Source organism: Rhodococcus ruitaii (assembly GCF_055230935.1).
In genome coordinates this window covers 1-113,718 of record NZ_JBUYWC010000001.1, presented here as the reverse complement: position 1 = coordinate 113,718, position 113,718 = coordinate 1, and the positions used below count along the sequence as shown (strand labels likewise).

General features: G+C 66.4%; 110 protein-coding genes, 1 tRNA gene and 1 pseudogene (1 of these 112 only partly in view). 32 read left to right on the top strand and 80 right to left on the bottom strand.

Features of this window, described 5'->3' with window-relative positions; genetic code table 11:
* From ACZI8W_RS00560 to mrf, 10 genes are all read right to left on the bottom strand, one after another.
* Positions 1–383 carry the 5' portion of an MspA family porin gene (locus ACZI8W_RS00560; protein WP_463366530.1) on the bottom strand. 256 nt of this gene lie to the left of the window's left edge, so only the first 383 of its 639 coding nucleotides appear in the window; the start codon lies at positions 381–383; its stop codon lies off the left edge, out of view.
* Positions 384–436: 53 nt separating this feature from the next.
* Positions 437–1,213 (bottom strand): MspA family porin, encoded by a 777-nt coding sequence (locus ACZI8W_RS00555; protein WP_463366529.1) that lies wholly within the window; start codon positions 1,211–1,213, stop codon positions 437–439.
* 580 nt (positions 1,214–1,793) lie between these two features.
* Positions 1,794–1,931: a hypothetical protein gene (locus tag ACZI8W_RS00550; protein WP_463366528.1), complete on the bottom strand. Its 138-nt coding sequence runs from the start codon at positions 1,929–1,931 to the stop codon at positions 1,794–1,796.
* Between the two features lie 88 nt (positions 1,932–2,019).
* Positions 2,020–2,517, bottom strand: a complete 498-nt coding sequence (locus tag ACZI8W_RS00545; protein ID WP_463366527.1) for a MogA/MoaB family molybdenum cofactor biosynthesis protein — start codon at positions 2,515–2,517, stop codon at positions 2,020–2,022.
* Positions 2,518–2,591: 74 nt separating this feature from the next.
* The gene (locus ACZI8W_RS00540; RefSeq protein ID WP_463366526.1) at positions 2,592–3,833 is read right to left on the bottom strand and encodes a S1C family serine protease; all 1,242 of its coding nucleotides are present in this window, start codon (positions 3,831–3,833) and stop codon (positions 2,592–2,594) included.
* 113 nt (positions 3,834–3,946) lie between these two features.
* Positions 3,947–5,329 (bottom strand): sensor histidine kinase, encoded by a 1,383-nt coding sequence (locus tag ACZI8W_RS00535; protein ID WP_463366525.1) that lies wholly within the window; start codon positions 5,327–5,329, stop codon positions 3,947–3,949.
* Positions 5,330–5,337: 8 nt separating this feature from the next.
* Entirely contained in the window at positions 5,338–6,027 is a 690-nt protein-coding gene (locus ACZI8W_RS00530; RefSeq protein WP_463366524.1) for a response regulator transcription factor, read from the bottom strand.
* Between the two features lie 45 nt (positions 6,028–6,072).
* Positions 6,073–6,246: a 50S ribosomal protein L32 gene (rpmF, locus tag ACZI8W_RS00525; protein WP_463366523.1), complete on the bottom strand. Its 174-nt coding sequence runs from the start codon at positions 6,244–6,246 to the stop codon at positions 6,073–6,075.
* A 29-nt stretch (positions 6,247–6,275) separates the two neighbouring features.
* Positions 6,276–6,533 (bottom strand): type B 50S ribosomal protein L31, encoded by a 258-nt coding sequence (locus ACZI8W_RS00520; protein ID WP_463366522.1) that lies wholly within the window; start codon positions 6,531–6,533, stop codon positions 6,276–6,278.
* Positions 6,530–7,771: a ribosome hibernation factor-recruiting GTPase MRF gene (gene mrf, locus ACZI8W_RS00515; RefSeq protein ID WP_463366521.1), complete on the bottom strand. Its 1,242-nt coding sequence runs from the start codon at positions 7,769–7,771 to the stop codon at positions 6,530–6,532. Before mrf ends, ACZI8W_RS00520 begins: the two co-directional genes overlap by 4 nt.
* Before the next feature lie 117 nt (positions 7,772–7,888).
* Here mrf and rpmB point away from each other — a divergent pair, with 117 nt between their 5' ends.
* The 4 genes from rpmB to rpsR are packed head-to-tail and all read left to right on the top strand — an operon-like array spanning position 7,889 to position 8,866.
* The gene (gene rpmB, locus ACZI8W_RS00510; RefSeq protein ID WP_330134980.1) at positions 7,889–8,125 is read left to right on the top strand and encodes a 50S ribosomal protein L28; all 237 of its coding nucleotides are present in this window, start codon (positions 7,889–7,891) and stop codon (positions 8,123–8,125) included.
* The gene (gene rpmG, locus ACZI8W_RS00505) at positions 8,125–8,289 is read left to right on the top strand and encodes a 50S ribosomal protein L33 (protein WP_463366520.1); all 165 of its coding nucleotides are present in this window, start codon (positions 8,125–8,127) and stop codon (positions 8,287–8,289) included. Before rpmB ends, rpmG begins: the two co-directional genes overlap by 1 nt.
* Before the next feature lie 2 nt (positions 8,290–8,291).
* Positions 8,292–8,597 carry a 30S ribosomal protein S14 gene (gene rpsN, locus ACZI8W_RS00500; protein WP_463366519.1) on the top strand — a complete coding sequence of 102 codons (306 nt, stop codon included), beginning with the start codon at positions 8,292–8,294 and terminating at the stop codon, positions 8,595–8,597.
* 11 nt (positions 8,598–8,608) lie between these two features.
* A complete protein-coding gene (gene rpsR / locus ACZI8W_RS00495; protein ID WP_463366518.1) occupies positions 8,609–8,866 on the top strand; it encodes a 30S ribosomal protein S18 in 258 nt (85 codons plus the stop codon).
* A 106-nt stretch (positions 8,867–8,972) separates the two neighbouring features.
* Here the strand turns inward: rpsR and ACZI8W_RS00490 are convergent, their stop codons facing one another.
* Complete coding sequence (locus ACZI8W_RS00490) at positions 8,973–9,836, bottom strand: DUF559 domain-containing protein (protein ID WP_463366517.1); 864 nt, start codon at positions 9,834–9,836, stop codon at positions 8,973–8,975.
* Between the two features lie 159 nt (positions 9,837–9,995).
* Here ACZI8W_RS00490 and ACZI8W_RS00485 point away from each other — a divergent pair, with 159 nt between their 5' ends.
* Positions 9,996–10,922 carry an AEC family transporter gene (locus ACZI8W_RS00485; RefSeq protein ID WP_463366515.1) on the top strand — a complete coding sequence of 309 codons (927 nt, stop codon included), beginning with the start codon at positions 9,996–9,998 and terminating at the stop codon, positions 10,920–10,922.
* On the opposite strand, the gene ACZI8W_RS00480 is transcribed toward ACZI8W_RS00485, so the two are convergent.
* Together ACZI8W_RS00480 and ACZI8W_RS00475 are read right to left on the bottom strand one after the other, a co-directional pair.
* Positions 10,911–12,698 (bottom strand): ABC transporter ATP-binding protein, encoded by a 1,788-nt coding sequence (locus ACZI8W_RS00480; protein ID WP_463366514.1) that lies wholly within the window; start codon positions 12,696–12,698, stop codon positions 10,911–10,913. The genes ACZI8W_RS00485 and ACZI8W_RS00480 overlap by 12 nt on opposite strands.
* Positions 12,695–14,410, bottom strand: coding sequence for an ABC transporter ATP-binding protein (locus tag ACZI8W_RS00475; protein WP_463366513.1), 1,716 nt, complete (start codon positions 14,408–14,410; stop codon positions 12,695–12,697). The genes ACZI8W_RS00480 and ACZI8W_RS00475 overlap by 4 nt, the downstream gene beginning before the upstream one ends.
* Before the next feature lie 61 nt (positions 14,411–14,471).
* On the opposite strand from ACZI8W_RS00475, the gene ACZI8W_RS00470 reads away from it, so the two are divergent.
* Both ACZI8W_RS00470 and ACZI8W_RS00465 read left to right on the top strand, forming a co-directional pair.
* Entirely contained in the window at positions 14,472–14,864 is a 393-nt protein-coding gene (locus ACZI8W_RS00470) for a hypothetical protein (protein WP_463366512.1), read from the top strand.
* Positions 14,865–14,867: 3 nt separating this feature from the next.
* Positions 14,868–16,040, top strand: coding sequence for an MFS transporter (locus ACZI8W_RS00465; RefSeq protein WP_463366511.1), 1,173 nt, complete (start codon positions 14,868–14,870; stop codon positions 16,038–16,040).
* Positions 16,041–16,074: 34 nt separating this feature from the next.
* On the opposite strand, the gene ACZI8W_RS00460 is transcribed toward ACZI8W_RS00465, so the two are convergent.
* The 8 genes from ACZI8W_RS00460 to ACZI8W_RS00425 form a co-directional block, all read right to left on the bottom strand.
* Complete coding sequence (locus ACZI8W_RS00460) at positions 16,075–16,902, bottom strand: sugar phosphate isomerase/epimerase family protein (RefSeq protein WP_463366510.1); 828 nt, start codon at positions 16,900–16,902, stop codon at positions 16,075–16,077.
* Positions 16,902–18,623: an FAD-dependent oxidoreductase gene (locus ACZI8W_RS00455; RefSeq protein ID WP_463366509.1), complete on the bottom strand. Its 1,722-nt coding sequence runs from the start codon at positions 18,621–18,623 to the stop codon at positions 16,902–16,904. Before ACZI8W_RS00455 ends, ACZI8W_RS00460 begins: the two co-directional genes overlap by 1 nt.
* On the bottom strand, positions 18,623–19,708 hold the full coding sequence (locus ACZI8W_RS00450; protein ID WP_463366613.1) for a Gfo/Idh/MocA family protein: 1,086 nt from the start codon (positions 19,706–19,708) through the stop codon (positions 18,623–18,625). Before ACZI8W_RS00450 ends, ACZI8W_RS00455 begins: the two co-directional genes overlap by 1 nt.
* Positions 19,705–20,544, bottom strand: a complete 840-nt coding sequence (locus tag ACZI8W_RS00445; protein WP_463366508.1) for an aldo/keto reductase — start codon at positions 20,542–20,544, stop codon at positions 19,705–19,707. Before ACZI8W_RS00445 ends, ACZI8W_RS00450 begins: the two co-directional genes overlap by 4 nt.
* Positions 20,541–22,502 carry an oxidoreductase gene (locus ACZI8W_RS00440; protein WP_463366507.1) on the bottom strand — a complete coding sequence of 654 codons (1,962 nt, stop codon included), beginning with the start codon at positions 22,500–22,502 and terminating at the stop codon, positions 20,541–20,543. The genes ACZI8W_RS00445 and ACZI8W_RS00440 overlap by 4 nt, the downstream gene beginning before the upstream one ends.
* Entirely contained in the window at positions 22,499–23,386 is an 888-nt protein-coding gene (locus tag ACZI8W_RS00435) for a shikimate dehydrogenase (RefSeq protein ID WP_463366612.1), read from the bottom strand. Before ACZI8W_RS00435 ends, ACZI8W_RS00440 begins: the two co-directional genes overlap by 4 nt.
* A gap of 57 nt (positions 23,387–23,443) precedes the next feature.
* Positions 23,444–24,805, bottom strand: coding sequence for an MFS transporter (locus tag ACZI8W_RS00430; RefSeq protein WP_463366506.1), 1,362 nt, complete (start codon positions 24,803–24,805; stop codon positions 23,444–23,446).
* 148 nt (positions 24,806–24,953) lie between these two features.
* Positions 24,954–25,847 carry a LysR family transcriptional regulator gene (locus tag ACZI8W_RS00425; RefSeq protein WP_463366505.1) on the bottom strand — a complete coding sequence of 298 codons (894 nt, stop codon included), beginning with the start codon at positions 25,845–25,847 and terminating at the stop codon, positions 24,954–24,956.
* A 136-nt stretch (positions 25,848–25,983) separates the two neighbouring features.
* Here ACZI8W_RS00425 and ACZI8W_RS00420 point away from each other — a divergent pair, with 136 nt between their 5' ends.
* Positions 25,984–26,676 carry an SDR family NAD(P)-dependent oxidoreductase gene (locus tag ACZI8W_RS00420; protein ID WP_463366504.1) on the top strand — a complete coding sequence of 231 codons (693 nt, stop codon included), beginning with the start codon at positions 25,984–25,986 and terminating at the stop codon, positions 26,674–26,676.
* A gap of 28 nt (positions 26,677–26,704) precedes the next feature.
* Here ACZI8W_RS00420 and ACZI8W_RS00415 read toward each other — a convergent pair whose 3' ends face one another.
* A complete protein-coding gene (locus tag ACZI8W_RS00415) occupies positions 26,705–28,642 on the bottom strand; it encodes a vWA domain-containing protein (RefSeq protein WP_463366503.1) in 1,938 nt (645 codons plus the stop codon).
* Positions 28,642–30,027 carry a sigma 54-interacting transcriptional regulator gene (locus ACZI8W_RS00410; RefSeq protein WP_463366502.1) on the bottom strand — a complete coding sequence of 462 codons (1,386 nt, stop codon included), beginning with the start codon at positions 30,025–30,027 and terminating at the stop codon, positions 28,642–28,644. The genes ACZI8W_RS00415 and ACZI8W_RS00410 overlap by 1 nt, the downstream gene beginning before the upstream one ends.
* Positions 30,028–30,138: 111 nt before the next feature.
* Here ACZI8W_RS00410 and ACZI8W_RS00405 point away from each other — a divergent pair, with 111 nt between their 5' ends.
* Both ACZI8W_RS00405 and ACZI8W_RS00400 read left to right on the top strand, forming a co-directional pair.
* Positions 30,139–31,161 carry an alpha/beta hydrolase gene (locus tag ACZI8W_RS00405; RefSeq protein WP_463366501.1) on the top strand — a complete coding sequence of 341 codons (1,023 nt, stop codon included), beginning with the start codon at positions 30,139–30,141 and terminating at the stop codon, positions 31,159–31,161.
* Between the two features lie 275 nt (positions 31,162–31,436).
* The gene (locus tag ACZI8W_RS00400; RefSeq protein WP_463366500.1) at positions 31,437–31,667 is read left to right on the top strand and encodes a hypothetical protein; all 231 of its coding nucleotides are present in this window, start codon (positions 31,437–31,439) and stop codon (positions 31,665–31,667) included.
* A 48-nt stretch (positions 31,668–31,715) separates the two neighbouring features.
* Here ACZI8W_RS00400 and ACZI8W_RS00395 read toward each other — a convergent pair whose 3' ends face one another.
* From ACZI8W_RS00395 to ACZI8W_RS00375, 5 genes are all read right to left on the bottom strand, one after another.
* Positions 31,716–33,041, bottom strand: a complete 1,326-nt coding sequence (locus ACZI8W_RS00395; protein WP_463366499.1) for an NAD(P)/FAD-dependent oxidoreductase — start codon at positions 33,039–33,041, stop codon at positions 31,716–31,718.
* 165 nt (positions 33,042–33,206) lie between these two features.
* A complete protein-coding gene (gene purH, locus ACZI8W_RS00390; protein WP_463366498.1) occupies positions 33,207–34,769 on the bottom strand; it encodes a bifunctional phosphoribosylaminoimidazolecarboxamide formyltransferase/IMP cyclohydrolase in 1,563 nt (520 codons plus the stop codon).
* On the bottom strand, positions 34,756–35,403 hold the full coding sequence (gene purN / locus ACZI8W_RS00385) for a phosphoribosylglycinamide formyltransferase (RefSeq protein WP_463366611.1): 648 nt from the start codon (positions 35,401–35,403) through the stop codon (positions 34,756–34,758). Before purN ends, purH begins: the two co-directional genes overlap by 14 nt.
* 54 nt (positions 35,404–35,457) lie before the next feature.
* Positions 35,458–37,014 carry a cell division protein PerM gene (locus tag ACZI8W_RS00380; protein WP_463366497.1) on the bottom strand — a complete coding sequence of 519 codons (1,557 nt, stop codon included), beginning with the start codon at positions 37,012–37,014 and terminating at the stop codon, positions 35,458–35,460.
* 49 nt (positions 37,015–37,063) lie between these two features.
* Positions 37,064–38,032: a DUF5336 domain-containing protein gene (locus tag ACZI8W_RS00375; RefSeq protein ID WP_463366496.1), complete on the bottom strand. Its 969-nt coding sequence runs from the start codon at positions 38,030–38,032 to the stop codon at positions 37,064–37,066.
* Positions 38,033–38,096: 64 nt separating this feature from the next.
* Here ACZI8W_RS00375 and ACZI8W_RS00370 point away from each other — a divergent pair, with 64 nt between their 5' ends.
* Positions 38,097–38,717 (top strand): IMPACT family protein, encoded by a 621-nt coding sequence (locus ACZI8W_RS00370; RefSeq protein ID WP_463366495.1) that lies wholly within the window; start codon positions 38,097–38,099, stop codon positions 38,715–38,717.
* A gap of 152 nt (positions 38,718–38,869) precedes the next feature.
* On the opposite strand, the gene sucD is transcribed toward ACZI8W_RS00370, so the two are convergent.
* Both sucD and sucC read right to left on the bottom strand, forming a co-directional pair.
* Entirely contained in the window at positions 38,870–39,772 is a 903-nt protein-coding gene (gene sucD, locus ACZI8W_RS00365; RefSeq protein WP_463366494.1) for a succinate--CoA ligase subunit alpha, read from the bottom strand.
* A gap of 15 nt (positions 39,773–39,787) precedes the next feature.
* Positions 39,788–40,957, bottom strand: coding sequence for an ADP-forming succinate--CoA ligase subunit beta (gene sucC, locus ACZI8W_RS00360; protein WP_463366493.1), 1,170 nt, complete (start codon positions 40,955–40,957; stop codon positions 39,788–39,790).
* A 488-nt stretch (positions 40,958–41,445) separates the two neighbouring features.
* Between sucC and ACZI8W_RS00355 the strand changes: the two genes are divergently transcribed.
* Positions 41,446–42,405, top strand: coding sequence for a M23 family metallopeptidase (locus tag ACZI8W_RS00355; RefSeq protein WP_463366492.1), 960 nt, complete (start codon positions 41,446–41,448; stop codon positions 42,403–42,405).
* Between the two features lie 77 nt (positions 42,406–42,482).
* On the opposite strand, the gene pcrA is transcribed toward ACZI8W_RS00355, so the two are convergent.
* Positions 42,483–44,849 (bottom strand): DNA helicase PcrA, encoded by a 2,367-nt coding sequence (pcrA, locus tag ACZI8W_RS00350; protein ID WP_463366491.1) that lies wholly within the window; start codon positions 44,847–44,849, stop codon positions 42,483–42,485.
* Positions 44,850–45,058: 209 nt separating this feature from the next.
* Here pcrA and ACZI8W_RS00345 point away from each other — a divergent pair, with 209 nt between their 5' ends.
* Both ACZI8W_RS00345 and pgi read left to right on the top strand, forming a co-directional pair.
* On the top strand, positions 45,059–45,436 hold the full coding sequence (locus tag ACZI8W_RS00345; protein WP_463366490.1) for a chorismate mutase: 378 nt from the start codon (positions 45,059–45,061) through the stop codon (positions 45,434–45,436).
* A gap of 156 nt (positions 45,437–45,592) precedes the next feature.
* Positions 45,593–47,227, top strand: coding sequence for a glucose-6-phosphate isomerase (gene pgi / locus ACZI8W_RS00340; RefSeq protein WP_463366489.1), 1,635 nt, complete (start codon positions 45,593–45,595; stop codon positions 47,225–47,227).
* Positions 47,228–47,231: 4 nt separating this feature from the next.
* Here the strand turns inward: pgi and ACZI8W_RS00335 are convergent, their stop codons facing one another.
* The 3 genes from ACZI8W_RS00335 to ACZI8W_RS00325 all read right to left on the bottom strand — a co-directional run bounded on the left by ACZI8W_RS00335 (position 47,232) and on the right by ACZI8W_RS00325 (position 50,361).
* Positions 47,232–48,020, bottom strand: a complete 789-nt coding sequence (locus ACZI8W_RS00335; RefSeq protein WP_463366488.1) for an FAD:protein FMN transferase — start codon at positions 48,018–48,020, stop codon at positions 47,232–47,234.
* A gap of 95 nt (positions 48,021–48,115) precedes the next feature.
* Positions 48,116–49,738, bottom strand: a complete 1,623-nt coding sequence (locus ACZI8W_RS00330; protein ID WP_463366487.1) for an acyl-CoA dehydrogenase family protein — start codon at positions 49,736–49,738, stop codon at positions 48,116–48,118.
* Entirely contained in the window at positions 49,735–50,361 is a 627-nt protein-coding gene (locus ACZI8W_RS00325; RefSeq protein WP_463366486.1) for a TetR/AcrR family transcriptional regulator, read from the bottom strand. Before ACZI8W_RS00325 ends, ACZI8W_RS00330 begins: the two co-directional genes overlap by 4 nt.
* Before the next feature lie 80 nt (positions 50,362–50,441).
* Between ACZI8W_RS00325 and ACZI8W_RS00320 the strand changes: the two genes are divergently transcribed.
* On the top strand, positions 50,442–51,737 hold the full coding sequence (locus ACZI8W_RS00320; protein ID WP_463366485.1) for a hypothetical protein: 1,296 nt from the start codon (positions 50,442–50,444) through the stop codon (positions 51,735–51,737).
* A gap of 16 nt (positions 51,738–51,753) precedes the next feature.
* Here the strand turns inward: ACZI8W_RS00320 and ACZI8W_RS00315 are convergent, their stop codons facing one another.
* The 6 genes from ACZI8W_RS00315 to ACZI8W_RS00290 all read right to left on the bottom strand — a co-directional run bounded on the left by ACZI8W_RS00315 (position 51,754) and on the right by ACZI8W_RS00290 (position 57,647).
* Entirely contained in the window at positions 51,754–52,272 is a 519-nt protein-coding gene (locus ACZI8W_RS00315) for an RNA polymerase sigma factor (protein ID WP_463366484.1), read from the bottom strand.
* Between the two features lie 51 nt (positions 52,273–52,323).
* A complete protein-coding gene (locus tag ACZI8W_RS00310) occupies positions 52,324–52,647 on the bottom strand; it encodes a hypothetical protein (protein ID WP_463366483.1) in 324 nt (107 codons plus the stop codon).
* Positions 52,648–52,669: 22 nt separating this feature from the next.
* Positions 52,670–53,044, bottom strand: a complete 375-nt coding sequence (locus ACZI8W_RS00305; RefSeq protein ID WP_463366482.1) for a hypothetical protein — start codon at positions 53,042–53,044, stop codon at positions 52,670–52,672.
* A 97-nt stretch (positions 53,045–53,141) separates the two neighbouring features.
* On the bottom strand, positions 53,142–54,236 hold the full coding sequence (locus ACZI8W_RS00300) for an Hsp70 family protein (RefSeq protein WP_463366481.1): 1,095 nt from the start codon (positions 54,234–54,236) through the stop codon (positions 53,142–53,144).
* Between the two features lie 58 nt (positions 54,237–54,294).
* Positions 54,295–55,731, bottom strand: a complete 1,437-nt coding sequence (locus tag ACZI8W_RS00295; protein ID WP_463366480.1) for a GTPase — start codon at positions 55,729–55,731, stop codon at positions 54,295–54,297.
* Positions 55,731–57,647 carry a dynamin family protein gene (locus ACZI8W_RS00290; RefSeq protein WP_463366479.1) on the bottom strand — a complete coding sequence of 639 codons (1,917 nt, stop codon included), beginning with the start codon at positions 57,645–57,647 and terminating at the stop codon, positions 55,731–55,733. Before ACZI8W_RS00290 ends, ACZI8W_RS00295 begins: the two co-directional genes overlap by 1 nt.
* Positions 57,648–57,857: 210 nt before the next feature.
* Here ACZI8W_RS00290 and ACZI8W_RS00285 point away from each other — a divergent pair, with 210 nt between their 5' ends.
* Positions 57,858–59,375 carry a carboxylesterase/lipase family protein gene (locus ACZI8W_RS00285; protein WP_463366478.1) on the top strand — a complete coding sequence of 506 codons (1,518 nt, stop codon included), beginning with the start codon at positions 57,858–57,860 and terminating at the stop codon, positions 59,373–59,375.
* Positions 59,376–59,384: 9 nt separating this feature from the next.
* Here ACZI8W_RS00285 and ACZI8W_RS00280 read toward each other — a convergent pair whose 3' ends face one another.
* Genes ACZI8W_RS00280 through ACZI8W_RS00270 form a run of 3 tightly spaced genes read right to left on the bottom strand, consistent with a single transcriptional unit; the run spans position 59,385 to position 61,035 of the window.
* Entirely contained in the window at positions 59,385–59,711 is a 327-nt protein-coding gene (locus ACZI8W_RS00280) for a cupin domain-containing protein (protein ID WP_463366477.1), read from the bottom strand.
* A gap of 35 nt (positions 59,712–59,746) precedes the next feature.
* Positions 59,747–60,238, bottom strand: coding sequence for a dihydrofolate reductase (locus ACZI8W_RS00275; protein ID WP_463366476.1), 492 nt, complete (start codon positions 60,236–60,238; stop codon positions 59,747–59,749).
* Positions 60,235–61,035, bottom strand: a complete 801-nt coding sequence (locus ACZI8W_RS00270) for a thymidylate synthase (protein ID WP_463366475.1) — start codon at positions 61,033–61,035, stop codon at positions 60,235–60,237. Before ACZI8W_RS00270 ends, ACZI8W_RS00275 begins: the two co-directional genes overlap by 4 nt.
* A gap of 86 nt (positions 61,036–61,121) precedes the next feature.
* On the opposite strand from ACZI8W_RS00270, the gene ACZI8W_RS00265 reads away from it, so the two are divergent.
* From ACZI8W_RS00265 to ACZI8W_RS00250, 4 genes are read left to right on the top strand one after another with little or no spacing between them, the layout of a single operon-like run.
* Positions 61,122–61,988: an Fpg/Nei family DNA glycosylase gene (locus ACZI8W_RS00265; protein ID WP_463366474.1), complete on the top strand. Its 867-nt coding sequence runs from the start codon at positions 61,122–61,124 to the stop codon at positions 61,986–61,988.
* An 11-nt stretch (positions 61,989–61,999) separates the two neighbouring features.
* Complete coding sequence (locus ACZI8W_RS00260; RefSeq protein ID WP_463366473.1) at positions 62,000–63,049, top strand: tellurite resistance/C4-dicarboxylate transporter family protein; 1,050 nt, start codon at positions 62,000–62,002, stop codon at positions 63,047–63,049.
* A 16-nt stretch (positions 63,050–63,065) separates the two neighbouring features.
* Positions 63,066–63,740 carry an alpha/beta hydrolase family protein gene (locus tag ACZI8W_RS00255; RefSeq protein ID WP_463366472.1) on the top strand — a complete coding sequence of 225 codons (675 nt, stop codon included), beginning with the start codon at positions 63,066–63,068 and terminating at the stop codon, positions 63,738–63,740.
* Positions 63,737–65,392: a sensor histidine kinase gene (locus tag ACZI8W_RS00250; RefSeq protein ID WP_463366471.1), complete on the top strand. Its 1,656-nt coding sequence runs from the start codon at positions 63,737–63,739 to the stop codon at positions 65,390–65,392. The genes ACZI8W_RS00255 and ACZI8W_RS00250 overlap by 4 nt, the downstream gene beginning before the upstream one ends.
* A gap of 31 nt (positions 65,393–65,423) precedes the next feature.
* On the opposite strand, the gene ACZI8W_RS00245 is transcribed toward ACZI8W_RS00250, so the two are convergent.
* Positions 65,424–66,071, bottom strand: a complete 648-nt coding sequence (locus tag ACZI8W_RS00245; RefSeq protein WP_463366470.1) for a response regulator transcription factor — start codon at positions 66,069–66,071, stop codon at positions 65,424–65,426.
* 194 nt (positions 66,072–66,265) lie between these two features.
* On the opposite strand from ACZI8W_RS00245, the gene ACZI8W_RS00240 reads away from it, so the two are divergent.
* Both ACZI8W_RS00240 and ACZI8W_RS00235 read left to right on the top strand, forming a co-directional pair.
* Entirely contained in the window at positions 66,266–67,189 is a 924-nt protein-coding gene (locus ACZI8W_RS00240; protein WP_463366469.1) for a nitroreductase family protein, read from the top strand.
* A 29-nt stretch (positions 67,190–67,218) separates the two neighbouring features.
* Entirely contained in the window at positions 67,219–67,488 is a 270-nt protein-coding gene (locus ACZI8W_RS00235; RefSeq protein ID WP_463366468.1) for a hypothetical protein, read from the top strand.
* A 78-nt stretch (positions 67,489–67,566) separates the two neighbouring features.
* Here the strand turns inward: ACZI8W_RS00235 and ACZI8W_RS00230 are convergent, their stop codons facing one another.
* The 3 genes from ACZI8W_RS00230 to ACZI8W_RS00220 form a co-directional block, all read right to left on the bottom strand.
* Positions 67,567–68,475 carry a universal stress protein gene (locus ACZI8W_RS00230; RefSeq protein ID WP_463366467.1) on the bottom strand — a complete coding sequence of 303 codons (909 nt, stop codon included), beginning with the start codon at positions 68,473–68,475 and terminating at the stop codon, positions 67,567–67,569.
* 47 nt (positions 68,476–68,522) lie between these two features.
* Complete coding sequence (locus ACZI8W_RS00225) at positions 68,523–69,563, bottom strand: LLM class F420-dependent oxidoreductase (protein ID WP_463366466.1); 1,041 nt, start codon at positions 69,561–69,563, stop codon at positions 68,523–68,525.
* 66 nt (positions 69,564–69,629) lie between these two features.
* Positions 69,630–70,538 carry a universal stress protein gene (locus ACZI8W_RS00220; RefSeq protein WP_463366465.1) on the bottom strand — a complete coding sequence of 303 codons (909 nt, stop codon included), beginning with the start codon at positions 70,536–70,538 and terminating at the stop codon, positions 69,630–69,632.
* A 145-nt stretch (positions 70,539–70,683) separates the two neighbouring features.
* Here ACZI8W_RS00220 and ACZI8W_RS00215 point away from each other — a divergent pair, with 145 nt between their 5' ends.
* From ACZI8W_RS00215 to ACZI8W_RS00205, 3 genes are all read left to right on the top strand, one after another.
* Entirely contained in the window at positions 70,684–71,124 is a 441-nt protein-coding gene (locus ACZI8W_RS00215) for an RrF2 family transcriptional regulator (protein ID WP_463366464.1), read from the top strand.
* A gap of 18 nt (positions 71,125–71,142) precedes the next feature.
* Positions 71,143–72,375, top strand: a complete 1,233-nt coding sequence (locus ACZI8W_RS00210) for a globin domain-containing protein (RefSeq protein ID WP_463366463.1) — start codon at positions 71,143–71,145, stop codon at positions 72,373–72,375.
* 79 nt (positions 72,376–72,454) lie between these two features.
* Positions 72,455–74,758 carry a M28 family peptidase gene (locus ACZI8W_RS00205; RefSeq protein WP_463366462.1) on the top strand — a complete coding sequence of 768 codons (2,304 nt, stop codon included), beginning with the start codon at positions 72,455–72,457 and terminating at the stop codon, positions 74,756–74,758.
* Between the two features lie 8 nt (positions 74,759–74,766).
* Here ACZI8W_RS00205 and ACZI8W_RS00200 read toward each other — a convergent pair whose 3' ends face one another.
* Positions 74,767–76,200 (bottom strand): glutamate-cysteine ligase family protein, encoded by a 1,434-nt coding sequence (locus ACZI8W_RS00200; protein WP_463366461.1) that lies wholly within the window; start codon positions 76,198–76,200, stop codon positions 74,767–74,769.
* Positions 76,201–76,421: 221 nt separating this feature from the next.
* Positions 76,422–77,255, bottom strand: coding sequence for a M23 family metallopeptidase (locus tag ACZI8W_RS00195; RefSeq protein WP_463366460.1), 834 nt, complete (start codon positions 77,253–77,255; stop codon positions 76,422–76,424).
* Between the two features lie 242 nt (positions 77,256–77,497).
* On the opposite strand from ACZI8W_RS00195, the gene ACZI8W_RS00190 reads away from it, so the two are divergent.
* Positions 77,498–77,570, top strand: a tRNA-Arg gene (locus tag ACZI8W_RS00190).
* A 130-nt stretch (positions 77,571–77,700) separates the two neighbouring features.
* Here the strand turns inward: ACZI8W_RS00190 and ACZI8W_RS00185 are convergent.
* The gene (locus tag ACZI8W_RS00185; RefSeq protein ID WP_463366459.1) at positions 77,701–78,594 is read right to left on the bottom strand and encodes a siderophore-interacting protein; all 894 of its coding nucleotides are present in this window, start codon (positions 78,592–78,594) and stop codon (positions 77,701–77,703) included.
* Between the two features lie 186 nt (positions 78,595–78,780).
* On the opposite strand from ACZI8W_RS00185, the gene ACZI8W_RS00180 reads away from it, so the two are divergent.
* Positions 78,781–79,239 (top strand): hypothetical protein, encoded by a 459-nt coding sequence (locus tag ACZI8W_RS00180; RefSeq protein ID WP_463366458.1) that lies wholly within the window; start codon positions 78,781–78,783, stop codon positions 79,237–79,239.
* On the opposite strand, the gene mddA is transcribed toward ACZI8W_RS00180, so the two are convergent.
* The 16 genes from mddA to ACZI8W_RS00100 form a co-directional block, all read right to left on the bottom strand.
* Entirely contained in the window at positions 79,226–80,005 is a 780-nt protein-coding gene (gene mddA, locus ACZI8W_RS00175) for a methanethiol S-methyltransferase (RefSeq protein WP_463366457.1), read from the bottom strand. The two genes, ACZI8W_RS00180 and mddA, sit on opposite strands and share 14 nt — an antisense overlap.
* A gap of 76 nt (positions 80,006–80,081) precedes the next feature.
* Positions 80,082–80,411: a YnfA family protein gene (locus ACZI8W_RS00170; protein WP_463366456.1), complete on the bottom strand. Its 330-nt coding sequence runs from the start codon at positions 80,409–80,411 to the stop codon at positions 80,082–80,084.
* Between the two features lie 11 nt (positions 80,412–80,422).
* On the bottom strand, positions 80,423–80,992 hold the full coding sequence (locus ACZI8W_RS00165) for a helix-turn-helix domain-containing protein (RefSeq protein WP_463366455.1): 570 nt from the start codon (positions 80,990–80,992) through the stop codon (positions 80,423–80,425).
* Between the two features lie 80 nt (positions 80,993–81,072).
* The gene (locus tag ACZI8W_RS00160; RefSeq protein WP_463366454.1) at positions 81,073–83,385 is read right to left on the bottom strand and encodes an ATP-dependent DNA ligase; all 2,313 of its coding nucleotides are present in this window, start codon (positions 83,383–83,385) and stop codon (positions 81,073–81,075) included.
* Between the two features lie 122 nt (positions 83,386–83,507).
* The gene (locus tag ACZI8W_RS00155; protein ID WP_463366453.1) at positions 83,508–85,142 is read right to left on the bottom strand and encodes a solute symporter family protein; all 1,635 of its coding nucleotides are present in this window, start codon (positions 85,140–85,142) and stop codon (positions 83,508–83,510) included.
* The gene (locus tag ACZI8W_RS00150) at positions 85,139–85,501 is read right to left on the bottom strand and encodes a DUF485 domain-containing protein (RefSeq protein WP_463366452.1); all 363 of its coding nucleotides are present in this window, start codon (positions 85,499–85,501) and stop codon (positions 85,139–85,141) included. Before ACZI8W_RS00150 ends, ACZI8W_RS00155 begins: the two co-directional genes overlap by 4 nt.
* 125 nt (positions 85,502–85,626) lie before the next feature.
* Positions 85,627–87,423, bottom strand: a complete 1,797-nt coding sequence (locus ACZI8W_RS00145) for a sodium/solute symporter (RefSeq protein WP_463366451.1) — start codon at positions 87,421–87,423, stop codon at positions 85,627–85,629.
* A 45-nt stretch (positions 87,424–87,468) separates the two neighbouring features.
* Complete coding sequence (locus tag ACZI8W_RS00140) at positions 87,469–87,774, bottom strand: hypothetical protein (RefSeq protein WP_463366610.1); 306 nt, start codon at positions 87,772–87,774, stop codon at positions 87,469–87,471.
* A gap of 74 nt (positions 87,775–87,848) precedes the next feature.
* Positions 87,849–88,631 carry a LytR/AlgR family response regulator transcription factor gene (locus ACZI8W_RS00135; protein WP_463366450.1) on the bottom strand — a complete coding sequence of 261 codons (783 nt, stop codon included), beginning with the start codon at positions 88,629–88,631 and terminating at the stop codon, positions 87,849–87,851.
* Positions 88,632–88,662: 31 nt separating this feature from the next.
* Positions 88,663–89,886, bottom strand: coding sequence for a sensor histidine kinase (locus ACZI8W_RS00130; RefSeq protein ID WP_463366449.1), 1,224 nt, complete (start codon positions 89,884–89,886; stop codon positions 88,663–88,665).
* 54 nt (positions 89,887–89,940) lie between these two features.
* On the bottom strand, positions 89,941–91,575 hold the full coding sequence (locus ACZI8W_RS00125) for a Na+/H+ antiporter (protein WP_463366448.1): 1,635 nt from the start codon (positions 91,573–91,575) through the stop codon (positions 89,941–89,943).
* Between the two features lie 95 nt (positions 91,576–91,670).
* On the bottom strand, positions 91,671–91,850 hold the full coding sequence (locus ACZI8W_RS00120; protein ID WP_463366447.1) for an antitoxin: 180 nt from the start codon (positions 91,848–91,850) through the stop codon (positions 91,671–91,673).
* A gap of 91 nt (positions 91,851–91,941) precedes the next feature.
* The gene (locus ACZI8W_RS00115) at positions 91,942–92,202 is read right to left on the bottom strand and encodes an antitoxin (protein ID WP_463366446.1); all 261 of its coding nucleotides are present in this window, start codon (positions 92,200–92,202) and stop codon (positions 91,942–91,944) included.
* A gap of 97 nt (positions 92,203–92,299) precedes the next feature.
* Positions 92,300–94,777: a cation-translocating P-type ATPase gene (locus ACZI8W_RS00110; protein ID WP_463366445.1), complete on the bottom strand. Its 2,478-nt coding sequence runs from the start codon at positions 94,775–94,777 to the stop codon at positions 92,300–92,302.
* A 54-nt stretch (positions 94,778–94,831) separates the two neighbouring features.
* The gene (locus tag ACZI8W_RS00105) at positions 94,832–95,950 is read right to left on the bottom strand and encodes an MBL fold metallo-hydrolase (RefSeq protein WP_463366444.1); all 1,119 of its coding nucleotides are present in this window, start codon (positions 95,948–95,950) and stop codon (positions 94,832–94,834) included.
* Complete coding sequence (locus ACZI8W_RS00100) at positions 95,947–96,678, bottom strand: enoyl-CoA hydratase (RefSeq protein ID WP_463366443.1); 732 nt, start codon at positions 96,676–96,678, stop codon at positions 95,947–95,949. The genes ACZI8W_RS00105 and ACZI8W_RS00100 overlap by 4 nt, the downstream gene beginning before the upstream one ends.
* 153 nt (positions 96,679–96,831) lie before the next feature.
* Between ACZI8W_RS00100 and ACZI8W_RS00095 the strand changes: the two genes are divergently transcribed.
* Positions 96,832–97,818 (top strand): Acg family FMN-binding oxidoreductase, encoded by a 987-nt coding sequence (locus ACZI8W_RS00095; protein ID WP_463366442.1) that lies wholly within the window; start codon positions 96,832–96,834, stop codon positions 97,816–97,818.
* A gap of 62 nt (positions 97,819–97,880) precedes the next feature.
* On the opposite strand, the gene ACZI8W_RS00090 is transcribed toward ACZI8W_RS00095, so the two are convergent.
* From ACZI8W_RS00090 to ACZI8W_RS00055, 8 genes are all read right to left on the bottom strand, one after another.
* The gene (locus ACZI8W_RS00090) at positions 97,881–99,836 is read right to left on the bottom strand and encodes an ABC transporter ATP-binding protein (protein WP_463366441.1); all 1,956 of its coding nucleotides are present in this window, start codon (positions 99,834–99,836) and stop codon (positions 97,881–97,883) included.
* The gene (locus ACZI8W_RS00085) at positions 99,833–101,566 is read right to left on the bottom strand and encodes an ABC transporter ATP-binding protein (RefSeq protein ID WP_463366440.1); all 1,734 of its coding nucleotides are present in this window, start codon (positions 101,564–101,566) and stop codon (positions 99,833–99,835) included. Before ACZI8W_RS00085 ends, ACZI8W_RS00090 begins: the two co-directional genes overlap by 4 nt.
* 87 nt (positions 101,567–101,653) lie before the next feature.
* Positions 101,654–102,628 (bottom strand): glycine betaine ABC transporter substrate-binding protein, encoded by a 975-nt coding sequence (locus ACZI8W_RS00080; RefSeq protein ID WP_463366439.1) that lies wholly within the window; start codon positions 102,626–102,628, stop codon positions 101,654–101,656.
* Entirely contained in the window at positions 102,625–103,362 is a 738-nt protein-coding gene (locus ACZI8W_RS00075) for an ABC transporter permease (RefSeq protein WP_463366438.1), read from the bottom strand. The genes ACZI8W_RS00080 and ACZI8W_RS00075 overlap by 4 nt, the downstream gene beginning before the upstream one ends.
* A complete protein-coding gene (locus tag ACZI8W_RS00070) occupies positions 103,359–104,561 on the bottom strand; it encodes an ABC transporter ATP-binding protein (RefSeq protein ID WP_463366437.1) in 1,203 nt (400 codons plus the stop codon). The genes ACZI8W_RS00075 and ACZI8W_RS00070 overlap by 4 nt, the downstream gene beginning before the upstream one ends.
* Entirely contained in the window at positions 104,561–105,202 is a 642-nt protein-coding gene (locus ACZI8W_RS00065) for an ABC transporter permease (protein WP_463366436.1), read from the bottom strand. The genes ACZI8W_RS00070 and ACZI8W_RS00065 overlap by 1 nt, the downstream gene beginning before the upstream one ends.
* Before the next feature lie 127 nt (positions 105,203–105,329).
* Positions 105,330–105,533, bottom strand: coding sequence for a type II toxin-antitoxin system antitoxin (locus ACZI8W_RS00060; RefSeq protein WP_463366435.1), 204 nt, complete (start codon positions 105,531–105,533; stop codon positions 105,330–105,332).
* Between the two features lie 9 nt (positions 105,534–105,542).
* Positions 105,543–106,430: an SPFH domain-containing protein gene (locus ACZI8W_RS00055; RefSeq protein ID WP_463366434.1), complete on the bottom strand. Its 888-nt coding sequence runs from the start codon at positions 106,428–106,430 to the stop codon at positions 105,543–105,545.
* A gap of 220 nt (positions 106,431–106,650) precedes the next feature.
* Between ACZI8W_RS00055 and ACZI8W_RS00050 the strand changes: the two genes are divergently transcribed.
* The 3 genes and pseudogenes from ACZI8W_RS00050 to ACZI8W_RS00040 all read left to right on the top strand — a co-directional run.
* Positions 106,651–107,760 (top strand): NAD(P)-binding domain-containing protein, encoded by a 1,110-nt coding sequence (locus ACZI8W_RS00050; protein WP_463366433.1) that lies wholly within the window; start codon positions 106,651–106,653, stop codon positions 107,758–107,760.
* Positions 107,757–108,851: a S1C family serine protease gene (locus tag ACZI8W_RS00045; protein WP_463366432.1), complete on the top strand. Its 1,095-nt coding sequence runs from the start codon at positions 107,757–107,759 to the stop codon at positions 108,849–108,851. Before ACZI8W_RS00050 ends, ACZI8W_RS00045 begins: the two co-directional genes overlap by 4 nt.
* A gap of 376 nt (positions 108,852–109,227) precedes the next feature.
* Positions 109,228–109,428, top strand: a pseudogene (locus ACZI8W_RS00040) (ISKra4-like element ISHoc2 family transposase); the annotation flags it as partial.
* A gap of 375 nt (positions 109,429–109,803) precedes the next feature.
* Here ACZI8W_RS00040 and ACZI8W_RS00035 read toward each other — a convergent pair.
* The 6 genes from ACZI8W_RS00035 to ACZI8W_RS00010 all read right to left on the bottom strand — a co-directional run bounded on the left by ACZI8W_RS00035 (position 109,804) and on the right by ACZI8W_RS00010 (position 112,289).
* Positions 109,804–110,160, bottom strand: a complete 357-nt coding sequence (locus tag ACZI8W_RS00035) for a helix-turn-helix domain-containing protein (RefSeq protein ID WP_463366431.1) — start codon at positions 110,158–110,160, stop codon at positions 109,804–109,806.
* Positions 110,153–110,413: a hypothetical protein gene (locus tag ACZI8W_RS00030; RefSeq protein ID WP_463366430.1), complete on the bottom strand. Its 261-nt coding sequence runs from the start codon at positions 110,411–110,413 to the stop codon at positions 110,153–110,155. The genes ACZI8W_RS00035 and ACZI8W_RS00030 overlap by 8 nt, the downstream gene beginning before the upstream one ends.
* Before the next feature lie 7 nt (positions 110,414–110,420).
* A complete protein-coding gene (locus ACZI8W_RS00025; protein WP_463366429.1) occupies positions 110,421–110,549 on the bottom strand; it encodes a hypothetical protein in 129 nt (42 codons plus the stop codon).
* 215 nt (positions 110,550–110,764) lie between these two features.
* Positions 110,765–110,980: a hypothetical protein gene (locus ACZI8W_RS00020; protein WP_463366428.1), complete on the bottom strand. Its 216-nt coding sequence runs from the start codon at positions 110,978–110,980 to the stop codon at positions 110,765–110,767.
* A gap of 407 nt (positions 110,981–111,387) precedes the next feature.
* On the bottom strand, positions 111,388–111,579 hold the full coding sequence (locus ACZI8W_RS00015; protein ID WP_463366427.1) for a hypothetical protein: 192 nt from the start codon (positions 111,577–111,579) through the stop codon (positions 111,388–111,390).
* Positions 111,580–111,656: 77 nt separating this feature from the next.
* Positions 111,657–112,289 (bottom strand): CGNR zinc finger domain-containing protein, encoded by a 633-nt coding sequence (locus ACZI8W_RS00010; protein ID WP_463366426.1) that lies wholly within the window; start codon positions 112,287–112,289, stop codon positions 111,657–111,659.
* Positions 112,290–112,385: 96 nt separating this feature from the next.
* Here ACZI8W_RS00010 and ACZI8W_RS00005 point away from each other — a divergent pair, with 96 nt between their 5' ends.
* Positions 112,386–113,621 (top strand): MFS transporter, encoded by a 1,236-nt coding sequence (locus ACZI8W_RS00005; protein WP_463366425.1) that lies wholly within the window; start codon positions 112,386–112,388, stop codon positions 113,619–113,621.
* The last annotated feature ends 97 nt before the right edge of the window (positions 113,622–113,718 follow it).

The window sequence follows — 113,718 nt, the reverse complement described above, 5'->3', positions numbered from 1 at the left end:
TCGAAACCAGCCTCCAGCTCGAGCCCCGGAGTGGAGTAGGTGACGCCGATGGCGCCGTCGATGCTGCCGGCCCATGCGAACTGGTAGCCGAACTGGAACGTGGTGCCCTCAGCGTCGGCAGCCTTCTCGCCGAGGAGGTTCGCGGTGCCGCGACCGTTGTGGAAGAACTCGCGGTTGAACGGGCTGCCACCGAGTGCCGGCACACCGTGGATGAAGGTGTCTTCCTGCGTCACGACGACCTCGAGGCCGTCGGAGACGATACGGTTCTGGTCATTGACCTCGGCCGAAGCAGCGCCCGAGGCACCGACGACCATGCCGAGAACGGCGGCACCGGCCAGGACGCTGTTGCGTGCGGCCTTGAAGCCACGCGACTTGATTCCCATGATTACTCCGTACTTGGTGGTGGGGATTTACTGCGGGATTGCTCGGACCGGGCTCAGAGAGTCCAGACCTGGCCGTAGGTGGTGACGTTGTCGCCGTTGTCGGTGATCACGCGAACGAACGGACGGAGCGAGACCGGGCCGATGACACCGGTTGCGGCACCGTGCACATTGGCGATCTGGACTTCCTTGAAGTCGCCGTCGAACGCGCCTTCGGCGACGACGATCTCTTCGATGCCCGGAGCGGGAGTCAGCTCGATTGCGGCGGTGGCCTGCGGCAGGAGGTCGGTGAGATAAGTATCAGCGCCATCGAACACGAGTCCTTCTTCCCCGGACTCCCGGTAGATGGTCTCCATCACAGGCTCACCGGTCTCGGGATCGAGGACCTCATTGCCTTCGTCATCGAGCACAGGCTGCTCGCCCGCTACCTCGAACGACGGAGCCTGCACCGCGTAGATATCCGCGTCTACACCTGGACTCGTCCAACTGAATCCGATCGCACCGTCGAGCGATGCCGACCACGCGACCTGGTAGCCGAACTGGAAGGTCGAGCCCTCGAAGTCTGCCGACTCGGGTCCGACGATGTGGGCGAGGCCGCGTCCGTTGTGGAACCACTCACGGCTCAGCGGGCTGCCACCGATCGGAGGCACACCGTTGATGAAGGTGTCTTCCTGGGTGACGATCACCTCGTGGCCGTCGGAGACGATCCGGTTCTGGTCGTTGACCTCGGCGCTTGCCGCCCCGGCCGATCCGAGAACCAGACCGGCCACAGCGGCCGCCGCCACCGTGGCGTTGCGGGCGGTTCGGAAACCGCGTCGCGTCTGAATCTTCATGAATGCCTCATCCGTTCTCTGGTGCCGGGTTGCGCGCCCGCGTCCGACAACTTGGTCGCCCTAGCCGTCCGCGGGGCACGTTCCACACAGAACTCACCGCCGGTCCATGCCGCCGGTGAGCTCGTTGTCGATCAACGTCCGCACGGTTTTGCGTTACCGATTCGTGATCAAGAGTGACGTTCGAGACCACCCCTTGACCTGATCGAACCTGTGAGGAGATTAGACCGTGACCAATCACTAGGCAACGGCTACACCCACGGCGCGGTACGGCAGGGCACCGCTGCAGAAAACTGGCGGGAGCGCAAAATATGTGACACTCGGATTCACTTCAAAATCCGGCAATTCGTACACGCAGAGTGGCGCCCCCGACCGAGCCCCGGACGTCCGCCCAGGTAAAACGTCGAATTACATGCACCTATAGTGCAGGAATCAGGGTCTACGCTGTGATGATGAACACCCCTGAGTGCGCCACCCCCGAGCACCGCGGGGAAACGCAGCATTACGAAGAGGTTGCGACACGCCGATACGCAGCACAGACCGGGTACTTAAGTAACCCTATGCACAGTGATTGATATCACACTCATCCATGATGGGGTGGCACCTGGCGTTTGAGCCATTCGTCGGAATCGTCCGGACGCTCCCCTCCATCACCGCGTTCGTCCTTCGTCGTGTCGGGAAGTGCGTCGCCGAAGATCCGAGCGAGCCGAGCCCGGTCCACCCGGGCTCGGCCCTCCTTCTCCGACGACGCGACCTCCGGGTCGACGCCGGAACCGCTGTTCGTGTCGTCGCTCGACCCGGAGATGGCGCTACTCCTCTACCCTCGAGAGGTCTTCGATGACATGGGTGGCGAGCGGCAGCAGCGTTGCCATGCCGTCGCGGATCGCCGCACGCGACGAGGCAAGGTTCGCGACGAGCGTCGAACCCGACACCCCGACGAGACCCCGCGACAAGCCCGCGTCGACGGCACCCGATGCGAGACCCGACGACCGCAAGGCTTCGGCGATCCCCCTGACCTCGTGATCGAGCACGTCCGCAGTCGCGTCCGGCGTCACGTCGCGCGGGGTCACCCCGGTTCCACCGACGGAGATCACAAGATCCACTCCCCCGATCACCGCGGTGTTGAGCGCGTTGCGGATCTCCACCTCGTCGGCCGAGACCGACACGACACCGTCGACGACGTAACCTGCTTCGACGAGCAGTTCTGTCACCAACGGACCGGTCGAGTCGGGACTGTCTCCGTGCGAGACCCGGTCGTCGACGATCACCACGAGTGCACGACCCGTGTGCGGGGTTTCGAGTTCCATGGTGTCAAAGGTAGTTCGCAGGCCGTCCAGACGCGCTGTATGTTCGACAATCTCCATGATGTCTGCCTCCTGAATCATCGGCCACCATCCGCGTCGGAGGCGGTTTCAACATCGACCGTCGTCGGGTTGTTTCCCTGTGCGTCGGTGTACGTGACGCTCACCGAGGTGCCCGGCGCCTGTGAGCGGATCGCCGCGATCAAGGAATCACCGTCCGTGATCACCCGGTCATTCACCTTCGTGATCACGGAACCGGCGGGAATTCCGGCACGAGCGGCGGGTCCGTCCGGAACGACCTCGACAACTGCGGCCCCGTTCACGTCTGCCCGAGCGGGGACCTGGACACCGATGAGCGCGTGCGTCGCAGTTCCGGTGTCGATGAGTTCGTCAGCGATGCGACGAGCCTGATCCACCGGAATGGCGAACCCGAGGCCGATCGAACCGGATTGGGCACCCGACGTCGCGATCGCCGTATTGATTCCGACGAGCCTGCCCTCCATGTCGACCAGCGCCCCGCCAGAGTTGCCCGGGTTGATGGCGGCGTCGGTCTGGATGGCGTCGATCACCGTGTTCTGATTTCCGGTTTCACCATTGGCGGAGACGGGCCGGTTGAGCGCCGAAACGATTCCCGAGGTCACCGTGCTTTCGAGGCCGAGCGGTGAACCGACCGCCACTACGGACTGACCCACCTGCAGGTTCTCGGAGTTGCCTATCTCTATCGGGGTGAGATCGTCTCGGCCCTCCGCGCGGATCACCGCTATGTCCGTCATCGGATCCGTCCCGACGACGCTCGCCTCGGCGGACGACCCGTCGGAGAAGTACACCGTGAGCGCAGCTCCCGGGCCGGCCCCCGCGACGACGTGGTTGTTACTCAGGATCAGGCCGTCGGAGGAGAGGACGACACCGGAACCTTCGCCGGCCCCACTGCGCCCGACCACCTCGATACGCACGACGCTGGGCACAACCCGCTGCGCGACCGCCTGCACGGACCCTTCGGGAGCATTCGCCACGTTCGTGGTTTCCGGGCGCGGTGAGTCGAGTGCGTTCGTCACGCTGGCCCCCGCTCCGGAGTCACGCATCGACCATGCGCCCACAGCACCACCGATTCCGCCACTGACGACGGCCAAGGCGATGGCACCCACGACGAGTGCGGTGCGTCCGGACCGCCGCGTCTGCGTGGGCGCGGGCGGCTGCTGGTAAGGAGCCGTCGGCGGGGTGCCGTACTGGTACGGCTGCTGCGGTTGCGCGGGCCCGGGCTGTCCGGGCCCGGGCTGTCCATGCGCGGGCTGTCCGGAACCGTGGGTGGGGTCGTCGGTCATCTGTTCGTCGCCTTCGTCCTTAGAGTCGATCCGAGTGGAGGATTCGTACTCCATTCAATATGGACCTGTCGGCTGAGAAGCTCCTGAAGAATGGGCTCACAGTTTCCTGGCAATCACTGGGCGTCGAGCTGCGGCATGCCCGGCAGCACGATGCGAATGAGCGCGCCCCCGCGCTCCGATCTGTCCACCGCAATCGTCCCGCCGTGCTTCATCACGACCTGCCGCACAATTGCCAGCCCCAACCCCGAACCGGGCATCGACCGCGCGGTCGTCGCACGATAGAAGCGTTCGAACACCAACTCGCGCTCTTCCTCGGGGATGCCGGGACCGGCGTCGTCCACGGTCAGTTCCATCAACCCAGGGCCGATCTGGTGCATCTTCAACACCACGTCTTCGTCGGCCGGACTCCATTTCGCCGCATTGTCGAGGACGTTGACCACAGCACGGGTGAGGGTCGCGTGATCGCCGAACACGAACCACGGTTCGGTGACCGCGGTGAAATCGATCTCCGTTCGACGCCGTCGCGCACGCTCGAGACTGCGGTCGACGACCTCGGCGATATCGACGGCCTCGAACACCGTCTCGGGCGCCTCTTCCCGGGCCAAATCGACGAGATCGCCGACCAGCGTGGACAGTTCCGCGATCTGACCCACGACGTCTTCGCGGAGTTCGGCCATGTCGTCGTCGGGCAGGCTGGGCGCCCCCGGTCGGCTCGCGGCGATAAGTAGTTCCATGTTCGTTCGCAGTGAGGTCAAGGGCGTACGCAATTCGTGGCCGGCATCAGCGACAAGCCGGGATTGCCGCTCTCGTGATTCGGCGAGCGCCCGCAACATCATGTTGAAGCTCTCGGTGAGGCGAGCGAGTTCGTCGTGCCCGGTGACCCGGATCGGTCGCAGGTCGTCGGTCCTCGCGACACGTTCGGCCGCGGCCGTCAGCCGCGCTATCGGCCGAAGACCGGTACGGCCGACCGTCGCACCGACGGCCGCGGCAAGCACTACCCCGCATCCGCCGACGACGAACAGCACGCTCGCGAGCCGGTTGAGTACTTCGACCGTAGGTCGCAACAGCTGCGCGATGACGATGGTGCTGCCGTCGGGCATCTGTTGCGCCAGGACCCGCTGTTGTTCGACGGTGCGCAACGACAAACTCTGCTCGCCTTCGGCAACGGCGAGTTCCGGTCGGCCGATCGGTACCGATGATCCGGGCGGTACGTAGCGGCCGAGGTCGGGGTAGATGAGCGCAACGCTGATATCGGAGCTGTAGAGCTGGGCGCCGCCGATGTAGCGGGGATCGTAGGTGATCAGCGTGCTCGATTCGACGAGCGCGGCAGCACGGGCCTGCAGTTGCTTGTCGACGTCGGCGTAGAGCGCACGCGAGACCACCATGTAGGCGGCGATGGAGGTCACCGCGACCGCGAGTGCCACGGCTCCCGCGGCGAGTAGGGTGACCCGGGTGCGCAACGGCACCGACCGGGTCAGCAGCATGGGCGGTTTCATCTGCCGACTCACGGAGGGGTCTCGCGCAGCACATAGCCGACGCCCCGCACCGTGTGGATGAGCCGCGGTTCACCGCCGGCCTCCGTCTTGCGACGCAGATATCCGACGTACACCTCGAGGGCGTTGCCCGACGTCGGGAAGTCGTAGCCCCACACTTCCTCGAGTATCCGGCTCCGCGTGAGCACCCGCCGCGGGTTCGCCATGAGCATTTCCATGAGCGCGAACTCGGTGCGGGTGAAGCTGATCTGCCTGTCGCCGCGGGTGACCTCACGTGTCGCGGGGTTGAGGGTGAGATCTTCGAAGCTCATTGCGTCTTCGAGTCCCGCGTCCGGATCCGGAGTGGCGCGGCGCAGCAGGGCCCGCAGCCGCGCGAGGAGTTCTTCGAGCGCGAACGGTTTTGGCAGGTAGTCGTCGGCGCCGGCATCGAGGCCGGAGACCCGCTCCGATACCGAATCGCGGGCGGTCAGCACGAGGATGGGGAGGTCGTCGCCGGTGCTCCGCAGCCGACGGCACACTTCGAGTCCGTCGACGCGGGGCATCATCACGTCGAGCACCATCGCGTCGGGCCGGGCGGCGGCGACTTTCTCGAGCGCGTCCTGCCCGTCGGTCGCGAGTTCGACCGTGTAGCCGTTGAAGCTGAGTGACCGGCGCAGGGATTCCCGCACCGCCCGGTCGTCGTCGACCACCAAGATGCGCATGCGCACCATTTTGACCCCGACCGCTGAGAGGTGCCTGAGAACGGGTCAGAGTGTGTCGGGGTCGACCGTTCCGAGCCGGACGGCTTTGACGAGCCGGCGTGGCACACGGTGGGTCACGCCGCGTACGGTCACCGGCACCAGATCCGGTGCTTTCGCGTGCCATTGGGATCTGCGGCTGCGTGTGTTGGCGCGGGACATGCGACGCTTGGGTACTGCCATGTGAGGCCTCGTTTTCTGTTGATGCAGGGTCAGCCGCGGGGACGCCGGGTGCCGTACTTGCGTTCGAACTTCTCGACCCGCCCGGCGGCGTCGAGCACGCGGGCCGCCCCCGTCCAGAAGGGGTGCGATTCACTGGTGACGTCGACGACCACGAGCGGGTAGGTCTTGCCGTCCGACCACTCGACCGTGCGATCGGACGTGATCGTCGAGCGTGTCAGGAACGTCGACCCCGTATTCGCGTCCTGGAACACGACCGGGTGGTAGTCGGGGTGGAGACCGGTTTTCATGCGTGACCTCTCTTTTCGGAGCCTGATTCCGTGCGTTCGGGCGGCAGATCTGCGCACGGGTCCTGGTGGTAACGGCCGAACGGGTCGTCCCACGTCGGCCACAGCTCGGGGTGGGCGAATTCGCCGTCGGTGAGGAGGGCGTCTCGCAATGCACCGAGCACGGTGTCGGGATCGGCGTCGTGGACGAGCACGACGAGCGAACTGTCGCGGTCTCCGTAGGTGTCGCTCCAGCGCAGGGCGGCCATCGCACGGCGTGCGTCGGGGATGCGCTGTTGTTGTTCGGGAGTCATCGACGCGAGCCACGGTCCACCGTGCGCGACGCGCAGTCCGCACCCCGCAGACTCGATGATCAGCGCATTGTCGGGCTGGGTCGCGACCCAGGCGCGGCCTCGAGTGCGCACGACTCCGTCGAGCAGGACGTCGATCGCCTCGTGGAGTCGCTGGGGGTGAAAGGGTCGTTGCGCGCTGAATTCGAGCAGCCGGATGCCGCAGTCGTCGTCGAGCGGTGGCTGGCCGCGCAACAGCGGCGAGTGCGCATCGGAGATCTCCCCGCGTCGCGCGCCGGACGGGATCCGCTGGAGTAGCGCCTCGACGTCGGGGTTCGTGCTCCACGCGATGGGCGCGTCGGGTGCGAGCCTGGCGAGGACGGCGTGGAGCCGGGCTTGTGCCCAGCCGTCGGCTCCGGGTCGGACGACGAGAGCGTCTGCGAACTCGACCTGTCCCACCACCACCTGGGCGACAGTGCGTTCGTCGTCGGGCGTGGTCGAGATGTCCTCGTCCCCGGTGGCATCGGTCATCCACGTAGCGGCATCCACGCACGTGACGACTGCGTCGATGCGCACGTCACGGGAGGCGGGGCCGTCGATCTGGCCGACGACATCGGCGACGACGACGTGCTCGATCGCCCAGCACAGGGCCTCGGGTTCGAGTTGCGGGTCGAGGTGGAGCACGATCCGGTCGACATCGGATCGTCTGTGCAGCCGGCGCAGCAACGGCAGGAGATCTTCCCGCAGGGTGCAGGACACACAGGTGTGCGCGAGTTCGAGTGCTTCGTGTCGCCGATCGTCCGATGTGGTGACCGTACGGTGCACGATGCCGTCGCCGACGTGCGAGAGGTCGTGGTGAACGACGATCGTTCCCGTTCGCAGGAACCCGTGGGTGACCTGTGCCGCACCGGCATCGCGGGTGTCGACTCCGCCCCGACCCGCCACGAGGATCAGCGGTGTCCTGGTATCCACCAGACTCCTTTCGATAATGATTGTCATTAGCAGTTCAACAGCGTACAGTCGGCGCAGCCATTTGTCGAAAATGATTGTCGTTACGCTCTTCGGGGCGGCCGACAGGAAGGACACATCGTGTCGGCGCACTGCCAGGTGACCGGGCGCTCCCCCGGATTCGGAAAATCCGTCTCGCACTCCCACGTCCGCACCAACCGGCGCTGGAACCCCAACATCCAGCGCAAGACGTACTTCGTCCCGTCCGAGGGGCGACGCGTCACGCTCACCCTCTCCGCGAAGGGGATCAAGACCATCGACCGCGACGGCATCGACGCGGTGATCGCCCGACTGCGCGCGAGAGGAGAAAAGTTCTGATGGCACGAAACGAGACCCGGCCGATCGTGAAACTCCGGTCGACGGCCGGGACCGGATATACCTACGTCACCCGCAAGAACCGCCGCAACGACCCCGACCGCCTGGTCCTGCGCAAGTACGATCCGACGCTTCGCCGACAGGTCGACTTCCGAGAGGAGAAGTAGCCGTGGCCAAGAAGTCCAAGATCGCCCGCAACGAGCATCGCACGCAGGTCGTCGCGCGCTACGCTGATCGTCGCGCAGTACTGAAGGACACGATCCGAGCACCGACGAGCACCGACGAGGAGCGCGCCCGCGCCCAGGCCGCCCTCCAGCGCCTGCCCCGCGACGCCAGTCCGGTACGATTGCGCAATCGAGACGCTGCCGACGGTCGCCCACGCGGCCACCTGCGCAAGTTCGGGCTCTCGCGAGTACGTGTACGCGAGATGGCCCACCGCGGGGAGTTGCCCGGCGTCCACAAGTCGAGCTGGTGAGGAGCGAGAACATGGCAGTCAAACGAGGGCCGTCGAGGAAGTCGCGTGCCGTCGAGGGCCGCAAGCCGAAGAAGAACCCCCTCTTCGCGGCGAAGATCGATCACGTCGACTACAAGGACGTGAACCTGCTCCGCACATTCATCTCCGACCGCGGCAAGATCCGCAGCCGCCGCGTCACGGGCCTGACCCCGCAGCAGCAGCGCGAGGTCGCCATCGCCGTCAAGAACGCGCGCGAGATGGCGCTGCTGCCGTACGTCAGCGGCAAGTAAAACACGCTCGCAGGGCGCCCCTCCCGAACGTTCGGGAGGGGCGCCTTCGTGTCGGGCGTGCAGTTGCTGTCGCCGGTACTCGATGCGCGCGCCGAGTTGTGCACGCTCAAACAGGCGCTCCGGACGCGCGCAGCCGCTGCCGGACCCTGGCCACGATCGACGCGGGCCTTCGCCGAAGCTGCTCCGAGTTGACACGCACCACCGACCACCCGAGCGACGCGAACGCCTCATAGCGCTCGATGTCATACGTGCGCTGACGTTCGTCGGTCCAATGGTGGATTCCGTCGTACTCGACGGCCGTGCGCCATTGTCGCCATCCCATGTCGGCGTGCCCGATCACCCATGAGCCGTCGACAATCGGTACCTGTGTCTCGGGAGCCGGTAGACCACTACGGACGAGCAGCAGCCGAACCCTCGTCTCGGGTATGGACTCGGCGCCCGGGTCGACCAACGCCACCACCTCGGCCAACTGCTTCAGGCCACGCACCCCGGGATGACGCGCAGCGATGTCGAGGATCCCGCGGGGGTGGATGCGGGTCGCTCGGCACAGCGCATCCAGCGTGGCGATCGCGTCGTCACGCTCGAGCCGGCGTCCCACGTCGAATGCTGTGCGAGCCGATGTCGTGACTCGCATCCCGTCGACGACACATACCTCGTCGTCGCTCAATGCGGTGCTGTGAATCACCACTCCGGCGGAGCCGCGGCGGCTACCGGTGCGCACGAGCTCGGCCGGAGCGGTCGCGTCGATCCAGCGGCAGCCGTGCAGAGCGGCAGCGGATAGTCCCGCCGCCACACCCGCGCGAGCGGACCACAGCCACGCCGCCCGCGCCCGCAGCACCGGAGTCACCTCCACGTCCGGATGGATGTAGACGTTGCGGTGCACCCGCCGGAAGCGGCGGAGCTGTCGCACCGACACTCTCCCCGCGGCCACCGCTTCGGTACCGATGAACGGTTCGTCGAATTCCCCCATGAGCACCGACGATGCCCGGCGCCGCACCAGCAGGGAAGGCGCGGGAGGCGATTGTGGACAACTTCTTGGTTGTGCACAACTGAGCAGTTTTCATGACATTTGCGACCAGATGTGCACGGCCGATCGAACGCCGTCCGGAGATCATTAGACTGGGCAACCATGTCTGGTGTGATCTCGGGATTCACTGTGATCTTCGTGATCATCGCAATCGGCTTCGTACTGGGCCGCCGCGGTACGCTCGGCGCCGAGGCCCAGACCGTGCTCAGCCGCATCGTATTCGTCGTCGCAACCCCCGCATTGCTGTTCGACGCACTCGCGACCTCCGATCTGTCGACGATCTTCTCCGAACACCTCTATGTCGGCGCAGCCACTGCGTTCGCCGTGGCCGCCATCTACCTCGTGGTCGCGCGACTGTGGCTGAAGCGCGCGGTACCCGAGCTGACGATCGGCGCGCTCTCCTCCGGCTACGTCAACTCGGCCAACCTGGGCATCCCCATCGCGGTATTCGTGCTCGGCGACGCGTCGTTCGTCGCACCGCTGATGCTCTTCCAGATCATCGTGCTCTCCCCCATCGCGCTCACCGCACTCGATCTGTCCACCGCACGACCGGGGATATCGCGGCTCGAAACGCTCATCACCCCCTTCAAGAACCCGATCGTCGTCGCCGGAGCCGCGGGGCTCGTTGTCGCGGGAACGGGATGGCAGGTACCCGACGCGCTGTTGCAGCCGATCCAGCTGCTCGGCGGCGCGTCGGTGCCCGGCGCATTGCTCGCGTTCGGGTTGTCGCTGCAGGGGGTGCGAGTCCTCCAGAAGGGCACCAGTCCCAGGCGCGACATCGCGCTCGCGTCGGTACTCAAAATCGTGGTCCAGCCCGTGCTCGCGTGGGCGATGGGTCGCTATCTGCTCGGCCTCGACGGCACCGAACTGTTTGCCGTGGTCGTCGTCGCGATGCTGCCCACCGCCCAGAGCGTGTTCGTCTACGCGAGCGCCTACGATCGCGGCATGGTCCTCGCCCGCGACGCGGCGCTCGTCACGACGATCGCCGCGATCCCCGGGCTCGGCGTGGTCGCGGCGCTACTCGCCTGACCGGCCCACCGACCACGCAGCCCACAGCCGCGCGTAGCGTCCACCGCGACGCACCAGCTCGTCGTGGGATCCCTGCTCCACGATCCGCCCGTCCTCCATCAGCACGATCCGGTCGGCGCGCGCCGCCTGACTGAGCCGATGCGCGACGATCAGTGCGCTTCGCCCTCGCAACGCCTCCTCGGCCGACGCCTCGAGCTCGTCGGCACCGGCCGATCCGGCATCCGCCGTGGCCTCGTCGAGGATCACCAGCGCCGGATCGAGCAGGATCAGACGTGCCAGCGCAAGTTGCTGTTCCTGCATCGGGGTGAGTACATGGCCACCGGAACCCACCTCGGTGTCCAGCCCCGACGCCAGCCGCGACACCCAGCCGTGTGCACCGACCCTCTCGAGCACGACAGCGAGCTGCTCGTCGGACGCATCGGGAGCCGCCATCCGCAGATCGTCGCGCACCGATCCGGAGAACACGTGTACTTCCTGGGTGACGAGCGCGATCTCGCGGGTGCGTCGTTCGTCCCCCAATTCGCCGATCGGAACCCCACCGAACGTCACCGTCCCGGAGCTCGCAGGATGCACCCCCGCCAACACTGCCGCAAACGTGGTCTTTCCCGCCCCGGAAGCACCGACGAGCGCGACATGCTCACCGTCGCCGATCGTCAGATCCACCCCGTGCACGATCTCCGGGCCGCTGTCGTAGCCGAAATGCACGCCGTGGGCGACGAGTTCACGCCCCACCGGTGCGGGCGGATCGGAGCGCTCGCGGTGGGCCCCGTCGTACGCTTCGCATTCCTCGATCAGACCCGCGATCCGCGACAGCGACGCGAGGCCGCTCTGCAGAGAGTCCATCACCAGCAGCAATTGCCCGAGCGGACCGAACAGGCGCAGGAAGAACAGCATCGCGGTGGTCGTGACGCCCACGGTGATCGCATCGTTGTCGACCAGGAGGAAGCCAACGAACAGGATCGAGGACATTCCGAGGAACTCGGCGAGATTGACCCGTCCGAACAGGCGGTTGACAACGATGCGGGCCCGCAGCTCCCACCGTGCCACCCACCACGAATGTGCATTGATCGGGCCCGCCAGGCCGGGGCCGAGATCGAACGCGTGCACCGTCGGCAAGCCGCGGATGCCGCCGAGCACATGATGCGCGCGCTCCCCCATTGCCACTCGCGACTGCTGATAGATCGGCGGGGCGTCGCGTGTGTACATCCGCGCGCCCAGGTAGTGGACCGGCAACACCACGACGAGCACGATCAGGAACCGCCAGTCCAGCACCGCGAGGCCGAACATCGTGAGCACGACGGTGAACAGCGCACCGGAGACGGCCGGAGCGGCCTCACGAATCGCGGAGCTGACCTGGGCCACATCGTCGGTCGCCCGCGACACCAGGTCGCCGCTGCCCGCCGATTCGATCCTGGCCAACGGCAGACGCATCGCGGCCGCGAGCATGCGTTCGCGCAGACGCGCCAGGCCCGTTTCGAACAGTTGCGAGGTGAGCATCAGTCCGAGGCCACTCAACGCACTGAACACGATGACCCCGACGACCATCGCCGCCGCGAGCCACCCGATAGAGGTGAGGTCGCCGCCTTCGAGCACGACGTCGACGGAACGCCCCATCGCCCACGGCGTCACCAGTCCGGCCGCTGCCCCGATCACGAGCACGACGAACACACCGAAAGCCACGCGACCCTTACCCGCGAACGCCGACCGCGCCACACGCACGGTACCGCGCGCATCCGCGGTCCGAAACCGCTCACCTGCACGAATAGAAGTGGTCATTGTTTCTCCCCCGAAGGTGCGAAGGTACGACCGGTCAGCTCGCGCACGTCGTCGGCTGCCGCAGTGAACGCAGGCGATCGCGTGAACACCACCGTGGTCCGTCCGCGCCGAAGTTCGGGTAGGCGTTCGGCGATCGCAGCCTCGGTGACGGAATCGACTGCTGTCGTGGGATCGACCAGCACGAGAACTTCTGCGGGCGCGGCGAGCGCACGGGCAAGCGAGACGCGTTGACGCTGCCCACCGGAGAGCAACCGGCCCGCCTCACCGACGGGTGTGTCGAGACCGGCGGGGAGTACCCGCGCGACGTCATCGCACGCCGCGGCGAACACCGCACGAGTGACCCACGCATCGGCATCGGGTGCGTCGTCCGGAATGCCCGCGGCGATGTTGTCGATGACGGTGCCCTCGAACAGGTGCGACGCATGCGGCACCACCCGCACACTGCGTCGCGCCGCGTCGCTTCCGAGATCGAACAAGTCGACGCCACCCACCACGACGCGTCCCTGTTCCGGGTGACGCGATCGCGAGAGCACGGCGACGAGATCGGCGGTGGTCTCGGCGTCGGTATGGACCACGATGAACTTTCCGGCGGCGATCGTCAGATTCAGATCGTGCACATGCCCGACCGTGAGCGACTCGAATTCGACGGTGCCGTCACCCGGGGCGTCGCGATCACCGGTGTCGACTGCGGGCGGCGCCTGCAACACGCTCAGGACCCGCTCTGCGGAGGCGACCGCTGCTGCCCATACCGCACCCATGCTGGATCCGAGCGCAGCGAGCGGACCCATGATCACCTGAGTCACGCCGACGACGGTGATGAGCTGCCCGACGGTCAGCGAGCCGGTGACCGCCATCGCGCCGGCCGCCACCGCTACACCGACGATGAGCAGCCCCGACGCGAATTCCATGGTTGCGATGTAGGCACCTTCGGCGCGCGCCGACCGGAGCACACCGTCGAGTGCCCGACGGCTCGCGCTGTCGTATCGTCGCGATGCCTCCGCGTCGGCACCGATGCCCTTGACCACGCGGATACCGGTGACGAGATCGGTGGCGGTGCCTGCCGCCGCACCCGCCACCTTCTGTTCCTCGAAGCTGCGGCGCCGCAACGGGCCGGAGCCCTTGTCGAGCAGCCACAGGATCACCGGTGCCCCGACGAGGATCGCCAGCCCGAGCGGCCACGACACGCTCAACAGGATGACGGCGCCGAACACGACCGCCGCGACGTGCCCGATCGGGTACACCATGACGGCGATACCGCGGGCGAGGAGTTCGACGTCCGAGGTCGCGATGTTCAGCATGTCGCCGGGGGTCCGCTGCTTTCCACCGACGCCGCGCACGTCAAGGATCCGGTCGGTCACGCGCGTGCGCATCCGGTGCTGCACCGCGAGCATGCCGGACTGCCCGATGCGTCCACCGAAGCGTGCCGCCACCGTCAGGACCGCGAAGACCGCAGCGAGGACGAGTAGCCATCGCCACAGCGCATCGAAGTCTCTGGTCGCGACCGCCCGGTCGATGGCCTGCCCCATCACGACGGGCACCAGCGCTTCGCAGATCTGATGGACCGCGACCAGCAGTGCTGCGGGGATAGTCCACTTCTTCGCCGCCAGCATGGTCCGCACCGTGAATCGGCGGGGTGTGGTGGCATCGTCGATGACGACCTCGGGGGTCGGCATCGCCTGGGGTGGCGGGTCGAAAAAGACTGGCAGCTTCATGATCCTCCGTTATCGTGCGCGGCTACACACATTGCCACGTGACACGCCTACGGTGGGAAGCATGCGTCGTGCCGTACTTCTCGTTTGTTGTCTCCTCGTCGCCGCGTGCGGTTCGACGCCCCCGGACGTCGAACCGCTACCGGAGAGTCCCGAACCGGCGGGAGCCACGGTCTTTTCGGCCCGACCCGACATCGTCGATGCGCATCCGCTGACCATCGCGTCCTTCTCACTCATCGGCGACGACCGGCTGTCCCTGCATTTCGAGACCGGAACCCCGGAGTGCTTCGGCGTCGACCCGGCGGTGACCGAGACCGACGACGTCGTGACGGTGTCGCTGATGGGCGGCACCCTGCCGGAGGCGCAGGACAGCATGTGCATCATGGTCGCGGTGTTCGGCACCGTCGAGGTGCCGTTGCAATCGCCGCTCGGGGATCGAGTGGTCACCGCCTCCTGATCCATGCACACCCCGCCACGCCACTGGCTCCTCTATCTCTGTATCTCCACCGCGTTGCTGCACGCAGCATTCCAGTCGGTGCGCGTGCTCGTGTCGTACCGCATCCTCGACCTCGGCGGCGACGCCGCGACGATCGGCGTGGTCACCGCCCTGTACGCGATCGTGCCGTTGCTCGCGGCGGTCCGGATGGGGCGCGCCGTCGACCGCGGCCATGCCACGGTGATCCTGCGCGGCGGCATCGTCGTGTCCACACTGGGTGTCGGCCTCATCGCGCTGAGTTCCGGCCTGCTGGTGCTGGCACTCGGCAATATCGTGCTCGGACTCGGCCAGCTGCTCGTCACCGTGTCCGGTCAGGCGTTCGTCTCGATCCTGTCGCCGCCGGGCGAACTCGACCGCGGATTCGCCGGGATCACCCTCGGCGTGTCGATCGGGCAGGCCGTGGGGGTACCGGTCGCAGGCATGATCGCCGCGACCCACAGCACCGGCGACGGCGCCGTCGAGACCACGGGGGCACTCATCGCGATGACGGTGCTGGCTGCGCTCGCGCTACCGTTCGTCATCAGCCTTCGGGAACCACCCGGATCAGGCCGGACCGCGAAGGACGGCCCACCCCAGTCGGTTCGCTCAATGCTTGCCACGCCCGGCATGAAACCGGCGATGCTGTCGAGTCTCATCGTGCTGGCTTCCGTCGACCTCATCGTGGTGTACCTACCGCTGCTCGGAGAGCGGTTCGGCTTCGGGGTGCTGCTGGTGTCGGTACTGCTCACCGCGCGCACGGTCGCGTCGATCGTCTCGCGCGCACTGCTCCCGTGGGCGTTGCGGCGGATCCCACGGCGACAGCTGTTGTTGTCGGCGACCGCGGGCACGATCGTGCCCGTCGCGCTGATTCCTCTGGTGCCGAACCCGTGGGTGATCGGGGTGCTGCTCGCGGTGTGCGGAGTGTTCTGGGGTGTGGGCCAGCCGCTGACGATGACATGGGTCGTCGGGTTGGTCGCGCCGTCGGACCGGGCGTCGGCGCTGGCGGTGCGGCTGACGGGCAACCGCCTCGGGCAAGTCGCGGTACCACTCGCGGCGGGCGCGGTCGCCGGTGTGGCGGGGGTCGCGTCGGTGTTCTGGGTGACGGCGGCATTGCTGTCCGCCGCCGCCACCTCGACCTGGCGCGCCTTGCGCAGCTGACGCTGCCCGTGCGCGCTATTGGTAGTCGGCGCTACTACAAGCGCGCACGGGCCACGTCAGTGGTGAGTACGTCCTTCGTCGCAGCCACCAGCCGATCGAGCCACGGCCCGGTACCCGCTTCACGACGAAGCGGCTCATTGGGCAGCTCGATGCTCACCGGAAGATCTTCGGGCAGCGTCGCCCAGATCGCAGGCAGATCGATACCGCCCGTTCCCGGGACGAGCCGCTCCTCCCGGGCGTGCCGGATCAGCTCGGCATCGTCGATCGGGACGGGCAACGATCCGTCGCACATCTGCGCATAGTGAAGCCACTCGCGTGGGATCGCGGCCAGGTCGTCGAGGGACGTCGTGGACCGTCCTACGTGCAGCGCGTCGACCAGAATGCTGCGCGCCGGGCCATCGGCCTGCGACACGATCTCGATCGCGGCCCTCGCGTCGGGTACGGCCGTCCACGGCATGAACTCGAGGCTCGCGACAATCCCGTACTGCGCGCACAACTGCGCGAGCGCGGCGTACGAGTCGGTCAGTCGACGACGGTCGGGGTCGTCACCACCGACGAGCACGGCGCGGGCGCCCAGTCGCGCACCCACTTCGAGCATCGGCACATACGCGGCGGCATCGAAATCCGCACCGATGCGGACGATCTCGAGATCGAACACCTCGACCGGCGAATCGTCGAGCCGACGGATCAGCGCGTCGAGTGCGGCCGGGTCCTCGTGCAGTGGGTACGCGGTGGTGCCCGGCGCAGCCGGGAACAGCCGCAGACCGATGGTGTCGAATCCGTGCTGTTCGGCGAGCTCGACGTGCTGCATCGGCGCGGTGTCGAGAACGGTGAGGGCAGCCAGGCCCAGGGGTGCGCTCATCACTTGTCTCCTCCGTTCGAGGCGAGCCGGCGTCCGGCGAGGAAGCCGAAGGTCATGGCCGGGCCTATGTTGATTCCGCCGGACGGGTAGTGCCCACCCATGACGGACGACTGGTCGACACCGACGGCGTAGAGGCCACCGATGGGCTGGTCCTTCGCGTCCAGCACCTGCGAGCGGGCGTCGGTGACCAGGCCGGCGAAGGTACCGAAGCTGCCCGGCACCACCTTCACGGCGTAGTACGGACCCTTCTCCAGCGGCGCGAGCGACGGGTTCGGCCACGGATTCGCGGCGTCACCGGAACGCTGCGTGAACGGTGTTGTGCCCCGGTCGAATTCGGGGTCCACACCCTCGCGCGCACCCTCGTTGAAGGCGCTGACGCTCTTCTCCAGCCCGTCCGGGTCGACACCGATCTTCTCGGCGAGCTCGCGGATCGTCGCGCCCTTGGACAGATATCCGGACTTGACGTACGGGAACAGCGGAATCGGCAGCGGCTTCGCGAACCCGAGCGGCAGGTACCGCAGGTAGCGGGCATCGGCGATCAGCCAGGAGCACACCTCCTGCCCTTCCGGGACCTTCTTCATCATGCCGAGCGTGTAGTCGTGGTAGCCGAGCGCCTCGTTGACGAACCGGTGGCCGTCGGCGAGCACACCGATCACACCGGGCTTGCCGCGGTCCATGATGTGCGGGAATACACCCTCCTTGCCGTTGCGGTACTTCACCAGCGACACCGGGCAGTACGCGACCGGGGACGCGCCGGACCGGTCGAGCCGGCCACCGACGGACTCGCCGAGGGTGATGCCGTCACCGGTGGTGGTCGGCGGGGTCAGCGTCCAGTGCTCCCGGCCCGTGGGGGTGCGCGGGAACAGTTCCTTCACCCGGCCGAGGTCGTGGGTGAACCCGCCGGTCGCGAGTACGACACCGCGGCGCGCGGTGACGGGGTACGCGCTGTCCGGCCCCTCGAGGCGGACCCCGGTGACTGCACCGCTCTCGTCGGTGACGAGGGCGGTCGCCGACGTGTTCACCCGGATCTCGACACCGGCATCGAGCGCGGAACGCAGCAACCGGCCGACGAGTGCGGTGCCGTTCACCAACTGCTGACCGCGACGCTTGGTGACCAGGTCGAACATGTGCGTCAACACCCGCCGCGCACAGTGCACGAACGCCTTCGGTGACCGGGTGGAGTGCAGGAACGCCATCAGATCCGGTCCGGCCATGATGCCCATGCCGAGGAACGACGTCTCGTACAGCTGCCTGCGCAGCAGCGCGGCCACGTCTGGGCCGAGCTTGCGCAGGTTCACCGGCTTGGGCCCGACGGAACGATGCCCGGTTCCGGCACCGGGGGTGTTGCCGTGGATGTCGGCGATGCCGGCGCCGGGCACGAACTGCAATGCGGTCTTCTTCTCGAAGAACTCGACCATCTCGGGAGCACCGTCGAGCAGGGCGTCGACCTTGGCGGCGTCGAAGTTGTCGCCGAGCCGGTGCTCCAGGTAGGTGCGGGGCAGCTCGCGCGGCTCATCGACACCGTCGGCGTGCGCGAACAGGTTGCGGGGAGCCCAGATCCAGCCACCCGACCACGCGGTGGCACCACCGCACACGCCGGCCTTCTCGACCACCAGCACGGACGCACCACCGTGGGCCGCGGCGACCGCGGTGGCCAGGCCACCGGCGCCGGAGCCGACGACGACGACGTCGTAGTTGTCGGTGGATGTAGCGGGATTCATCACTGCTCCTCGGATGCGAGTACGGGTGTGGGTGCGAGGTCGACGGGCCGGCCGGTGCGGGCCGACTCGTAGACGGCTTCGACGACGGCGAGGGAGGTGCGGGCGTCGCGCCCGGTCACGGCCGGCGGTCGACCGGTGCGCACGGCGTCAGCGAAGTCCTGCACCTGCAGGGTGTGGAAATCGGTGAGGCCGGCGTTGACGGCGCCGACGTCGAGGTTGGCGTGCACCGCCGGGTCATAAGGGGAGCGGAACTCCAATTCACCCGGGACGGTCCACAGTTCGTTGACGCCCTCGCGGCCCTCCGGGAACTCGAGGACGCTCGCGACCGCCCCGGTGGAGCCGATGACGGTGACGCGGTTGCCGAGGTTGTGGTTGGCGCCGGTGGTGGCGGTGATCGTCGCCGATCCCCCGGACGCGAACGTCACGACGGCGGAGGCGGCGTCCTCGGTTTCGATGTGGTCGCCGTGGAAGCGGGTGCCGATGACCCCGGTGACCCGGACGGGTTCACCCATGAACCACTGCAGCATGTCGATCTGGTGCACGGCCTGCGTCATGAGCACGCCACCACCGTCGGTGTCCCACCGGCCGCGCCACGGGTCGGCCGAATAGTAGGTGGACGGTCGGTGCAGCAGCACCGACGCCTCCCCGAGCACGGGCTGCCCGATCCGGCCGTCGTCGATCGCCGCCTTGATGCGGCGCGCCGCCGGCCAGAATCGTCGCTGGAACAGCACCCCGAGCGTGACACCGGCCCGGTCGGTGGCCTCGATCATGCGGTCCGCCGCCGCGACGGTCCCGGCGACGGGTTTCTCGCACAGCACGTGGATGCCCACCTCCGCCGCGGCGACGACGATCTCCTCGTGCACCGGGTGCGGCGTGCACACCGTGCACGCGTCCAGACCGAGCGCGAACAGCTCGGCCGTGAACGACACCGCATGCGGCAGGCCGAATTCCGCGGCGAACGCGCGAGCCCGGTCGAGGTCGGCGTCGCAGCAGCCGATCACCTCGACTCCGGGACTGTTCTGCAGAGCCCGGGCGTGGTTGCCAGCGATACGCCCGCACCCGACGATTCCCACATGCAGCATCAGAAGTGCTCCTCCCGTTCGACGTCGCGTGCGGCGCTCTCACCGCGATCGAGGGCATCGAGCGCCGCGATGTCGGCGGCGCCGAGCCGCACCTCCGTCGCAGCCAGGTTCTCCGCCTGCCGCTGCGGGTTCGCCGACCGCGCGACCGGAACCACGCCGTGCGCGCGGTGCCACGCGAGGATGACCTGCGCGGGTGTGTGCCCGAGCCGCTCGGCGATCCCGGTGACCACCGGGTCGGCGAGGGTGTCGCCGCGACCGAGCGGGCTCCACGACTGGGTGAACACCCCGAGCTCGTCGTGTGCGCGACGCACTGGCACGCGCGCCAGGGTGGGGTCCATCTGGATCTGGTTGACGGCGGGCGCTTCTCCGGTGTCGTCGATGACGCGGCGCAGGTGGTGTTCGAGGAAGTTCGAGACACCCACGAACCGGATCAGCCCGGCCTCGCGCCACTCGAGCATCGACTCGAACGCCGCCGAGTACTTGTCAAGTCGCGGCAGCGGCCAGTGAATGAGGAACAGGTCGAGGTAGTCGAGGCGCAGACGGGTGAGGCTGCGCTCGACCGCGCCGCGGATGTCGCCGGACACGTGGTCGCTGCCGCGAAGCTTCGTGGTGACGAACAGCTCGTCGCGGGGCACTCCGCAGGTGGCGAGAGCGGCACCGACGGCATCCTCGTTCTCGTAGACGGTGGCGGTATCGATCAGCCGGTATCCGGCGTCGATCCCGGCGAGCACGGCGCGGGTGGCATCGTCCCCGATGAGCGGCCAGGTCCCCAGACCGACCGGAGGCAGCGTTGCGCGCACGACATCGCGCGTCGTGACCGGGGTGGTGTCGGTGGTCATGCAGAAACCTCCATGCGGATGGTGGCAGCGTGGGCTGCCTCGGCGGTGATGCGGACGGCCACATCGGCGGCGGTGACGTTCGCGGCGTGAATGGATCCGCCGTCGCCGCTCGCGTCACCCACGCTGTACACACCGAGCCGCGGGGCGAAGCGCCGCAGGTCGGCGAGCAGGTCGGCGCGGGGTTCGATGCCCTGCGAGACGAGCAGTTCGCCCGGTGCGTCGACGGTGCGCTGTGCACCGTTCGTGGAGATCACCACCCGGTCGGTCTCGATGCGAGCGATGGTCGACGACAGGTGCGCGGTGAAGTCGTCCGCGGCGGCCAGGCGCGGCAGTAGGACGATCTTGGCGCGGCGTCCCACGTCGTGAGCGATCGTCTCCTGCGGGCCGATCATGACGACGGCCGTGCCGCGCTGCAGCAGATCGTCGGCGACAGCAGCGGCCTCGCGGTCGGCGCCGAAGACGGTGATCGCCTCGGGGGCCGGATCACCGGAGCGCAGGAACTCCCGCACGTCGCGGACGCGGCGGGAATCCAGGCCGGGCACGTCGAGGGCAGGGCCGCGTCCGCCGGTGGCGAGCACGATCGCGTCGAAATCGAGCGCTGCGAGCGTCTGGGCGTCCACGGTCACGCCGGTGTGGCAAGTCACCGGAAGCTCGGCGAGTTCGGCGAGGTACCAGTCCACGATCCGTCGATATTCCGGGTACTCGTGGAGATCGGATGCGAGCGCGAAATCTCCTCCGAGGCTGTCACGTTCGTCGTAGACATCCACCTGATGGCCGGCGACGGCAAGTTCACGTGCCACCGACAGACCGGCCGGCCCGCCACCGATCACCGCGACCCGTGCCGACACGTCGGCGGGTGCGGTGGGCTGGTCGAGTTCGCGCCCGACCCAAGGGTTCACCGAGCACGGCACCGCGCCGGCGGCGAGGCTGTCGATGCAGTAGTTGCAGGCGATGCACGGGCGGTAGCGGGTGCCGGCGATCGCACGGTTCGGGAACTCCGGGTCGGCGTGCAGGGTGCGGGCCATGGACACGAAATCAGCCTGGCCGGAAGCGATGATCTCCTCGGCGGACTCGGGGGTGCTGATGCGGCCGGCGACACCTACCGGGATGTCGAAGTCGCGGGTGTACTGCTCGGAGTAGGGGGCGAGCAGGCCGCGGGGCCACTCCCCCGGCTGGATGATCCACTGACCGGCCTCGTAGTTGCCGGCGGACACGTCGAGGAAGTCGAGGCGATCGGTGTCGATGGCGTCGATGCGGGCACGGGTCGCGGCGGGGTCGAGACCGCCATCGATACCCTCGAACGCCGAGAAGCGAATGCCCAGTGCCACACCGGGCGCCATGGTGCGGACGGCCTCGATGACGCGGTTGACGAACAGAGTGGGGTCGGCCCACCTGTCGTCGCGCTTGTTGTAGGCGGGTGAGAGGAACTGGTGGATGAGGTAGCCGTGCCCGCCGTGCAGGGAGATGACGTCGACGCCGGCTTTCTCGCAGCGTGCCGCGGCCTCACCGAAGCATTCGATGATGTGCTCGATGTCGTCGTCATCGAGCTGTTCGGGCAATTCGCCGCCGACGACCATGCAGGGGATCGGGGTGGGAGCCACGGGCACGAATCCGCTGACGACGCCCTGCGCGGTGCGACCACCGTGGTTGAGTTCGACACCGAGGAGCGCGCCGTGGGCGTGCACGGCATCGGCGAGGCGCGCGATGCCGGGGATGCGGTCGTCGTCGTCGACGCCCATCTGCCGGATGCGGCCCTTGCCGTCGGCACGCACATAGCTGGCCTCGGTGAAGACGAGGGCCGCTCCGCCGGCGGCGCGCCGTTCGAGGTAGGCGATGTACTCGTCGGTCATGGTGCCGTCCGCGGCGCAGTAGTTGCGTTCCATCGGTGCCGACACGAATCGGTTGCGCAGACGCACCGGGCCCAGGTCGAGGGGCCGGGCGAACGCGGGGGTATTCATCGAATCTCCTTGGTGAGGCTGTCCTCGATCAGTTCGTCGAGGTGACCGCGCATGCGTTCGGGGTCGGGGGTGACCCCGGTCAGCAGCGCGAAGGTATCGGCGGCCTGCGCCACCAGCATCTGTCCGCCGTCGAGCACGTCGCATCCGGTACGGATCGCCGCAGCGATCAGCTCGGTCCGCAACGGCCGGTAGACGATGTCGGCGACCCACAGGTCGGGGCGCAGCGCGGCGGTGTCGAACGGGGTGCCGGGGTGACCGGTCATGCCGATCGGGGTGGCGTTGACGACGCCCCGGCACTCCGGCAGCGCGACCGGGATGTCCGCGACCGCGAGCGGTGTCGCCCGGACGGGGAAGGCGTCCGAGACGCGGGAGCACACATCCGCGGCGCGGTCGGGGTCGACGTCGGCGACGCGCAGGTCCTTCGCCCCGGCGCCGCCGAGCGCGTAGGCGACCGCCGAGCCCGCGCCCCCGGCACCCACGAGCAGCACCGTGTCCAGGTCCGCCCCGGGAAGTCCGCGCTGCAGCGCGGTGAGGAACCCGCTGTGGTCGGTGTTGTGGCCGATCAGCCGACCGTCGCGGACAACGACGGTGTTCACGGCCCCGAGCAGGCGTGCGTTGTCGGACATCTCGTCGAGGGTGGGGATGACGAGCTGCTTACACGGGTGGGTGATGTTCAGACCCGTGTAGCCGCCGCGCACCGCGGATCGGACGTACTCGGCGGTGTCCGCGACCGGCACGTTCGCGACGTCGAGGTCGAGAAGGTCGTAGCGATAGCCGGGGACGCCCAGTTCGGCGGCCTCGTGTTCGTGCAGTGCCGGTGACAGCGACGACGCGATTCCGGCGCCGACGAGCCCGATGCGGTGTGCGGCAGTGGTGGACACGATGTTCTCCTACTCGGTGGTGCCTCGGCGCTCGGGTGAGCGCCGAGGCGGGTCGATCGGTCAGGCGTCGACGCGGGCGTAGGCCTGGGCTGGTGCCGTCGTCCGAGTGCGTGACTCGCCGAGTTCCGCGGTGGGGGTGCGGAAGGTTTCCGGGCCGGTCAGGGTTGCGACAGCGGACAAGAGGGCGAAGGCCAGGCACATGATGGCGACGGGAACCCAGTTGGCGGTGTCGCCGGCGGAGAGCATCTGCGCGATCGCAGGGGTGAATCCGGCGACGAGCAGTCCGAGCATGAGGCTGACGGCCATACCGGTGTAGCGGACCTTGGCGGGGAACTGCTCGGGGAAGTACGCGGGGTAGATGCCGTTGGGCATCGCGTAGAAGACGCCGATCATGATGATGCCGGTCGCGAACACCATGGGGACACTGCCGGTGCCGATGGCGTGGAAGAAGGCGAAGACCATGCCGCCGGCACCGACCGCGCCGAACACGAACACCGGCTTGCGGCCGATGCGGTCGGCGACGATCCCGAAGAGCGGCTGGGTGAGCACGGCGACGAAGTTGGCGGCGGCAATCGCCCACAGGATCGACGAGCGTTCCATGCCGTGCACGTCCACGGCGTAGGCGAGGGCGAAGACGTTGACGATGGTGTTGATCATCGCGAAGGTGGAGCTGAGGCTCACCCGGATCACGGAGCGCCAGTGCGAGCGGAACATCTCCACGACCGGCAGAGACGCGGTCTCGCCACTCTCCTGCATCTCCTCGAACACCTCGGGCTCGTCGAGCTTGCGCCGCAGCCAGATCGCGACGACGGTGACGACGATGCTGGCCCAGAACGGGATCCGCCAGCCCCACGAGAAGAGCGCCTCGTCGGGCAGTGATGCGACGGGGATGAACACGAGGCTCGAGATGACGATGCCGAACATGATGCCGCTCATGGTGAACGACGTGAAGAACGCCCGCCTGCGTTCGGGTGCGTGCTCGAGCGTGAGCGAGGCCGAACCGGGTGATTCACCGCCCGCCGACAGGCCCTGCAGCAGGCGCAGCAGCACCAGGATGACCGGCGCGGCCATACCGATCTGGTCGTACGTGGGCATGCAGCCGATGACGAAGGTCGAGATGCCCATCATGAGCAGACAGGCCAGAAGCGCGTTGCGCCTGCCGAATCTGTCGCCCCAGTGGCCCCAGAGCACAGCGCCGAGTGGGCGGGCCACGTAGGCGACGCCGAGCGTACCGATCGACAGCAGGGTCGCCGTCGCTCCCTCGCCGGGGAAGAAGATGTGCCCGAAGACCAGCGCGGCGGCCGAGCCGTAGATGAAGAAGTCGTAGTACTCGAGCGTGCTGCCCAGGAAGCCCGAGATGGCCGCCCTGCGAGCGTTCGTGTTGTCGCCGCCGGTCGGCGCAACAGCGTGACTGTTCGTCATGAAGTGTCCTTTCGTCCCAGATTCCGACGAACACCGAGAGCTCCGCTTCTGAGACGGACCTCACACTCGCCGGGACGAAAAGACGATGACACACGCGACTATGCGTCGTCCAACACTGAAAAAGTCATTTATAAAGACTGAAAGTATCTTAATTGGTATCGGGGAAGATGTCTTCCACGACACGCAGTGCCACCTCCATGGCCGGCGTCATCCGCTTGGGCGACCAGCCCAGTCCGTGCTGCATGTACACCGGCTCGCCCGCAAGGGGAACGAACACCGTGCCGGGCGGGATGATCGGGGCGATGCCCGACGTCATGAGCGCGACACCCACGCCCGTCGAGACGAGCATCAGGATCATGTAGGGGTCCGTGATCTCCTGGACCACGCGCGGACGGAAACCTGCGTCGAGGCAGGCACGCATCGCCAGTTCCTGCAGCGACGATCCGGCGGTGAAGGGCGTGGTGATGAACCCGTCGTCCGCGAGCGCGCTCAACTCGATCTCCGTCTCGTGCGCGAGCGGATGGTCGATCGGCAGCACCGCACCGAGCGGTTCACGCCGGATCAGCCGGGTACTCACCGCGGTCGACTGCACCGGCAGACCGACGAAACCGAGGTCCAACGCGCCGCTCTCCAGCTGCGACACTGCCTCCCGGCTCATAATCCGGCCGACGAGGACCAGCTCGATGTTCGGATAGCGCTGCCGCAGCGCACGCGTGAGCGGAGGCAGCGACAGATGGTTGAGCACCCCCGTGAACCCGATCTTGATCTGGCCGTAGACACCGCCGACGGAGGCCTGCGCAGCGTGGTGTGCGGTCTCGACGCTTTCGAGGATGTGGTAGGCGTGCGGGAGGAACGCGTGACCGCTCGCCGTGAGCGCGACGCTGCGGGTGTTGCGCTCGAACAGCGACACCCCGAGGTCCTTCTCCAGCTTGCGCACGGTCTGGCTCAGCGGCGACTGGGCCATCTGCAAACGCTGGGCCGCGCGGCCGAAGTGCAGTTCTTCGGCGACCGCCACGAACGCCTGTATCCACCGGATCTCCATCGGTGACCTTCCTCGAGATATTGACGACCGACTGCGCAGCCGTATATTGATTCCGCACACAACCGCGACGATAATTATGCCGGATTCGTACATAGATCGCGCTCGGTCCGCACATAGTCCCCCGAGGAGACCTGAGATGATCACCTATCCCACAGCCGCGACCGCGCTCGTCACCGGAGGCGCCAGCGGAATCGGCGCGGCATGCGCACAACGCCTCGCCGACGCCGGCGTGCAGGTCGTCACCGCCGACATCGCGCCCGGCGCGGACGAGCATCTCGACGTCACCGACCCCAGCTCCGTCGACGGACTGCGGGCGCGCGTGGGCAGGGTGGACATCCTCGTCAACAGCGCCGGCATCGTCGGCCCGTCCGCGCCTGTGACCGACGTCGACTACGCCGCCTGGCAGCGCACGTTCCGCGTCAACGTCGACGGCACCTTCCTGATGTGCCGCTCGTTCGTCCCCGGCATGATCGAATCCGGATGGGGACGGATCGTGAACCTGGCCAGCATCGCTGCCAAGGACGGAAACCCCACCCAGAGCGCATATTCGGCGTCGAAGGCCGCCGTGATCGCACTGACGAAGTCTCTCGGCAAGGAGATCGCCACGACGGGCGTTCTCGTCAATGTCGTCGCGCCGGCGGCCGTGGAGAGCCCCATGAACGCCGATACCGACCCGGCGATCCTCGCCCGGTCACAAAGCCTGACCCCGATGGGCCGGATGGGCCGACCCGAGGAAATCGCCGAGCTCGTCGCCTGGTTGTCCTCGGAGGCACTGAGCTTCTCCACCGGCGCCGTGTACGACGCCAGCGGTGGGCGCGCATCATACTGACCGCCTGCCCCGCGACGACTGCACTCGGTCAGCGGCGGCGCCGCATCCGTACGTAGTTGCCCACCACAGCGGCACCGAGACCGTCGAGATCCGGCGCCACCACCCGCCCACCCACACGGCGCGCCATGCGGTCGACGATCCGTGCGAGTCCGGGATCGTCGCCGAGCCGAAAGATCGTCACCTGCGCATCGATCTTCGCGAGATGGTCGAGTTCACGGACGGTGAGTCCGAGCGTCCGCGCACTGGGCGGATAGTCGAACGCCGCATACCCGTCCGGTTCCAAGTGCGCGGTCGGTTCGCCGTCGGTGACGACGAGCACCACCGGCTGCGCATTTGGATGACGTCGTAGATGCCTGCCGGCGAGCAGCAGCGCGTGATGCAGGTTGGTGCCCTGCTCGTAGACGCCGTCCAACCCCGCAAGTTCGGGCGCCGTCACCACCCGCGCATGCCGACCGAACGCGATGAGCTGTAGCGCATCGCCCCGAAAACGAGTCGACACCAGGTGATTCAACGCAAGCGCGGTGCGCTTCATCGGCACCCACCGCCCGTCCATGACCATCGAGAACGAGGTATCGACGAGAAGAGCGACCGCAGCCTGCGCACGCTGTTCCGTCTCGATCACTTCGACGTCCGACACCGCCATCCGCACGGGCACACCGGGGTCGCGGAGCGTCGCATTGGTCAGCGTGCGCACCACATCCCACGGTTCGGTGTCGCCGAACTCCCACGGCCGGGCCGCTCCGGTCGGTTCGCCCATCGCCCCCGCGCGCCGCGTCTCCCGTTGCCCGCCCCGCGACGAGATCCGGTTCATCACATCGCGCAGCGCATGCTGCCCGAGTTGCCGCATGGCCTTCGGCGACAGACGCCACTGCCCGTCGGCACCACGATCGAAGAATCCCTGCTTCCGCAGTTCCTTCTCCAATTCGGCGAGGGTCCGCGCATCGGCGGCGGCCTCCGGACCGAGATGCCGTTCGAGTGCATCGAGATCGATGTCGTCGAGCGACGCCCCCGCGTACTGCTGCGACAGCTGCTCGGCGAGCTGGTCGAGTTCGGAGATCTCCTGCAGCGCACCGGTCCCCTCCCCGAGACCCATGCCCTCGTCGCCGCGGAACCGCTGCGACCCCGTCCAGTCCTCGCCGGGTCGGGCCGAGCGCAGATTGCCGTCGAGCCGGTCCAGTTGTGCCATCAGGTCCGGGGAGCCGAATGCCTGCTGGGCCAGCGCATCGAGTTCGTCGCGCTGTTCCTGCGTCAGCGAATTGCGCAGTCGCTGCGCCGCCGCGGCACGCTGCGCGAGGGAGTCGAGCAGCTCCTCGACGTTGTGCGGATTCTCCGGGAAGAAGTCGCCGTGCTCGGCCATGAACTGCTCGAAGTCCTCCGGGGTGTCCTCACCGCGCGAGTGCTTGTCGAGCAGATCGTTGAGGTCCGAGAGCATCTCGGCAATGCGCTGCCGGTCTTCGTCGGTCGCGCCTTCGAGCGCCTGCTTCATGCCCGCGAACCGCTGATCGAGCATCTCCCTGCCCAGCAGGTCGCGGATCTTCTCGTAGTCCTCGCGCGCCTGGGTGCTCCGCCAGTCGTAGTCGGCCAACTCCTGCACGGCCTGCGCCGTGGAACTCGGCAGTTCTTCCATGCGCATCTCCGAGAAGCGCGCATCGTCGTCGAGTGCGCGCGCGAGCGTCTTCCGTTCTTCGAGAACGGCCTTGTCGAGCAGTTCGCGCACCTCCCGCAGAGTGCCGTCGAGGTTGGTGCGGTCGAGCAGCTCACGCTTACGCCGGTTCGCCTGCGCCGCAAGCTTGTCCAGCCCTCGCATGGCACCCTGCCCGCGTCGCAGCAGCTCACGCAACGCCTGTCGCGGGGAACTACCAGCGAGGACATCGTCGCCGATCGAGGCGAGCGCGTCGCGCAGATCCACGGGCGGGGCGAGTGGATCACCACCGTGATAGGGGCCGTACCGAGCCGCCCGACTCATCAGGAGTACACCGCCGCACCGTCGTCACCGGTGTCCTTGGCGATGCGCCGCGCCAGGTAGAGCCCCTCGAGTGCGAGTTCGATCGCGGACGCGCGCGATCCCGGGTCGCTCGCACCGAGACGGTCAGCGACGTCGTCGAGCACTGGCAGTTCGGGCAGCTCGTCGAGCAACGCCTTCGCAGTGATTCGCTCACCCGTCACCACGGGCTCGCCCTGTTCGATGGCCGAGACGAGCGGCGCGAGATCGATGCCGGCCAGCCGGGCACGGGCAGTCTCGGCGGTCGCGCGACGTAACAGGTGGTCGAGTACTTCGAACTCTCGCCCTTCCTCCCCCGACTCGAATTCGACCTTGCCGCGCAGCACCTCGACGACCGTGCCGAGATCGACCGGGCGTGCCACCGGGTCGTCCTCCCCCAGCACCGCGCCGCGGCGCACGGCCGCGGCGGCGACGGTCTCGGCTCCCGCAACAGCGAACCGCGCCGACACACCGGACCGCTGATCGATCGACGTCGAGTCCCGCAGCAATCGGGTGAACCGCGCGAGGATCTCGAGCAGGAATCCGGGAACGCGGGCCTGAAGTTGGGCTTCCTGCCTGATCACCGCGATCTCGTCGTCGAGTTCCATCGGATAGTGCGTACGGATCTCGGCGCCGAAACGGTCCTTGAGCGGAGTGATGATCCGCCCGCGGTTCGTGTAGTCCTCCGGGTTGGCGCTCGCGACGAGCAGTACGTCCAGCGGCAACCTGATGGTGTATCCGCGCACCTGGATGTCGCGTTCCTCCATCACGTTCAGCAGCGACACCTGGATGCGTTCGGCGAGGTCGGGAAGCTCGTTGACGGCAACGATGCCGCGGTGCGAGCGCGGTACGAGACCGAAGTGGATGGTGTCGGGGTCGCCGAGGCTGCGACCCTCCGCCACCTTGACGGGGTCGACGTCGCCCACGAGGTCGGCGACAGAGGTATCCGGGGTCGCCAGCTTCTCCGCGTAACGTTCGCTGCGATGCCGCCACGCGACGGGCAGGTCGTCGCCGAGTTCGACCGCGCGCCGGATCGACGCAGGTGTGATCGGCTCATACGGGTGTTCGCCGAGCTCGGACCCGGCGATCACGGGTGTCCATTCGTCGAGCAGCAGCGGCAAGGTGCGGAGGAGCCTCGTCTTGCCCTGGCCTCGTTCGCCGAGGAGCACCACGTCGTGGCCGGCGAGCAGTGCCCGCTCGAGTTGCGGGACGACCGTCTCGTCGAATCCGACGATGCCGGGCCATGGATCGGCGCTGTCGCGCAGCGCTGCGAGCAGGTTCTGTCTGATCTCGTCCTTGACAGAACGCTGCACGTGTCCGGACGCGCGCAGCTCACCGAGGGTGGATGGGCGGGGTGTGGGTGACGTCACCCCACCAAAGGTACGACCGTCTCGCCGTTTCGGCATCCCATCGGCGAGTGCACGCCGGCGCGAACGGCCTGAGTTCTCTCGATGTCACCCGCTTCTGATAGACACATGAGCATGTCGGACACCGAGATCACCTTTTCCAGCGGCGATGTGACCCTGCACGGCAGCATGCGCATCCCTGTCTCGATCAAGGGAGCGGTACCGGCAGTGCTGTTGCTCGCGGGCAGCGGCCCCACCGATCGCAACGGCGACAGTGCACTGCTGCCGGGCTCGATCGGTACCTTGCGTCATCTCGCCGATGTGCTCGAAGACAACGGGTTCGCGAGCCTGCGCTACGACAAGCTCGGCAGCGGCACCACCGGCCTCGGGCCCTACGACGTCGAGGACGTCGCCGATCTCGGGTTCTCCACTTTCATCGACGCAGCCGCCGACGCACTAGCCTTTCTCGCGCGGCAACGTGGCGTCGATTCCGAGCGGGTGTACGTCATCGGTCACAGCGAGGGCGCGCTGATCGCGCTGTCGCTCGCCCAGGACAACCCCCGCACCCAGCGCACCGGAGGAGCGCTGGGGAACGACGGCGACAGCATCGACATCAAGCGCGTCGACATCAAGGGCATCGGTCTCCTCGAGCCGCTCGCCGTGCGCCTGCTCGACCTGCTCACCGCCCAGATCGACGCCCAGCTCGACGCCGTGGTGTCCGCGCGGCAGCTGGCCGTCCAGGTCGCCGACGAACTGCGGGTCGCGCTCGCAGGTGCGGTCGAATCACTGCGCGCAGACGGCACCCTGAGCGACAACCTGCCCGAGCCGCTGCGCAACGCGGGCCTCGTCTCGGGCAACGCGAAGGCGCTTGCCGAAGAAGACGCCCTCGACCCGCGGATGCTCGCCGCGCAGGTAGCCGGCAGCCTGCCCGTCCTCACGACCGTCTCGTCGAAGGACATCCAGGTCCGCGTCGACGACGTCGACGCGCTCGACTCCGCGCTGGTGCACACTCGGTTGACGTCACTGCGCATGCAGCGCACCAACCACGTCCTCAAGGACATCGGCGACCAGCAGTCCACCGGTTCCGACTACGTGGCCGACCTGCCGTACTCACAGGAGTTCACCAGCGGTTTCGAGAAGTGGCTCAAGTCCCTCTGAGCGGGGCGCCCGCCACCCGGCGGGGAATCTAGAATGTCGCTTTCGCGTCAATAGTGTATGGTTTTCCGTTAACCCACTGGAGTACACGAGAAAGGTACGGTCCGATGCATCGCAAGTATCAGTTCGGCAAGCGCTGTTCCGTACCGTTCGCGTTCTTCGACTTCCACGTAGCCCCGCGGCAACCCCGAGAATAGAGTCCTCGTCGACTCGCCTCTCGGGCACCCGGGCACTTCGCCCCGGGTGCCTTTTTCTTTCCCTTCCGACAGGAGAACACCATGAAATTCCGACTCACCGCTACCGGCGAGATACCGAAAGATCTGCCCGACGATCTGACGGGTCACGCGATCACGATCGACCTCAGCCACGTCGACGCCGAGAAGGGCGCCGAGGCTGCGGTCCTGATCCGCGAGCTGCTCGATCGCGGCGCCGCCCGTCTCGTCATCGCCGATGATCGCGGCGTCCTCGACACTTCCTCACCGCGCACCACCCACCCGCACGCCGCCTGAACTGCGCCGACCGCGGGCCAGGTGCGACGGTCACTGCTTGCGCGGAAGTCAGGGTTTCGGGATCCCCTGGCTGGCCGAGAACTTGGCCTCGTCCTGGCTGACGAGGCCGAACGACACCAGCGATCGAGGCGCCACAAGATCCGTCAGGTATGCGAGTCCGACTGCCCAGCGATTGACCCCGCGCGGCAGCGCCAACAGGTGGTACCCGCGCGCGACCACTTTCGCAGGCAGACCGGACAGGTAGATGCCCATCGGGTTGGCGACCGCGAATCTGGGGCCGAGATCGACCACCAAGCCGAGGTTGCGGTGCTTGTACCGCTCGGCACGGCCGACGCCGACACTGGCCAACACGTTGCGTGCCAAAGTTCTTCCTTGCCGCACAGCGTGCTGTGCTGTGGGCGGGGTGATCTGACCGTCGTCGGTGAGATCGGGAACTGCCGCCGCATCGCCACCGGCGAAGACATGCGGGTGGCCGTCGACGCTCATGTCGGTTCGGACACGAAGACGACCGCGTTCCGTGGGCAGCCCGAGGCTTTCGATCAGTGGACTCGCGGTGACGCCCGTGACCCATGCGACGGTCCGCGTGGGTACCGTACTGCCGTCGGTGAGCACCACATGGTCGTCGGCAACCGACTCGAGGGTCGTTTCCAAACGAACGTCGATGCCTCGTTCCCGCAGGACAGCCAATACCTTGTCGCTGAGCTTGTCTCCAACCTCCGGCATCACTCGGGCAGCCGTGTCGAGCAGCAGGAAACGGACTTCGCTCGGAGCGAAACCACGCTGCCGGGCGACCTCGTCGGCGAGGGCCCGCATCTGCGACACCAGTTCGGCTCCGGCATACGACGCCCCGACAACCACGAACGTTCTGCGCTGCGCGGCAGTGGCCGCATCATCGCGGGTCGCCAACTCGAGCTCGCTGATCAATTGGTCACGCAGGTACAACGCTTCCGTCGTGGTTTTCAGACCGCGGGCATGCTCGGCCAGACCGGGCACGTCGAACAACTTCGTCACCGATCCGGGCGTGAGGACCAGCCGGTCCCACGCGACGGTATCCGCGTCCCCGTCGCGTGCGGTCAGGCGCAGTGATTGTTCCTCGAGGTCGACCGAGTCGACGCGTCCGGTGACCAGCTCGACGCCGGGCAACGCCTCGGTGAGGGGAACCGCCACGAATCGCGGATCGAGCAGCCCCCCGGCCACTTCCGGCAACAACGGCGTGTAGAGCATGAAATCGTCCGCCGACACCAGTGTCACCGATACGGGAGCCGACGACTTCCGCGCCTTGCGCACAAGATGACGTGCACACTCGAAGCCGGCGAAGCCGCCGCCGATGATCACGATCCGCGTGGTCGCATTGCTCTCGGTTGTCGCTGCCATGTCGGAATCACCACACTTCTATGCCGGTTCTCGGGGCATATACCCCGTTCCCGCGTGCATACCCAGTTATCGCGTGACCAACCAGGAGTGTCGGACTCTTCTGACGGCCCTTGACGACCACGGCCCCCGGCGACGGCCAGTCCGAGGCTCTGCGCCGCCCTCAGCTCAGTGCGCGAAGTGGCGCGCACCCGTCAGGTACAACGTGATGCCGGCCTCGCGAGCAGCGTCGATGACCTCGTTGTCGCGCACCGAACCACCCGGCTGCACCACGGCTTTGACACCTGCCTCGGTCAAGACCTGCAGGCCGTCCGCAAACGGGAAGAATGCGTCGGACGCCGCAACAGAGCCGGCGACACGGTCGCCTGCGCGGGTCACCGCGAGGCGCGAGGAATCGACACGGTTGACCTGGCCCATACCGACACCGACGGTTGCGCCACCCGACACCAGCAGGATCGCGTTGGACTTGACGGCACGCACCGTGCGCCACGCGAACTCGAGGTCGCGCAGGGTCGTCTCATCCGCAGGATCCCCACACGCGAGTTGCCAGTTCGCTGGCGAATCACCCTGCGCGGTGAGCGCGTCGCGCTCCTGCAGAAGCAGGCCACCCGAGATCTGACGCATCTCGATCTGCGCCGACTTCGGCGAATCCGCGCGCAGGATGCGGATGTTCTTCTTGCGGGAGAGCACCTCGACAGCGCCGTCGGCGTACGACGGGGCGATGACGACCTCGGTGAAGATCTCGGCGACCTGCTCGGCCATCTTCACGCTCACCTCGCGGTTCGCGGCGATCACGCCACCGAACGCCGACACCGGATCGCATTCGTGTGCATTGCGGTGAGCTGCGGCGATGTCGTCGGCGATCGCGATACCGCACGGGTTGGCATGCTTGATGATCGCGACACACGGCTCGCTGTGGTCGTGCGCAGCACGCCACGCCGCGTCGGCGTCCTGGTAGTTGTTGTACGACATTTCCTTGCCGTGGAACTGCTCGGCTTGCGCCAGCCCGGGCTCGCCGCCCTCCGCCACGTACAGGGCCGCAGCCTGATGCGGGTTCTCGCCGTAACGAAGCACATTCGAACGAGTCCACGTGGCACCCGACCACGCCGGGAACTGTGACCCATCGCCCTCAGGTTTCGCGTAGTCATTGTTCATCCAGCTCGCGACCGCAACGTCGTACGCGGCGGTATGCTGGAAGGCCTGGGCCGCAAGACGCTTGCGCTGTGCCAGCGTGAATCCGCCTCCCGTGACGGATTCGAGGACATCACCGTAAGCGGCAGGGTCGACGACCACCGCGACCGACGGGTGATTCTTCGCCGCAGCACGCACCATGGACGGGCCACCGATGTCGATCTGCTCGACACACTCATCGGGGGTCGCCCCCGACGCCACGGTCTGCGTGAACGGATACAGGTTGACGATCACCAGCTCGAACGCCTCGATACCGAGATCGGTGATCTGGTCGAGGTGGTCCTGCTTACGGGTATCAGCGAGGATGCCGGCGTGCACGCGCGGGTGCAGCGTCTTGACACGTCCTTCGAGGCATTCGGGGAAGCCGGTGAGCTCCTCGACGCGGGTCACGGGCACACCTGCTCCGGCGATCGTCGCGGCGGTGGAGCCGGTGGACACCAGTTCGACACCCGCGTCGTGCAGCCCACTCGCCAGCTCGACCAGTCCGCTCTTGTCGTAGACGCTGACCAGTGCGCGGCGCACAGTCTTACGTTCGGTCACTGGGGATCACGGCCTTTCGTCCATCGGATACAACTCCACGGGTCGCGACGGCGGCGACAACGTCGACCAGCAAGCGTCGTTCCACAACCTTGATGCGTTCATGCAGGTCGGCCTCATCGTCGCCGTCGAGGACCGGCACGGGTTCCTGCGCAAGAATCGGCCCGGTGTCCACACCGCCGTCGACGAGGTGCACGGTCGACCCGGTCACCTTCACGCCATAGGCCAGCGCGTCGGGAACGGCATGTGCCCCCGGAAACGACGGCAGCAGAGCAGGGTGCGTGTTGATGATCCGTCCAGCGAATCGCCCGAGAAACACGGTACCGAGAATCTTCATGAACCCTGCGGTGACGATGAGGTCGGGTTCGTGTTTCGCGACCGCCGCGGTGAGGGCGTGATCCCACTCACTACGGTCGGCGTAGTCGCGCAGCGCAATCTCGAACTGCGAAATTCCCGCGGCGGCAGCGTGCTCCTGCGCCACGCACACTCGGTCGACGCCGACTGCGACGATCTGCGCGGGATACCCGTCGGTTCGGGTCGCGTCGAGGAGCGAATGCAGCAGGGTTCCCGTACCCGAAGCGAGGACGACGATCCGCGCGGGCGCGGTGGGTGGCAGCTGGTCACGCGAGGCAGTCAGCGCTCTACTCCTGGAACTCGAGGGGGCGGGCCGGAAAGGCGGCCGCCTCAGACACTAGTCGCCGTCCGTCTCACGCTTTTCTTCGACCTCCCCGTCGACGCCGCCGGAACCCACTCCCGCGTCCGATTCGTCGCTATCCGTAACGTCGGTGGTCTTGGCGTCTTCGAGTTCGACGACTTCCGCCTCGATGACGTTCGGGTCGTCGGTTTCGTCAGGGTCGTCGGTTTCGTCAGGGTCGTCTTCTGCGTCTGCGTCGTCGAGCTCGTCGGCACCCTCGACACGTTCGGCATCGTCATCCTCCGAGTGCGGCCCCTCGATCGCTTTGATCGTGTGGTCGAGCTCGTCGTCGAAGCGGTCTTCGTACTCGGACTCGTCTTCGACCACCGCCGCAGCGGCAAGCTTGCCTTCACGCCACATCAGCAACTGCGCGGTGATCAGCCCGAGCAACCCTACCCACGCAAAAACGAGAACACCCGTGAGCCACCAATTGCTGCCCACAATCCCGAACATTCCGAGCGGACCACCCGCAACCCAGGTCAGCAGCGCGATAGCGAGGCCAGTCTGCGCAGCGGCCGCGAGAAGCGTCAGCGATGCGTCGGCGCTACGCACCGGAACACCGTCGGCCTGCGCCTGCAGGACGCGGTGTGCCACGAACCTGCCGGCGAGCGCGCCGACGGTCGCGGGAACGGCCAGCATCACCGGCCAGAATGCAGCCGCGGGACCGGCGGGAATCACGGCGAGGACGGGAAGCGCAGGCAGGTCACCGCCGCTCGCCTCGAACAAGCTCAGTCGAACGTCACCGAATTGCACGGTACTGCCGGCAAGGATCGACGAGGCGCCGAGGAAGACGTTCGGGAGGTAGAGAATCGAGAGCACCGTCAACCCGAGGACACCGACGACGCCCCCACCTCGCTCGAGGAGGTCGCCCATCGTGGTCCACGACAACACCATGCCGACCAGGGTGAGTACGCCGCCCAACGCGAAGATACCCAGCAGCGCCCGCACCGCCGGACGTACCGACAAGATGAGCCATTCGGGAACGGCGTACCGTCTGCACACCACGCGCCATGTCCGGGTGCCGATCCCCACTGCGGCTGCGAACATGTACAGACCGTTCACCCAGGCGAGCGCGGCAGCGGCGTTGGGTGGCGTCACAGGAAGTACCCCTGCAGCATCCTGCATCACGACCAGCGCGATCACGGTGACGATCAACGGGCCCGCGATGGTCGCGACGACGATCCGCGCCGCATCCTGCAACGTCAGGTTCTGTTCCGTGTGGTCGACGGTCGAATCCACGGCCGCGGCACTCGCCCGCGCCGCCTGCCACACGATCAGCCCTGTAGGGAGCAGTGGCAGTACGCCGAGTGACGTGCCGTCGATCGTCAGCGTCACCTGGTGCAATGCAAGCCACGTACCGGCGATCGCTGCGTAGATTCCGGTGAGATCGCTGTTCACCGCGACCATCGTGATCACCACGACGGTCGCGACGAAGGCGATCGTCACCGCGGGAACACGCGCCGCCGCGGCGATCAGGATCCGGAAACGATCCGAGTCGATCTGATCGTTCTCGGACGGTGCGTGCCGAGTGGACCGGCCTAGCGTCGAAGTCATCATCTCGATAGTTGCACCGTCGGTCGGCCCGCGGCGTCAGGCGCGCCGATCACCGCTGGTCGTCGGGTGCACGGAACACCTGGGTCGGCGCGTCGTCGGTGTTCTCGGCCACGGGTGTCGCGCCCGATCCGGTGCCGCGCGACTGGTCGGACTCAGGTGGTTGCGTCGGCTCATGCTGGGTCGACTCGTGCTGGGTCGGCTCGTGCGGGGCAGGTTCCTGCGATTGCTGTGCATCGCGCTGCGCCGCCGCGTACGGCTGCAGGTATTCGCTGTAGGGCGCCTGCTGGGGCACCGGCCCCGGAAATTGGGTCTGTTGGCCCGAGTAGGGCTGCGGCATCCCCGGGTACTGCGTCTGACCGGTGTGCTGCTGTACCCCGAACTGCTGGGCCCCGAACTGCTGCTGCGGGGCCCCGAACTGCTGGGTTCCGAACTGCTGGGCCGGATGTTGCGGGCCGACTTGCCCAGCCGGAAACTGCTGGCCCGGCTGCGGGAATCCGGACTGCACAACACCTTGTGACGCGGTCTGTTGTGGGACACCTTGCTGTGGCGGTTGCGGTGGGAAACCCTGCTGGTACACACCCTGCGGGGCGGGTCGCTGCCCCGGTACCAGCACGCCGATCCCGAAGAGCAGCGCGAACACCGCAAGCGCCGTCTGCACGAGACCGAGCACGAGGATCGTCACGCCGCCCCAGGCGATTCCCGTGTCCTGGGGCAGGTGGAACAGCTGGAACAGCGACGTCACGAATCCCACCCCCGACGCGACAACCGCGGCGGCCCGCAGATCCTGGCCGGGAAGTAGCGACAGAGCCGCGCAACCGCCGCCGACCAGCAGCAACGCCAGCGGCACGACCGCGAACCCGAAGTCGAACGACGACAGCGATACGAACGAACCGAACGTGATCCTCACGTACGGGGCCAGTCCGATGATGAAGTTCACGACGCCGAGCACCGCGACGCCGATCGGCAACAGCAACGGCACAACCTTGCTCTGGACGGATGGGCCGCTGGGGTATGACATCGATCCTCCTGCAGTAGTCGGTCGCTGATCACCACCCTATGCACCCGGCGCCAGAATGGTGGCCATGCCGCACACACTCGCGCCAGGATCCGACATCGTCGTCGAGACGGAGGTGAAGAACTCACGGTTCCTCGCCGCGATCCGTCGTGTCCACTCGTCCGTCGAAGCCAGTTCGTTCGTCGACGAACAACGTCGACTGTTTCCGGACGCGCGTCACCACTGCTGGGCATTCGTAGTGGGTGACGATCAGGCGCACCGCGCGGAACGGTCGAGCGACGACGGCGAGCCCGGCGGTACGGCCGGTGTACCGATGCTGCAGGTGCTCCACCACCGAGACCTCGTGAACGTCGTCGTGGTGGTCACGCGCTGGTTCGGCGGTGTCAAACTCGGTGCGGGAGGTCTCGTCCGCGCCTACTCAGGTGCGGTGTCGACGGCGTTGGACACCGCGTCGCTCGTCGCGCGACAGAAACGCAGCAAGTTCACGTTGAGTGTCGGGCAAGCCGATGGGGGGCGGCTCGAGGCCGAACTGCGCAGGCACGGAGTGGCGATACTCGACGTCTCCTACACCGACCGGGTGGTGTTCACGGTTGCGGGCGATGCGACGGAACTCGACGGCCTGGTGGCGTCACTGACCTCGGGCGCCGGTGACCTCGAACCCGCAGGCACCGAATGGATCGACCGGTAATTCCCCTCCCCACTCTGAGCGAAGGGCACATTCATCTCGACAGATAGAGCGAAGGATCCATTCGATCGGAGGAGCCGGAGACAGACACGGCGCCCTCCTGGACCGTGTGGTCCGGGAGGGCGCCGCGGTGAATCGACTCAGGTACTACAGGCTCAGCGCGAAGCGAGGATCTCGCGCGCGAGGGCAGCGGTCTCGGACGGCGTCTTGCCGACCTTGACGCCTGCCGCCTCGAGAGCGTCCTTCTTGGCCTGGGCGGTGCCCGACGAGCCGGAGACGATGGCGCCGGCGTGACCCATGGTCTTGCCCTCGGGAGCAGTGAAGCCCGCGACGTAGCCGACGACCGGCTTCGTGACGTTGGCCTTGATGTAGTCGGCTGCGCGCTCTTCGGCGTCGCCACCGATCTCGCCGATCATCACGATGACCTTGGTCTCGGGATCCTTCTCGAACGCCTCGATGGCGTCGATGTGGGTGGTGCCGATGACCGGGTCGCCGCCGATGCCGATGGCGGTCGAGAAGCCGTACTCACGGAGCTCGAACATCATCTGGTAGGTCAGGGTGCCGGACTTGGAAACCAGGCCGACCGGGCCTTTGCCTGCGATGTTCGCCGGGGTGATGCCGACGAGGGCCTCACCCGGGGTGATGATGCCGGGGCAGTTGGGGCCGATGATCCGGGTCTTGTTGCCCTTCTCGACGTTGTAGGCCCACGCGTACGCGGAGTCCTGCACCGGGATGCCCTCGGTGATGACCACGAGCAGCGGGATCTCCGCGTCGATGGCCTCGACGATGGCGTCCTTGGAGAAGGCCGGGGGAACGAACGCGATCGAGACGTCCGCGCCGGTTTCCTTCATGGCCTCGGCGACGGTGCCGAAGACGGGCAGCTCCACCGCGTTGCCATCGGAGTCGGTGTGCGAGACCGTGGTACCGGCCTTGCGGGCGTTCACGCCGCCGACGACCTGGGTGCCGGCCTTGAGCATGAGCGCGGTGTGCTTGGTGCCTTCGCCGCCGGTGATGCCCTGGACGATGACCTTGGAATCCTTGGTCAGGAAGATTGCCATTGTTCTGTATGTCCCTTACTTCGCGGCGAAGGCGAGCTCGGCAGCCTTGTCGGCAGCCTCGTCCATGGTTGCGACGACCGTGACCAGCGGGTGAGCGGCCTCGGCGAGGATCCGCCGACCCTCGTCGACGTTGTTGCCGTCCAGACGCACGACGAGCGGCTTGTTGGCCTCGTCGCCCAGAGTCTTCAGGGCGCCGACGATGCCGTTGGCGACCGCGTCACACGCGGTGATGCCACCGAAGACGTTGACGAACACGCTCTTGACCTGCACGTCGTTCAGGATGACGTCCAGGCCTGCGGCCATGACGGCAGCCGAAGCGCCGCCACCGATGTCGAGGAAGTTGGCGGGCTTGACGCCGCCGTGCTTCTCACCCGCGTAGGCGACGACGTCCAGGGTCGACATGACCAGGCCGGCGCCGTTACCGATGATTCCGACCTGGCCGTCGAGCTTGACGTAGTTGAGGTCGTTCTCCTTGGCCTTGAGCTCGAGCGGATCGGTCGCGTCCTTGTCCTCGAACTCGGCGTGACCGGGCTGACGGAAGTCGGCGTTGGCGTCCAGGGTGACCTTGCCGTCGAGGGCCAGGATCTGGTCGTCGGGGGTGCGGACGAGGGGGTTCACCTCGACGAGGAGCGCGTCCTCCTTGATGAACACCTCCCACAGCTTCTGGATGGTGTTGGCGGCAGCGTCGAGCACCTCGGCGGGCAGTTTGCCGGCCTGGGCGATCTCGCGCGCGAAAGCAAGATCGACGCCCTTGACGGCGTCGACCGGGATCTTCGCGAGAGCGTCGGGGTTCTCCTCGGCGGTGACCTCGATCTCGACACCACCCTCTACCGAGCACATGGCCAGGTAGGTGCGGTTGGTGCGGTCGAGCAGGAAGGAGATGTAGTACTCCTCGGCGATCTCACTCGCCTCTGCGACCAGCAACTTCTTGACGACGTGCCCCTTGATGTCGAGGCCGAGAATGGCCTCGGCGTTGGCCTGGGCGGCGTCGACGTCGGCGGAGTACTTGACACCACCGGCCTTGCCGCGGCCACCGACCTTGACCTGCGCCTTGACCATCACGGGCTTGCCGATTTCCTCGGCGATCTCGCGGGCACCGGCGACGGTGTCGGTCACGCGGCCGGCCGAAGTCGGCACGTCATGCTTGGCGAAGAGTTCCTTCGCCTGGTATTCGAAGAGATCCATCTGCTCACCGTCTCGTCTGCGTTCTCGCCCGCTCGGGGGTATGGAGCGGGCCGATTTCGGACTCTAGTTTCTCGGACGACCTACGAAACGACCGCGCCCGCACTCTGTGGCACACATCACGAGGTTCCGCAGGTCTCGCACTACTTCACGGGGTTACCTCCGGGAAGGCACTGTACGACAAACCGAGAGGACCGCCTGATCCAGAATGACAGGTGGCCGGGACCACATGACGACCGGCACCCCGCAGACCTGCCAGTGGTCGAGCGCACAGCCGCACACAACGCTCGTCGATCACATTCGGATACGCGACGATCCTCGATGGGTGCGAATTCGTGACTTGAAAGAAAGTCCTGTTCCACCTGCTTTGTACTGTGATGACAGTCACATAAGCCGCGGGTTTGGGCTTCCGGCTTGCCACCTACGCGATCGTTTCGTTACCGTCAGCTGCCAGCTGAAGTAACGATGAGGTCACGACGAAGGAGGACGGCATGCGTCCAGGCAGCCAGAACACCGGCAGCCCCGCTCGCCGCTCCACCACCGACCCGGACGATTCCTGGGATCCTTGGAGTTCGTCCGACGCCCGTCACTTCCCCGACACCGACTTCCGCAGCACCGGCAAGGCAGAGCCCACGTACTACGGCAGCGAGCAGGTCGAGGACGTCACCTCCCCCGCACCCCGTACAGGTACCCACCGGCTCCCCACTCCACCCACCGCACTCAAGGGTCGCGCCGCCGTCTTCGCCGTCGCCGCCGGCGCCGTGGTCGCGGCCGGACAGGCTGCGACGAGCAACTCGGGCTCGAGCCCCACAACCTCCGAGATCGCGCTCGCCGCCGATACGGCGAATGCGAACACCCTCACCGCAACGGCCGTTCCACAGGCCGCTCAGTTCGCGTCCGATTCTGCGGGCAGCGACGCAACTCGCTCACAGGCACCCCAGGTTCTCAACATCGCGGATCCCAACGATCTGTCGCAGTTCTCCAACCTGCTCGCCAAAGGCCAGCGTTTCAGCGAGGAGCGGGCCGCACGCGAAGAGGCCGCGCGTCGTCCCCTGTTCGCGCTACCCGCCGTCGGAGCCTTCACCTCGAACTACGGCGCCCGGTGGGGCACCCTGCACGCGGGTGTCGACATCGCGGGCCCGATCGGCACGCCGATCCTCGCGGTCGCCGACGGTGAGGTCATCGAATCCGGTCCGGCATCGGGTTTCGGTATGTGGGTTCGCCTACTCCATGCTGACGGCACAGTCACGGTGTACGGGCATATCGACCAGTCGCTCGTCACCGTCGGTCAGCAGGTCATGGCGGGCGATCAGATCGCCACCATGGGCAACCGCGGCTTCTCCACCGGCCCCCACCTGCATTTCGAGGTTCACCTGGGCGGTGTCGACAAGATCGATCCGTTGCCGTGGCTCGCGACCCGCGGAATCTCCCTCGGCCAGAACGCCGACTGACCATCACCCTTCGGCGCCACCACGGACCATGCGCCCTGTGCATGATCCTTCCGCCGGCCTCGGCGACGCAACCTTCCTCAGAGCTTGGTCATGGGTACGCCGCCGACCAGCATCAGCCGCACCTTGCCAGCACTTCCGAAATCGATGACCACCGTCGCGGTGGGGCCGGCCCCCTTGGTTTCGAGCACCGTCCCGAGACCATACTTGTCATGCGAGACGCGATCGCCCGCGGCAAGCACCAGATGATTGTTCCGACCTCGTGCAGGACCGAAACTCGGAGTTGCCGAACGTGATTCCCCGGCGGAGAAACGAGACCCGGTACCCGACCCGATGGACTGCCCGCGCGCCGGACCAGGCTCGGTTCGTCGCCATTCGATGAGTTCCTGCGGAACCTCTTGCAAGAAACGCGATTCCGGGTTGGTCGCCGGCTGACCCCACGCCGAACGCAGTACCGCGCGGGAAAGGTAGAGGCGACGACGGGCGCGGGTGATCCCCACGTACGCGAGACGCCGCTCCTCGGACAGTTCGTCCGGGTCGCCGAGCGCCCGCATGTGCGGGAATTGCCCATCTTCCCAACCGGTCACGAACACCACCGGGAACTCGAGCCCTTTCGCAGTGTGCAACGTCATAAGCGTGACGACACCGTCGTCGTTGTCGGGGACCTGGTCGGCGTCGGCTACCAGCGAAACCTTCTCGAGGAACGCGGCAAGAGACCCAGGGGCCGGCTGCCCTTCTGCTGGTTCCGCATCGTCCATTCCTGCGACGTTGCGGGCATCCGAACTGAATTCTCGTGCAACGCTGATGAGTTCATGCAGGTTGTCGAGGCGGCTTCCATCCTGAGGGTCGTCGCTGGCGGCGAGGTCGGCACGGTAGCCGCTGCGCTCGATGATCGCCTCGACCACGTCGCCGATGTCGACCGCGTCGTTTCCGTCGGCGTCGGTCTCGCTCAACATCGTTCGCAGGTCGTCGAGCATCCCGACGAAGCCCGCGATCGCTTTCTGTGCGCGCGTGTTCAGGAGCGCGACTCCGCCCTCCGCGGCGTCGAGCAGTGCCTGCCCGAAACTCACACCGTGCCGTTCCGCGTGGACCGCGACACATGCCTCGGCGCGATCTCCGATGCCGCGGCGCGGGGTGTTGAGGATACGGCGCAGACTCACGGTGTCGTGAGGGTTGTCGAGCGCCTTCAGGTAGGCAACGGCATCGCGCACTTCCTTGCGCTCGTAGAACCGCACTCCCCCGACCACCTTGTAGGGAACACCGTGACGGATGAAGACGTCTTCGAGGGGCCGGGAGGCGTTGTTGGTGCGGTAGAACACGGCGATATCGGAGTACTTGACCTCCCCGGTGTCGACCAATCTGTCGATCTCGGAGGCGACGAACCGGGCTTCGTCGTGCTCGTTGTCGGCCACGTAGCCGCTGATCGCCTCACCCGTGCCTGCGTCCGTCCAGAGTCGTTTCTCGCGGCGTCCCGTATTGCGGGAGATGACGGCGTTGGCGGCCGACAAGATGTTCTGCGTCGACCGGTAGTTCTGCTCGAGCAGGATCGTGCGGGCCTGCGGGTAGTCGCGCTCGAACTCCTCGATGTTGCGGATCGTTGCGCCGCGGAAGGCGTAGATCGACTGGTCGGCGTCTCCCACCACGCACAGCTCACTCGGGGGGACATCGGCAGGCTCGTCAGGATCACCCACGAGGGTGCGTACGAGCACGTACTGCGCGTGGTTGGTGTCTTGGTATTCGTCGACGAGCACGTGACGGAACCGACGGCGGTAATACTCGGTGACCTGCGGATGAGACTGGAGAAGCGCGACCGTCTCGCCGATCAGGTCGTCGAAGTCGAATGCGTTGGCCGCGCGTAGCCGTTTCTGATACTGCGCGTACACACTCGCCACGATTCTCGGGAGCGGAGCGGGGTCGGAACTCGCGGTCGCGGCGGCCTCGTCGGGACCTGTCAATTCGTTCTTGAGGTTCGAGATCTGCGTGGCGAGCAACCGGGCCGAGTACTTCTTGGTGTCGAGTTCGAGATCCTTCGCGATCATCGTCAGCAGGCGACGGGAATCGTCGGAGTCGTAGATCGTGAAGTTGGAGTTCCTGCCGGTCAGCAGCGCCGATTGCGCCCGGAGAATCCGCACACAGCTCGAATGGAACGTCGAGACCCACATCGAATGCGCACGCGGCCCGACGAGACCCGCGACACGTTCGCGCATCTCGGCCGCGGCTTTGTTGGTGAAGGTGATGGCGAGCACTTGTCCGGGTGCGACACCGCGCTCGGCCAGCAGATATGCGATGCGACGGGTGAGCACCGCGGTCTTGCCCGAACCCGCTCCGGCGACGATGAGCAGCGGCGCACCTTCGTGGGTGACTGCCTCCCGCTGTTGCGGATTGAGACCCTCGAGGAGGGCGGCGGTAGCGGGGAGCGAATAGGCGAGCGCTGCAGGAGTGTTCATCGTCCTTCCAAACTACCGGACGGGTCGGACATCGAATCCGACTTGGCCGCGCGGTGTCCGGGTGGCAAACTGAGCGTTATGTCATGTGTCCTTCGTTCGGCCGAGCTGCGAGCGTACGGTCGGTTTCGCGTCCCGACCTCCGACGTTTCCCGATTCCGGTAACAGCCCCCGTTTCCCGGACGATTCCAGAGCTGACGCGAGGAGATCACATGAGTGCGAACACCGACGCTTCACTGGCCGACGGTGCCGCCACACCGAACAGTCCCGCTGCATCGAATGGCACCGCTGCACCGAAAGACACCGCTACACCGAAAGACACCGCGGCCGACCCCGTGCCCACCACCGAGGCCGAGATCGACGAGCTCCGCCAGGAGATCGACCGCCTCGACGCGGAGATCCTGGCCGCAGTCAAGCGTCGTGCCGAGGTGTCCCGACTGATCGGCCGCACTCGCATGGCGTCCGGCGGCACCAGGCTCGTCCACAGCCGCGAAATGAAGGTGCTCGAGCGTTTCAGCGAGCTCGGCCAGGAGGGCCACACCCTGGCAATGCTGCTTCTGCGTCTCGGCCGGGGACGCCTCGGCCACTGACCGGGCGGTCCCGACCGGCCGGGCACTGCAGGGCGATGTACGCAGTGTCGAGGCAGTCCTCGATCCCCTCTGCGGCGCACTTTCCTCACAATGCCCGACAGGACACGGTTCGTCACCAACCCGGCGTTGGTCTCAGGTGAAGGTTAGGCTTCTCGCATGATCGACGTCACCTCCACTGTCGAATGGCAGGCACTCGCGGCGCATCGGGCGGAGGTCGAGTCGATACACCTACGCGACCTCTTCGAGCAGGACCCTGAGCGTGCCGCGCGGATGTGCACCACCGCGGGCGATCTGGCGATCGACTACAGCAAGCATCGGATCACCGACCGGACCGTGGAGTTGTTGCTCGCTCTCGCGCGGGCAACGCAGGTCGAGGACCGGCGCGACGCGATGTTCACCGGCGCACGGATCAACGTCACCGAAGACCGCTCAGTGCTGCATACCGCCTTGCGACTGCCCCGCGACTCGTCGCTGATGGTCGACGGAGCCGACGTGGTCGCGCAGGTCCACGAAGTACTCGACGCAATGGGTGAGTTCACCGACCGGGTTCGCTCCGGCGCGTGGCGCGGCGCCACCGGCGAGCGGATCGCGACAGTGGTCAACATCGGTATCGGCGGCTCCGATCTGGGCCCGGTGATGGTCACCCGCGCGATGCGCCACTACGCAGACGGCCCCGAGGTTCGGTTCGTATCGAATGTGGACCCGGCGGATCTCACTGCGGTACTCACCGGACTCGATCCCGCGACGACCCTGTTCGTGGTGGCGTCCAAGACCTTCTCGACGCTCGAAACCCTCTCGAACGCCACCGCTGCGCGACGCTGGCTGGTCGCCGCACTCGGAGACGACGCGGTGGCATCGCATTTCGTCGCGGTCTCGACGCATCGTGAACGGGTCGTCGAGTTCGGCATCGATCCGGCGAACATGTTCGGGTTCTGGGATTGGGTCGGCGGCCGCTACTCGGTGGGTTCAGCGATCGGGCTGTCGGTGATGTGTGCGATCGGCCGCAACAGATTCGCGGAATTCCTGGCCGGCTTCCACACGATGGACACCCATTTCCGCACGGCGCCGCTGCACGAGAATGCTCCGGTGCTACTCGGACTCTTGGGCCTGTGGTACACGAGTTTCCTCGGCGCCGAGTCGCGGGCTGTGCTGCCGTATGCCAACGACCTGGTTCGGTTTCCGGCGTATCTGCAGCAATTGACGATGGAATCGAACGGCAAATCGGTGCGGGTCGACGGATCTGCCGTCGACTACCCGACCGGTGAGATCTTCTGGGGTGAGCCGGGCACGAACGGCCAGCACGCGTTCTATCAGCTTCTTCATCAGGGCACGCATCTGGTGCCGGCCGATTTCATCGGGTTCGCCCGGGCCCTGGTAGATCTGCCGGGCCGCGACGGTACCGGGTCGATGCAGGCGACTCTGATGGCGAACATGCTGGCGCAGTCGAAGGTGCTGGCATTCGGAAAGTCTGCGGAGCAGATCCACGCCGAGGGCACCGCCGACGATCTCGTGGCGCACAAGGTGATGCCCGGCAATCGTCCGTCTACGACGATCCTCGCTCCGCAGTTGTCGCCGTCCACACTCGGCCAGCTGATCGCGTTGTACGAGCACCAGGTGTTCGTGCAGGGCGTGGTGTGGGGTATCGATTCATTCGATCAGTGGGGTGTGGAGTTGGGAAAGACACAGGCCACAGAACTACAGCCTGCGTTGGAGAGCGACGGTGCCGCATCGACGGGCGACACCTCCACCGATGCACTGATCCGGACGTATCACCGCATGCGGCAGCGCTGACGTTTCAGGCCGCCCGCGGATCCGACCACGTCGAGGTCGTGTGGACGCGTCCACGCGAATCGATGAGACGACCCGCGAGTTCGTATTGCTCGAGCCAGGACAGCGCCCCGATTCCCCGGTGCAACGCCGTCGTCGCGGCGGCATCGGCCCACACTGCATCCGCGGCGATGACAGTCACTGTGCTCCACCGCTGCTCGTCGTCAGTCGATGTTCGCGAACTCATCGCGGCACCTGCCGGCAGCTCGACGATGCCGTGGTCGGGCAACGACACCTGCCACCCGCCCGCCGGGCAGTGCCCCGCGGTCGCAATCGTGGCGCCCATCTGCACCAGCACCCCGCATTCGAGGACGGTCGTGACGAGTGTTGCCGCTCGGTCGGCGACGTCGGCGCGTGCGGTCGCGGTGATGTCGAGGCTCGCACCCCACGGTGCGAGCACTGTCTCGTCGTCGAGCTGCACGTCGAGGTAGCGCGGGATCGGATGGATCGGCGGCACGGATTTCTCGTCGAGTCTCGCGTCGTCGCCCGCGACGGGATCGACCGCGCCGTCCGTCATCCGGGCGGCCCACAGTGCCGACCGCAGGAGTGCCGCCAGCCTCGGGCTCACCCGCACCGGTGTGCCCTGCGCCAGGTTCACCGTATGAATCTCTGCATCGCCGCGTCGGAGGTCGCATGCGGCCGCAGACTCGTCGATCACCGAGCGCACGAGTTCTTCGGCTTCACCGAGTGCTGCGCATTCGGTGACTGCCACCGCGACGTCTTCCCCCCACCCCCGCCACTGTGTGCTGCTGATCATGACGGGCACCACCCGCAATCGTTTCTGGGACGTTGGTCTCCAGTATGCCTCGAATATTCGCGCCGGTCAGGTGCCGAAACAGCTCCCGGCCGTGGTCAGATTCGAGACAGAATTCCTTCGGTGTCGACTCCTGTGGGCAGAGTGCCCAGTGCGATTCCCCAATCGGAATCGAGCCGGCTCGCACAGAACGCATCGGCCACCGCGGGGTGCCCGTGCCGCACCAGTTGAGCCCCCTGCAACACCAGCGCCATGAGTTCGACAATGCGCCGGGCACGATATTCGATGTTCTCGAAGTCGGCGAGTTCCTTGCCGACGCGACCGATCGCGTCGTCGAGCCGGCTGTCGGTGCCCTCGGCCAGCCGGACCTCGGAGAAGAACGCCTCGACGCTGTCCGGTTGCTTGACCATCGCACGGAGTGCGTCGAGAGCAGCGACATTGCCCGAACCCTCCCAGATCGACATGAGCGGCGCCTCCCGGTAGAGCCGCGGCATACCCGATTCCTCGGCGTAGCCGTTGCCGCCGAGGCATTCGAGGGCTTCTGCGCTGTGTGCGGGGGCGCGCTTGCACACCCAGTACTTGGTGACCGCCAGCGCGATGCGGCGAAGCGCCGCTTCCTGTTCGTCGCCGCCCGCGCGGTCGGTTGCTCCGGCAAGTCGCATCATCATGGTGGTGGCCGCCTCGGACTCGACGACGAGATCGGCGAGGACGTTGCGCATGAGCGGCTGGTCGATGAGCAGCGCACCGAAGGCCGTGCGATGACGCGCGTGGTGCACAGCGCGCAGCGTGGCCATCCGCATGCCGGTCGACGAGCCGATGACGCAATCGAGCCTGGTCATGTTGACCATCTCGATGATCGTGTTGACGCCGCGCCCGTCCGGTCCGACGAGCCAGCCGATCGCGCCCTCGTATTCGATCTCGGACGACGCGTTGGATTTGTTGCCGAGCTTGTCTTTGAGACGCTGGATGCGGATGCGATTACGGGTGCCGTCGGGCAGTACCCGGGGCAGCAGGAAGCAGGACGGGCCGTTCTCCGTGTTGGCCAGGGTCAGGAACACGTCGGACATCGGCGCCGAGGTGAACCACTTGTGCCCGACGATCGTATGGGTTCCGTCGGCGTTGGGTGTCGCGGTGGTGGTGTTCGCGCGGACGTCGGATCCGCCCTGCTTCTCGGTCATGGACATACCGGCGATCAGGCCGCGCTTGGACAACGGTTCGCGCAGACCGAAGTCGTAGTGGGGTGCGGCGAGGAGGGGTTCGTAGATCTCGGCGAGCTCGGGGTTGTGGCGCAGCGCGGGGATCGCGGCGTAGGTCATGGAGATGGGGCACATGTGCCCGGCGTCGGCCTGTCCCCACACGTAGAACTTGGCAGCACGGGCGACGTGCGCGCCCGGGCGAGGGTCTGTCCAGGGTGCGCCGTGCAGGCCGTGTTCGACAGCGACGGTCATGAGGTCGTGCCAGTGCGGATGGAATTCGACCTCGTCGATCCGGTTTCCGTAGCGGTCGTGGGTGCGCAGCACAGGCGGGTACTCGTTGGCGAGCCTTCCCCACTCCTGTGCCTCGATCCCACCTGCGCGTGCTCCGAGTTCGAGGACCTCGTCCTCGGCCCAGGATGCGCCCTCGCGGCGGAGCCCTTCGAGCACTGATCGGTCGTCGGCGGCCTGGTAGGGCACGAGATCGGGCACCTGATTGAACACTTCGTGGGTGGCCGGGAATGTCATGACGGAACTCCTTGGTGCCACTCCAGAGCAGGATCGGATCCCGCTGCCCGGAGGGCGAGGGTCACGAGATCGGGAACAGTGGTGGCAGACGCCGCACCGGCCCTGAGGGGGCCGGTGAGGACTTCGCCGACGGCCCCGACGAGGGCTGCGGCCACGAGATCGGGTTCTTGCGGGGGAAGTTCGCCGCTAGCGACGCCGAAGCGGATCGCGTCGGCGAACGCCCCGGCGAACGCGCGGCGGAAGACGAGACGTTCGGCGTCGACGGCGGCGTCGACCGGTTCTGCGAGCAACGAGTACGCCAGTGTGGGGTTGCGCAATGCGCGGAAAGCGAAAGTCTCGACGATCCGCGCGACACGTTCGGCGGCCGATCCGGTGGAGGCGACGGCGTCGACGGCGTCGACCTCGCGGCCGCACTGTTCGCGGAAGACACGGACCATGAGATCGGACTTGTCGGTGAAGTGCCGGTAGACGGTACCGGTGGCGACCCCGGCTCTCTCGGCGACGGCCGTGATGGACAGCCCTTGGTATCCGTGCTCGGCGAGTAGCGCAACGGCCGCCGACGCGATCGAGTCGCGTTGCGCGTCGAGTCGTTGCTGCACTGCGGGCGTACGACGGTAGGCCACACCAAGTATTGAACCTATATTCATCACTTGAGTCAAGGAAACCGCTGCCCCGACTCGGGGTCGGCGATACCGTCGTATTCGTGAATCGTCGCAACCACCCGACCGCCGAGCACACCGCAGGCACCAGAACCGATCGCCTCACCGTGGTGGACGAGATCTTCCTGCACAAACACCGAGGCCTGGGCCTGCCGTCGGTGATGCAGGGTGTGTGGCGCACCGACGACGACATCGGAGCCCCCTTGCTGATCTCGCTGCACGACGCGCTGTCGCAAGGTCCGCTGGGCCGGAAGGTGGTGCGCTCGAAGGTCCCCGGCGCCCGCCCCCACTTCGAACGCACCACCGTGTCATACCCCGTGCACTACACGAACGATCCCCTCGGCACCGGCGAGATCCTCGACTGGGCCGATGCGCAGGCCGAGGTCGACATCGACCCTTCGCACGCTCCGGGCTGGGCACTCGCAGCCGCACCCCTCGCCGGTGGCGGCACCGTCGTCTCGCTCGTGTGCTCCCACGTCCTCACCGATGCTCGCGGACTGATCGACGCGGTAGCCGGCGCCCTGGCCGGACAAGGCAACACCAACGAAACAGCCGGATCCTCGTCCGCATCCGGCTCTGATGTGCGCGACGCCCTGCACCTGACCGGCCGCGTCGTCAAGGGCCTGCGCAACGTGCGGTTCGGAAACACACCTGGTAACGAGCCGAAAGCACAGCTTCCCGCGCCGCACGTCGTGCGATCAAAGGCCCGCACCGCCCTCGTCGACGTCGATGCCGCCGCGTGGGACGCGGCGGCGCACGCCGCGGGCGGATCCTCCAACTCACTGTTCCTCGCGGTCACCGTCGGCATCGCACGGCGCGCCGGACTCGCGCTGCCGCTGCGCATCGCTATCCCGGTCGACGCGCGCGACGCCCCATCCAGCGGAATCACGATGTCCGAACTGATCGCCGAAGACAGCGACACCGCGACGACGCTACGCGCCAAGGCCTCGGCCGCCCACCACACCCCGAGAGAGGCCGCTCCGCCCGGAGTACCCGACGAGATACTTCACTTGATGCCCGACCGGGTGGCCGCGCACCTCGCGCGAGAATCTTCGGAACGCGACCTGATGTGCTCGAACATCGGCCGCACACCACCGCTGTTCGACGCTTTCGGTCCGCATCGCAGCCGCGGTGTCGCCATGCGAGCAATGCATCCGGGCCTCGACACGCTGCAGGTGTCGACCTTGACGAAACTGTCGTCGTATCTGAACCGCAACCGCGGCACCTATTCGCTCGCGCTCGTCGCGCTGGACGAGCACGCCTTCCCCGATACGGCCACGTTGCGCAGATTCCTCGACGAAGAACTGGGCGCTTACGGCCTCGAAGCCGCGCACTGGTGACAACGCCGGCGGCCGGTCATACCACCGGAGTAAGGGCCTCCACCAGACGTGTGCGCGCACGATTGATCCGACTCTTGACGGTCTGCAGCGGAATTCCCTGGTGCTCGGCGATCTCGGCATAGCTGAGCTGCGCGTACTCACGGAGGACGACCGCCGTTCGGTACTCGTCGGGCAGATCCGCGAGCGCGCGCCGTACCGCGTCGACGTCGACGACGCGGTCGGCTACCGAGGACTCCGAACTCGCGCCGAGATCGATCTCGTCGACCATGACTTCGCGGCGACGCCGCACGGTCGCCAAAGCGGCGTTCGCCGCGATGCGGTGCAGCCACGTGCTGAACTTGGCGGTGCCCCGGAACTTGTCCAGATTCTGCCACGCCGCGGTCAAGGCATCCTGCAGCGCGTCCTCGGCATCGTGCCGATTCCCGGTGATCTGGAGGCACACCGCCCACGTCCGGGTACGGTAGGCACCCGCCAGCTCACCGAAGGCCGCGGTGTCGCCGGCGCGGCAGCGCTCGATCAGCTCGTCGTCGTTCATTCACACCCCCAATGTCGTGGCGGTAGATTACCGCCCTCGACCAGTCGAGCATCACCATCCCTGGTCGAAGCCGTCCAGTCCACCGGAGACCGGATCGTCCAGGTCGGTGCCCAGATCGGTGTACATGTCGGGGGTATCGTCTTCCTGCCCGGAATCGGTGTCGCCGAGGACGAGGTCTCCCTCGTCCGTCATGATGTCGTCGCCGTCGTCCGGTGCCGGCGCCTCGTCGGGCACGAGTTCGGAGGCGACCATCTCCGCGCCAGGGTCCACGGCGGCGCCCACGGCAGCCGTCCACAGGTCGTCGGGTACAGGTTCGAGGCCACTGTCGGGCGACAACCCCAAGGCCTCCCACAGGGAGACGTCCGAATCGTTCATCGCGCCACCTTCCCGGAGCCGGTCACATCAGGTCGGTCGAGTCGGTGGACCCTGCCGATCCGGTGTCGGGTTCGAGTGTGTAGACCTCGTCGGCGTAGCCGTCCTGGTCGTAGTCGACGCCCATCACGTCGGCCACACCATCGCCATCGACGTCGATCATCACCGTGTCGACGATACCGTCGCCATCCATGTCGAAATTGCCTTCGTCGATCACACCGTCCCCGTCGTGATCGAACAGTGCGCCATCGATGCGGCCGTCGCCGTCGAGGTCGACGTACAGGGTGTCGGCAACTCCGTCGCCGTCACGGTCGACTGCACCCTCGCCGAGTGCCGGGTTCGGGATCGGGTCCTGCCCCGAGTTGGATCCCGGTCCGACACCGTAAGGATTCTCCGCCATCATGTCCTCGATTCTCGCTGCTCACCGTGCTTACACCAATGAGATGCCGCGGCCACAGCAAATGTTCCCGGCCGACGAAGATTCGAGAACCCGAGGACTACGACCAGCTCTTGCCGTCGACCGTCGATTCTGTGGGAGCTGCTCCGCTCCCGTGAGCAGAGGAATCCTCGGGGACCCCGCGCACCGCGGCAACAGCAACACCGGCCACGATCAATGCACCCGCCACCACCATCCCCACGGGTCGGATCCAGCCGATCGCGCGAGCACGAAGAGTCCGCCGGCTGTTCTCTGCCATGATCAGCGCGCCCTCTGCCACCACCGACGGGTCGCTCGGTGTCAGGAGGGGGCCGAGGTGCGCCAGCCGGTTGCGCAGCAGAGGGATCCGCGCCGACCCGCCGGTCGCACAGAGGGCGTCGAGATCCCCCACCCCGAACCCGGCGTCGATCAACGTCCGCCACATCGTCTCGACCACGCGGTCGGTGTGCGGTGTGATCACCGCGTCGAACTCTTCGCGGGTCAGGGCCACGGTGTGCTCGCGACCTTCGAGAGTCACGACGATCGTGGCCGCGTGCTCGTACGTCAACACTTCCTTCGCACGCCGTGCCTGCTCGTCGAACTCGCGATGCACCTGTAGTGGCGCCTGCCGCAGTTGCTCGGCGAAGCCTCGCTCACGCGCGGCGAAGGCCGCTTCTGCCCACTTGCGCACGGCAGCGTCGAGGGTGCGCCCGCCGAGAGTGTCGTCGCCGCGGGCCGCGACCACCTCGAATCCACCGGTCTGCGTCACGACGGCGACGGCCGTGTCGAGTGAGGTGCCACCGAAATCGCAGACGGCGAAGACCGCCCCGCGCCGTAGCGTCCGCCCCTGGGCGCAGTATTCGACGGTAGCCCGCGCCTCGGAGACCGACATGATCGTGCGCGCTTCGATACCGGCCCGCGCCCCAGCGTCGACGAGCGTCCGGACCTGCTGTTCCGACCAGGAGTCCGGATGGGTGAGGACCACGGTCTTCGGACGTTGCCCGCGATGGCGGGCCAGCGTCCGCTCGTACACGACCTCGATGGGTCGGACCGCATCGTCGACGACTAGCGATTCGACCGTCCCGCGCACCGGGTTAGTATGCGCAGCAACGGTATTCGAAGCGCCGAAATCGATCGACAGCATCCAGCCGGACAACGAACCCCCCTCTGCGAGCACACCATTTCGTCCGACATCATGCCCTATACGGTTCTGAAATCAACCTACGGTTCCGAAATCAACCATGGGACCGCCAGATGGTGGTGTAGGCCCGGGTGAGCACCGTCAGGGCCGCATCCTCGGCCGCCGTGGACGCTGTCAATGTTCGCTGCTGGACCGCAGCGAGCCGCTGTGCCGCTGCATCACGGATCGCGCCGGGGGGCGCCGACGCGGGCAGACGCAGCCGCTCGGCAAACGTCCGACCACGCAGTAGGTCGGCCAACTCCGCGACCAGCGGCGCAGACGGATCTGCCCGCAGCAGGGCCCGCAGTGCCCGCAGCAACAGAACCGGGGTCAGAGCCGGATCGTTCTCGAGCCCGTACGCGATCGATCTGATGTGGTCACGGGCGGGATGACTGTAGGCGAGCGAGTCGATCTCCTGCAGAATCCGACCGGCGCGTTGCAGGACCGCGTATTCACGCAGCGACGTGTGCAGCACCTCGCGGAGACGACCGATACCGGATCGCTCGGTCAACCAGGACCCCAATGCATGCGCGCCGCCCGTGGCCACCTGACGTCCGTGCACGAGTCCGTACTCACCGACGAGGTCGAGCAGTCGCTCGACGGTCTGTGGATCCACCGGCATGGGGTCGCCGACGTCGATGATGTCGAACAATTCCCCACCGGGCGGGCCCGCCAGCGAACGCAACGCCCGCGCATCGGTCTCGGTGAGCCGGCCCGTGTGGCTGGTCTCTGCGAGCAGACCCGCGACGGGAATCACCGAGCCCACGAGTCCGGGTAGCTGATCGGCCAGCACAGCGGCATGCTCGGCGGCGTGTGCGAGCGGGTCACGACGGCCCAACGCGCCCTCACCGAATCCGTCGGCACGCGACAGCACCCCGAGCGTTGTCAGCGGCGTGAAGCCGAGCTGATGCAGAAAATCGACCTCGTCGGCGCGAGGTGCGGAATCGAACAGGAAGATCGCCGCGTCTGCATCCACCGACGCGGTGCGCGTCTGCTCGTAGCCGTCGATCAGTGCGCGCCGTGTCGTGGCGGCGTTGTCGACAGTCAGCGTCGCGAGGCCCGGGGTGTCGATGAGGGTGATGTCCGACAACGACTGGGACGGGAGAAACCGCTGCACATAAGCGATTTCGGTGGGAGGAAACGCCGGCGCGACCGTCCCCCCGAAACTCAAGGGCTGCGGGACGACACTGCCGTCGAGCCTGACCACTTCGGCTCTCGACGGCGCACCGTTGCTGTAGACGGTGACGACGTTGGTCGCCTCGAGCGCCGCGGTCTCCGCCAACGGCGCCCCGATCAGGGCGTTGACCAATGTCGACTTACCGGCCTTGAGCCGACCGACGACGACGATGCGCGGCGGCGAGAACAGGGTCGCCCCGATCCGCGAGGCGTGCGATGGAAGGTCGCCGCCCAGATTCGCGAGGGAATGCAGTGCCGACTCGATCCGGGCATGCACCGGGTCGTTGCTCCGCTGGGGGCTCGCACCCTGATGCATCAACTCTGTGCCCCTGAACTCTGTGGTGTCGGACTCTGGGGTGTCGGACTCTGGGGTGTCGGACTCTGTGGTGTCGGACTCTGGGGTGTCGAGTTCCGGGGACCTGCCAGCAACTTCTCGATCGCGTCGATCCGGTTCTGCACGATCTTCCGGTTCTTCGTCAACCGCTCGAGGGTCTTCTCGCGTGTCGCAGCGTCGAGCCGGGCCGCTTCCTGCGCCTCCTTCAACTGGCCCTGCAGATCCTCGATCCGGCTCTTCAGGTCGTCTCGGTGACGCAGTACGATCTCCGGCCGTCCCACCGACAACGCGGATTCGAGCATGCGCGAGGTACCTGTACGGGTCGCAGCCAGGGTCTCACGCAACCAATTGAGCAGGTTGGTCTTTCCCGTGCGCATCGCTTTGTACCCGAGATTGACGGCCACCCACACCACCCCGGCCACGGCACCCACACCGATGACCGCGCCGAGCATCGACGTGCCGATCATGCCCATCGTCAGCACGCTCGGGTCGAGCAGGCCCTGCCGCTTCGAGCCGACCTCACCCGCACTGATGGTGCCGGTCTGCATCGCGGCCCACACCAGTTCGCGGATCTCCGACCACTGCGGCGAGTTCGGGCCGAACAGTTCCGCGACGATCGCTTCGAGTCGTTCGAGGAACAGCTGCGCGGCCGATTCCATCGCCGCGAGCAGATCGGTCTGCATATCGGCGGTGAAGCTCTGGGCACTGCGCCGCATCACATCGAGTGACGATTTGTTGACCCGGGTCGTCCACTGCTGCTTGATCCGATCGAGTTCCTCGTCGAGATGTGCGAGTGCAGCTTGGCGGGCCAGCGTCAGATCCCGGGCGAGGTACTGTTCCCACTGCTGCGACCGATTCTTCAGGTCCTGCAGGCGGTCGCGCTCAGCGGTGAGATCAGCGGTTGCGGTGGCACTGTCTTCGATGACGGCGATATCCGAAGCCACCCGTTCTTCGATGCGGCGAAGCCCCTCGAGCAGGGTGCGCAGCGCGTCGGCCTGGGGTAGTTCTGCCCTCGCGTCGAGCAGGGCATCGATCTGCGCACGCAGTTCGACGATGCCCGACGCCCGTTCGGCTCGATCCCGTGCCGGACCGGGTGGCATCCCCGTAGTGAGTGCGGCACGCAGGCTCGAGACACCCAGCACCGGTATCTGCCGCTGCAGGTGGCGTTCGATCAACGCGCGATTCTCGCCGACGATGGGGCGCCAACGGCGCAGATTCTTGTCGGTCTTGGTGACCGCCACGACCACCGATTCGACAGACGCGGACGCATCGCGCAGGAAGTTCATCTCGGGTTCGGTCAGTGGCGTGGAGGCATCGCACACCATCACCAATACCGAGGCCTGGCGAGCCGACTGTGTCGCGAGCGCCGTGTGGGAGGCGACGAGCCCGCCGGAGCCAGGGGTGTCCACGACGACGGCTCCTCCCAGGACGGGCTGTGCGGTCGCGACGACCACACCGGTCGGCAGATCCTCGATCGTGGGGTCGGACACGCGTGCCCCGGTGCTGGTGATCCAGTCCGGGACCTCCGCGCGGGGAATCGGCACGCTCCGGTCGGCGTACAGCAGTTCGGCGGATCCCGGTGGGCGCCGATCGTCGGGTGGCACGAACCGCACCGCTGCGGACGTGGTGGTCTCGACGGCGGACGGCGACGCATCGAGCTCCCCGACGAGGGCGTTGACCAACGCGCTCTTACCGCGCTGCACCTCACCGACGACCACGACGGTGCGCCGCTGCACGGACGCCTTCGATTTGGCCAAGGCAAGCTCGGCCGTGGCGTTCCGTCCATAGGCGCGCAGCACCTTGACCGACGCCTCAACCAGCACATCCACGTCGACAGCCTCGGGACGAGGCGTCGTTGCAGTGGATTGCGCGGGCTGTGTGGTTTGGGTTCCGGTCACCAGCGCCTCCTCTCCTGCACCGGAAGCGACAGTATCGGACACTGGAAAATCGGCTATTACCGGACATCGTAGGCACGATGCCCACCGTGCTCTGACCGCCGGTCACGGTCACGTCTGCTCTGACCGCCGGTCACGGTCACGTCTGCTCTGACCGCCGGTCACGGTCACGTCTGCTGTGACCGCCGGTCACGGTCACCTACAGTGCCGAGCATGCGGTCCGAGACACTCGTCACCACGTCGGACGGGACCGTCCGCGGAGTCCGCAACGGCGACCTCCTCGCCTGGCGCGGTGTCCCCTACGCCACGCCGCCGGTCGGCCCACTTCGGTTGCGGGCACCGCAGCCCGTCGAACCCTGGTCCGGGGTCCTCGACGCGACGCGCTTCGGGAACGCTGCAAGCCAGCCTCCGCGCGGCCTCGCGACCGGCGTCGGCGCCCGGGTCGCCGCCAGTGAAGACTGCCTGACGGTCAACGTGCTCACCCCGGCGGGTCGTGTCCACACGCCCCGGCCGGTGATGGTGTTCCTCCACGGCGGTGCCTTCACCATGGGCACCAGTGCGTTGTCGCTGTACGGCGGAGAATCCCTCGTGCGTGGCGGCGGCATCGTGTACGTCTCGCTCAACTACCGTCTCGGCGCGCTCGGCTATCTCGATTTCACCGAGTACTCGAGTGCCGCGCGGCCTTTCGATTCGAATCTCGGCCTCCGCGACCAGGTGGCCGCACTCGAATGGGTCCAGCGCAACATCGCCGCGTTCGGCGGAGACCCCGACAACGTCACCATCTTCGGTGAATCCGCCGGCGGCACGTCGATCACCACTCTCCTCGCCACTCCCGCTGCGCGCGGACTGTTCGCGCAGGCGATCGCGCAGAGCCCCGCACCGGGACTGGTGAACACCGTCGACCGTACCCGCGACTGGGGCCGGCGTTTCGTCGAACTGCTCGGCGCCGACACCGACACCGCAGCGAAAGCACTGTCGGAGGCGACCCCGGCCGAACTGGGTCGTGCCGGCTCACGCCTCGGCGCTTCGGTGCTGCGTGCGACACCGGGCCTACACCCGCACGGGCCGGTCGTCGACGGTGAGTACCTGCCGGTGGCACCGCTCGAGGCGTACGAAACGGGTGCTGCGCATCCCGTCCCGCTGATCATCGGCACGAACGACCGCGAAGGTGCGCTCTTCCCCCGGTTCCTCGATGCGCTCCCCACCGATCCTCGGCGGATCGAGCGGATGTTCGCCGGTACCGACCCCGCCGCACACGACCGCATCACCTCCGCCTATCCGGGGTATCCGTCCGAACGTGCCGCGGTCGATCTCGGCGGCGACGTCACCTTCTGGTATCCGTCCGTGCAACTGGCGCAAGCACACGCACGACACGCACCGACCTTTGCCTACCGCTACGATTTCGCGCCCCGGTTGCTGCGGTGGACGGGTTTCGACGCCACACACGCCGTCGAACTGTTCGCCGTGTTCGGGCAAGCCGACGAATGGGTGGGCAGGCTGTTGACCTCGGCGGGTGGACGTCGCGATCTGCGGACGGTCTCCGCATCGGTGCAGCGTCAGTGGCTGCACTTCGCGGAAGGCGGCGCGCCCCTGCCGTCGTGGCCCCGCTACGACGCGGCCACCCGGGCGACCATGGTGTTCGACGTGCCGACACACGTCGAACACGATCCTCGAAGTGAACGCCGGCGCGCGTGGGAAGGCTACCGACGCTACTCGCCTGCTCTCACCTGACGCGGATGCTCACATGGACACCGTGAGCAGGAACGCGACGTCGTCGAGCGCTTCGACGCTGTGCCGCTCTGCCGGGATGATCAGCAGATCCCCGGGCGAACCCTTCCACGAGTTCTCCCCGGCGATCAGCTGCAGCTGACCGCTCAGGACCTGCAGGGTTGCCTCCCCGGGGCTGTCGTGCTCACGCAGTTCTCGACCGGCCTGCAATGCGACAACGGTCTGCCGCAGGCTCTTGGCGTGTCCGCCGAACACGGTGTGCGAGCTGCGTCCACTGGTCGAGGTGGCGGCAAGTTTCAGTTGCTGTCTGGCCAGCGCGGTGAGCGAGAGCTTGTCCATGGTTCGCAGTATGGCGTACCGGAAGACCCGGGCACTCAGCTTCGGATGTACCTGATCCACCGGAATCGAGTTCCGGAGGTCGAGATCGTCCACTCGCCGGTCTCCGCGGGGGTCCACTCCGGTCCGACTACCGGGGCAACGGCGTCGCCGTCGACGTCGAGGTCCACCTCGGTGACGAGTAGCTGTGTCGCGCGGTCCATTGCCAGCGCGTAGATCTGACCGCCGCCCATCACCGCGATCTCGCCGTCGCCGGCCGCCGTCAGCGCCTCGTCGACACTCGACGCGGTGAAGGCGCCGTCGGCGGCCCACTCGGGGTCGCGGGTGACAACGATATTGCGGCGACCGGGCAACGGCCGGAATCGTTCCGGCAGCGAATCCCACGTGAGCCGGCCCATCACGACGGGCCTTCCCGTCGTCGCCTTCCTGAAGAAGGCCATGTCTTCGGGGATGTGCCACGGGATCGCGCCGTCGCGGCCGATCACACCGCCGCGGGCCTGCGCCCAGATCAGCGTGACGCGGTCGCTCACACCGCCACCGGGGCCTTGATCGCCGGGTGGTGCCGATAGTCGACGATCTCGACGTCCTCGAATCGGTAGTCGAAGATCGAATCGCGCCGCGCCAGCTTCAGCGTCGGGTACGGGTACGGCTCCCGGCCGAGCTGCTCGGTGACCTGCTCGACGTGGTTGTCGTAGATGTGGCAGTCTCCACCCGTCCAGATGAACTCGCCGGGCTCGAGACCGGTCTGCTGCGCCACCATGTGGGTGAGCAGCGCATAGCCGGCGATGTTGAACGGCACGCCGAGGAACATGTCGGCGCTGCGCTGATACAGCTGGCAGCTGAGCTTGCCGTCGGCGACGTAGAACTGGAAGAACGCGTGGCACGGCATCAACGCCATCTCGTCGAGTTCAGCGACGTTCCACGCCGAGACGATCATGCGCCGTGAGTCGGGGGTGCTCCGGATCGTGTCGATCACGCGGGCAATCTGATCGATGTGCTGTCCATCCGGTGTCGGCCACGAACGCCACTGGACGCCGTAGATCGGCCCGAGTTCACCCTCGTCGGACGCCCACTCGTCCCAGATGGTCACGCCGCGCTCCTGCAGCCACCGCACGTTCGAGTCGCCGCGCAGGAACCACAGCAACTCGTAGACGATCGACTTGAGGTGAACCTTCTTCGTCGTGATCAGCGGGAAGCCCTGCGCGAGGTCGAAGCGCATCTGATGCCCGAACACACTGCGGGTGCCGGTGCCGGTGCGGTCGGATTTCGGGGTCCCGGTGTCCAGGACGAGGCGCAGCAGATCTTCGTAAGGCGTCGGGACAGTCACGACGAGCAGTCTATGCGGCCCGCCGCCCGTGCGCGTTTCTGGTCGTCAGGGCTACCGAATCCGCGCACGGGTCGTAGCCTGGGAGGATGCCCGAGCTCCCCGAAGTGGAAGCACTCGCTGTGTTCCTGCGTGAACACGCCGTCGGTTCGGTGGTGGGCCGCATCGATGTCGCCGCGCTCAGCGTGCTGCAGACCGCAGACCCGCCGATCACCGCGTTGCAGGGCCACGACATCACCGGTGCTCGCCGCCTCGGCAAGTTCCTCGTCGTCGACTGCGGCGATCTGTCGATGATCACTCACCTGTCGCGGGCCGGGTGGATGCGGTGGCTCGACGAGCCGTCCCGGACACCGCCGAAGCTCGGCAAGGGACCACTGGCACTGCGCGTTCATCTGTTCCACCCCGACGCGTCCACCCCCGCGTTCGATCTCACCGAGGCCGGCACCAAGAAACGACTCGCCGTGTGGGTCGTCCGCGACCCCGCCCACGTTCGAGGCATAGCCCGACTCGGACCGGATGCTCTCGACGTGACCGCCGACGAGTTCGGCACGCTGCTCTCGGGAAGTACCGCGCGACTGAAGACCCTCCTCGTCGACCAGTCGGCGCTGGCGGGAATCGGCAACGCCTACTCCGACGAGATCCTGCATGTCGCCCGGCTGTCGCCGTTCGCCACCGCCTCGCGTCTCACCGCCGACCAGACCGCCACGCTCTACGCTGCGATGCGCTCGGTCCTCACCGACGCCGTCGGCCGGTCGGTGGGCCAGGACGCCGCCCGGCTGAAAGGAGAGAAGCGCTCCGGTCTGCGTGTGCACGCCCGGGCAGGGTTGCCGTGCCCGGTGTGCGGCGACACCGTCCGTGAGGTGTCGTATGCCGAACGGTCTTTTCAGTACTGTCCCACCTGCCAGACCGGTGGGAAGATCCTCGCCGATCGCAGGATGTCGCGGCTGCTGAAGTAGTGTGTCCCGACGTGGATCTCTCGACTCGCTCGAGCGCGGCGGTCCGGACGCTCGCACCCGGCTACTTCGCGCTCGTCATGTCGAGTGGCATCATCTCGATCGGAACTCATCTCCGGGGGTTCCATGTTGTGTCGGTGATCCTGATGGTCGTCACCGCAGTGTCGTACGCGGTTCTGGTCGTGCTCTCGACCTGGCGATTGATCAAGTTCCGGCGCGAATTGAAGGCCGACATGGCCGATTCGTCGCGGGCCTTCGGATTCTTCACCTTCATCGCCGGGAGCAACGTGCTCGGTGTGCGCCTGATGATGGAAGGCTGGCATTCCACCGCGGCAGTGCTGCTCGTTGTCGCTGCGCTGACCTGGCTGATCCTCGGATATGTGATCCCGTGGACCGCGGTCCTCGGAACCACGAAGCGACCCGTCCTCGCCAAGGCCAACGGCACCTGGTTCATCTGGGTTGTGGCCAGCGAATCCGTCGCCATCGCTGCGGCTGCGCTGCAGCCCGTGTACCAGGATCTGAACCGGTTGCTCGCCGCGGTCGCGGTGTTCACCTGGGGTGTGGGCCTGTTCCTGTACGCCGCGGCCGGGATCTTCGTTGCCGCGAGAATGTTGCAGTATCCGCTACGGCCCACCGACTTGACCGCTCCGTACTGGGTGGCGATGGGAGCGTGCTCGATCACCGTGGTGGCCGGAGCGCAGATCGTCGAGATGGCCGATGCGCCCATGGTCGATGCCACCAGAGGTCTGATAGCCGGCCTCGCGGTGGTGATCTGGGCGTTCGCAACCTGGTTGTTCCCGCCTCTGATCGCGGCGGGATGGTGGCGGCACCGTGTCCACCGAGTGCCGCTGACGTACGATTCGTCGCTGTGGTCGATCGTGTTTCCCCTGGGTATGTATGCCGTCGCGGGGATCTACCTCGGCCGTGCCGACGACCTGCCGCTCGTCGGGGCAGTCGGTGCGGTCGAACTCTGGGTCGCGGCAGCGGTGTGGCTGCTCGTATTCACCTCGATGCTGCGCCACCTGTGGACAACGCTCCTGCGTCCCCGCATCACACCCGAATAAATTCCGTTCGCCCGGAATGCACAGTTGGTGCGGTTACGGTGTGCTGGTGAGCGTCGAACTCCTGAACACCAACGCCGTGCACGGCCACCTGCACATCCCCGACGGGGAACCTCGCGGCGGCGTCGCGCTCACCCACGGAGCAGGCGGCAACAGCGACACGAAGATCCTGCATCTGATGTGCGCGTGCTTCGCCGCACACGGCTTCCTGGCGCTGCGCTTCGATCTGCCCTACAGACGTCGCAATCCCAAAGGTCCACCTCAGCCGTCCCGTGCCGAGCAGGACCGCGCGGGGGTGGCCGACGCTGCTGCTACCCTGCGGGAACTGACCGCCGGTCCGCTCGTGCTCGGCGGCATCTCCTACGGAGGCAGACAGACATCCATGCTTGTCGCAGAGCAACCCAGGATCGCCGACGCACTGGTGCTCTTGTCCTACCCGCTGCACCCGCCGGGAAAACCGGAGAAGCCCCGCACCGAGCACCTCTCCGACATCACCGTCCCCACCGTGTTCACTCACGGCACCCGCGACCCGTTCGGTTCGCCCGACGAACTCCGTAGTGCGCACGCGCTGATTCCCGCTCCGACTACACTGGTGGAGGTCACAGGAGCAGGCCATGATCTGAGCCGCGCCACCCTCGATCCGTCCGAGGATACGGCATCATCGGTTCTGGCATTCCTGGAAGGCACATCATGAACGACGCGATCACGACAGCGATCGACACCCTGCTGTCGGAACTCCGCGAACGCATCGGGGACGGCGACACCAACCCGACCAAGCTGCACAGCCTTCTCGAAGCCGTGCTGGTCGTCGGGTCCGGACTCGAACTCGACTCGATGCTCCAGCGTATCGTGCAGAGCGCGACGTCACTACTCGGCGCGCACTACGGTGCGCTCGGTGTCCGGGCGCCCGACGGCGGGCTGTCCGAATTCGTCTACGTCGGCATCACCCCCGAACAGCGCAGCAAGCTCGGGCACCTGCCCGAGGGTCGCGGCATTCTCGGGCTGCTGATCAACGATCCGCGGCCGGTGCGACTGGCAGACCTGTCGCAGCATCCGGCCTCCATCGGATTCCCCCCGAACCATCCGCCGATGAAGAGTTTCCTGGGAACTCCGATCATGGCGAGGGGCAAGGTTTTCGGGAGCATCTATCTCACCGAGAAGCTCGACATGCCGGAGTTCACCGAGGAGGACGCGGTCATCCTCGAAGTGCTCGCGAAGTCCGCCGGTACCGCCATCGACAACGCCCGGTTGTTCGAGAGCGCACTGACCCGCGAGCGGTGGCTCACCGCGATGGCGGCCATCAATGCGCGCCTGCTCGTCGGTGGTTCCGTCGACGACACACTCGATCTGCTCACCGGCCAGGTCCTCGACCTCGCGCACGGGGCGGGTGCGTTCATCGTCCTCGTCGAGGGTACACACGGCACCGTGCGCGCAGCCTCACCCGCCGCACCCACCCGCGGCGTCCGCATCGACCTCACCGATTCTCCTGTGATGGACGCACTCAAGACCCGGCGCGCCACCCTCACCGACACCCTCGCGGGATTGCCGTCCGCCGGCGACCACGATTCGGGCAAGGCCGTCGTGCTGCCGTTGTGGGCCACGTCCACCATCACCGGCGTCCTGATCGTGACCAGGGATGCCCGGTCCGATCCGTGGGACGACGAAGACGTCGCACGACTGGAATCGATGGCGAATCTCGCGGCAGTGGCCCTCGAGTTTGCCGAGCAGCAACGCAAGAAGCGGCTGCTCGACGTCCTCGCCGACCGTGATCGGATCGCCCGCGATTTGCACGACAACGTGATTCAGCGTCTGTTCGCGACCGGCATGAGCTTGCAGAGCGTCCTGATACCGGACGTCGAACCTGGACGCGTCACCGACGTGATCCACCACGCCGTCGAACAACTCGACCGCACTGTGCGGGAAATCCGCACGACCATCTTCGATCTGCACACGACGGGCGCCGCGGCAGGCAGCAGCCTCCGACGGCGACTCCTCGACGTCGTCGGTGAGCTCAGCATCCATTCGGTGGTCACCCCCAACGTGCAGTTCATCGGCCCGATCGACACATTGGTTCCCACCCGCATCCATCCTCATGCCGAGGCCGTCCTACGTGAAGGGCTCAGCAATGCACTGCGACACTCGCAATCCGACAACATCACGGTGTCGGTGACAGCGAACGAACACTTCCTCATAGAGATCGTCGACGACGGCACCGGGCTTCCTGACGCGCCGCGCCGCAGCGGTCTGATCAATCTCGAACGCCGGGCCGAGGCGTGCGGCGGGACATGCATCGTCGGCCAGGGCGATCACAGCGGCACCCGCTTGGTGTGGAAGGTACCGATCTGAGACGCCCTCCAGAGGTACCACCCGAGCCCCGTCAGGACTGGCCCTGTTCCTTGCCTTTGCGCAGTTCGGTGGCCAGCACCGCGGCCTGGGTGCGCCGCTGCATCCCGAGTTTCGCAAGCAGCCGCGACACGTAGTTCTTCACCGTCTTCTCCGCGAGGAACAGTCGCTCCGCGATCTCCCGGTTGGTCATTCCCTCGCCGATCAGCTCGAAGACGGCTTTCTCCTGATCGGACAGCTCGGCGAGCGGATCGGCGTTTCGCGACGCGCGAATCCGGTTCATCAGCGCGGAAGTCGCGCGACTGTCGAGTAGTGAGCCGCCCTCACCCACGGTACGCACCGCCGACACGAGGTCGGTACCGAGAATCTGCTTGAGGACGAATCCCGACGCTCCGGCCATGATCGCGTCGAACAATGCCTCGTCGTCGGCGTACGACGTGAGCATCAATGCACGTAGTTCGGGTATCCGGGCGCGCAATTCCCGGCACAGTTCGACGCCGTTGCCGTCGGGAAGCCGGACGTCGAGCACCGCCACGTCGGCGCCGCTTCCGGGGACCCGGGCGAGTGCCTCGCCCACCGACGCGGCCTCACCCACAACCGTGAAGTCGGGAACACTGCTGAGCAGGTCCACCAGTCCACGTCGCACGATCTCGTGGTCGTCGACGAGAAATATGCGGGGCATCGGATGCACCTTTCGTTCTGCCGGTAATGGTGCCATCGTCGCAGCCTCCCCGGACCCGACTCACCCCAGGGCCATTCGACGCCAAGTTCGGGACCTTCGCCACGTGCACCCACCCGCATCCGTGAGCGACGCTCGAACTACACCGGGATACGTGTCCGAGCCCGGTGGTGGCGACCGGATCGAGGAGGGTGGCGGTGACCGTCGATTCCGAAACCTGGACGTCCAGCGATACCGAGATCATCGCGCGCGCCGTCATCGAAGCACCCTCGGTCCACGACACGCAACCGTGGAACCTGAAGCTTTGCGGTTCGTCTGCGGAACTCGAAGAACGCCTCGACTTCGCAGAACCGGGCGCGGATCCCCTGCACCCCGACCGGATCATCTCGTGCGGTACCGCAGTGGCGCATCTCGAACTCGCGATGCGTGTTCTCGGTCGCCGTACCCACACCGAGCTGTATCCCCGCCCCGAACGTCCGGCGCTCGTGGCACACATCGAGACGATCGAGCCGTCTGTCCCCACCAGTTCGGATCTGCGTCTCTACGCTGCGATCTCACATCGTAAGAGCCACCGCGACGCGTTCTCAGACATCCCCGTGCCCGCCGAGACCATCGGCGACATCGTCGCCGCAGGTGTCCAGGTATCCGGTGTCGGTATCCGGCTGCTGGCCTCCGACGAAGCCCAGGTTCTCGCCGATATGCTCACCTACTCGGCAGAAGCGAAGCGTCGAAATCCCCACTATCAGCGCGAGATGTTCTCGTGGACGTCGCATTGGCAGCCGGAAGGCAACGCCGAGGTCGTCGAGGATTGGGATGCCACGCTGGACGAGCACGGCGCCGCGGGTAAGGCGCTGATCACCACCGATGTACCCGACACCTCGGCCCTGGCCGACGCGATCGACCGCGAAACCGTACTGCTGTTCACCGCGGCCTCGTCCGATCCGGTCGATCTGGTGCGGATCGGGATGGCTACCGAACGCGCGTGGCTGGCGGCGGTCGATGCGCGTCTGTCCGCGTCGGTTCTCACCCATCCGCTCCGGATCGAAGACTCCGCAGAACGCCTCGGCGCACGATTGGGCATGGACACGCCGCCGCAAGTGATCATGCGCATCGGCTACTGACAGCCCGCGAAGGAAAGGGACCCCCGAAGGTGACACAAGAACTCACCGCTATCGAACCCGAAGCGTCGTCGAAAGCCGAGTTGTTCCGGGTCGTTCTGGACATGGCGCAGGCAGCGAAAGCCGGCAATACGTCCGGGTGGCTGGCGGCCCGCTACAGCGGTCTTCCACTCGAAGATCTCGCCTACACCTGCACTGAAATGCTGGGCATCCTCATCGAGAACAATGCGATCCGTGAAGGTGTGCACCCGGCGGACATGTGGCGTCGCGTCAGGACAGACGGTGTCGACGAGTTCGGCTGACCTGCACCACGGCAGGTAGGTGCCGCATATGACGGTTGGTGAACGGAAATACCGGACACCAACCGTCATTTCGAGCGTCTACTCGCCCTCCACCTCGGACCTCGCGACCAGCACCGGGCAGTCGGCGGTCTGGATCAGCGCATTGCTGGTGGACCCCAGCAGCAGACCCTTGAAGCCTCCTCGACCACGCGAACCCACCACGAGAAGCTGTGCGCTCTCAGCGTATTCACTGAGCACCCGCACGGGACGGTCGCGCGCGACCACCCGCTCGACCACGACGTCGGGGAACCGTTCCTGATACCCGGCCAGTCGTTCGGCGAGGACGATCTCCTCGCCCGTCTGGATGCGGCTCCAATGCGGATCCTCGGGGACAGCGCCCAGCGACGGCTGCACACTCACATCACTCCACACGTTGACCGCAATGAGGGTCGCTCGCCGCGCGGCGGCTTCCTCGAACGCGACCTCGACAGCTGCCCGGCATGATTGCGACCCGTCCACGCCGACCACGACGGGCCCTTCCGCCGGGGGCGCTCCGTCGAGAGTGCGACCGCGCACGATCACTACGGGAGCGAGGGAGTGCGCGGCCACGGATGTCGACACCGAACCCGCGAGGAGGCCCTTGACCTCGCCGAGCCCACGCGAACCGACGACGAGCCGATCGGCATGCGCAGACAGCTCGACCAGCGCGGGCGCGACCTTGCCCTCGATCTGCGCTGTGCTGATCTGCACCGAGCCGCTGTTGTCGTCGATGACCTTCCGTGCGAGCACTCCGGCGTTCGCGAGCCGGTCGCGGGCGGTGGCCTGCATCTCTTCGTGGAAACTCTGTGCGATGTAGGGCTCCGAATAGTAGAACGCCGGAACGTGGACGACCGTGACGATACGCAGCGGCACTGATCTGGCAGTTGCGGCACGGGCCGCCCAGACCACTGCGGTCGACGCTGCATCGGACCCGTCGACCGCAACGACGATCGGTGTGGGTTCACTCATGTCTGAGTACCTTTCTCGGTGATGGTGACGCCGACCCGGCGAGTGGGTCAGCTGCAGATGTTCCGCATCTGCTCGATCAGACGAACCCGGCCGGCGGTATCGCCGGCCAGTGGGGTGACGTTCAGTGTGGTAGCGCCCGATTCCTCGAATGCCGCGACCCGCTCACGCACGTAGCTTTCGGGGCCGATCAGCGAGACGGCGCGCACGAGGTCCTCGGGCACTGCCGCGGCCGCCTGGTCCTTCTTGCCGTCGAGGTAGAGGTCCTGAATGAGTGCCGCTTCCTTCTCGAAACCGTAGCGGACGGCGAGATCGTTGTAGAAGTTCTTTCCCTTCGCTCCCATGCCGCCGATGTACAACGCGAGCATCGGCCGAACCCAGTCGATCATGTGGTCGACATCGTCGCCTATCGCGAGAGCGACCTGAACGTAGGTCTGCAGTTCGCCGAGGGACGGGTCGCGCTTGGCCTTACCTTTGGCCAGCGCGTCGCCCCACACATCGGCCACCTTCTCCGGGTAGTAGAAGATGGGCTCCCATCCCTCGGCGATCTCTGCGGTAAGCTCGACGTTCTTCGGACCGATCGAGGCGATGACAATCGGGATTCGTTCGCGTAGAGGATGATTGATGATCTTCAATGGCTTACCGAGTCCGGTTCCCTTGTCTTCGGGAAGCGGAAGCTGGTAGTACTTACCCTGGTAGTCGACCTTCTCCCGTCGCCACACCATGCGGCAGATCTCGATGATCTCGCGGGTACGTCCGAGCGGTGCATGGTAGGGAACGCCGTGAAAGCCCTCGATGACCTGTGGACCCGATGCTCCGATGCCCATGACGAAGCGTCCGTCGGACACGTAGTCGAGGCCGGCCGCCGTCATTGCGGTCAGCGTGGGTGTCCGGGTGTAGAGCTGGAAGATGCCCGAGGCGAGTTCGACCCGCGATGTCTTGGCGGCGATATAACCGATCTGGCTCACTGCGTCGAACGAGTAGGCTTCCGGGACGAAGACGATATCGAGACCGGCACGCTCGAGGTCGGCGACCTCGGCAACGGTATCGGCAAATCCGCCGCTGTAGTTCAAACCCATTCCGATTCGCATGCGCACACCTCAACTTTGCAGCGTGCGGGCGCACGCCTGGGGATCGTGCCCCGCACACTACCGCCGTCAGGTTTCGTCCGGGCGGACAACCATGACCGGGCACTGCGCCTCACGCAGGAGCGAGTTGCTCGTGGAACCGAGGACGAGCCCCTTGAATCCGCCCCGGCCTCGACTACCGACCACCACGAGCTGTGCGTTTTCGCTCCATGCCTGCAGATGGGTGCGGGGGCCGTCGATGTAGACCTTGCGGACGACGGTGACGTCGGGATAGCGCTCGCCGTAGCCCGCCAGGCGCTCACCGAGCAGTACACGCTCGACGTCTTCGAGCGCTTGCGGTTCGAACTCGAGGGGCATCGCCTCGAGGCGCCCGACCTTCATATCGCTCCAGATGTGCACTGCGACCAGATCGACGTCGCGGAACGATGCCTCCTCGAATGCTGCAGCGAGGGCGTTCTCACTCAAGAGGCTGCCGTCGACGCCGACCACGACGGGACGATGGTCGGGCTCGGGCGGTTCCTCGCCACGCACCACGACGACGGGGCACTCCGCATGACCGACCACCGCGACCGGGGTCGAACCGAGAAACATCTCGCCGAGACGTCCGCTTCCGGATTGGCCGAGTACGAGCATCCGAGTCTCCCGCGACACTCGAACCAGCCACTTGGCGGTACCGGTGAGGGCCACCGCCGCGGTGACTTCGAGACCGGGAGCAGCCTCCCGGGCGATCCGCTTGGCGTCGCCGAGGACGGCCTGGGCATCCTCCTCCGCCCACTCGAATATCTGGGAGGTCTGGACGAGGGGGGTCGCCGCCCAGCCCGTGGTGGCGAAATCGACCGCATGAATGAGATGTAGAGGCAGTCCGCGCTGCGCCGCGGTGGCCGCAGCCCAGCGGACGGCTCGACCGGACGTGGGCGAGCCGTCCACACCGACAGTCACGTTGTTGTGGTCCCGAGGTGCTTCGCCGTGAGGTTTCACAAGATCGAGACTAGCCCTTAAGGATGTGGTGTGAAATGGACTTTCGTCCCTGCAACGGGAGAAGTAAGCGAGACAACAAGATTCGTGCAGCGATCTACGTCACAATAAATTGTCATTCGCGATGCAAATTAACTACGGTGAGGGCATGCAACTCACCCAGTTCACCGATCTCGGACTGAGAGTTGTCATGCACCTGGCCGCATCCCCTGCGGACAGCCTGCCGAGAACGAAACTCGTTGCCGAGCAACTACACCTGTCGTATGCACATACGACGAAAGTGGTCGCCCGACTGAACGAGTTCGGCGTCGTCACCACCCGTCGCGGACGCGGCGGTGGTCTGGCCATCACCGAGCTCGGCCGCACTGCCACCATCGGATGGCTGGCGCGACAGCTCGAAGGAGACGAGGAAGTAGTCGACTGCGAGGGAGCCAACCCGTGCCCCCTCCGACACGGCTGCACACTCCGGAAGGCGCTGCGCGACGCGCAGGAGGCCTTCTACTCCACGCTCGACGACGTCACCGTCGCTGACCTGGCGACATCGAAGATCGAACCGGTCCTGTTGACCCTCACACAGCCCACACCCTGACAGGAAATGGAGTTCACCATGACTCTCTCGCCCGAATCCAAGGAAGTCATCGCCGCCACGCTGCCGGCCGTCGGTGCAGCCATCGGCGATATCACTCCCCTCTTCTACAAGAAGATGTTCGCGGCGCACCCCGAGCTCGAGCGCGACCTGTTCAACCGGGGCAACCAGAAGCAGGGTGAGCAGCAGAAGGCACTCGCCGGTTCGATCGCAGCATTCGCCACGCTCCAGCTCGACCCCGATCCTGCCCGCGTCGAGGCCATCCTCTCGCGAATCGCCCACAAGCACGCCTCGCTCGGCATCAAGCCCGACGAGTACTGGATCGTGCACAAGCACCTCTTCGAGGCAATCGTCGAAATCCTGGGCGACGCAGTAACTCCCGAGGTAGCGAAGGCCTGGGACGAACTGTACTGGCTGATGGCGAACACCCTCATCGCTCTGGAGGCAGACCTCTACAAGGCCGCGGGCGTCGCGGTCGGCGACGTGTGGCGCACCGTCCGCGTCGCCGAGCGCCTCTACCAGTCTGCCGATACCGTCTCGTTCGTACTCACCTCACTCGATGGCGCCCCACTACCGACTTTCCGTCCTGGTCAGTACCTTTCGGTCGGAGTCAAGCTTCCCGACGGCGCCCGTCAGATTCGCCAGTACAGCCTCTCCAATGCCCCGTCCCGCGGCGATTGGCGTATCACCGTCAAGCGGGTGGCCGCCGCCACCGCTCCGGATGGGACAGCCATCCCCTCCGGCGAGGTGTCCACCTTCCTGTTCGAGAACCTTTTCGAAGGCGACGAACTCCAGGTGACCACCCCGTTCGGCGATCTCGTCCTCACTGACGAGGACACGCCTCTGTTCCTCGCCTCCGCGGGAATCGGCTGCACCCCGATGATCGGCATGCTCTCGCACCTCGCGGAAAGCGGTGATCAGCGCAGGATCTCGGTGCTCCACGCAGACCGCTCCGCCGCCAACCACGCGCACCGGCACGAACTCTCGACCCTCGTCGAGAAGATCCCGTCGGCCGACGTGTACCGCTGGTACGAGGACCTCGGCGCACGTCAGCCGCTCGAAACGATCCGCGTCGGACGGGCCGACATCACAGATCTCCCACTCGACCCGAAGACCCACGCCTACCTGTGCGGGCCGCTCCCGTTCATGCTGTCGCTGCGTGAGGCTCTCATCGAGCGCAACATTCCTGCCGAGAACATCCACTACGAGGTGTTCGGCCCCGACAGCTGGGCACCCACACCTGTCGGAGCCTGAGCGCAGGTGATCCACCGACGGGCGACGCCCCGGCTTGTCCGCCGGGGCGTCGCCCGTTTCGACCGCTACGCTCGTTCCCATGGACACCACCGCGTCCGACGATGCCCGGGCTCTACCCCGGCTGCCGAGTCTGCTCGCGCTACTCGCGCTGCTCGTCGTCGGACTCGCGGCGGTGCTTCTTCCCACCAACTCGCCACCGCTCGGCGCCGACGCACCTGCCGACGTGTTCAGCGCCGAACGCGCGGCCACCCACATCGAGGCCGTCGCGGGCGCACCTCGCGTCCTGGGCACACCTGCGCACGACGAGGCACGGCAGTATCTCGTCGGGGAACTGGAGGCACTCGGCTGGCGGACCTCCGTCAAAAGCGGTGTGGGCTGGTACTCCCCACCCGACGGAGCGCAACGCGGCGCACGGGTACACAACATCGTCGCGCTCCTACCGGGAACCGATCCCACCGGGACAGTCGTACTCGCCGCTCACTACGACACCGTGCGGGGCTCACCCGGCGCCGGCGACGACGGGATCGGCATCGGCACCGTCCTCGAGTCCGCTCGCGCGATCACAGCCGGTCCCGCGCCACGCAACGACGTCATGGTGCTGCTCACGGACGGCGAGGAGGACGGCCTCCTCGGCGCCCACATGTTCACGCAGACCCGTTCCCCGGCGCTCGGTGCGACTGTCGTCCTCAATCACGAGGCACGGGGCAACGCAGGGATGCCCGTGACCTTCCGCGTCACGGACCCCAACGGCGGCCTGATCGAGGCGCTTGCACAAGCCCCCGGTGCCAGCGCCGATTCACTCACCCAACTCGGGTTCGAGCTACTGCCCAACGACACGGACTTCAAGCATTTCGCCGCCGCCGGGCTCCATGCATACGACACCGCGATCGCGGGAGGCTCGGCGTACTATCACAGCCCCCTCGACACTCCGGACCGGCTGAGTCACGAGTCGCTGCAACAGATGGGCGACACTTCCCTCGCCGTCGCGCGCGAGCTCGTCGAGACCGACCTCACCACGCTCGATTCCGGTGGTGAAGAGGTCGTGACGTCCGCAGCGTGGGGATTGATCCACTATCCGCGCTGGCTCGAGATCGCATTGACAGGGCTCTTCGTCGTCGCGGTCGGGTCGCTGGCCGTGGTGCGGATCCGACGCGGCGAAGCCACCTACTGGAACGTCGCTACCGCTGCCGGAGTCTCAGCCGTCACCGTCGTTGTCGCGGCATGCGCTGCGTGGCTTCCGTTCTGGATCGCCACACGGATCGCTCCCGGGATGGCGTCGCCCGTCACGTCCGAGCCCTTCCGCCCGGGCCTCTACCAACTCGCCGCGGTCGTCGCGGCGGCGGGAGTGCTCGTCACGGCCTACGTCTGGACCCGCACTCGCCTACCCGTGGGCTCTTTCGCTGTCGGCGTCTTCGTTCTGATCGCACTCACCGCAGTGATCGCGCTACCGTTCGTCGGTATCGCCTCGGTACTGGTTCTGCCCGCGCTACCCGCGCTCGTGGGGATGCAGGTCGCCCGTTTCATCTCGGACCGTCCGCCTCTGGCGGTCATCGCGGTGGCGGTCGGCGCCGTCCCCGCGGCAGTGCTACTCGTTCCTGCCGTGGCGATGTCGTTCGATGCGGGACTCATGTACGGGGCCCCGCTCGCGGGTATGTTCGTCGCGGTGTTGTTCTCCCTGACCCTCGTGCTCTGGGACGCGGTACTCCCGTCGTCGACGACGCGGGCCGGCCGAGTCTCGATCACCCGGATGGCCGGAACCGCGACTCTCGCATCCGTACTCGTCGTTGCACTCGTCGCGGGCTACCTCAATCGCGACGGCGCGACGGATCCACGGCAGGAGCACCTGTGGTACGCACTCGACAGCGACCTCGGCACTGCAGTGTGGGCTTCGCCGGATTCGCCACGCTCGGAGTGGAGCCGGGAACTACTCGTCGATCCGGCAAGCCCCCTTCCTTCAGAATTCCCGTGGCGCGACGCCCCGATGGCGCACGGTCCGGCGCCCGTAGCGCCCCTTCAGCCACCCGAGATCGAGGTACTCGACGACACTTCGGCGGGCGGCGCACGTGAATTGCGACTTCGGTTGTCGTCTCCCCGAGGCGCGAATGCCGTCGGCTTGTGGGTCGACAGCACAACCGCCACCGTCCACGGCGCGACCGTTGACGGGCACCGGGCCGAGCCGGCCGACGACTTCGGATTCCGATTCTGGGCGGCAGGTCCGGACGGGGTCGAGGTGACCCTGACCCTGAGTGTTCTCGACGACCAGGTGGGTCTGCGCATCATCGACCTCTCGGACGATCTGAGCGTCGTACCCGACTACGAGCCACCGGCCGATCGGGTGGTACTGGCGCCCACGGTCGTCGTCACCCGGTCGTTGCAGATCTGATCTGCAGTTCAGCTCCAGGTGTGCACCGGGTCTCCGGTCAGCATGTTCGCAACGTAGTCGCGCAACATCCCGATGAGCGCGGTGCGACGATCTTCGCCGGCCGCTTCACGCAGCGCGACATGGTCGCGTTGCCACGCCGCTCCCGTTTGCCTGTTCACACACCGGCCTTCGATGATTCCGAGGTAACGGTCGCGAGCGTGTGCTGAGAGCCCGAATGATTCAAGTCCACGGTCTGCGAGAGGAAGCAGCCGCCGCAGGACGAGTTCGTCGGCGCCGACCCAGCCCAGTTTCGGCCAGTACAGCCGCGACTCGAGTCCGAATTTGGCACCGATGATCAGGTTCTCCTCGGCCGCATCGAAAGTCATCCGCCGCCAGAGCGGGTCGTCGTCCTCGACGAGTGCGCGCAGCAACCCGTAATAGAACGCTGCGTTCGCCATGATGTCGAGGACGGTCGGTCCGGCAGGCAAGACGCGGTTCTCGATCCGCAAGTGCGCCTGACCATCACTGATGTCGTAGACGGGGCGGTTCCACCGGTAGATGGTGCCGTTGTGCATCTGCAGTTCACGCAGCTGCGGAACCAGGCCCGCATCGAGTTCCGCGGCGGGGTCGGCGTCGGTGATCTCCGGGAGCAGCGCGGTGAAGTAGCGGGAGTTCTCCTCGAACAGATCGACCGGGGACTCGATCCAGCGTTCCCCGAACCACACCCGTGGACGCACACCCTGGTTCTTCAACTCGAGCGGCCGTGTGTCCGTGGCCTGGGCGAACAAGGGTATCCGGCTCTCGTGCCACAGCGCCTTACCTGCCAGGAACGGGGAGTTCGCCGCGAGCGCCACCTGCACCCCCGCCAGGCACTGCGCGGCGTTCCAATGCGGCGCGAAGTCCTCGGGCGCGACCCTCAAGTGCAGTTGCAGCGACGTGCACGCCGCTTCGGGAACCACCGAGTTCGTGTCGGCGCGTAGATGTTCGACCTCACCTACCCCCGGTAGCGGTACACCATCGAGGTCGAGTTCGATGTCCTCACCTCGGGCCGCGAATATCTGCTCGTTGAGTGCCTCGTAGCGAGGGTTCGCAGTGATCCGATCACGACCGAGATGGTCCAGTTCAAGTGTCGGCAGCATCCCGATCATCACGAGCTGGGCGTCGAACAGATGCATCCGCTCGTCCGCGCGCCGAAGCGATTGGCGAAGGGATTCCTCGATCTCGATGGTCGCTTCGCCGGACAACGGGCCCGGTTCGACGTTCATCTCGACGTTGAACTGGCCGAGTTCGGTCTGGAACACTGCATGGTCGTCGATCGCCTGGAGAACTTCCAGGTTGGACATGGCCGGGGCCATATCGCCCTGGACGAGGTTGAACTCGATCTCCATGCCGAGCTGCGGCTCGGGCGAGCAATGCGCATCGGCGAACGCACCCTCGCGGAGCATACGCTCGAGAGCGCTCATGCATTCGCCGACCTTGCGCCGGAACTGTCGACGATCTGCGCCGGTGAACGAACGAGCAGAGATCTGTGTGCCCACATATTCTCCCCGGGCTGTACCGACGAATGCTTCCGCAAGCCTAGCCGCTGTCCGTCACCGAATCGCGTGATCGCACGCCGTAGATCCCGGGAACGCAGAACACCCGGCCGTGCGGCCGGGTGTTCTGAAGGTATCACCGCGGTGGGTCAGACTGCGCGGTTGTTGCTCCAGTCGGCGACGACGCCGCGGTCGCTGAGCCAGGTGTTCGGATTGGTCTTGTTGCCGGCCTCGTCCCACACCTCGAAGTGCAGGTGCGGCCCGGTGGACCAGCCGCGGTTGCCGACGGTGGCAATCTGCTGACCCGCGTTCACCCGCTGGCCCGCAGAGACCTGGTAGCTCTCGACGTGGCCGTAGACCGCGGTGGTGCCGTCGTCGTTGAGAACGCGAACCCACTGCCCGTAGCCGGATGCCGCGCCCGCTTCGAGAACGGTGCCATCGGAAGCCGACTGGATCGGGGTACCGATCGGGGCAGCGATGTCGATTCCGCCGTGGTGCGAACCCCAGCGCGCACCCCAGTCCGACGTCAGCGTGCCCGAGACCGGCTGCACGGTGTTCGGCTTGATGGGGTTGAGGTCGTTGAGCCAGTTGCCACCACCGGTGAATTGATCGACGAGGCCCTGGACCTCGACGGGCAATTGCGGTGCGCCCTGCTCGGCGGGAGTGGTGATGCCGGGGATCGCGGGAAGCTCGATGCCCGCGGGCAGCTCGAACGGAAGCTGCGGCGCAGGCTCGGGAGCCGACTGGACCGGGCCGTGATCATGGCCGGGATGAGCAGCCGCGGTGCCTGCGGTGAACTGTGCGCCGATGGCCATGAAGGCTCCGGTTGCGCACGCGACGGTCGCGGCCTTGGCCGGGGCCGACGGACCCGTCGGCTCGATGCGATGACGCCCACGCTGAGTCGATCCGACCCTCAGGCCGGTCTCGAATGCCCCGGTCTCGAATGCCGATGCATCTTCGCGTGTCCGCTGGTGCCGTGCCACAGTTGCTGTCCCGTTCGTAGTCCCGATTTCGGCCGGCGTGTAACACCCCGGTCGTTCCTGGCGATTCAAGGTAACAAAACGGTATACGCCCGGTCCAGTGTTACCTCTTCTTGATCTCACACTGCGGGAATCAAACCAGTCGGTCGGTTAAAAGGGGCGGATTCGCCGCTCTCTTCGTCGCCATACAGAGGCGACAGCTACACTCACATCGCACCGCGATTCGGTCCACCGAATCGGCGCGCGCCCTCGTAGCTCAGGGGATAGAGCACCGCTCTCCTAAAGCGGGTGTCGCAGGTTCGAATCCTGCCGGGGGCACACACACTCGTTTCATGCGTCGCCACTCCCGCGACGAAATTTGCTTCTCGCGTCGACAATTGCCGACGCGAGAAGCTGCCGAACGCGCGGGAATCCGATCAGCGCGAAGCCGGCCCAGCGGTGCCGAGTGCTACAGACCCGCCTTCTCCAACGCCTCTTCGTACACATCCATGGCCTCGTCGACCGACTTCCCCGCTGCGAGCGCGTCCGCATACACCGCGCGCAGGTCGTCGCCCTGCTCCTCGAACTTCGCCGTCCACCTCTCGGCGTCCTCACGCCAATAGCCGACGATGTCGTACTGGTCACGCGACCAGCCGAGTGAACGCAGATGCTTCTTGGCAGCGCGGATATCGGCGGCCTCGCCCGCAAACCAGCAGTATCCGTCGGCGGGCAGGGTGAGCCCGGCGAGCGCATCCGACAACCGGGTACGGGACACCCCGTTTCCGCTACCGATGAGTTCGATGATCTCGGTGTTCTCCCGTGCGGGCAGATACTCGAGCTCGCTGCGATCGAGCACCTCAGCGACCACGGTCACCTGCACCGAAGGAGGTGTCTGCTCCAAGACCCGGGCCATCGCGGGCAACGCAGCGAGATCTCCGGCGAGGATGTGACGAGTTGCTGCCGCCGGAGGCGCGTGCCACGAGCGCGGGCCGGCCATCAGTACACGCCAGCCGGGTTCTACCGCGCGAAGCCACTCGATCGCGGGGCCGTGCTCGTGCTCCGCGAAATCGACCACCATCTCGCGGGATTCCGCGTCATACGAACGCACCGTGTAGTTGCGGTGGCCTGCGCTGCGCTCCTCGTCGACGATCTCCCAACCCCCCAGCGCATGAGGATTCTCGCTGGGTCGCGCGTGCAGTTCTTCCGCGTCGCGCGAGAGGTAGAACGCCACCGCCTCGTCGGCGGCAGCGACCGGGCGGTAGCCGGGCCCTGTCCCCTCCCCGATCTCGAAGCGAGCACGCAGCAGGTGTGCGGCAACCTTCTCACGCGCGACCAGGGTGGCAACAAAATTCTCCCACTTCATTAGGGCAGGCTAACCGATTGCCGGCCCAGACGTACGACTGCCATCGCACTGTCGAGCGCGAAACCGCCCCTTGATGATCGACGCATCGATAGAATCACGACAGTCGATCGGTCGCGGGACGCGCCACGAGGACACGTTGTGGTCGGCACCCGGATACGACTTTCCCCCACCCGAGGAGCCCGCAGCATGTCTGCAGTGCGATTCACCCGTCGAGCACTCACATTCGCAGCACCCGTCGCAGCCGCTGTTCTGTTCGCCGGTGTCGCCACAGCTGCTCCGACACAACCGTTGGGGACGGCGATCACCATCGGCTGCCTCAATCAAGGCAGTCTTGCGTCGCTCACGTCGGTTGCAGCCCACCCCGGTCCCGACGAAGAACACGGGATCGCCGCAGGCCACGTCCAGTTCGCGACCACACAAGCGTTGTGGCCCATACCGGCCGCCGGACAGGTGACGGTCGCGTGGCTCAACCGGGACAACGGGCGCAACGGCATCGTCGACCTCACCGGGGACTACCCGAATCTGTCTGCGACGGTGGACACCGGACCGGGCGAGGTACTGACCACCGTGTTCGGATCGGTGAGCCTCGCCAGCGGTCCGCTGTGCAATTCGACGCCCGCCACCGGTGGGATCACCGTCGGCTGAGCCCCTTCCACGGCACGATCATCGGCACGCGGGTCCGGTACGAACGATATCGCTCGCCGAACGTCGCGATCAGATCGCGCTCTTCGAACCTGATCGCGACGAGGATGTACGCGGTGGTCACTGCCGCGAACAGCAGATGCCCGACGGACATCGTCGGCACGACCCAGAATGCGATGAGGAAGCCCAGATAGAGCGGGTGCCGCACCGACCGATACAACAGCGGTATCCGGAAGGCGTTCACAGCGGGCGGCTTTCCGCGCTGGTGACGAACGACCTGCCGCAATCCGAACAGATCGAAGTGGTTGAGGGCGAAGGTCGATACGAGCACGAGAGCGAATCCACCGAGCGACACCGCGTAGAACACAACCCGAAGCGGACTGCTCGCGATGTCCCAGATCAGGTGCGGGAGTGGACGCCACTGCCACATCACCAGCGCCAGCGCGGCCGAAGCGAGTAGGACATAGGTGGATCTTTCAGCGGGTTCCGGCACGATCCGGGTCCAGCGTTGCTTGAACCACGGCCGGGCCATCACCGAATGCTGCAACGCGAACAGCGAGAGCAGCATCAGGTCGAGTGCGATGGCGATTCCGGCCGACGCACGCGGGCCCTCGTCGATGTTGCGGGGCACCACCAATCGTTCGACCCAGCCCATCGCATACAGGAACACCGCGAGGAAGACGAGATAGGCACCGACACCGTATCCGGTGACGAGCAACCGGGAAGCAGTGATGCGGGTGAGAGGGCCCGAGTTCGTTGTTGTTGTCATGAGCCCAGTGTCGGGACGATGATCGCCACTCAGAAGACCCCCTGAGGTGGGTGACCCCCCACCCTTCGACACCCGGTCATCGCGGTGCGTACATGATCACGGCGACGCCGACGAGACATACCAGGGCACCGGCGATGTCCCAGCGATCGGGACGGAATCCGTCCATCACGACCCCCCACAGCAGCGATCCGGCGACGAACACTCCCCCGTATGCGGCGAGGATGCGACCGAAATTGGCGTCCGGTTGCAACGTTGCGACGAATCCGTACGCCCCGAGAGCGACCACGCCGAGGCCCATCCATATCCACCCGCGGTGCTCGCGCACGCCCTGCCAGACCAGCCACGCCCCACCGATTTCGAACAACGCGGCAACGGCGAACAGGACGAGGGATTTCAGGACTGTCATGGTCGAACAGATTACGGATCGGACCGGCCGAGCTCGACGCGCCTGACCTCGTCGGCCCTGATGAGGATCGAGACGAGCGCTCGACGTCCGGGCGGCAGCACCCGAACGGTGACCGACCCGTCTGCGGCGGCATCGAGTTCGGCCGAGACCGCGTCTCGGATGGCGTCCTGCAGCGGTACCGACGCCGAATCCATACCGTGGTCGTCGAGCATCACCACGTCGACCCCGCGACGACGCGCTGCGGCAGCCGCGTCTATGACGTGCTGCGACTGGAGGGCCGGGGCACGCAGCGCGTCGCAACAGAAGGGATTCTCGGCGCCGGTGAACACCAGCGTCTCGAAGCCCGCCGCCCGCAACTGTTCGACGTTGCTCTTCGGCGACGATCCGTCCGCAAGGCGCAGATCGAGCACCGCGAGGTCGAAATCGTCTCGCTGCGCGAGCAATCCGGCAACAGTGGGTGCGGTGCAGACGAGCTCGAGGTCTGGCTCGTCGGCGAGCATCGCGGCAAGCCCGAGCGCGACGGATTCATGGTCTTCCACAAGCCCGATGGTGCGCACGGATACGACGGAGCATTCGGCCACGCAATTCCTCCCCGATATGCCCCGACCTGTATGTTTCGAAGAAACCTAACAGCTCGGACCGACGCCGTGCAGTGCGAGTGCTATTCCCGGTGCACGTCGTGGAAGTCCAGATCGTCACGCAGACCGCGCCAGCTCGGGTGGCGAAGTCGGCCTCCTTCGGTCCACGACCCGAACCGCACCTCCCCCACCAGCTCGGGCTCCACCCAGACGGCATCACGCCGATCGGCCACCGGCAGCTCGTCCGTGAACGGGCTGGTGTCCCGCTCTCGCGCCCGCAGCGACGACGTCAACATCGCGAGCTCCCGGTCGTCGAAACCCGTGCCGACCCTCCCCGCGTAGATCAGCCCGTCGTCACCGGGAAGGCCGAGCAGCAGCGACCCGAACGTCCCCGCACGGTTCCCCTGGCCCCGGCGGTAGCCCCCGATGACCACCGACTGGGTGCGCCAGTTCTTCGCTTTCACCCACGTCGCACCCCGCTTGCCTGGCAGATACACCGAGTCCCGGCGCTTCGCGACCACACCCTCCCACCCGTTCTCCAGGCTCGCGGCGAGAGCATCGGTGCCGTCCCCGGTCAATCGGTCCGGGACGATCAGTCGCCTGCCCGCTGCCCCCGTTGCCGCTGTCCCCGCTGCCGTGACGAGCGCATCCAGGACGCGGCGACGATCGTCGTACGTCTTGCGTACCAATGACACACCGTCCAGGTAAAGCAGGTCGAATACCCGGTACTCCGGCGTCGCTCCGCGCTGCAGCGCTTCGAAGCTCGTGACGCCCTTCGCATCCACCGCGACGATCTCCCCGTCGAGGACGGCCTCGTGACCGGCAAGAACATGCGCGAGTTCGCCCAGCGCGGGAAACTCCCCGGTCACGTCCCGACCCGAGCGTGCGCGCAACCGAACCGCGCCGTCGTGCACCTCGACGACCGCGCGATAGCCGTCCCACTTGCCTTCGAACGCCCACGTCGAACCATCGAGCTTCTCGACGTCCCCCGCGGTCGCCAGCATCGGGCGCAGATCGGCCGGAAACCCCTGACGCCGCCTCGAACCCGACTGCTGCTTCATCCGGTGGGCGAGCCACTGGTCCTTCTCCGTCCGAATCAGTGCGTAGCGGCCCTCGATCCGGGCCCCGTGCAGCCGCACGATCACCTCGTCGTCGCGCCACTTCTCGGTGTCGTACGTGCCGGTGTCCCACACCGTCATCGATCCTGCGCCGTATTCGCCGGACGGGATGGTGCCGTGGAAGTCGAGATAGTCGAGTGGGTGGTCTTCGGTGCGGACCGCCAGATGGTTGCGGCCGGTGTCCTCCGGCAGGTTCTTCGGCACTGCCCACGACGCGAGCACGCCGCCGCGCTCGAGCCGGAGGTCGTAGTGCAGGCGTCTCGCGTGGTGTTCCTGGATGACGAACCTGTCGTCACCGCGGGTCGCGGTGGCCCGGGACGGCATCGGTTCGGGGGTGCGCGCAGCGTTGCGTTTACGTCGGTAGTCGGTGAGCGCGTCGTCCGCTGTGTTGTCGATGTTGTCGAGCCGAGCGCCGCCGAAGGGGGGATCCAGGCCTGCGAGGAGATCACCGTGGTCGGTGATCCGGTCCAGCACCTCGTCGAAGGTGAGGTGTCGCAGATTCGGGTCGTCGAGTTCGTCCCAGCTCCGCGGCGCTGCCACCCACGGTTCGTCGCGGCCTCGCAGTGAATACGGTGCGACAGTCGTCTTGGCCGCGTTGTTCTGGCTCCAGTCGACGAACACCTTGCCACCGCGCGCCGCCTTCGCCATGGTCGCTGTGACGATATCCGGGTGCAGCGTTGCGAGATTCGTCGCGACCTGTCGCGCGACGGTCGACGCACCACCGGGGGCCAGCTGCCTGTCCAGCGGGACGTAGAGGTGCAGGCCCTTGCTGCCGCTCGTGACGGGATAGGTGCCCCAGCCGAGTTCGGCCACCATGTCTCGTACGTACCGCGCGACTTCCGCGCAGTGCGCGAGCCCCGCCCCCGGCCCGGGATCGAGGTCGAACACGAGCCGGGTCGCGGGTCCGGGGGCCGATCCGTCGAACCGCCACTGCGGCACGTGCAGTTCCAGCGACGCCTGCTGTCCGAGCCACGCCAGACCCGCCACCGAGTCGAACACCGGGTAGGTGACCGAACGTTGCCTGTGGTGCACCGTGCGACGATCGAGCCACGACGGCGCATGCGGCGCGAGGTTCTTCTCGAAGAAGGCCGGTTCGTCGACACCGTTGGGCCAACGCTTACGCGTGCCGGGACGACCCACGACGTGCGGAAGCATGACCTCGGCAACGGCGACGTAGTAGTCGATCACCGCGCCTTTCACGGTGCCTGTGCGGGGATAGAGCACCTTGTCGAGGTTCGTCAAGGTGATGGGACGGTCCCCGATCGTGCGGGTCGGCATCGTCTCATTGTGCCAACCGTGCGCTATCGCTCCCCCACGTTCGAGCGAATGGCACACCCGATCCCGTGAAGGAGACGAGTGTGCCATTCGCTCGGATATGGGCGGGCTCGGATACGGGAGCCTCAGTGCGACACGGCTTTCTCGACACCGACTCCGGTGAGCGAGCGGACCTCCATCTCCGCCTGCTTGTACGGATCCTCCGGCTTGTTGCGGCCGATGTAGGTGCCGACGATGCCGAGGGCGAAGGCGAGCGGGATGGACACGATACCCGGGTTGGACAGCGGGAACCAGGAGAAGTCGGCGTTCGGGAACATCGAGGACGGGCTACCCGACACTGCCGGGGAGAACACGATCAGCAGCAGGCAGCTGATCAGGCCGCCGTAGATGCTGAACAGCGCACCGGTGGTGTTGAACTTCTTCCAGAACAGCGAGTACAGCAGCGTCGGCAAGTTTGCCGAGGCAGCGACAGCGAACGCGAGCGCCACCAGGAAGGCGATGTTCTGGCCCATGGCGAGGATTCCGAGGACGATCGACACCAAGCCGATGACGACGACGGTGATCCGTGAGACCCGAACCTGCTCGTCTTCGGTGGCCTTGCCGTGCTTGAGGACGCTTGCGTAGATGTCGTGCGCGAACGAGGCCGATGCCGTGATCGCCAGACCTGCGACGACTGCGAGGATCGTGGCGAACGCGACCGCGGAGATCACCGCGAGGAAGAGCGTGCCGCCGAGTTCGAAGGCGAGCAGCGGAGCAGCTGCGTTCTCCCCGCCGGGCGCGCCGAGGATGACATCCGGGCCGACCATCTTCGCGGCGCCGTAGCCGAGCACCAGAGTGAACAGGTAGAAGGCACCGATGAGGGAGATTGCCCACGTGACCGAACGCCGCGCTTCCTTGGCAGTCGGAACCGTGTAGAAGCGCATCAGCACGTGTGGGAGGCCGGCGGTGCCGAGCACCAGAGCGATGCCCAGGGAGATGAAGTCGATTCGGGTCATGCCGCTGATGCCGTACTTCGCTCCGGGCGCGAGGACATCGCGGTTTGCCACCGCTTCGTTCGTGGATCCGGACGCCATCGATTGTGCGTCGGCGAGCAGCTGGGAGAAGTTGCCGCGCACGGCGAACAGAACGAGAACGAACATCAGGCCGGCACCCGCGACCAGCAGCACGGCCTTGACCATCTGCACGTACGTGGTGCCCTTCATGCCGCCGACGAGGACGTACACGATCATGAGCACACCGACGACGGCGACGACGATCGCCTGCCCGGCCTTGTCCTGAATGTCGAGCAGCAGTGCGACGAGGCCGCCGGCACCAGCCATCTGGGCGAGCAGGTAGAACAGCGACACCGCGAGCGTCGACAGGGCCGCAGCCATTCGCACAGGCCGCTGCTTGAGCCGGAAGCTCAGGACGTCGGCCATCGTGAATCGTCCGGTGTTGCGGAGCAGTTCGGCGACGAGCAGCAGCGCGACAAGCCACGCGACGAGGAAGCCGATGGAGTACAGGAATCCGTCGTAACCGTAGACGGCGATGGCACCGGCGATGCCGAGGAACGATGCGGCCGACAGGTAGTCGCCTGCGATCGCGAAGCCGTTCTGGGGTCCGGAGAACTGGCCACCGCCGGTGTAGAAGTCCGATGCCTTCTTGGTGGTGCGGCTGGCCTTGATGACCAGGCCCATCGTGACAACGACGAACGCCACGAAGATGGCAATGTTGAGCAGCGGGTTACCGACATCGGTATGGCCCTGAGCGAGTACGTTCACTGCTGCGGTCCTTCCAGTTCTTCGCGGATCGCTGCCGAACGCGGATCGAGTTCACGACCGGCGAACTTCACATACACGGCGGTGATGACGAACGTGGTGACGAACTGCCCGAGCCCGAGGATCAGGCCGAGATTGATATTGCCGATCACCTTGGTCGCCATGAAGTCCGACGCGTAGGTGGCGAGCAGAACGTACAGGGCGTACCAGGCCAGGAAGAACACCGTCACCGGGAACACGAACCGGCGCAGACGGGTACGTAACTCCTGGAACTCCGGACTCGACTGCATGTCGACGAATTCCTGCGGCGTGGGTTCTCGCCGCTTCGGTACGTCACTCTCGTGAAGTGGTGCTGTGGTCACTGCCGACTCCTTGGTCGTCCGTGTGAGGTGTAGTGCACACAGACGCTAGTGAGACCGTCATCACACAGAAAGGGCTGCGCACCGGCTGCACGCCGAGCTGTCGTGCAGTGCGCCGAACGGTCGACTCATCGCGACGAACGGCGCTCGCCGAAGGTACCGAGCTGTCGCTCGCCGAAGGCACCGAGCTCTCGATCTCGGCCCATGCCGAGACGCTCGGGCACGTGCATTCTGGAGAACGTGCGACCGACGTCTGCGGGCAAGCTCTTCTTCGTCGCGAGGCTCACCCCGATCATGACGAGGAAGGCCAGCGGCACGCTCACCGCTGCTGGATACGAAGACAGCACGGCCGGCCATCCACCGGCTGTCGACGGGTCGAACTGCACCATGACGGCAAGCAACGCAGCGCCCCCTGCGACAGAACCACCCACGACCATGCCTGCGGCTGCCCCGACAGGGGTGAGCCCACGCCACCAGATTCCCAGTACGAGCAGCGGGCACAGCGTCGACGCGGCGATCGCGAACACCTGCCCCACTGATCTGGACAGATCCAGCGAGACCACCGACACTGCCAGGAGCAACGGAACGATCCCCGCCAGGACCGCTGCGATTCTGAAGTCCCGGACCCGTCCACGCAGCACGTCGGTCGACAGGACACCCGCAACACTGACGAGCAGACCGGACGACGTCGACAGGAACGCCGCGATCGCACCCGACGCGACGAGCGCGGCGAGCAACTGCCCCACCCACCCCGAGAGCACGGAGTTGGGTAGCAACAACACGGCGGCGTCCGAGCGGCCCGTGATGAGCAGCTGCGGCACGTACAGGCGCGCAAACACTCCGAGGATCGTGGGGAACAGATAGAACAACCCGAGCAGCCCGATCACGGCGAACGACGTCATACGCGCCGTCCGTCCGTCGGGGTTCGTGTAGAACCGCACCAGGACGTGCGGCAGGCCCATCGTCCCCAGGAATGTGGCGATCATCAGCGAATACACCTGGAACAGGTGGTGTTCGCTGCCCGCACCGATTCCCGCGCCGGGTGACCCCCAGGCGTCGTTGCCGGAGGGCGCCCCGGCCACCACCGGCACGGACGATCCGGCGTCGAGCACCAGTTCGGTGCCCGCGCTGAGTTCGTGTTCGCCGGGGGTCAGTACGATCCTGCCCGCTACCGGCTGGGAATCGACCTCGCCCGTCACCGTGACCGGGATCTGCTCCGCGACCTGCACGACGACATCGACGGTGATGTCGACCGTGGTCGTCTCGGTGACGGTTGGGGGTGCCGGTTCGTCGACCCCGCGATGGTCGTTCACGAAGTAGATCGTCAGAAACAGTGCGGGCACCGCGACCGCGGTGAGTTTGAGCCAGTACTGGAAGGCCTGCACGAACGTGATCGATCGCATGCCGCCGCCCACCACGTTGGCGATCACAATGACTCCGACCACGGCCGCGCCGACCCAGCTGGGCAGTCCGAGCAGGATGTTCAGTGTCAGTCCGGCGCCTTGGAACTGCGGTACCAGGTAAAGCACACAGATGATCGCGACGATGACCATCGACAGCGACCGCAGCCAGGGCTCACCGAGCCGGAACTCGGCGAAATCAGGGACGGTGTACGCACCCGAACGGCGCAGCGGCGCGGCGACGAACAACAGCAGGCCGAGGTAGCCGGCCGTGAACCCCACCGGATACCACAGTGCGTCGGTACCGTACTTGGCGACGAGACCCGCGACACCGAGGAACGATGCGGCGGATAGGTATTCACCCGAGATCGCCGCGGCATTCCAGCGAGGACCGACGCTGCGGGATGCGACGAGGAAATCCGAGGTGGTGCGCGAGATCCGCACCCCGTACACACCGATCGCGACCGTCGCGAACGCGGCGGCAACGATACCGACCACCGTGAGGACAGGAACCGAACCGTTCATAGGCGTGAGCCGTTCATGAGCGATGACTGTTCATGGGCGGGGACATCAATCGTCGGTCAGGTCGGTGAAATCCTGCTCGTTGCGTTCAGCCAAGCGCACATACAGCCAGGCGCAGCCCAGGAGCAGGAGATAGGAGACGAACCCCAACAGGATCCACGGCACCCGCACATTCCACAGGGTGAGGTCGGCCAGTGCCGGAAACAGTGCGAGCACCACGGGGATCGCACCCAGTAGGCACACCGGGACCACTGCGATCCGCAAGGCGAGTCCGAGTTGCGCGCGCACCAGGCCGCGGACCATCGCGTCGCCGACCTCGGTCTGCTGCTGCACCTCGACACGGGTACGCACCATGCGTGCACCGCGCCTCTTCGCGAGCACGACGCGTTCGCGGTGCGGCCCGGTTGCGGGGCGAGCGGAGGGGCCACTCACCGCGACGTCCACGACTGCATCGGGCCTCTGATCAAACGGTCTTTGAGTTCACGGGTATGACGGCGGCTGACGGGCAACTCGACAGGGGCCTCACTGCCGACAGGCTTCAGGCACACGACCATCCCCGTCCCGGCACTGCGGATGCCGGTCACCAACGGCAGCGACACCAGGTACGACCGGTGGACCCGAAGGAAGCCGGCATCCGCCCAGCGGCTCTCCAACGACGAGATCGGGATGCGCACGAGGTGCGATGCGGTGTCGGTGTGCAGGCGCGCGTAGTCACCATCGGCTTCCACCCAGCGCACCGAGGACCGCGACACCAGGGTGGTCACGCCGCCGAGTTCGACGGGGATCACCTCGTCTCGCGACTCCGGGTCGGCATTGCCGGACAGGGGCGTTCGCCGGCGTTCGACGATCCGGCGTACGGCCTCGGCGAGCCGTTCCTCCCGCAACGGCTTGAGGACGTAGTCCACCGCGCCCAGGTCGAACGCCGACACGGCACGGTCGTCATGCGCGGTCACGAAAACCACCGACGGTGGGGTCGCGAAGTTCCGGAGGATCCCGGCGAGTTCCAGCCCGTCGAGTCCGGGCATGTTGATGTCGAGGAACACCGCGTCGATGCCACCGTCGCGCAGTAGCCTCAGCGCGGTGGTTGCATCACCTGCGGTGTGGGCCTGCCCGATCTCCGGGCGGGCACGCAGAAGATAGGCCAGCTCGTCGAGCGCGGGCGGTTCGTCGTCGACGGCGAGCACGTTCAAGGTGTCGGGAGTCTCGTTCACAGCAGACTCATCGTGCCACGAACGAATCCGATCACGGCCGGATACCCGCCCGGAACTTCGGTACCCGCATGCTCACCTTGGTGCCGGCGCCCGGCGCGGTGTCGACGACGAGACCGTAGTCGTTGCCGAATGCTGCGCGCAGCCGGTCGTCGACGTTGGAGAGGCCGACGTGGGCGGATTCCTTGACCCCGCTCCCCTCACTTCGGTCGGCGGTCGAGTCGAGCACCCCCGACCGCAACAGTTCCGGGTCCATCCCGACTCCGTCGTCCTCGACGCTGATGATGCAGTCGGTTCCCTCATCGGCGGCCACGATCGTGATGGCGCCGGCACGGGTGGGCTTTCCGGCGATGCCGTGCCGCACCGCGTTCTCCACGAGGGGCTGCAACGCAAGAAACGGCAGAGCGACGTTGAGCACCTCGGGCGCGACCTGCAGTCGAACTTCGAGTGCGTTGCCGAAGCGGGCGCGTTCCAGCGTCAGATATCGGTCGATGTTGCGCAGTTCGTCGGCGAGCAACGTGTATTCGCCGGTCGCGCGGAACGAGTAGCGGGTGAAGTCCGCGAAATCGAGCAGTAGCTCGCGTGCCCGGTCGGGGTCGGTGCGCACGAACGAGGCGACCGTATTGAGCGCGTTGTAGATGAAGTGCGGACTGATCTGTGCCCGCAGCGCGCGCACCTCGGCACGGTCGAGTCGGGCACGCGACGCGTCGAGCTCGGCGAGTTCGAGCTGACTGCACGCGTAGCGGGCCACCTCGGTGAGCGCCCCGAGCAGCGCAGGCCCAGGATCCGTGGTGGTGACGACGCCGAGCACACCTGCGACACCGACCTCGTCGATGACCAGCGGCTGCGCGACCACGGCCCGCGCGGCGATGTCGCCCGGTCCGCGCGCGAGCGAGCCGTGTCCCACCAGGACGCGCCGCTCGCCGTCGATTGCTCGTGCCACAGCATCTCGGACCTGCTCGGACAGCGATTCGAACGGACCGTCCCATGCGAGTAGGTCGCCGTCCGCGTCGAAGAGGGCCACCGCCTGCGCCTCCGCGAGGAGCATCCGCAGATGCGGGGCCGCTTCCTGCGCCGAGGCCGAGTCCAGACCACCGCGCAGGGGGCGCGCCGCAAGCGACGCGGTGTGCAGGGTCGCGTGGACAGCACGCTCGGCGGGTGTCGTGACGACGCGACGGGTACGCACCCACACGGCCGCGATCCCTGCGGCAACGCACAGTGTCACGACGGCGACGACAACGACGACGGTTCCGGTCACAGACCTACGCTACGACGCGCAGCGGTGAACAGCGGTCGACGTACACGAGCCGGATCAGTCACGGCCGCGCCGGTCGATCCGCTCCTCTGCCGCGGCCTCTTCGATGTCGAGGCTTTCGAGTTCGGTACGAAGCGTTTCGTCGTCGAGTGTGCCGTCGTCACGCGCGGCGATCAGTGCGGTGCGCTGGGCCCGCAGCACCGCGCGTCGAAATCTGTCGAACAGCACCCCCGCACCGGGACCGTGCTCGATGTCGATCTCCGATTCGTCGCGCTCGACATCGACACGTGCCTGGATCGACCGTTCGACACGGTCGAGGATTCTCCGCACTGCGTCGGCGTCGGCCCCGTCAGGAAGCTCCGTGGAGAGGACTCGTAACCGCCTCCGCGCCGCGGCAGAACTGATCGACCGCGCCAGCGCACGCTGCTCCTCGGTACGTAACCGCTCGTACGGATCGGTGACGTCGAGGCGACGGATCAGCGCGGGCATGGTCGAGCCCTGGATGAGCAGCGTGCCGACAGCGACGACGATCGCGGTGAGGTGGATGATCTCGCGACCGGGGAACGGTTCGCCGGACGCCAGCACGAACGGGATACCCCCCGCAGCGGCGAGTGTCACCACGCCGCGCATTCCGGCCCACGACACCACGACGTGTTCTCGGAAACTGAGCGGGTCGCGGCCGAGCCTGCCCAGGCCGGCCGTCCGGGCGGCTCGTCGCCGGCCCCAGTTCAGCAGGCCCCACACCGGACGGACGAGCATGACCACGACCAGTACCGCGAACGCGTACAGCAGGATGGTGACGATGTCGTAGCCATCGTCGGTCACGTCGTCCAGGACGAACTTCAGCTGCAGACCCATGTAGGCGAACACGAACATCTCGAGCAGGATGTCGAGACTTTCCCAGACGAATCGTTCCTGCAGCCTGGTGGTCACCGACAGATCGGTCGCTCGATGCCCCATGTACAGGCCCGCGGCGACGACCGCGAGCACTCCGGATGCGTGGATCTCCTCGGCCACGAGATATGCGGTGAACGGAATGACCACACCGAGCACGGTTTCCAGCGGCGGGTGATCCATGTGGGTACGCACCCAGTGCACGATCACGGCGAGGACGAGCCCGACCGCGACGCCACCGACTACCTCGTAGCCGAAGAACACGACGGGTGAGTCGACGAACACCTCGGTCCCGACGACCGCGGAGACAGCGACCGTGAACAGGGTCAGAGCGGTGGCATCGTTGACCAGGCCTTCTCCGGTGAGGATCGCGATGACCCGCTTCGGCAACCCGAGTTTCCGGCCGACCGCGACCGCACTGACCGCGTCCGTGGGTGCGACAACTGCTCCGAGTACCAGCGCCGCGCCGAAGGTGAACTCCGGAACGAGCCACTCCGCGAAGAAGGCCACGACGAACGCGGTGACCAGGACCGTCCCGATACCGAGCCGGAGAATATGCGACAGATTGCGTTTGAAGGTAGCTACCGAGAATCGTAACGCGGCCGAATACAGCAGCGGCGGCAGGACGACTCCGAGGAGAACGTGCGGCTCGAGTTCCAGCTGGGGCAGGCCCGGAATGAACGACGCGAGCGCCCCGATCACGACCAGCACCAATGGTGCCTGCAGGTTCCCGCGGTTCGCCAGGCCGGTGACTGCGATCGCCACGACGACCACGAGGAGGATCCAGGTTCCGCTCACCTGGTCGATTCTGCTTCAGAGACTGTGCTTCGTGGGCCCGAAGCACGGCGCCCCACGCACGCCGCGGTGCTCGGGCATGCGTGGGGCCGGAGACCTCAGGCGGTGCCGAGGGTCTTCTTCGCGGCACTCTGGGCGCTGTCGACCTTGTCCGCGAACTTGCCGCCGGTCTTGTCGTCGGCCAGGTCACCGACCTTGTCGATGGCCTCGTTCACCTTGTCGGGATGCTCGGCAGCGAACTCCTTGCCCTTGTCGATGAGACCCTTTGCCTGATCCATGAAGCCCACTGCTGGTCCTTTCGTCCGGGTACGGCGACGATCAAGCTTTCCATAACCCGAACCGGACCGCAGAGGGGCCGGTGAACGAGAGCTACTGCGGGGTCTGCGGCGGCGGGTTTTCCCCGCTCTGATCGGGTGCGCTCTGCCCGGGTGAGCTCTCCCTGCCCGACCCACCGAGGTGCTTCTTCGCAGCGTCCTGCGCCTTGTCGACGTGCTGCGAGTACTTACCGCCGGTCTTCCCGTCGATCGCGTCGCCGGCCTTGTCGATGTACCCGTCCACCTTGTCGGGGTTTCGTGCCGCATACTCCTGGCCCTTGCCGAGCAGTCCCTTGAGGGAATCCATCAAACCCATGCCGTCCTCCTTCGATGTGGATGGAGTCGCCGACACGAGTTTCCGCCCGACAGGCCCTACGAAACACACACCGACGAATCCAGGCATCGGACGAAGGTCAGTGTACTCCCGGAAGCAGGTCGTCCGGAGCTGCGAACAACCGTCGGTGTTCACCGTGCAGACGGCCGGAGACCCACCAGACGACCTCGACGAGCACCACCCCGATCGCGCCGCAGGTCACCGCGATCGTCGAATAGGCGATGTTCGACGGGTCCAGCGCGAAGAATTCCCGCGTGACCGGCACCGAGAACAACACCACGTAACCGAGCAGCGAGCCGGCGAGCAGCACGATCTTCCACCACTGGTACGGCCGCGCTACCACCGCGAGAACCCACAACGCAATCATGATCAGGGTGATCAGAGCAGATGTTCCCGCCTGGATCTTCTGCTGCTCCGTCTGATCCGGTCCGCCGTAGACGAGCACGTAGCAGACGAATGTGGCCACACCGATCACCACGCCCGACGGAATTGCCAATCGCATCACCCGCGACACGAAACCCGACCGCGCACGTTCGTTGTTCGGCGCGAGCGACAACAGGAACGCCGGAATGCCGATGGTGAACCAGGCGGCGATCGTCACGTGCCGGGGTAGGAACGGATATGGCAGCGGCTCGAATTCGAAGATCTGCGACAACGCTCCCGACACTCCGACGAGGAATGCGAGCAACACCGAATACACGGTCTTGGTGAGGAAGAGATTCGAGACGCGTTCGATGTTGCCGATGACACGACGCCCCTCCGCCACCACATAAGGAAGCGTCGCGAACTTGTTGTCCAGCAACACGATCTGCGCGACCGAACGGGTCGCCGGGCTACCCGATCCCATCGCGACACCGATGTCGGCGTCCTTGAGCGCCAGGACGTCGTTGACACCGTCGCCGGTCATCGCGACGGTGTGGCCCCGCGACTGCAGAGCCCCGACCATCGCGCGCTTCTGATCGGGCCGAACGCGTCCGAATGTCGTTGCAGATCCGACGGTTTCGGCAAGAGAATCCCGGGCTTCGGGCAGAGTGCGTGCGTCGACGGGGGTGTCGCCGCCCGGAAGACCCAGCGACGACGCAACTGCACCCACCGACACGGCATTGTCGCCGGAGATCACCTTGACCTCGACCTTCTGGCCGGCGAAGTATTCGAGGGTGTCCTGCGCGTCGGGCCGGATCCGTTGCTCGAGCACCACCAACGCCTGCGGTGTCACCTCTCCGGGAGCCTCCGGGGCGTCGACGGGACGGTCGCTGGAGGCGAGCAGCAGCACCCGGAGACCCTTCGCTCCGATCCGCTCGGCCTGCCGCGCGAAATCCGATGCGGGATCGAGCAACACGTCGGGGGCACCGAGCAGCCAATTGCCACGGTCGCCGTAGGATTGCCCACTCCACTTCTTGGCCGACGAGAAGGGCGCGACCGCGGTCGATTCGCCCCACCCCGGATCCTCCGGAAATGCCTCGGCGATCGCGAGTACGCTCGCGTTCGGTCGCGGGTCGTCGGCGGCAATCGCTGCCAACGCCGCACGCACGGCATCGAGATCCGTGCCGCCCGCGGCAACGATGTCCGCCAGCCGCATCCCGTTCTCGGTGAGCGTGCCCGTCTTGTCTGCGCACACGACATCGACGCGGGCGAGGCCTTCGATCGCGGGCAGTTCCTGCACCAGGCACTGGCGACGCCCGAGCCGGATGACACCCACCGCGAACGCGATCGACGTCATCAGCACGAGCCCTTCGGGCACCATCGGCACGAGCGCTGCCACCATGCCGCTCAACGCCGGTCCGAGCGCCTCGCCGCTCGAGAACAACTGGTTGTAGATGATGAGCAGGCCCGCGGGGATCATCAGGTAGGTGATGAACTTCAGGATCTTGTTGATCCCGGCGTTGAGTTCGGAATGGACCAGCGTGAACTTGCTGGCCTCGTCGGCGAGTCGTGCGGCGTAGGCGTCGCTGCCCACTTTCGTCGCCCGGTATGCACCGCTGCCGGACGCCACGAAGCTGCCGGACATCACCGTCGAGCCCGGTGTCTTGTCGATCGGGTCGGCTTCCCCGGTGAGCAGCGATTCGTCGAGTTCGAGCGCTGATCCGTCGACGACGATGCCGTCGACCACGAGTTGATCGCCGGGGCCGAGTTCGATGATGTCGTCGAGGACCACTTCGCGCGGCGACAACTCTGCGGACGTGCCACCCCGGCGTACCACAGGTTTGGCCTGGCCGACGATCGCAAGCTTGTCGAGGGTGCGCTTGGCGCGCACCTCCTGGATGATGCCGATCCCGCTGTTCGCGATGATCAGCAGCCCGAACATACCGTCGATGATCGAACCGGTGAACAACACGATCAGGAAGAGCACACCGAGGATCGCGTTGATGCGCGTGAACACGTTCGCGCGCACGATGTCCTTGACGGACCGTGAGGCCCTGTCCGGGACGTCGTTCGTCTCACCTCGAGCGACCCGTTCGGCGACCTCATCGGCGGTCAGTCCGTTCAGGACGTGCGCGGACTCGGTCACGACCGTCTCGCCCGACCCGACCGTCGCGGTCGGCTCGTCAGCTGCCATGGAGAACAGGTTATTCCAGGAAGGCGCGGCCGGTCGGCAGCACCGCACTTCGCGTCATCCCAATGCTGTCCACCACGGATCGTCCGTCCGAGGCCGCGACACATCTACCCGCTGCCCGGGCATCGGCACCACGGTCGCTACCCCGTCGGTCTCCGCCGCAGGCAACAGGCGGGCGATCGGCTCCGACCAGGCGTGGAACGCGAGGTTGAACGTGCCCCAGTGCACCGGGACGAGGAGGCTGTCGCGGCGCTCGGTGCCGCCGAGATCCAGGTGGGTGCGCACCGCCTCTTCCGGATTCATGTGGATGTCGGGCCACCGCGGGTCGTACGCCCCGACGGGGAGCAGCGTCAGGTCGAACGGGCCGTACTTCTCTCCGAGATCGGCAAATCGCCGGGTGTACCCGCTGTCGCCACCGAAGAACACCGAATGCGTGGGCCCGGCGAGCACCCACGACGACCACAGTGTGGTGTTGCGTTGCAGACCCCGACCCGAAAAGTGGCGGGCCTCGGTGCACGTCACCCTGAGCCCACCGATCTCAGTGTGCTCGTCCCAGTCGAGTTCGACGATCCGCTCCTGGGGCACCTGCCACTTCCGCAGATGCGCGCCCACCCCGACGGGCACCAGGAATCTGGTCCGGGGCTGCGACGCAGCGAGCGCTTCGACCGTGACGCGGTCGAGGTGGTCGTAGTGGTCGTGCGAGATGACGACGGCGTCGATCGGCGGCAGCACCGACAGTTCGACCGGTACACGATGCAAGCGCATCGGCCCGACCGTCGCCGAGGGCGACACCCTGTCGCTCCACACCGGATCGGCCAGCACTCGGTATCCGTCGATCTCGATCAGCGCGCTCGAATGCCCGAACCACGTCACGGCGAGCGGCCCCGAGGACACGGGCGCGACGTACGGGGCGATCGGGACGGCCCCCGACGGTCTTCCGCGGGAACCGCGGGCGAGAAGGTCCTTGACGAACCCGCCACCGGCTTCGGGATCGAGGGCAGAAGAGGACTCGGTGTTGTGGAACCGGTCGTCCCAGTACTGCGGCGATCCGGCCGCATACGGGCGGATGTCGGACACCGAAGCACCGATCGATGTGGGCAGCCCGCGTGCGGCGCGGGCAAGCCAGGCGAGCCCGACGCCCGCGGCGGCGGACGACGCCACCCGCCCGAGGTTCATCGACCCTGGAAGATCGGGTCGCGTCGTTCGGCTCGCGCTTTGCGCGCTTCCTGCGCGTCCTCACTGAGCCACGCCGCGGCAGCTGCCGCCTGTTGTTCGGCGGTGGGGTCGCGGCGGGTGCCGTCGTCGTTGAGGAACAGCTTGTGTGCGTGTATCGACAGCGGCGCGAGCTTCGCGATCTCGTGTGCCCATGCCTGAGCGGCGGCCAGGTCGCCGATCTTGTTCGCCAGACCATAGGCGAGTGCGTCGTCGGTCTCGATCGCCTCGCACGCGAGCATCACGGTGCGGGCTCGTCCGCCACCGACGAGCGACGCGAGCCGTCGCACCGTCCATCGGTCCACCGAGATCCCCAGTTTCGCCGCGGGTACCGCGAACCGCGCGCCGGGTGCCACTACGCGCAGATCCGACGCGAGTGCCAGTTGCGTGCCCGCACCGATCGCCGGACCGTTGACCGCGGCGACCACCGGGAGGGGGGCTTCCACGATCGTGCGGAGCAATTCCGCGAGGCTGTCGGTGAATCCCTCGGCGTACACGTCGCCGGACAGATCCGCTCCCGCACAGAAGGACGTACCGCGTCCGGTGATCACGACCACTCGCGCGTCGTCCTCCACAGCCTTTTCGACGGCCTCGCGGATCTCCACACACAATTGGGTGGTCAGTGCGTTACGTCGTTCCTCGCGCTGGAGTTCCACTGTCACCACGGCGTCGTCGCGGCTGATTTCGATCATGATCGTCCTATTCTGTTCGACTCGAGCATCCGCATCATCCCACCACTACGTACACGGTGATGGAGTCGATGGCCATTGTCCCTGGACCTGGCGACACCGACGGCGAACAATAGGGGCCAGACCGGACGGGTCAGACAAACCGGGGGAGCGATCATGAGCACCCAGATTCCCGATTTCGACGTCGTGCGGATGGCCGTGGATCTCGCGTGCCGGGCGCCGTCGGTGCACAACAGCCAACCGTGGCACTGGCGATACGAGGCGGGGGCACTCCACCTCCACGGCGACGCGACGCGAATGCTCGAGGCCGTCGACCCGTCGGGCAGGCAACTCGTCATCAGTTGCGGCGCCGCCTTGCATCACCTGCAGGTCGCATTCACCGCCCTGAAATGGTCGACCGACGTTCGCCGTCTTCCCGACGGCGCACATTCCGATCACCTCGCCACCGTTCGCTTCGGGCACAGCGCCCGCCCTGCCTCGCATGATTTCGATCTCGTCGCGGCCATCCGGCGACGGTTTTCCGACCGGCGACCCCTCGGGGCACCCGACCACGCCACGACGCTCGACGTGGTGTCGAACGCCGGGCCCGGCGACGCCACCGTGACGATCCTGTCACCGGCGGCACGTGCCATATTGGCCGACGCGACCGCGCGCAGCGCTGCACTCCGCCGCTACGACACCTCGTATCAGGAGGAACTGCACTGGTGGGCCGGGCACACCACGAACACTCTGGGCATCCCGCGCGAGGCGCTGGTGACCGCCGAGCAACACCGCCGGGTCGATGTCGGACGCCGATTTCCCGTCGGCAGCAGAACCTCCCAGTCCGATACAGCCGACCAGTCCGACGCCTCGACCGTCCTGTTGGTCAGCACCCCGACGGACGAACGGCACGCGTGGCTGGCCGCGGGCCGGATGCTCTCGGCGCTGCTCCTCGAAGCGACGGCGGATCGTCTGGCGTCGTGCCCGCTGACCCACGTAACCGAGCTTGCAGGCAGCCGAGAGATCATCGCTGGGCTCGCCCCCGACGGCGGGCACCCGCAGGCTCTGGTCCGCATCGGGGTCGCCGCGTCGCAAGGCCGGCCGGCACCGACGCCGCGACTACCCACTGAGTCGGTGCTGTCGGTTGCGCCGAGCAGGCGCTGACAGATCACTCGGCAGCAATTCACTCGGCAGCGATGTCGATCAGCCGTGTTCGGCCCCGCTCGTCATGCCTGTTCGATGGCCGTCGCTGGGCCGGGATCTTCCACGGTCTCGACCGGGCCGGTGAACTGACTGACGTACAGGTCATAGTAAGCACCGCGGACTGCAAGAAGCTGCTCGTGGTTGCCTTGCTCGACGATGCGCCCGTCTTCCATGACGACGATGACGTCGGCATCACGGATCGTCGAAAGCCGGTGTGCAATGACGAAACTCGTCCGATCGGTGCGCAATGTGGCCATCGCCTGCTGGATCAGCAGTTCGGTGCGGGTGTCGACGGAGCTGGTCGCCTCGTCGAGGATGAGCACGACGGGCTTGGCGAGAAAGGCCCGTGCGATCGTGATCAGCTGTCGCTCCCCGGCGCTGACGCCGCCGCCTTCCTCGTCGAGCATCGTCTCGTACCCGTCGGGCAGGGCACGCACGAAGTGGTCGACGTGGCTCAGTTCGGCGGCTTCGATCACCTCGTCGCGGGTGGCGGTCGGGTCGCCGTAGGCGATGTTCTCGTAGATGGTGCCGCCGAACAGCCACGAATCCTGCAGAACCATTCCGGTACGCTCGCGCAGGTCGTCGCGAGTCATGCGCTGTGAATCGACCCCGTCGACGCGGATCGTTCCCGAGTCGACGTCGTAGAACCGCATGATGAGGTTGACGAGGGTGGTCTTGCCTGCGCCGGTCGGTCCCACGATTGCGATCATGTGCCCGGGTTCGGCCACCAGCGACAAGTTCTCGATGAGCGGCCTGTCGGGTACGTAGCGGAACGACGCGTCGTCGAATTCGATTTGCCCGCAGTTCGTCGAGGGGGTCTGCGGGTCGGCCGGATCTGTGCTCTGTTCCTCGGCGTCGAGGATGTCGAAGATCCGCTCTGCCGAGGCCACTCCGCTCTGCAGAAGGTTGACCATCGAGCCGATCTGGGCGAGCGGCTGGGTGAACTGACGCGAGTACTGAATGAATGCCTGCACCGACCCGAGACTGATCGAGCCGGACGCGACCTGGAGGCCGCCCACGACCGCCACCGCGACGAAGTTCAGGTTGCCCAGGAACATGATGGTCGGCTGCACCAGGCCGGAGATGAACTGGGCGCGCCAGCTCGAGTTGTAGAGTTTGTCGTTGCGGGTGTCGAACTCGTCTTCGACCTCCTGCTGCCTGCCGAACGCCAACATCAGTTCGTGCCCGGTGAACGCTTCTTCGACCTGCGCGTTGAGCTTGCCGGTGGACGACCACTGCGCGGAGAAGTGCGGTTTGGATCGCCGGGCGATCAGGACGGTCGCGACGATCGACAGCGGGATCACCACCAGCGCAATGAGCGTGAGCAGAGGTGAGATCGAGAGCATCATGATCAGGATCGCGATGACGGTCAGCACCGAGTTCAGGGCCTGCGAGACGGTCTGCTGCAGGCTCTGCGACAGATTGTCGAGGTCGTTGGTGACGCGGCTGAGCAGATCCCCGCGCGGCGTCGTGTCGTAGTAGTGCAGTGGCAGACGATGCACCTTCTCCTCGACATCGGAACGCAATCGCTTGATGGTGCCGACGACGACGATGTTGAGCAGATAGGCACCGACCCACGCCAGCAGCGCCGATCCCACGTACAGGGCGAGGACCGTCAACAGCACCTGCCCGACGGCGGTGAAATCGATGCCGACACCGGGGGTGAGGTCCATCGACCCGACCATGTCGGCGAAGGTGTCCTGCCCCTGCGCTCGGAGGTCGGCGACTGCCTGTTCCTTGGTGGTGCCGGCCGGGAGCATCCGGCCGATGACACCGTTGAAGATCAGGTCGGTGGCGTGGCCGAGGATCCGCGGCGCGATCGCCGTGAGGATCACCGATCCGACGGTCGCGGTCAGGATCACGATCATGAAGCCGCGATACGACACGAGCAGGTGCAGGAGCCGCTTCATTGACGGCAGGAAGGAACGCGCCTTCTGCACCGGGGCACCCAGCGGCTGCCTGCCGCCCGGGCCGGTCACGACCGCTCCTCGACGGCGAGCTGCGACCGGACGATCTCGGAGTAGGTCTCGCACGAGTCGAGCAGCTCGTCGTGCTGCCCCAACCCGACGATCCGTCCACGATCGAGCACCACGATCTGGTCGGCGTCCATGATCGTCGACACGCGTTGCGCGACGATGATCACGGCCGAGGTGGTGATCACCGGCCGCAGCGCAGCCCTCAGGTGCGCATCGGTCGACAGGTCCAGAGCCGAGAACGCGTCGTCGAACAGGTAGATCGACGGCCGTCGAACCAGCGCCCGCGCGATCGCCAGGCGCTGTCGCTGACCACCCGAGACCGTCGTGCCGCCCTGTGCGATCGGGGTGTCCAGTCCCTGCGGCATCGCGCGGACGAACTCGTCGGCCTGCGCGATGCGCAGTGCCTCCCAGACCTCGTCGTCGGTGGCATCCGGCTTCCCGTAACGCACATTGGAGGCGACGGTGCCGGAGAACAGGTAGGCACGCTGCGGCACCAGTCCGATCTCCGCCCGCAGTACGTCGGGATCGAGATGACGGACATCGGTACCACCGACCAGGACTGCGCCGTCCGTGACGTCGATCAGGCGCGGCACCAATCCGATCAGGGTCGTCTTGCCCGAACCCGTCGACCCGATGACCGCGGTGGTGGTGCCGGGGTCGACGCGGAAGGTCATGCCGTCCAGGACCGGACTGTCGGCGCCTGGGTATCGGAACTGTGCGCTTCGGAACTCCACGGTGGCCGGATCCGCGTCGAACCCGATCGGTTCGGCCGGCCGCACCACCGAGGTTTCGGTCGCGAGGACCTCACCGATCCGCTCTGCGCACACAGTTGCTCGCGGAGCCATCATCGCAAGGAACGACGCCATCATGACCGACATCATGATCTGCATGACGTAGCTGATCATCGCGCTCAGGGCGCCGATCTCCACACTGCCGTCGGAGATCTCGTGCCCGCCGACCCAGATGATCGCGACGATGGTCACGTTGGTGATCCCCATGACCACGGGGAACATCAACGCCATCATCCGTCCGACGCGCAGGCTCGCGTCCGCGAGTTCGTCGTTGGCAACCTCGAACCTGTCGGCTTCGTACCGTTCCCGAACGAAGGCGCGGACCACGCGGATCCCCGTGATCTGCTCCCGCAGAATCCGGTTGACGCTGTCCAGCCGTTCCTGCATCACCCGGAATCCAGGGACCATCACCCGGATGATCAGTGCCATGGTGACCCCGAGAATGGGCACCGCCACCACGAGTACCCACGCCATGGGTGCCGCGACGTGAATCCCCATGACGATCCCGCCGATACACATGATCGGTGCCGTGACCAGGATGAACGAACTCATCACCAGTAGGAGCTGAACCTGCTGGACATCGTTGGTGGTACGGGTGATCAACGACGGTGCACCGAGCATGCCGACTTCGCGCGCCGAGAAGGTGTTTGCCCGGTGCAGCAGATCGTGACGCAGGTCGCGTCCCACGGCGAGCGCACCTCGGGCACCGAAGTACTGCCCGGACACCATGCAGAACAACTGCACGAATGCCACCGCAAACATCCAGCCGCCGATACGCAGGATGTATCCGGTGTCGCCTTTGGCGACACCGTTGTCGATGATGTCGGCGTTGAGCGTCGGCAGATAGAGCATCGCGACCGTTGCCACGAACTGCAGAATCACCACCGCCGCGACGTTCACACGATATCGCGGCAGGTAGGTGACGATCAGGCGGATCAGCATGACGTCTTCACCTCAACGACACTAGCGGGAACGATCATGATTCGCCCAGAGAATTTCACCGGTCCGAGTGCGTTTCGCCCGCGCGTTCTATGAGACGAGTCCCTCGGCGATCAACCACTCGTACGCGACCTCGGACGGCTCGTGCCCCTCGATGTCGACCCGGCCGTTGAGGTCCTGCAGCACGCCCTCGGTCAACCGCTCGGAGAGCGTGCCCATGAGGTCGGCGATCGCCGGATGCGCTGCCAGGACCTCTCCGCGGACCACCGCGGTTCCACTGTAGGGCAGAAAGAAACTCCGGTTGTCTTCGAGGACGACGAGGTCGAGGTTCCGCACCCGGCCGTCGGTGGTGTAGACCATCCCGAAATTGCAGGGCTCACTCGACGCGGTGGACGTGTAGATCACGCCCGTGTCCATCCTGGTCACGTTCCCGGCAGGAACCCCGTTCGGGTCGTTGAACGGAATCCCGTATGCCTCGAGCATCGGTACGAAACCATCGGGGCGGCTGAAGAACTCGTCGTCCACGCAGAACGTACGCTCCTCGATCGGAAGGCTCGCGATGTCTTCCAGGCGCTGCACACCGAGTCGCTCCGCGGTCGGGGAAGACGCGGCGAACGCGTAGGTGTTGTTGAAATTCGCCGGCGGAAGCCAGTCGAGGTCGTATTCCTGTTTTTCGATCTCCCGGACCCGCTCCCAGAGTTCGTCCGGATCGGTGATCGTCTCGGTCTGTCCGTGATAGGTCACCCATCCGGTACCGGTGTACTCCCAGACGATGTCGACATCGCCGTTCAGCAGCGCCTGACGCGACGAGGCCGATCCGGGTGCGCCCGTGAGGTCGGACACGTCTGCACCGGCGGCGGCAAGGTAGGTGGCCGTGATCTTGCCGAGGAGGACGCCCTCGGTGAAACTCTTGGACGAGACGACCAGCGAGGCTCCAGCCAAGGGCTCACTGCCGTCGGGCAGTGCGGCTTTCCGGAACGTGCCCGACGAGCTGACCAGGCCACATGCAGCGAGAGTCACCACACAGACCACACAGGCAAGCACCCGCGTACTGCGCCGGATCACGAGAGACCTCGCGGTGTCGCGGCGAACTCGACGAGCCTGCCCAGCCAATCGATGATCAGCGCCAGCAGTGCCACGAGGATCGCGCCTGAGACGAGCAGAGCGGGAAGAAACAGCGTGACTCCCGTGGTGATCAGTGTCCCCAGGCTGGCCGCCCCGATGAAAGTGCTCAGTGTCGCTGTTCCGACCAGGATGACCAGCGCGGTTCGAATGCCGTTGAGAATGATCGGGACTGCGAGCGGTAACTCGACACGCACCAGGGTGCGCGCGCCGGAGAACCCGATGCCTCGGGCCGCCTCGATCACCCGCCTGTCCACCTGCCGCAGCCCGACGATCGTGTTCTGGAGGATCGGAAGAATCGCGTACACGACGAGACCGATCACCGCGGTCCGGAATCCGGTGCCGAGCCACATCGTGAACAGGACGAGCAATCCCACGGCCGGGGCGGCCTGTCCGACGTTGGCCGCATTGACAACGACCGGGTTGAGCCACCGCATCGAGTCGCGGCTCAGCAGGATCCCGAGAGGCACGGCGATCAAAATCACGATGATCGCCGCCACCACAGTCAGCACGATGTGGTCGACGATGGTCGCGCGCAGGTTGTCCCACCCCAGCGCCGCTTGCTCGGTTTCGGTGAACGACGACGTCAGATACCAGTACAGGTAGCCGGCACCGACCACGACGATGATCAGTGGCTCGATCCAGACGTCCACCGGCACACGTCTCGCGGAGGTCACGCGCCCTCCCGGTGCCGGCCCTCTTCGTGCGAGACGTACGAGGGCTCCTCGTCATCCGATCTCACCTCGGCCGTGTTCGCGCGGATCACCGCCATCACCGTGTCAATTCGCAGCGCTCCCCGCATCACACCGCGACCGTCGGTGACGAGAACCCCGCCTTGACTCGCGGCGAGCATCGAGTCGAGCGCATCGTTGAGCGTCGACGATTCGCTCACCACCGGAAGTCTCGCGTCGACGTAATCGGAAATCTGCGGTTTCGTGGCGACCTCGGCGAGGGTGGGCCACGCACGCGGTCTGTCTCGTCCGTCGACAACGACGATCCAGTCGTGCCCCGCAGCGCGGGCACGAGCCGCCACTTCGTCGGCGTTCTCGCCGACGGATGCGGTGACCACCTGTTCGTAGTCGACGTCGCGCACCCTCGTGAGGGTGAGCTGCGCGAGTGTGGCACCGGACCCGACGAACTCCTCGACGAAGGGCGTGGCCGGGTCGGCGAGGATCTCCGCAGGTGTGGCGTACTGCTCGATGCGCCCACCTTCGGACAGGATGAGCACCATGTCGCCGAGTTTCGTCGCTTCCTGGAAATCGTGCGTGACCAGGACGATCGTCTTTCCCAGCTCCTGCTGGATCGACAGGAGGCTGTCCTGCAGGCGGACCCGGGTGAGCGGGTCGACCGCCCCGAACGGCTCGTCCATCAACAGCACCGGTGGGTCCGCTGCGAGCGCCCTGGCGACACCGACACGCTGTTGCTGTCCGCCGGACATGTCTCGGGGGAGCCGGTCGGCGTAGGTGCCCGGATCGAGGCCGACGAGTTCGAGGAGATACTCGGTGCGTTCGGCAATCTTCGCGCGACTCCAACCCAGAACACGAGGAATCGCGCCGATGTTCTTTGCGACGGACCAGTGCGGAAAGAGGCCGCCCGATTGGATCACGTAGCCGATCGACTGCCGGAGCCGGTCAGGATTCTCATCGGTGACGTCGCGGTCGCCGATGAGAATGCGGCCCTCGGTGGGTTCGATCAGCCGGTTGATCATCTTCAGGGTGGTGGTCTTCCCGCATCCGGACGGCCCCACGAAGGCGACGATGTCGCCGGCCTCGATGTCGAGGTCGAGCCGTTCGACGGCTGGCTTCTCCTGTCCGCGATAGCGTTTGACCACGCCGTCGAGACGTATCGAAGTGCCGGTGATGCGCTGATCCGCCATCAGAGTCCCTTCGGAATTGTCAGGCGCCCGAGGAGTACGAGCAGTGCGTCGAAGGCAAGGGCCACGAGGACGACGAGGATGGTCCCGGTCAGTGCCATTTCCACAGCGTTGGTTCCGCCGAGACGAGCCAGTCCGTTGAAGATCAGCGAGCCCAGCCCCGGGCCGAGCACGTAGGCGACGATTGCCGCGACACCGACGACCATCTGGGTCGAGACGCGGATTCCGCTGAGGATGACCGGCCATGCGATCGGCAGTTCGACGAATGCGAGTATCCGCCATCGCGCAAGACCGATCCCCCGCGCGGATTCGACCACCGCAGGCGACACGGACCGCAGCCCCACTACGGAGCTGCCGATCACCGGCATCGCGGCGAAGAACGCGAGCATCACGAACGAGGGGGTGACGCCGAGCCCGAACGGGATGATCAGCAGCGCGAGCAGGGCAAGAGACGGGATGGTCAGCGCCACACGACTACCGGTGAGCGTGAGCGACGACAGCACTGGAAGGCGGTAGACGGCAATGCCGATCGCGAGTGCGACGACACTGCCGACGAGGACCGTCTGGAACGCAAGGGAGGCGTGCTGGTAGGTCAGGAACAGCAGGGTCTGCTCGCGTCCCTGGACATAACCCCACAAATCCACGGCGTACCTCTTGACGTCACCTTCCGGAGGCTCCTCGCCGAATGAGCGAGGCGCCTCCGGACAAACTATCCGCTACGGAACGCGTGCGTGGGCGGTTCGGACGGTCACTTCCCACCGGAACGCCGAGTCATTCGTCCTCGTCGACTCGGGGACGGCCGGGCCCTCGGATCCGCCCGGCCTCGCGTGGCATCCGCCCGGCATCGGTCAGAGCGCGACGGAGAACGAACTCGATCTGCGCGTTGGTGCTACGCAGTTCGTCCGCGGCCCACCGTGCGAGGGCATCGTGAACCGCGGGGTCGAGCCGCAGCAGCACCTTCTTACGTTCGGCCATGCCGTCGTCCTACTGGTAGAGCGAACCTGTGTTGACGACGGGCTGCGCACCCTGGTCGCCGCAGAGGACGACGAGGAGGTTGGAGACCATCGCGGCCTTGCGTTCCTCGTCGAGTTCGACGGTGTGCTCGGCCTCGAGCCGGGTGAGTGCGCTGCCGACCATGGAGACGGCGCCCTGGACGATCTGCTCGCGCGCGGCGATCACCGCGCCGGCCTGCTGCCGGCGCAGCATGGCTTGCGCGATCTCCGGCGCGTACGCGAGCTGGTTGATCCGGGTCTCGATGATGCGGACCCCTGCCGACTGCACGCGGTCGTGGACCTCGTCCGACAACTTGGTGGTGATCTCGTCGGCGTTCTGACGCAACGACATCACCTCGGCGGAGCCGTCGTACGGGTAGCTGCCTGCGATGTGACGAACGGCGGCTTCGGTCTGGACGGCGACGAACTCTTCGAAGTCGTCGACGTCGAATACTGCGCGGGCAGTGTCCTCGACCTGCCAGACGATGATCGCGGAAATCTCGATGGGATTGCCGTCGGCATCGTTGACCTTCGCCTTGCCCGTTTCGTGGTTGCGGATGCGGGTGGTGATCTTGCGCCGCGAGTTGAGTGGGTTCATCCATCGCAGGCCGGGTTCGCGCAATGTCCCCGAATACGAGCCGCCGAGCAGCTGCAGGACGCGAGCTTCGTTGGGCTCCACCAGCACCAGGCCAGCGAGAAACACGGTGGCGACCACGAAGATCACCGCGCCGATGACGATCAGGGGAACGTTGATCTCGATCGCGCTCCACACGATCAGTCCTATCGCGGCGAGGTCGACGACGAGGCCCGCGACGAGCACGGCCCAGCCGTTGGACGAGCGACCCGGTCGCTCGACGGTGAATGTGTCCGGTGTGTCCATGACGTTCCCTCCCGATACCTTGAAGATATTAAAGTGATATCACATTATTGGTCGTCGCGCGAACGTGAACCCGGCGTTCCGGACGCCGGCCCGCCTCCCTGCACAGTTGCCGCACACGTCCTCGCATTGCGGGGCATCATTGGACACACCACAGCACTGGACACACAACAGCACTGGACACACAACAGCACTGGATGTACTGAGCCGACCGGGAGGGTCGATGACGCACGAGGACACCGCGGCCGACCCGAAAGCCGTCGACGTCGTCGTAATCGGCGCCGGACAGGCCGGGCTGTCGTCCGCGTACTACCTTCGCCGATTCGGCCTCCGTCCCGAAGCAGGGTTCGTCGTCCTGGACCGCGCCTACGGACCGGGCGGAGCGTGGCAGCACCGATGGCCGTCTCTGACATTGAGCACCGTCAACGGCATCCACGACCTTCCCGGGTCTGCGTTCGACGACGTCGTCGGTTCCGACTCCGGCCTCGTCGCCGCCGCCGCTGCGGTGCCCGAGTACTACGCGGACTACGAAAAACGGTTCGATCTCCCGGTCCACCGCCCGGTTCAGGTGACGGTGGTCTGCGATCGCACCGACCACCTGCGTGTCGAAACCGACTCCGAGATCTACACCGTCAGGGGCATCATCAACGCCACCGGAACCTGGGAACATCCCTTCGTCCCGTGGTATCGCGGGGCCACCCGGTTCCGCGGGCGGCAGCTGCACACCAAGGATTACCACTCCGCCGACGAGTTCACCGGCAAGCACGTCCTGGTCGTCGGCGGCGGTATCTCGGCGGTGCAACTACTCGACGAGATCTCCCGCGTCACCACGACCACCTGGACCACCCGGCGCGAACCAGCGTGGCGCAACGAGGAGTTCACCCCTGAGATCGGCAGGGCTGCAGTGGCACTCGTCGAGAACCGGGTGCGACAAGGCCTACCACCCGGCTCCGTCGTCTCGGTCACCGGACTGCCGGTGACCCCGGCGATCCGGGCCGCCCGCGAGCGCGGCGTCCTCGAGCGTCGGCCGATGTTCTCGGAGATCACCGAGACCGGTGTGCAGTGGCCCGACGGATCACAGCTCGACGTCGATGTCATTCTGTGGTGCACCGGATTTCGCAGTTCTCTCGACCATCTCGCACCACTGGATCTGCGCAACGCGGGCGGCGGGATCACCCTGACAGGCAGACTCGCGACCCAGGTCGAGGGTGACCCCCGAATCCATCTCGTCGGTTACGGCCCCTCGGCGTCGACGATCGGCGCCAACCGTGCAGGGCGGGCGGCGGCACGAGAACTCGTCGACCATCTGGAAACGGAGGCCCACGCAACGTGACCAGGCGCGTTGGCTCGACGCTGCTGGTGGTGCTCGCCGCCACCGCGAGCCTCCTCGTGAGCGCACCCACGGTGGTCGAGGTCGAAGTACTGCCGCCCGCGCCCATCGCGGCCCCGGCATCACCACCCCCGGCACCACTGTCGTTCGAAGAGCTCGCCACACGAGCCGAGTCGGTGGTGGTCACCATCGACGCACAGCACGGGTGGAGCGGGGTCGCGGGCACCGGCATCGTCCTCACTCCTGACGGCGTGACCCTGACCAATCATCACGTGGTGAGCGGCGCCACCGAGATCACCGCCGTCAGCCCCGCAACCGGACTGATCTACGACGTCGCCGTCACCGGCTACGATCCCACCCGCGACATCGCAGTCCTGCAACTCGGTGCGGCACAGGATCTGCCGGTCGCCACCCTCGCCGACACCCCACCGGACGTCGGATCCCTCGTCACCGCGTTCGGCAATGCCGACGGCGGCGGCGTGGTCGTCGCTGCCCCGGGCACCGTCATCGCCCACGACCGCAACGTCGTGGTGCGTGACTCGACCGACGGATCCCGCCACCGGCTCACCGGCATGCTCCAGACCGACGCGGCAATCCGGCCCGGCGATTCCGGTGGGCCGCTCGTCGACGTGTTCGGTGTGGTCGTCGGGGTCAATACCGCGGGTTCGGTCTACCGCGATCAAGCGGAAACGCTCGGGATCGACACCGGCGACGCTCCATCGGAGGCCTACGCAGTGCCGATCAGCGAAGCACTCGATGTGCTCGAGCAGGTTCGCAGCGGGGTCAGTTCCGGCACTGTCCATGTGGGCCCCACCCCGCACCTCGGCGTCAGCGTCACTACCGCCCGCTCCGAGGGTCACGACCGCGGCGCCGAGATCCTGTGGGTGTCATACGACTCCCCCGCCTACCGAGCCGGCCTGGAAACAGGCTTCGTAATAGTCACTTTCGGCGATGATCGGATCGCGTCGACGACCGACCTCGACGAAGCACTACGGCGGCACCGGCCAGGTGAGCAGGTGCGCGTCGAATGGATCGACGAGGCAGGAGCATCACATTCCACCGATGTCACGCTCGAGGCGGGCCCCGTCCGCTGACGCGGCGGACACACCGAAAATTGTTTGGCTCTACTGCCCTGAATGTGGATGACCGGGCATGCGGTACAGCCGGGTAGCAGCGAGGGTGGGCGCACGGGCCACCCGTAGGGTCGAAAGCTCCTACACAAACCACCCACTGGAGCTGACCCGTGCGCGCCACCACCCTACTCAATCGACTGCTCTGCCTACCGAAAGCCACCGTCCGGGACGTCGAGATCGTGCCGAGTCCCGAGTTTTGTTGAGGCTGAGCGTGTGTTCACTTCACAGGCCGCAGACGGAGCTATTGTCAATACCTGTGGATCTGGGTTCGTCAGGCGACCTCGGACAGAGGGTTATCCGGTGACGGTTCCGGGGTGATCTCGACGGGACGCTCGACCGGGGTCTGTTCATCGGCTCGGGCGTCATCGAAGCTGGCTGCAAAACCCTCGCCGGGGCCCGACTGAAACTCTCCGGCATGCGTTGGAACGTTCCCGGCGCCACCGGCATCCTCACGCTGCGTTCGGAGCAGGCCAGTGGCCGCTTCGACGACATCTGGCCCCAGCAGCACAACCAGACGCGTATGCCGGTCAGTGCCTGACCGGCATCACCGCACCACTCGGACACGCGAGCCTCGACCTACACCTACAAAGTGTCGCGCACCCGGCCGGCCAACCGGGTGCGGTAGTCCGGTTATGGCGCCGACCCCCAGTGGTGAACCACGCGTTTGACGTTCCAGGGCACAAGCGCATCAAGGACGACCGCGATGGCCACGGGGTCAACTTTGACTTGCAGTGCCACCTGATGCGTCCCGGTCGCCGCCGAGCAGCACCCGAAACCGGATTCGGCCTGGCTGAACGACACATCACCGAGACAACAACGTGCTTCGTGGCCGAGCTGCATAATCGACGACGCCAGGATCTCTCGGCGGACAGGAGAAGACTCGTCGCCGCGATGGATACGTTCCGGCGCGCGGCTACCGGCCGACGGTGAAAGTATCCAAATCGAGACTGACCTCCACACCGCCCTTCTCCACCACAATCCGTGGATGCTCCGCGCCGGTCGCCGTCAGGTACTCCCGCAGCGTCGACAGCAGCAGATCGTGCCGGCGTTCGATCTTCGACACCGCCGCCTGCTCGACCCCCAACGCCTTCGCCACATCGGTCTGAGTCAACGCCCCGGCCTTCCGGATATCGGCGAGAGTCTCGACGTACACCCGGTTCATCTGCGCGGTCTCGGCGCGGACCTGTTCGACCTGCTCGGCAATCGCGGTCTTCGCAGTCAACTGTGCGATCCGATCGTTGCCACGTCGGAATGTGCGCTTGTCACTCATGATGCTCACCTTCGGTTTCTTGGATCCACCGTTCGATCGCCACGTCAGCGCGCGGGCCGACGCTGTTGTAGAACACATCCCCCATCCGCACCTTGTCCCCGGCGAACAACGCCACCACCACCACCACGTCACTGCCCGGTGGGAACCAGCAGATCACCCGCACCGCCACGCCCTCGTGATACGGGTGCGAAGTCCGCCACACCGGATACCGACCCGATTGACGCACCCGTTTGAGCCCCGGCGTCTCAACCACCGGCGGCTCATCGAGAGCAGCCAAGTCGGCCAGCGCCGGCGACGTACGCCAGTACCCGCGTCGCGTGCGGATCCCCGCCGTCGACCTTCTCCTCGAGACGGTCGAGGTAGGCGAAGAACTCCTCCGGCATATCCACGATCACATCCCAAGCATTCCCTCCAAGGAGTATTCCGTCAAGGAAATGTCAGGCTTTCGTGACCAACTGGCCGAACACAAGCGCCGACGCCCGCTGCACGGAGTGAATCGGTACACCCGAAACACTCCTCGGGCGAACGGTTACGCGTGGTGGAGAAAGCGCCCGGTGTCGTCGTGCTGCGGCATGGCCTGGTCGGTCCGCCTGTGATCGGGCTTCTATGGAGTGTTGGTGGGGTCCTGTTCCGATCCCAAGTTGCGTACTCTCCACTCGCCGTCGATGAGGTGCATCAGGATCGGATACACCCATCGCTGCTCATCGGGCCGCCACACATCGCCGTCACCGGTGGAACGGTGCAGATACAGCAACTCCAGGCCCGGCGTGACCATCCGCGTGGCCTCGCCGATCCCCCACGTCTCCTGATCAGGCAGCACTGTCCAAAATCCTCGCACATGCACACACTCGAAGTGCATCCAGAGCGGATGCTCAGATTCGGCCTCGGGTTGGGGTGGGTCGAGTTCGCCAGGGTGAACTGCCGCAGCGCCCCGAAATGCGCCTCGATCGGATTCGCCCACGACGCGTAGTTCGGGGGGGCGTCTTCTCGTCCATGACCGACAGGGCTCACCCCTGCGGTAGCGGCCCGCTCCCGGCGAGCGCGACCAGCACCTCGACACACACGGACCGGGCCCCGGCCCGCCGCGAGCTGATCCGTCAGGGTTGTGCCGGCCAGCCGCTGCTCGATCGTCACCCACCGATCCTCGAGGACGTGAACCTCGTGGAGGTGCAGAGTCTCGAAGCGGAAAGGCTTGGCTGCCAGTGCGTCGTAGAAGACCCGCATCCGCTACAGCGATGCTTCCGATTCACCGAGCCAGATATTCGCGACACGATCGTGGTCGATCTCGTAAACAGAGCCCTCCATCCCGTGGCCGAGCAGCGCAGGATCGGCGTCGCCGGTCCAGCGGTGCAGGATCCAACTCGGAGTGGGCAGGTGTGGGTGTCTACCGACGGTCGAGGATGTCCACGGCCTGGGCACGCAACGAGAGGCCGGCGACCCTGTCCGCAGTGCCGCGGGCGACAACTCCCTGCCTGCAGGACGTGGAGGGCGAGGAATCAGGTCGTCCCTGGCGCCGTTCCACCGGTGCGGGCGTGTCGTGCAACCCTGACGCGGTTCCCGCACACCGGCGAGCACCATTCGCGTCGGGGATGGGACTTGACGAAAAAGAGGATGCACCCCGGGGCGGGGCATGCCCGCACCGCACGGATCCGATCCGGCGTCAGCAGCCCGCACGCATCGGACGCGACCTCACCGAGCGCGATCAGCCACGGATCATCGACTGCCCAGTTGCGCGTCACCACCACAGGGTTCCCGGGTGAGATCTCCAGCTGGGATGCACTGTAACGGCTGAACTCGTTGATGACCGCGAGCGAGTCGCTGCTGGGCACCGCGTCCTCGGCAACGGACTGCAGGCAGCTGCGCAGCGCCTCGCGCAGCGAGAGGAACCGCTCGTGGGTACGCGGAGTGCACGCCTGTTCTGCAAGAGCCACGGGGAGTTCGCCGCTGAGCTGGGCGGTGTGTGCGGCCACCCAGGCGGTGAGGTGATCCGTGGTGGTCAGTGCGTCGACACGATGCCCGCGACGTCCCCCGTCGATGTAGGTGGTGTTCACCAACTCCAGGGCCAGTGGTTCCCCGCTCAGTGGCACGGCCGCAGTGGGTTTCAGGGATGGGCTGGGCTGTCGCGTCATAAAGCTAATGGTATCTCCGTTTGACTTACGTTAGTTCGCGTGTTGCGATGCCTGAACTAATGCAAATACTCAGGATGACCATTAGGTGGGGGATTCATGGACGGGTCCGTGCTGCGCACCGGCTGGGGCTCACGCATCACCGCGGTGGCGTTCATCTCGTTGACCGGCGCGTTCGGGCTGAATCTGGCGATCGGCCAATTCATCCCACCGCTGATGGGGCACTTCGGTTGGTCACTGGCGGCCACGAGTGGCACCGTCGCAGCGAGCACCCTCATGTGGGGGCTGGCACAACCGGTCGTGGGACGGCTCATCGACCGGTCGGGACCACGAGCGGTGATGACCATCAGCGCCGCCCTGATGGGCTTGGCATACATTCTTCTCGCGACCATCACCGAGTTCTGGCAGTTCGCCGTACTCTTCGGGGTCGTCGTCGCGATCGGATTCGCCGGATGCAGCTCGATGCCCGCATCTGTCCTGGTGACGCGATGGCACGTACGCCGGCGTCCCCAGGCACTGGCGATCAGTTCGATGGGCATCAACGCCGGCCAACTACTACTTCTGCCGCTCGCCGGAGTGCTGATCTCGGTGTTCGGATGGCAAGCCGCATTCGCGATTCTCGGCTGCGTGATGCTCGCCGTCATCGCTCCGGCCATCTGGTTCGGTGCCCGGGACAGCCCGGGCGACATCGGGCTGGACACGGAGAAGGCAGCGGCACCGACGCGAGCTGCCGCTGGTCTTCGGTGCGCTCTGACAGATCGCCAGTTCTGGCTCATTGCACTCAGTTTCGCGGGCTGCGGTTACTCGCTGTACATGTTCACCACCCACATGCCCAAACTGGCTGTGGAGCTGGGACTCGGGCCCGCTGCCGGTGGATGGTTGATGGCGCTGGTGGCGGTGTGCAGTGCGGCCTCGATGTGGGCAACCGGTCAGTGGGCCGCCAAGCGATGGGGCAAGCGCCGCCCCTTGCTGGTATTGCACCTGGTCCGCATCGTGAGCTTCCTCGTGCTCGCCTTTGCCGGGACCGGTCAGCTCCTTCTGCTCGCGGTCGTTCTCTTCGGATTGTCCTCGTTCCCGGTGATCCCGCTGACCACCGGATTGATCGCCGATCGCTTCGGGGGCACCGCCATGGGCGGGATCCTCGGCTCGACCTGGCTGATCCACCAATTGTTCGCCGCGCTCGGTGTGCTGATCGGTGGCGTACTCCATGACGCGACCGGCAGCTACAGTACGTCGTTCCTCAGCGGCGCTGCCGTCCTCCTCGCCTCGACCATCGTGACGTGGTTCATTCGCGAGCAGCAGGCAGTGTCAAGGGACATCAGGGCATCCCCGTAGGCGGACAGGTCGTGTCCCTGTGTGCGGACAGCTGATCTCCCTGTGGGCGGTCAGCTGATCTCCCGCACCGGGTCAGGCCAACGGCATCACCCCGCGT

What these genes read in the sequence shown, in the direction of transcription:
- ACZI8W_RS00420 (WP_463366504.1), top strand. Translation starts at nt 25,984, where the DNA reads ATGATCACCTATCCCACAGCCGCGACCGCGCTCGTCACCGGAGGCGCC.
- ACZI8W_RS00380 (WP_463366497.1), bottom strand. Translation starts at nt 37,014, where the DNA reads ATGACTTCGACGCTAGGCCGGTCCACTCGGCACGCACCGTCCGAGAAC.
- ACZI8W_RS00475 (WP_463366513.1), bottom strand. Translation starts at nt 14,410, where the DNA reads ATGAAGCTGCCAGTCTTTTTCGACCCGCCACCCCAGGCGATGCCGACC.
- mddA (WP_463366457.1), bottom strand. Translation starts at nt 80,005, where the DNA reads ATGACAACAACAACGAACTCGGGCCCTCTCACCCGCATCACTGCTTCC.
- ACZI8W_RS00225 (WP_463366466.1), bottom strand. Translation starts at nt 69,563, where the DNA reads ATGCGAATCGGAATGGGTTTGAACTACAGCGGCGGATTTGCCGATACC.
- ACZI8W_RS00185 (WP_463366459.1), bottom strand. Translation starts at nt 78,594, where the DNA reads ATGAAGTGGGAGAATTTTGTTGCCACCCTGGTCGCGCGTGAGAAGGTT.
- rpmG (WP_463366520.1), top strand. Translation starts at nt 8,125, where the DNA reads ATGGCACGAAACGAGACCCGGCCGATCGTGAAACTCCGGTCGACGGCC.
- ACZI8W_RS00485 (WP_463366515.1), top strand. Translation starts at nt 9,996, where the DNA reads ATGTCTGGTGTGATCTCGGGATTCACTGTGATCTTCGTGATCATCGCA.
- ACZI8W_RS00255 (WP_463366472.1), top strand. Translation starts at nt 63,066, where the DNA reads ATGCACAGTTGGTGCGGTTACGGTGTGCTGGTGAGCGTCGAACTCCTG.
- ACZI8W_RS00120 (WP_463366447.1), bottom strand. Translation starts at nt 91,850, where the DNA reads ATGGATCAGGCAAAGGGTCTCATCGACAAGGGCAAGGAGTTCGCTGCC.
- ACZI8W_RS00100 (WP_463366443.1), bottom strand. Translation starts at nt 96,678, where the DNA reads ATGATCGAAATCAGCCGCGACGACGCCGTGGTGACAGTGGAACTCCAG.
- pcrA (WP_463366491.1), bottom strand. Translation starts at nt 44,849, where the DNA reads ATGAACACTCCTGCAGCGCTCGCCTATTCGCTCCCCGCTACCGCCGCC.
- ACZI8W_RS00545 (WP_463366527.1), bottom strand. Translation starts at nt 2,517, where the DNA reads ATGGAACTCGAAACCCCGCACACGGGTCGTGCACTCGTGGTGATCGTC.
- ACZI8W_RS00230 (WP_463366467.1), bottom strand. Translation starts at nt 68,475, where the DNA reads ATGAGTGAACCCACACCGATCGTCGTTGCGGTCGACGGGTCCGATGCA.
- ACZI8W_RS00540 (WP_463366526.1), bottom strand. Translation starts at nt 3,833, where the DNA reads ATGACCGACGACCCCACCCACGGTTCCGGACAGCCCGCGCATGGACAG.
- ACZI8W_RS00530 (WP_463366524.1), bottom strand. Translation starts at nt 6,027, where the DNA reads ATGCGCATCTTGGTGGTCGACGACGACCGGGCGGTGCGGGAATCCCTG.
- ACZI8W_RS00535 (WP_463366525.1), bottom strand. Translation starts at nt 5,329, where the DNA reads ATGAAACCGCCCATGCTGCTGACCCGGTCGGTGCCGTTGCGCACCCGG.
- ACZI8W_RS00160 (WP_463366454.1), bottom strand. Translation starts at nt 83,385, where the DNA reads ATGCCGACCCGCACGATCGGGGACCGTCCCATCACCTTGACGAACCTC.
- pgi (WP_463366489.1), top strand. Translation starts at nt 45,593, where the DNA reads ATGATCGACGTCACCTCCACTGTCGAATGGCAGGCACTCGCGGCGCAT.
- ACZI8W_RS00335 (WP_463366488.1), bottom strand. Translation starts at nt 48,020, where the DNA reads ATGATCAGCAGCACACAGTGGCGGGGGTGGGGGGAAGACGTCGCGGTG.
- ACZI8W_RS00395 (WP_463366499.1), bottom strand. Translation starts at nt 33,041, where the DNA reads ATGGCAGCGACAACCGAGAGCAATGCGACCACGCGGATCGTGATCATC.
- ACZI8W_RS00470 (WP_463366512.1), top strand. Translation starts at nt 14,472, where the DNA reads ATGCGTCGTGCCGTACTTCTCGTTTGTTGTCTCCTCGTCGCCGCGTGC.
- ACZI8W_RS00465 (WP_463366511.1), top strand. Translation starts at nt 14,868, where the DNA reads ATGCACACCCCGCCACGCCACTGGCTCCTCTATCTCTGTATCTCCACC.
- ACZI8W_RS00035 (WP_463366431.1), bottom strand. Translation starts at nt 110,160, where the DNA reads ATGAGTGACAAGCGCACATTCCGACGTGGCAACGATCGGATCGCACAG.
- ACZI8W_RS00440 (WP_463366507.1), bottom strand. Translation starts at nt 22,502, where the DNA reads ATGAATACCCCCGCGTTCGCCCGGCCCCTCGACCTGGGCCCGGTGCGT.
- ACZI8W_RS00265 (WP_463366474.1), top strand. Translation starts at nt 61,122, where the DNA reads ATGCCCGAGCTCCCCGAAGTGGAAGCACTCGCTGTGTTCCTGCGTGAA.
- ACZI8W_RS00310 (WP_463366483.1), bottom strand. Translation starts at nt 52,647, where the DNA reads ATGAACGATTCGGACGTCTCCCTGTGGGAGGCCTTGGGGTTGTCGCCC.
- ACZI8W_RS00555 (WP_463366529.1), bottom strand. Translation starts at nt 1,213, where the DNA reads ATGAAGATTCAGACGCGACGCGGTTTCCGAACCGCCCGCAACGCCACG.
- ACZI8W_RS00140 (WP_463366610.1), bottom strand. Translation starts at nt 87,774, where the DNA reads ATGGTGCGTACCCGTGTCGAGGTGCAGCAGCAGACCGAGGTCGGCGAC.
- ACZI8W_RS00490 (WP_463366517.1), bottom strand. Translation starts at nt 9,836, where the DNA reads ATGGGGGAATTCGACGAACCGTTCATCGGTACCGAAGCGGTGGCCGCG.
- ACZI8W_RS00105 (WP_463366444.1), bottom strand. Translation starts at nt 95,950, where the DNA reads ATGAACCTCGGGCGGGTGGCGTCGTCCGCCGCCGCGGGCGTCGGGCTC.
- ACZI8W_RS00430 (WP_463366506.1), bottom strand. Translation starts at nt 24,805, where the DNA reads ATGACGAACAGTCACGCTGTTGCGCCGACCGGCGGCGACAACACGAAC.
- ACZI8W_RS00355 (WP_463366492.1), top strand. Translation starts at nt 41,446, where the DNA reads ATGCGTCCAGGCAGCCAGAACACCGGCAGCCCCGCTCGCCGCTCCACC.
- ACZI8W_RS00405 (WP_463366501.1), top strand. Translation starts at nt 30,139, where the DNA reads ATGTCGGACACCGAGATCACCTTTTCCAGCGGCGATGTGACCCTGCAC.
- ACZI8W_RS00315 (WP_463366484.1), bottom strand. Translation starts at nt 52,272, where the DNA reads ATGAACGACGACGAGCTGATCGAGCGCTGCCGCGCCGGCGACACCGCG.
- ACZI8W_RS00445 (WP_463366508.1), bottom strand. Translation starts at nt 20,544, where the DNA reads ATGACCACCGACACCACCCCGGTCACGACGCGCGATGTCGTGCGCGCA.
- rpmF (WP_463366523.1), bottom strand. Translation starts at nt 6,246, where the DNA reads ATGGCAGTACCCAAGCGTCGCATGTCCCGCGCCAACACACGCAGCCGC.
- ACZI8W_RS00070 (WP_463366437.1), bottom strand. Translation starts at nt 104,561, where the DNA reads ATGGCGGATCAGCGCATCACCGGCACTTCGATACGTCTCGACGGCGTG.
- ACZI8W_RS00520 (WP_463366522.1), bottom strand. Translation starts at nt 6,533, where the DNA reads ATGAAAACCGGTCTCCACCCCGACTACCACCCGGTCGTGTTCCAGGAC.
- ACZI8W_RS00005 (WP_463366425.1), top strand. Translation starts at nt 112,386, where the DNA reads ATGGACGGGTCCGTGCTGCGCACCGGCTGGGGCTCACGCATCACCGCG.
- ACZI8W_RS00305 (WP_463366482.1), bottom strand. Translation starts at nt 53,044, where the DNA reads ATGGCGGAGAATCCTTACGGTGTCGGACCGGGATCCAACTCGGGGCAG.
- ACZI8W_RS00095 (WP_463366442.1), top strand. Translation starts at nt 96,832, where the DNA reads ATGAGCACCCAGATTCCCGATTTCGACGTCGTGCGGATGGCCGTGGAT.
- ACZI8W_RS00480 (WP_463366514.1), bottom strand. Translation starts at nt 12,698, where the DNA reads ATGACCACTTCTATTCGTGCAGGTGAGCGGTTTCGGACCGCGGATGCG.
- ACZI8W_RS00280 (WP_463366477.1), bottom strand. Translation starts at nt 59,711, where the DNA reads ATGGACAAGCTCTCGCTCACCGCGCTGGCCAGACAGCAACTGAAACTT.
- ACZI8W_RS00050 (WP_463366433.1), top strand. Translation starts at nt 106,651, where the DNA reads ATGACGCACGAGGACACCGCGGCCGACCCGAAAGCCGTCGACGTCGTC.
- ACZI8W_RS00285 (WP_463366478.1), top strand. Translation starts at nt 57,858, where the DNA reads ATGCGGTCCGAGACACTCGTCACCACGTCGGACGGGACCGTCCGCGGA.
- ACZI8W_RS00085 (WP_463366440.1), bottom strand. Translation starts at nt 101,566, where the DNA reads ATGCTGATCCGCCTGATCGTCACCTACCTGCCGCGATATCGTGTGAAC.
- ACZI8W_RS00330 (WP_463366487.1), bottom strand. Translation starts at nt 49,738, where the DNA reads ATGACATTCCCGGCCACCCACGAAGTGTTCAATCAGGTGCCCGATCTC.
- ACZI8W_RS00180 (WP_463366458.1), top strand. Translation starts at nt 78,781, where the DNA reads ATGTCTGCAGTGCGATTCACCCGTCGAGCACTCACATTCGCAGCACCC.
- ACZI8W_RS00455 (WP_463366509.1), bottom strand. Translation starts at nt 18,623, where the DNA reads ATGAATCCCGCTACATCCACCGACAACTACGACGTCGTCGTCGTCGGC.
- ACZI8W_RS00400 (WP_463366500.1), top strand. Translation starts at nt 31,437, where the DNA reads ATGAAATTCCGACTCACCGCTACCGGCGAGATACCGAAAGATCTGCCC.
- ACZI8W_RS00205 (WP_463366462.1), top strand. Translation starts at nt 72,455, where the DNA reads ATGGACACCACCGCGTCCGACGATGCCCGGGCTCTACCCCGGCTGCCG.
- ACZI8W_RS00425 (WP_463366505.1), bottom strand. Translation starts at nt 25,847, where the DNA reads ATGGAGATCCGGTGGATACAGGCGTTCGTGGCGGTCGCCGAAGAACTG.
- ACZI8W_RS00295 (WP_463366480.1), bottom strand. Translation starts at nt 55,731, where the DNA reads ATGCATCAGGGTGCGAGCCCCCAGCGGAGCAACGACCCGGTGCATGCC.
- ACZI8W_RS00110 (WP_463366445.1), bottom strand. Translation starts at nt 94,777, where the DNA reads ATGGCAGCTGACGAGCCGACCGCGACGGTCGGGTCGGGCGAGACGGTC.
- sucC (WP_463366493.1), bottom strand. Translation starts at nt 40,957, where the DNA reads ATGGATCTCTTCGAATACCAGGCGAAGGAACTCTTCGCCAAGCATGAC.
- ACZI8W_RS00145 (WP_463366451.1), bottom strand. Translation starts at nt 87,423, where the DNA reads ATGAACGGTTCGGTTCCTGTCCTCACGGTGGTCGGTATCGTTGCCGCC.
- ACZI8W_RS00415 (WP_463366503.1), bottom strand. Translation starts at nt 28,642, where the DNA reads ATGAGTCGGGCGGCTCGGTACGGCCCCTATCACGGTGGTGATCCACTC.
- ACZI8W_RS00210 (WP_463366463.1), top strand. Translation starts at nt 71,143, where the DNA reads ATGACTCTCTCGCCCGAATCCAAGGAAGTCATCGCCGCCACGCTGCCG.
- ACZI8W_RS00215 (WP_463366464.1), top strand. Translation starts at nt 70,684, where the DNA reads ATGCAACTCACCCAGTTCACCGATCTCGGACTGAGAGTTGTCATGCAC.
- ACZI8W_RS00460 (WP_463366510.1), bottom strand. Translation starts at nt 16,902, where the DNA reads ATGAGCGCACCCCTGGGCCTGGCTGCCCTCACCGTTCTCGACACCGCG.
- ACZI8W_RS00055 (WP_463366434.1), bottom strand. Translation starts at nt 106,430, where the DNA reads ATGGACACACCGGACACATTCACCGTCGAGCGACCGGGTCGCTCGTCC.
- ACZI8W_RS00345 (WP_463366490.1), top strand. Translation starts at nt 45,059, where the DNA reads ATGAGTGCGAACACCGACGCTTCACTGGCCGACGGTGCCGCCACACCG.
- ACZI8W_RS00250 (WP_463366471.1), top strand. Translation starts at nt 63,737, where the DNA reads ATGAACGACGCGATCACGACAGCGATCGACACCCTGCTGTCGGAACTC.
- ACZI8W_RS00060 (WP_463366435.1), bottom strand. Translation starts at nt 105,533, where the DNA reads ATGGCCGAACGTAAGAAGGTGCTGCTGCGGCTCGACCCCGCGGTTCAC.
- sucD (WP_463366494.1), bottom strand. Translation starts at nt 39,772, where the DNA reads ATGGCAATCTTCCTGACCAAGGATTCCAAGGTCATCGTCCAGGGCATC.
- ACZI8W_RS00245 (WP_463366470.1), bottom strand. Translation starts at nt 66,071, where the DNA reads ATGCCCCGCATATTTCTCGTCGACGACCACGAGATCGTGCGACGTGGA.
- ACZI8W_RS00370 (WP_463366495.1), top strand. Translation starts at nt 38,097, where the DNA reads ATGCCGCACACACTCGCGCCAGGATCCGACATCGTCGTCGAGACGGAG.
- ACZI8W_RS00200 (WP_463366461.1), bottom strand. Translation starts at nt 76,200, where the DNA reads ATGAGCGCTCTCGAGCGTATGCTCCGCGAGGGTGCGTTCGCCGATGCG.
- ACZI8W_RS00170 (WP_463366456.1), bottom strand. Translation starts at nt 80,411, where the DNA reads ATGACAGTCCTGAAATCCCTCGTCCTGTTCGCCGTTGCCGCGTTGTTC.
- ACZI8W_RS00010 (WP_463366426.1), bottom strand. Translation starts at nt 112,289, where the DNA reads ATGACGCGACAGCCCAGCCCATCCCTGAAACCCACTGCGGCCGTGCCA.
- rpsR (WP_463366518.1), top strand. Translation starts at nt 8,609, where the DNA reads ATGGCAGTCAAACGAGGGCCGTCGAGGAAGTCGCGTGCCGTCGAGGGC.
- ACZI8W_RS00115 (WP_463366446.1), bottom strand. Translation starts at nt 92,202, where the DNA reads ATGGGTTTGATGGATTCCCTCAAGGGACTGCTCGGCAAGGGCCAGGAG.
- ACZI8W_RS00375 (WP_463366496.1), bottom strand. Translation starts at nt 38,032, where the DNA reads ATGTCATACCCCAGCGGCCCATCCGTCCAGAGCAAGGTTGTGCCGTTG.